Origin of the sequence: Paenibacillus sp. FSL K6-2859 (assembly GCF_038008265.1) — a bacterium.
GTDB classification, from domain to species: Bacteria; Bacillota; Bacilli; order Paenibacillales; family Paenibacillaceae; genus Paenibacillus_AQ; species Paenibacillus_AQ nitricinens.
This window is the reverse complement of record NZ_JBBOYU010000001.1, coordinates 2,821,287-2,936,629: the sequence shown is the minus strand read 5'-3', so window position 1 is coordinate 2,936,629 and position 115,343 is coordinate 2,821,287. Positions and strand designations below refer to the sequence as shown.

105 protein-coding genes (2 of these 105 cut by a window edge) are annotated in these 115,343 nt (G+C 43.7%); 22 read left to right on the top strand and 83 right to left on the bottom strand.

Annotated features, from left to right (window positions below):
- The 4 genes from MHB64_RS12875 to MHB64_RS12860 form a co-directional block, all read right to left on the bottom strand.
- On the bottom strand, positions 1 to 749 hold the 5' portion of the coding sequence (locus tag MHB64_RS12875) for a carbohydrate ABC transporter permease (RefSeq protein WP_094868591.1). 115 nt of this gene lie to the left of the window's left edge; only the first 749 of its 864 coding nucleotides appear in the window; the start codon lies at positions 747 to 749; its stop codon lies beyond the left edge, outside the window.
- Positions 746 to 1,699 carry a carbohydrate ABC transporter permease gene (locus MHB64_RS12870; RefSeq protein ID WP_094868590.1) on the bottom strand — a complete coding sequence of 318 codons (954 nt, stop codon included), beginning with the start codon at positions 1,697 to 1,699 and terminating at the stop codon, positions 746 to 748. The genes MHB64_RS12875 and MHB64_RS12870 overlap by 4 nt, the downstream gene beginning before the upstream one ends.
- 200 nt (positions 1,700 to 1,899) lie before the next feature.
- Complete coding sequence (locus MHB64_RS12865; protein WP_094868589.1) at positions 1,900 to 3,255, bottom strand: ABC transporter substrate-binding protein; 1,356 nt, start codon at positions 3,253 to 3,255, stop codon at positions 1,900 to 1,902.
- 119 nt (positions 3,256 to 3,374) lie between these two features.
- Positions 3,375 to 3,968, bottom strand: a complete 594-nt coding sequence (locus MHB64_RS12860; protein WP_094875705.1) for a manganese efflux pump — start codon at positions 3,966 to 3,968, stop codon at positions 3,375 to 3,377.
- A 182-nt stretch (positions 3,969 to 4,150) separates the two neighbouring features.
- Here MHB64_RS12860 and MHB64_RS12855 point away from each other — a divergent pair, with 182 nt between their 5' ends.
- Positions 4,151 to 4,363 carry a hypothetical protein gene (locus MHB64_RS12855; RefSeq protein ID WP_042126976.1) on the top strand — a complete coding sequence of 71 codons (213 nt, stop codon included), beginning with the start codon at positions 4,151 to 4,153 and terminating at the stop codon, positions 4,361 to 4,363.
- A 71-nt stretch (positions 4,364 to 4,434) separates the two neighbouring features.
- On the opposite strand, the gene MHB64_RS12850 is transcribed toward MHB64_RS12855, so the two are convergent.
- The 3 genes from MHB64_RS12850 to MHB64_RS12840 form a co-directional block, all read right to left on the bottom strand.
- Positions 4,435 to 4,599, bottom strand: coding sequence for a hypothetical protein (locus MHB64_RS12850; protein ID WP_179281484.1), 165 nt, complete (start codon positions 4,597 to 4,599; stop codon positions 4,435 to 4,437).
- Between the two features lie 146 nt (positions 4,600 to 4,745).
- The gene (locus tag MHB64_RS12845; RefSeq protein ID WP_094875704.1) at positions 4,746 to 5,639 is read right to left on the bottom strand and encodes a polysaccharide deacetylase family protein; all 894 of its coding nucleotides are present in this window, start codon (positions 5,637 to 5,639) and stop codon (positions 4,746 to 4,748) included.
- A 119-nt stretch (positions 5,640 to 5,758) separates the two neighbouring features.
- Complete coding sequence (locus MHB64_RS12840) at positions 5,759 to 6,352, bottom strand: LOG family protein (protein WP_094868585.1); 594 nt, start codon at positions 6,350 to 6,352, stop codon at positions 5,759 to 5,761.
- A gap of 390 nt (positions 6,353 to 6,742) precedes the next feature.
- Here MHB64_RS12840 and MHB64_RS12835 point away from each other — a divergent pair, with 390 nt between their 5' ends.
- Positions 6,743 to 7,414 (top strand): tetratricopeptide repeat protein, encoded by a 672-nt coding sequence (locus MHB64_RS12835; RefSeq protein WP_094868584.1) that lies wholly within the window; start codon positions 6,743 to 6,745, stop codon positions 7,412 to 7,414.
- 92 nt (positions 7,415 to 7,506) lie between these two features.
- On the opposite strand, the gene MHB64_RS12830 is transcribed toward MHB64_RS12835, so the two are convergent.
- The 8 genes from MHB64_RS12830 to MHB64_RS12795 all read right to left on the bottom strand — a co-directional run bounded on the left by MHB64_RS12830 (position 7,507) and on the right by MHB64_RS12795 (position 15,632).
- Positions 7,507 to 8,907 carry a lytic polysaccharide monooxygenase gene (locus MHB64_RS12830; RefSeq protein ID WP_445671638.1) on the bottom strand — a complete coding sequence of 467 codons (1,401 nt, stop codon included), beginning with the start codon at positions 8,905 to 8,907 and terminating at the stop codon, positions 7,507 to 7,509.
- Positions 8,908 to 9,192: 285 nt separating this feature from the next.
- Positions 9,193 to 12,354: an MMPL family transporter gene (locus MHB64_RS12825; RefSeq protein WP_341134554.1), complete on the bottom strand. Its 3,162-nt coding sequence runs from the start codon at positions 12,352 to 12,354 to the stop codon at positions 9,193 to 9,195.
- Positions 12,351 to 12,806 carry a MarR family winged helix-turn-helix transcriptional regulator gene (locus MHB64_RS12820; protein WP_341134553.1) on the bottom strand — a complete coding sequence of 152 codons (456 nt, stop codon included), beginning with the start codon at positions 12,804 to 12,806 and terminating at the stop codon, positions 12,351 to 12,353. The genes MHB64_RS12825 and MHB64_RS12820 overlap by 4 nt, the downstream gene beginning before the upstream one ends.
- Before the next feature lie 174 nt (positions 12,807 to 12,980).
- Positions 12,981 to 13,421 carry a GNAT family N-acetyltransferase gene (locus MHB64_RS12815; protein ID WP_341134552.1) on the bottom strand — a complete coding sequence of 147 codons (441 nt, stop codon included), beginning with the start codon at positions 13,419 to 13,421 and terminating at the stop codon, positions 12,981 to 12,983.
- A gap of 3 nt (positions 13,422 to 13,424) precedes the next feature.
- A complete protein-coding gene (locus tag MHB64_RS12810) occupies positions 13,425 to 13,904 on the bottom strand; it encodes a VanZ family protein (RefSeq protein WP_341134551.1) in 480 nt (159 codons plus the stop codon).
- Positions 13,901 to 14,581, bottom strand: a complete 681-nt coding sequence (rpiA, locus tag MHB64_RS12805; protein WP_341136073.1) for a ribose-5-phosphate isomerase RpiA — start codon at positions 14,579 to 14,581, stop codon at positions 13,901 to 13,903. Before rpiA ends, MHB64_RS12810 begins: the two co-directional genes overlap by 4 nt.
- A 28-nt stretch (positions 14,582 to 14,609) precedes the next feature.
- Positions 14,610 to 15,173 carry a GNAT family N-acetyltransferase gene (locus MHB64_RS12800; RefSeq protein ID WP_341134550.1) on the bottom strand — a complete coding sequence of 188 codons (564 nt, stop codon included), beginning with the start codon at positions 15,171 to 15,173 and terminating at the stop codon, positions 14,610 to 14,612.
- A 6-nt stretch (positions 15,174 to 15,179) separates the two neighbouring features.
- Complete coding sequence (locus tag MHB64_RS12795; RefSeq protein WP_341134549.1) at positions 15,180 to 15,632, bottom strand: hypothetical protein; 453 nt, start codon at positions 15,630 to 15,632, stop codon at positions 15,180 to 15,182.
- A gap of 235 nt (positions 15,633 to 15,867) precedes the next feature.
- On the opposite strand from MHB64_RS12795, the gene fsa reads away from it, so the two are divergent.
- A complete protein-coding gene (gene fsa, locus MHB64_RS12790; protein ID WP_042126959.1) occupies positions 15,868 to 16,515 on the top strand; it encodes a fructose-6-phosphate aldolase in 648 nt (215 codons plus the stop codon).
- Positions 16,516 to 16,570: 55 nt separating this feature from the next.
- Here the strand turns inward: fsa and MHB64_RS12785 are convergent, their stop codons facing one another.
- From MHB64_RS12785 to MHB64_RS12775, 3 genes are all read right to left on the bottom strand, one after another.
- Complete coding sequence (locus MHB64_RS12785) at positions 16,571 to 17,884, bottom strand: MFS transporter (RefSeq protein ID WP_094868577.1); 1,314 nt, start codon at positions 17,882 to 17,884, stop codon at positions 16,571 to 16,573.
- 133 nt (positions 17,885 to 18,017) lie between these two features.
- Positions 18,018 to 20,369 carry an RNA polymerase recycling motor HelD gene (gene helD, locus MHB64_RS12780; RefSeq protein WP_341134548.1) on the bottom strand — a complete coding sequence of 784 codons (2,352 nt, stop codon included), beginning with the start codon at positions 20,367 to 20,369 and terminating at the stop codon, positions 18,018 to 18,020.
- 76 nt (positions 20,370 to 20,445) lie between these two features.
- On the bottom strand, positions 20,446 to 21,492 hold the full coding sequence (locus MHB64_RS12775; protein WP_094868575.1) for an FUSC family protein: 1,047 nt from the start codon (positions 21,490 to 21,492) through the stop codon (positions 20,446 to 20,448).
- A 186-nt stretch (positions 21,493 to 21,678) separates the two neighbouring features.
- Between MHB64_RS12775 and MHB64_RS12770 the strand changes: the two genes are divergently transcribed.
- Positions 21,679 to 22,212 (top strand): hypothetical protein, encoded by a 534-nt coding sequence (locus MHB64_RS12770; RefSeq protein WP_094875687.1) that lies wholly within the window; start codon positions 21,679 to 21,681, stop codon positions 22,210 to 22,212.
- A gap of 95 nt (positions 22,213 to 22,307) precedes the next feature.
- Here the strand turns inward: MHB64_RS12770 and MHB64_RS12765 are convergent, their stop codons facing one another.
- Entirely contained in the window at positions 22,308 to 22,949 is a 642-nt protein-coding gene (locus MHB64_RS12765; RefSeq protein ID WP_094868573.1) for a phosphatase PAP2 family protein, read from the bottom strand.
- A gap of 110 nt (positions 22,950 to 23,059) precedes the next feature.
- Here MHB64_RS12765 and hfq point away from each other — a divergent pair, with 110 nt between their 5' ends.
- Positions 23,060 to 23,281, top strand: a complete 222-nt coding sequence (gene hfq / locus MHB64_RS12760; RefSeq protein ID WP_042126951.1) for an RNA chaperone Hfq — start codon at positions 23,060 to 23,062, stop codon at positions 23,279 to 23,281.
- Positions 23,282 to 23,406: 125 nt separating this feature from the next.
- Here the strand turns inward: hfq and MHB64_RS12755 are convergent, their stop codons facing one another.
- Entirely contained in the window at positions 23,407 to 24,513 is a 1,107-nt protein-coding gene (locus MHB64_RS12755; protein ID WP_094875683.1) for a lactonase family protein, read from the bottom strand.
- A 181-nt stretch (positions 24,514 to 24,694) separates the two neighbouring features.
- Between MHB64_RS12755 and MHB64_RS12750 the strand changes: the two genes are divergently transcribed.
- Both MHB64_RS12750 and MHB64_RS12745 read left to right on the top strand, forming a co-directional pair.
- Positions 24,695 to 25,030: a hypothetical protein gene (locus tag MHB64_RS12750; protein ID WP_042126947.1), complete on the top strand. Its 336-nt coding sequence runs from the start codon at positions 24,695 to 24,697 to the stop codon at positions 25,028 to 25,030.
- Between the two features lie 185 nt (positions 25,031 to 25,215).
- Complete coding sequence (locus tag MHB64_RS12745) at positions 25,216 to 26,385, top strand: peptidylprolyl isomerase (protein ID WP_094868571.1); 1,170 nt, start codon at positions 25,216 to 25,218, stop codon at positions 26,383 to 26,385.
- A 74-nt stretch (positions 26,386 to 26,459) separates the two neighbouring features.
- Here MHB64_RS12745 and MHB64_RS12740 read toward each other — a convergent pair whose 3' ends face one another.
- Positions 26,460 to 26,654, bottom strand: a complete 195-nt coding sequence (locus MHB64_RS12740; protein WP_341134547.1) for a DUF2188 domain-containing protein — start codon at positions 26,652 to 26,654, stop codon at positions 26,460 to 26,462.
- 72 nt (positions 26,655 to 26,726) lie between these two features.
- Positions 26,727 to 27,326: a nitroreductase family protein gene (locus MHB64_RS12735; RefSeq protein ID WP_042187439.1), complete on the bottom strand. Its 600-nt coding sequence runs from the start codon at positions 27,324 to 27,326 to the stop codon at positions 26,727 to 26,729.
- Between the two features lie 208 nt (positions 27,327 to 27,534).
- Here MHB64_RS12735 and MHB64_RS12730 point away from each other — a divergent pair, with 208 nt between their 5' ends.
- Entirely contained in the window at positions 27,535 to 28,950 is a 1,416-nt protein-coding gene (locus MHB64_RS12730; protein ID WP_094868569.1) for a metallophosphoesterase, read from the top strand.
- Between the two features lie 102 nt (positions 28,951 to 29,052).
- Here the strand turns inward: MHB64_RS12730 and MHB64_RS12725 are convergent, their stop codons facing one another.
- Positions 29,053 to 30,573: a copper amine oxidase N-terminal domain-containing protein gene (locus MHB64_RS12725; protein WP_341134546.1), complete on the bottom strand. Its 1,521-nt coding sequence runs from the start codon at positions 30,571 to 30,573 to the stop codon at positions 29,053 to 29,055.
- A 94-nt stretch (positions 30,574 to 30,667) separates the two neighbouring features.
- Positions 30,668 to 31,336: a TraX family protein gene (locus tag MHB64_RS12720; RefSeq protein ID WP_094875674.1), complete on the bottom strand. Its 669-nt coding sequence runs from the start codon at positions 31,334 to 31,336 to the stop codon at positions 30,668 to 30,670.
- 473 nt (positions 31,337 to 31,809) lie between these two features.
- Between MHB64_RS12720 and thrS the strand changes: the two genes are divergently transcribed.
- A complete protein-coding gene (gene thrS / locus MHB64_RS12715) occupies positions 31,810 to 33,723 on the top strand; it encodes a threonine--tRNA ligase (protein WP_341134545.1) in 1,914 nt (637 codons plus the stop codon).
- A gap of 99 nt (positions 33,724 to 33,822) precedes the next feature.
- On the opposite strand, the gene MHB64_RS12710 is transcribed toward thrS, so the two are convergent.
- The 12 genes from MHB64_RS12710 to MHB64_RS12655 form a co-directional block, all read right to left on the bottom strand.
- Entirely contained in the window at positions 33,823 to 34,812 is a 990-nt protein-coding gene (locus MHB64_RS12710; protein WP_341134544.1) for an aldose 1-epimerase, read from the bottom strand.
- A gap of 85 nt (positions 34,813 to 34,897) precedes the next feature.
- Positions 34,898 to 35,614 carry an MgtC/SapB family protein gene (locus tag MHB64_RS12705; protein ID WP_042126933.1) on the bottom strand — a complete coding sequence of 239 codons (717 nt, stop codon included), beginning with the start codon at positions 35,612 to 35,614 and terminating at the stop codon, positions 34,898 to 34,900.
- Between the two features lie 180 nt (positions 35,615 to 35,794).
- A complete protein-coding gene (locus tag MHB64_RS12700) occupies positions 35,795 to 36,586 on the bottom strand; it encodes an SDR family oxidoreductase (protein ID WP_094868564.1) in 792 nt (263 codons plus the stop codon).
- Between the two features lie 103 nt (positions 36,587 to 36,689).
- The gene (locus MHB64_RS12695; RefSeq protein WP_094868563.1) at positions 36,690 to 37,802 is read right to left on the bottom strand and encodes a rhamnogalacturonan acetylesterase; all 1,113 of its coding nucleotides are present in this window, start codon (positions 37,800 to 37,802) and stop codon (positions 36,690 to 36,692) included.
- Between the two features lie 30 nt (positions 37,803 to 37,832).
- Complete coding sequence (locus MHB64_RS12690) at positions 37,833 to 38,672, bottom strand: carbohydrate ABC transporter permease (RefSeq protein WP_094868562.1); 840 nt, start codon at positions 38,670 to 38,672, stop codon at positions 37,833 to 37,835.
- Positions 38,673 to 38,675: 3 nt separating this feature from the next.
- Entirely contained in the window at positions 38,676 to 39,596 is a 921-nt protein-coding gene (locus MHB64_RS12685) for a carbohydrate ABC transporter permease (RefSeq protein ID WP_094868659.1), read from the bottom strand.
- A 142-nt stretch (positions 39,597 to 39,738) separates the two neighbouring features.
- Positions 39,739 to 41,076 carry an extracellular solute-binding protein gene (locus tag MHB64_RS12680; RefSeq protein WP_094868561.1) on the bottom strand — a complete coding sequence of 446 codons (1,338 nt, stop codon included), beginning with the start codon at positions 41,074 to 41,076 and terminating at the stop codon, positions 39,739 to 39,741.
- A gap of 120 nt (positions 41,077 to 41,196) precedes the next feature.
- The gene (locus MHB64_RS12675) at positions 41,197 to 42,765 is read right to left on the bottom strand and encodes a response regulator transcription factor (protein WP_094868560.1); all 1,569 of its coding nucleotides are present in this window, start codon (positions 42,763 to 42,765) and stop codon (positions 41,197 to 41,199) included.
- The gene (locus MHB64_RS12670) at positions 42,758 to 44,533 is read right to left on the bottom strand and encodes a sensor histidine kinase (RefSeq protein WP_341134543.1); all 1,776 of its coding nucleotides are present in this window, start codon (positions 44,531 to 44,533) and stop codon (positions 42,758 to 42,760) included. The genes MHB64_RS12675 and MHB64_RS12670 overlap by 8 nt, the downstream gene beginning before the upstream one ends.
- A 182-nt stretch (positions 44,534 to 44,715) precedes the next feature.
- Complete coding sequence (locus MHB64_RS12665; RefSeq protein WP_042187421.1) at positions 44,716 to 45,510, bottom strand: ABC transporter ATP-binding protein; 795 nt, start codon at positions 45,508 to 45,510, stop codon at positions 44,716 to 44,718.
- Entirely contained in the window at positions 45,503 to 46,426 is a 924-nt protein-coding gene (locus MHB64_RS12660; protein WP_094875664.1) for an ABC transporter permease, read from the bottom strand. The genes MHB64_RS12665 and MHB64_RS12660 overlap by 8 nt, the downstream gene beginning before the upstream one ends.
- Positions 46,427 to 46,487: 61 nt before the next feature.
- Positions 46,488 to 47,558, bottom strand: coding sequence for an ABC transporter substrate-binding protein (locus MHB64_RS12655; RefSeq protein WP_094868556.1), 1,071 nt, complete (start codon positions 47,556 to 47,558; stop codon positions 46,488 to 46,490).
- A gap of 324 nt (positions 47,559 to 47,882) precedes the next feature.
- Between MHB64_RS12655 and MHB64_RS12650 the strand changes: the two genes are divergently transcribed.
- Positions 47,883 to 48,818, top strand: coding sequence for a C40 family peptidase (locus MHB64_RS12650; protein ID WP_341134542.1), 936 nt, complete (start codon positions 47,883 to 47,885; stop codon positions 48,816 to 48,818).
- Positions 48,819 to 48,912: 94 nt separating this feature from the next.
- Here MHB64_RS12650 and MHB64_RS12645 read toward each other — a convergent pair whose 3' ends face one another.
- Both MHB64_RS12645 and MHB64_RS12640 read right to left on the bottom strand, forming a co-directional pair.
- Positions 48,913 to 51,639 (bottom strand): calcium-translocating P-type ATPase, SERCA-type, encoded by a 2,727-nt coding sequence (locus MHB64_RS12645; protein WP_094868554.1) that lies wholly within the window; start codon positions 51,637 to 51,639, stop codon positions 48,913 to 48,915.
- Between the two features lie 97 nt (positions 51,640 to 51,736).
- Entirely contained in the window at positions 51,737 to 52,150 is a 414-nt protein-coding gene (locus MHB64_RS12640) for a DUF2500 domain-containing protein (RefSeq protein ID WP_256989677.1), read from the bottom strand.
- Positions 52,151 to 52,334: 184 nt separating this feature from the next.
- Here MHB64_RS12640 and MHB64_RS12635 point away from each other — a divergent pair, with 184 nt between their 5' ends.
- Together MHB64_RS12635 and MHB64_RS12630 are read left to right on the top strand one after the other, a co-directional pair.
- A complete protein-coding gene (locus MHB64_RS12635) occupies positions 52,335 to 52,730 on the top strand; it encodes a hypothetical protein (RefSeq protein WP_094868553.1) in 396 nt (131 codons plus the stop codon).
- 121 nt (positions 52,731 to 52,851) lie between these two features.
- Positions 52,852 to 53,712: a YitT family protein gene (locus MHB64_RS12630; RefSeq protein WP_179281483.1), complete on the top strand. Its 861-nt coding sequence runs from the start codon at positions 52,852 to 52,854 to the stop codon at positions 53,710 to 53,712.
- Between the two features lie 214 nt (positions 53,713 to 53,926).
- Here the strand turns inward: MHB64_RS12630 and MHB64_RS12625 are convergent, their stop codons facing one another.
- From MHB64_RS12625 to MHB64_RS12610, 4 genes are all read right to left on the bottom strand, one after another.
- Positions 53,927 to 54,214 (bottom strand): stage VI sporulation protein F, encoded by a 288-nt coding sequence (locus tag MHB64_RS12625; RefSeq protein ID WP_042187408.1) that lies wholly within the window; start codon positions 54,212 to 54,214, stop codon positions 53,927 to 53,929.
- A 66-nt stretch (positions 54,215 to 54,280) separates the two neighbouring features.
- Positions 54,281 to 56,332: an ATP-dependent DNA helicase RecG gene (gene recG / locus MHB64_RS12620; RefSeq protein WP_076282907.1), complete on the bottom strand. Its 2,052-nt coding sequence runs from the start codon at positions 56,330 to 56,332 to the stop codon at positions 54,281 to 54,283.
- A 9-nt stretch (positions 56,333 to 56,341) separates the two neighbouring features.
- The gene (locus tag MHB64_RS12615; protein WP_094868551.1) at positions 56,342 to 57,205 is read right to left on the bottom strand and encodes a DegV family protein; all 864 of its coding nucleotides are present in this window, start codon (positions 57,203 to 57,205) and stop codon (positions 56,342 to 56,344) included.
- An 84-nt stretch (positions 57,206 to 57,289) separates the two neighbouring features.
- Positions 57,290 to 59,074: a DAK2 domain-containing protein gene (locus MHB64_RS12610; RefSeq protein ID WP_094868550.1), complete on the bottom strand. Its 1,785-nt coding sequence runs from the start codon at positions 59,072 to 59,074 to the stop codon at positions 57,290 to 57,292.
- A gap of 191 nt (positions 59,075 to 59,265) precedes the next feature.
- On the opposite strand from MHB64_RS12610, the gene rpmB reads away from it, so the two are divergent.
- Positions 59,266 to 59,454, top strand: a complete 189-nt coding sequence (gene rpmB / locus MHB64_RS12605; RefSeq protein ID WP_042187400.1) for a 50S ribosomal protein L28 — start codon at positions 59,266 to 59,268, stop codon at positions 59,452 to 59,454.
- Positions 59,455 to 59,562: 108 nt separating this feature from the next.
- Here rpmB and spoVM read toward each other — a convergent pair whose 3' ends face one another.
- From spoVM to MHB64_RS12525, 16 genes are all read right to left on the bottom strand, one after another.
- Entirely contained in the window at positions 59,563 to 59,643 is an 81-nt protein-coding gene (spoVM, locus tag MHB64_RS12600) for a stage V sporulation protein SpoVM (protein WP_020431362.1), read from the bottom strand.
- Positions 59,644 to 59,819: 176 nt separating this feature from the next.
- The gene (gene rpe / locus MHB64_RS12595; RefSeq protein ID WP_094868549.1) at positions 59,820 to 60,485 is read right to left on the bottom strand and encodes a ribulose-phosphate 3-epimerase; all 666 of its coding nucleotides are present in this window, start codon (positions 60,483 to 60,485) and stop codon (positions 59,820 to 59,822) included.
- A gap of 3 nt (positions 60,486 to 60,488) precedes the next feature.
- Complete coding sequence (gene rsgA, locus MHB64_RS12590) at positions 60,489 to 61,394, bottom strand: ribosome small subunit-dependent GTPase A (RefSeq protein ID WP_094868548.1); 906 nt, start codon at positions 61,392 to 61,394, stop codon at positions 60,489 to 60,491.
- A gap of 101 nt (positions 61,395 to 61,495) precedes the next feature.
- Positions 61,496 to 63,763 (bottom strand): Stk1 family PASTA domain-containing Ser/Thr kinase, encoded by a 2,268-nt coding sequence (gene pknB / locus MHB64_RS12585; protein ID WP_341134541.1) that lies wholly within the window; start codon positions 63,761 to 63,763, stop codon positions 61,496 to 61,498.
- Positions 63,763 to 64,536: a Stp1/IreP family PP2C-type Ser/Thr phosphatase gene (locus tag MHB64_RS12580; protein ID WP_094868546.1), complete on the bottom strand. Its 774-nt coding sequence runs from the start codon at positions 64,534 to 64,536 to the stop codon at positions 63,763 to 63,765. The genes pknB and MHB64_RS12580 overlap by 1 nt, the downstream gene beginning before the upstream one ends.
- Positions 64,537 to 64,542: 6 nt before the next feature.
- A complete protein-coding gene (rlmN, locus tag MHB64_RS12575; protein ID WP_042187390.1) occupies positions 64,543 to 65,583 on the bottom strand; it encodes a 23S rRNA (adenine(2503)-C(2))-methyltransferase RlmN in 1,041 nt (346 codons plus the stop codon).
- A gap of 151 nt (positions 65,584 to 65,734) precedes the next feature.
- Positions 65,735 to 67,135 (bottom strand): 16S rRNA (cytosine(967)-C(5))-methyltransferase RsmB, encoded by a 1,401-nt coding sequence (gene rsmB, locus MHB64_RS12570; RefSeq protein ID WP_094868545.1) that lies wholly within the window; start codon positions 67,133 to 67,135, stop codon positions 65,735 to 65,737.
- A complete protein-coding gene (fmt, locus tag MHB64_RS12565) occupies positions 67,132 to 68,067 on the bottom strand; it encodes a methionyl-tRNA formyltransferase (RefSeq protein WP_094868544.1) in 936 nt (311 codons plus the stop codon). Before fmt ends, rsmB begins: the two co-directional genes overlap by 4 nt.
- Positions 68,068 to 68,071: 4 nt before the next feature.
- Positions 68,072 to 68,557, bottom strand: coding sequence for a peptide deformylase (gene def / locus MHB64_RS12560; RefSeq protein ID WP_094868543.1), 486 nt, complete (start codon positions 68,555 to 68,557; stop codon positions 68,072 to 68,074).
- A gap of 84 nt (positions 68,558 to 68,641) precedes the next feature.
- Positions 68,642 to 71,173, bottom strand: a complete 2,532-nt coding sequence (gene priA / locus MHB64_RS12555) for a primosomal protein N' (RefSeq protein WP_094868542.1) — start codon at positions 71,171 to 71,173, stop codon at positions 68,642 to 68,644.
- Positions 71,173 to 72,408 (bottom strand): bifunctional phosphopantothenoylcysteine decarboxylase/phosphopantothenate--cysteine ligase CoaBC, encoded by a 1,236-nt coding sequence (gene coaBC, locus MHB64_RS12550; protein WP_094868541.1) that lies wholly within the window; start codon positions 72,406 to 72,408, stop codon positions 71,173 to 71,175. Before coaBC ends, priA begins: the two co-directional genes overlap by 1 nt.
- 235 nt (positions 72,409 to 72,643) lie before the next feature.
- Positions 72,644 to 72,844 (bottom strand): DNA-directed RNA polymerase subunit omega, encoded by a 201-nt coding sequence (gene rpoZ / locus MHB64_RS12545; protein WP_094868540.1) that lies wholly within the window; start codon positions 72,842 to 72,844, stop codon positions 72,644 to 72,646.
- A gap of 52 nt (positions 72,845 to 72,896) precedes the next feature.
- Positions 72,897 to 73,466: a guanylate kinase gene (gene gmk / locus MHB64_RS12540; protein WP_094868539.1), complete on the bottom strand. Its 570-nt coding sequence runs from the start codon at positions 73,464 to 73,466 to the stop codon at positions 72,897 to 72,899.
- A gap of 19 nt (positions 73,467 to 73,485) precedes the next feature.
- Positions 73,486 to 73,746, bottom strand: coding sequence for an extracellular matrix/biofilm regulator RemA (remA, locus tag MHB64_RS12535; RefSeq protein ID WP_006209218.1), 261 nt, complete (start codon positions 73,744 to 73,746; stop codon positions 73,486 to 73,488).
- Positions 73,747 to 73,794: 48 nt separating this feature from the next.
- Positions 73,795 to 74,688, bottom strand: a complete 894-nt coding sequence (locus tag MHB64_RS12530; protein WP_094868538.1) for a YicC/YloC family endoribonuclease — start codon at positions 74,686 to 74,688, stop codon at positions 73,795 to 73,797.
- A 38-nt stretch (positions 74,689 to 74,726) separates the two neighbouring features.
- Complete coding sequence (locus MHB64_RS12525; protein WP_094868537.1) at positions 74,727 to 76,598, bottom strand: bifunctional homocysteine S-methyltransferase/methylenetetrahydrofolate reductase; 1,872 nt, start codon at positions 76,596 to 76,598, stop codon at positions 74,727 to 74,729.
- Between the two features lie 176 nt (positions 76,599 to 76,774).
- Here MHB64_RS12525 and MHB64_RS12520 point away from each other — a divergent pair, with 176 nt between their 5' ends.
- On the top strand, positions 76,775 to 77,032 hold the full coding sequence (locus MHB64_RS12520; protein WP_341134540.1) for a hypothetical protein: 258 nt from the start codon (positions 76,775 to 76,777) through the stop codon (positions 77,030 to 77,032).
- Here the strand turns inward: MHB64_RS12520 and MHB64_RS12515 are convergent.
- From MHB64_RS12515 to MHB64_RS12495, 5 genes are all read right to left on the bottom strand, one after another.
- A complete protein-coding gene (locus tag MHB64_RS12515) occupies positions 77,005 to 78,111 on the bottom strand; it encodes a GerAB/ArcD/ProY family transporter (RefSeq protein WP_094868535.1) in 1,107 nt (368 codons plus the stop codon). The genes MHB64_RS12520 and MHB64_RS12515 overlap by 28 nt on opposite strands.
- Before the next feature lie 26 nt (positions 78,112 to 78,137).
- Positions 78,138 to 79,346 (bottom strand): Ger(x)C family spore germination protein, encoded by a 1,209-nt coding sequence (locus MHB64_RS12510; RefSeq protein ID WP_341134539.1) that lies wholly within the window; start codon positions 79,344 to 79,346, stop codon positions 78,138 to 78,140.
- On the bottom strand, positions 79,336 to 80,985 hold the full coding sequence (locus MHB64_RS12505) for a spore germination protein (RefSeq protein ID WP_341134538.1): 1,650 nt from the start codon (positions 80,983 to 80,985) through the stop codon (positions 79,336 to 79,338). Before MHB64_RS12505 ends, MHB64_RS12510 begins: the two co-directional genes overlap by 11 nt.
- A 178-nt stretch (positions 80,986 to 81,163) precedes the next feature.
- A complete protein-coding gene (gene dapF / locus MHB64_RS12500) occupies positions 81,164 to 82,000 on the bottom strand; it encodes a diaminopimelate epimerase (RefSeq protein ID WP_341134537.1) in 837 nt (278 codons plus the stop codon).
- A 137-nt stretch (positions 82,001 to 82,137) separates the two neighbouring features.
- On the bottom strand, positions 82,138 to 84,957 hold the full coding sequence (locus MHB64_RS12495) for a calcium-translocating P-type ATPase, SERCA-type (protein ID WP_094868531.1): 2,820 nt from the start codon (positions 84,955 to 84,957) through the stop codon (positions 82,138 to 82,140).
- A gap of 293 nt (positions 84,958 to 85,250) precedes the next feature.
- On the opposite strand from MHB64_RS12495, the gene MHB64_RS12490 reads away from it, so the two are divergent.
- Positions 85,251 to 87,140, top strand: a complete 1,890-nt coding sequence (locus MHB64_RS12490) for an Rqc2 family fibronectin-binding protein (RefSeq protein WP_341134536.1) — start codon at positions 85,251 to 85,253, stop codon at positions 87,138 to 87,140.
- 89 nt (positions 87,141 to 87,229) lie between these two features.
- Here the strand turns inward: MHB64_RS12490 and MHB64_RS12485 are convergent, their stop codons facing one another.
- The 9 genes from MHB64_RS12485 to MHB64_RS12445 all read right to left on the bottom strand — a co-directional run bounded on the left by MHB64_RS12485 (position 87,230) and on the right by MHB64_RS12445 (position 96,154).
- Positions 87,230 to 88,138, bottom strand: a complete 909-nt coding sequence (locus MHB64_RS12485; protein WP_445671610.1) for a PHP domain-containing protein — start codon at positions 88,136 to 88,138, stop codon at positions 87,230 to 87,232.
- Positions 88,139 to 88,191: 53 nt separating this feature from the next.
- On the bottom strand, positions 88,192 to 89,091 hold the full coding sequence (locus tag MHB64_RS12480; protein WP_341134535.1) for a selenium metabolism-associated LysR family transcriptional regulator: 900 nt from the start codon (positions 89,089 to 89,091) through the stop codon (positions 88,192 to 88,194).
- A 128-nt stretch (positions 89,092 to 89,219) separates the two neighbouring features.
- Positions 89,220 to 89,657: a hypothetical protein gene (locus MHB64_RS12475; RefSeq protein ID WP_094868656.1), complete on the bottom strand. Its 438-nt coding sequence runs from the start codon at positions 89,655 to 89,657 to the stop codon at positions 89,220 to 89,222.
- Between the two features lie 164 nt (positions 89,658 to 89,821).
- The gene (locus tag MHB64_RS12470; RefSeq protein WP_042126853.1) at positions 89,822 to 90,085 is read right to left on the bottom strand and encodes a YlbG family protein; all 264 of its coding nucleotides are present in this window, start codon (positions 90,083 to 90,085) and stop codon (positions 89,822 to 89,824) included.
- 40 nt (positions 90,086 to 90,125) lie between these two features.
- The gene (locus MHB64_RS12465; RefSeq protein ID WP_094868528.1) at positions 90,126 to 90,563 is read right to left on the bottom strand and encodes a YlbF family regulator; all 438 of its coding nucleotides are present in this window, start codon (positions 90,561 to 90,563) and stop codon (positions 90,126 to 90,128) included.
- 15 nt (positions 90,564 to 90,578) lie between these two features.
- Positions 90,579 to 92,510, bottom strand: coding sequence for a helicase-associated domain-containing protein (locus MHB64_RS12460; RefSeq protein ID WP_341134534.1), 1,932 nt, complete (start codon positions 92,508 to 92,510; stop codon positions 90,579 to 90,581).
- Positions 92,507 to 94,219 (bottom strand): DNA repair helicase XPB, encoded by a 1,713-nt coding sequence (locus MHB64_RS12455; RefSeq protein ID WP_341134533.1) that lies wholly within the window; start codon positions 94,217 to 94,219, stop codon positions 92,507 to 92,509. Before MHB64_RS12455 ends, MHB64_RS12460 begins: the two co-directional genes overlap by 4 nt.
- A gap of 217 nt (positions 94,220 to 94,436) precedes the next feature.
- Complete coding sequence (locus MHB64_RS12450; protein ID WP_341134532.1) at positions 94,437 to 94,868, bottom strand: CBS domain-containing protein; 432 nt, start codon at positions 94,866 to 94,868, stop codon at positions 94,437 to 94,439.
- A gap of 62 nt (positions 94,869 to 94,930) precedes the next feature.
- Positions 94,931 to 96,154 carry a M20 family metallopeptidase gene (locus MHB64_RS12445; protein WP_445671609.1) on the bottom strand — a complete coding sequence of 408 codons (1,224 nt, stop codon included), beginning with the start codon at positions 96,152 to 96,154 and terminating at the stop codon, positions 94,931 to 94,933.
- Between the two features lie 197 nt (positions 96,155 to 96,351).
- Between MHB64_RS12445 and MHB64_RS12440 the strand changes: the two genes are divergently transcribed.
- Both MHB64_RS12440 and ftsW read left to right on the top strand, forming a co-directional pair.
- On the top strand, positions 96,352 to 96,699 hold the full coding sequence (locus MHB64_RS12440; protein ID WP_094868523.1) for a YugN family protein: 348 nt from the start codon (positions 96,352 to 96,354) through the stop codon (positions 96,697 to 96,699).
- Entirely contained in the window at positions 96,696 to 97,940 is a 1,245-nt protein-coding gene (ftsW, locus tag MHB64_RS12435; protein WP_094868522.1) for a putative lipid II flippase FtsW, read from the top strand. The genes MHB64_RS12440 and ftsW overlap by 4 nt, the downstream gene beginning before the upstream one ends.
- A 90-nt stretch (positions 97,941 to 98,030) precedes the next feature.
- On the opposite strand, the gene MHB64_RS12430 is transcribed toward ftsW, so the two are convergent.
- Positions 98,031 to 98,396, bottom strand: a complete 366-nt coding sequence (locus tag MHB64_RS12430; RefSeq protein ID WP_042126837.1) for an Asp23/Gls24 family envelope stress response protein — start codon at positions 98,394 to 98,396, stop codon at positions 98,031 to 98,033.
- Between the two features lie 154 nt (positions 98,397 to 98,550).
- Here MHB64_RS12430 and cax point away from each other — a divergent pair, with 154 nt between their 5' ends.
- Positions 98,551 to 99,621: a calcium/proton exchanger gene (gene cax, locus MHB64_RS12425; RefSeq protein ID WP_341134531.1), complete on the top strand. Its 1,071-nt coding sequence runs from the start codon at positions 98,551 to 98,553 to the stop codon at positions 99,619 to 99,621.
- 94 nt (positions 99,622 to 99,715) lie between these two features.
- On the opposite strand, the gene MHB64_RS12420 is transcribed toward cax, so the two are convergent.
- The 5 genes from MHB64_RS12420 to MHB64_RS12400 all read right to left on the bottom strand — a co-directional run bounded on the left by MHB64_RS12420 (position 99,716) and on the right by MHB64_RS12400 (position 104,786).
- Complete coding sequence (locus MHB64_RS12420; RefSeq protein ID WP_042126833.1) at positions 99,716 to 100,012, bottom strand: YlaN family protein; 297 nt, start codon at positions 100,010 to 100,012, stop codon at positions 99,716 to 99,718.
- Positions 100,013 to 100,224: 212 nt separating this feature from the next.
- Positions 100,225 to 100,470: an HPr family phosphocarrier protein gene (locus MHB64_RS12415; RefSeq protein ID WP_042126831.1), complete on the bottom strand. Its 246-nt coding sequence runs from the start codon at positions 100,468 to 100,470 to the stop codon at positions 100,225 to 100,227.
- Between the two features lie 106 nt (positions 100,471 to 100,576).
- Positions 100,577 to 101,692, bottom strand: coding sequence for an aminopeptidase (locus MHB64_RS12410; protein ID WP_094868520.1), 1,116 nt, complete (start codon positions 101,690 to 101,692; stop codon positions 100,577 to 100,579).
- 95 nt (positions 101,693 to 101,787) lie between these two features.
- Positions 101,788 to 102,657, bottom strand: coding sequence for a hypothetical protein (locus tag MHB64_RS12405; protein WP_341109004.1), 870 nt, complete (start codon positions 102,655 to 102,657; stop codon positions 101,788 to 101,790).
- Between the two features lie 134 nt (positions 102,658 to 102,791).
- Positions 102,792 to 104,786 (bottom strand): sensor domain-containing diguanylate cyclase, encoded by a 1,995-nt coding sequence (locus MHB64_RS12400; RefSeq protein WP_094868518.1) that lies wholly within the window; start codon positions 104,784 to 104,786, stop codon positions 102,792 to 102,794.
- A 399-nt stretch (positions 104,787 to 105,185) separates the two neighbouring features.
- On the opposite strand from MHB64_RS12400, the gene rpsD reads away from it, so the two are divergent.
- Positions 105,186 to 105,785, top strand: coding sequence for a 30S ribosomal protein S4 (rpsD, locus tag MHB64_RS12395; protein WP_042126823.1), 600 nt, complete (start codon positions 105,186 to 105,188; stop codon positions 105,783 to 105,785).
- A gap of 145 nt (positions 105,786 to 105,930) precedes the next feature.
- Positions 105,931 to 108,843 (top strand): transglycosylase domain-containing protein, encoded by a 2,913-nt coding sequence (locus MHB64_RS12390; protein ID WP_341134530.1) that lies wholly within the window; start codon positions 105,931 to 105,933, stop codon positions 108,841 to 108,843.
- A gap of 83 nt (positions 108,844 to 108,926) precedes the next feature.
- On the opposite strand, the gene acsA is transcribed toward MHB64_RS12390, so the two are convergent.
- Complete coding sequence (gene acsA, locus MHB64_RS12385; protein WP_341134529.1) at positions 108,927 to 110,651, bottom strand: acetate--CoA ligase; 1,725 nt, start codon at positions 110,649 to 110,651, stop codon at positions 108,927 to 108,929.
- A 160-nt stretch (positions 110,652 to 110,811) separates the two neighbouring features.
- Between acsA and MHB64_RS12380 the strand changes: the two genes are divergently transcribed.
- Positions 110,812 to 111,444, top strand: a complete 633-nt coding sequence (locus MHB64_RS12380) for a GNAT family N-acetyltransferase (RefSeq protein WP_094875632.1) — start codon at positions 110,812 to 110,814, stop codon at positions 111,442 to 111,444.
- A 7-nt stretch (positions 111,445 to 111,451) separates the two neighbouring features.
- Here MHB64_RS12380 and MHB64_RS12375 read toward each other — a convergent pair whose 3' ends face one another.
- From MHB64_RS12375 to MHB64_RS12365, 3 genes are all read right to left on the bottom strand, one after another.
- Positions 111,452 to 112,147 carry a 5'-methylthioadenosine/adenosylhomocysteine nucleosidase gene (locus MHB64_RS12375; RefSeq protein ID WP_341134528.1) on the bottom strand — a complete coding sequence of 232 codons (696 nt, stop codon included), beginning with the start codon at positions 112,145 to 112,147 and terminating at the stop codon, positions 111,452 to 111,454.
- Positions 112,148 to 112,236: 89 nt separating this feature from the next.
- Entirely contained in the window at positions 112,237 to 113,247 is a 1,011-nt protein-coding gene (gene ccpA / locus MHB64_RS12370; protein WP_036686140.1) for a catabolite control protein A, read from the bottom strand.
- A 264-nt stretch (positions 113,248 to 113,511) separates the two neighbouring features.
- The gene (locus tag MHB64_RS12365; RefSeq protein WP_341134527.1) at positions 113,512 to 113,964 is read right to left on the bottom strand and encodes a hypothetical protein; all 453 of its coding nucleotides are present in this window, start codon (positions 113,962 to 113,964) and stop codon (positions 113,512 to 113,514) included.
- Between the two features lie 206 nt (positions 113,965 to 114,170).
- On the opposite strand from MHB64_RS12365, the gene MHB64_RS12360 reads away from it, so the two are divergent.
- Positions 114,171 to 114,695 carry a type 1 glutamine amidotransferase domain-containing protein gene (locus tag MHB64_RS12360; RefSeq protein ID WP_341134526.1) on the top strand — a complete coding sequence of 175 codons (525 nt, stop codon included), beginning with the start codon at positions 114,171 to 114,173 and terminating at the stop codon, positions 114,693 to 114,695.
- Between the two features lie 99 nt (positions 114,696 to 114,794).
- On the opposite strand, the gene MHB64_RS12355 is transcribed toward MHB64_RS12360, so the two are convergent.
- On the bottom strand, positions 114,795 to 115,343 hold the 3' portion of the coding sequence (locus MHB64_RS12355; RefSeq protein ID WP_341134525.1) for a DUF4179 domain-containing protein. 852 nt of this gene lie beyond the right edge of the window; only the last 549 of its 1,401 coding nucleotides appear in the window; the start codon falls outside the window, past its right edge; it ends in the stop codon at positions 114,795 to 114,797.

The window sequence follows — 115,343 nt, the reverse complement described above, 5'->3', positions numbered from 1 at the left end:
TCCAGACCGTCACGATTGGAGAATAACTGTTGGAGCGCGATTTGTATTGTAAAATGTTCTTGGTTCTTTAACACGACCAAAGGCCAAAAGAAGTCATTCCATACGGTCATAAAATTCAGTATGCCTAGTGTTGCCATAGCTGGAGTGATCACTGGAATGGCGATGTTCCAGAAGATCCGGAAATGTCCTCCGCCATCAATCCGTCCAGCTTCGATCAGTTCTGTATGTACAGCTGTAGAGATATACTGCCGCATCCAAAAGATCCCAAAAGCATTAACCATTGCCGGAACAATCAGCGCCTTAAAGGAGTCGATCCAATGGAGCTTGGCCATAATGACATAAGTAGGTAACACACCAAGCTGCTGGGGTACAAATAGAGTAGCAATTACAAAGTAGAAAAGAATATTTTTAAACGGGAATTCATATTTAGCAAAAGCATAACCAGCCAATGTACAGAAAAATACGACCGATATGGTTACCATAGACGAGACGAATAATGAGTTTCCAAGGGCTTGGAAGAAATCCGTTTTATCCAGAACCCGCTGGAAATTATCAAAAAATTGGTTTCCAACCGTAAGCAAAGGGGGGACATGGAATACTGCGCCCCTATCATTTGTGCCAACTACAAACATCCAGTAAAAAGGAAAGATGGACACGAGTGCACCAAGAATCAGAATGAGATAAAATCCTACTTTGCCGAAAATCCCAAGATCATCCGGATCTTTTTTTAATAGACGCACAGTACTCACGCTTTACCCCCTCCTGTATCTCCACCCATGCGGCTTGAAACCAGCATATTAAGGACAGAGAATATGATTGTGACCACAAATAGTAGAACTGCTGTAGCCGCCGCCGTACCAAAGAATCCATTGCGGAATGCCTCACTGTACAAATAAGTAACCATAGTGATTCCTTCCTGACGGGTAGATCCAGTTCCTGATTGCCCCAAGAATACATAAGGTTCAGTAAACAACTGCAGCGCACCAATGGTCGAGAGCAAGGTAACGAATACGATAAATGGTTTTAGTAGTGGTAATGTAATGAAGGTTAATTGTTGCCTTCTGTTCGCTCCATCAATTCGGGCTGCTTCATACAAATCTGTAGGAATACTTTGAAGTCCTGATAGAAAAATAATGGCATTATACCCTGTCCAGCGCCACATCACCATAGTTGAAATCGCGATTTTGACTCCCCACCAGCCAGAGTTGAAGGCCACATTATCAAGTCCTAAACCACTGAGCATCCAGTTGATCATCCCGTTGTTCCCAAACAGCGTACTAAACACCAGGGTAACCGCAACGATTGAAGTAATATTCGGCATGAAAAAGAGAACGCGGAACGTTTTTTTGAAACGAGTCATCCCCGAATTCAACAAAACAGCAATCAAAAGTGCCAATAGGATCTGTGGAATCGTACCAAGCAGTCCCATAATTAACGTGTTGCTAAAAGAAATCCAAAAGGTAGGGTCGCTTGTGACCAGCTCATAATTTTTCATTCCTACGAATTTCATAGGATTCAAGGCATCCCATTTAAAAAATGAAAGGTAGATCGTAAAGAAGATCGGATATAGTCCAAATATCGAGAACAGAATAAAAAAAGGAGAGATGAATGTATAAGCGGTGATGCGGCTCCTTCTTTGTTCCGTTAAAAACGGTCGTTTGCTCTCGGCATGCGGACTTGCAATAACAGGTTCAGCCATGACACACCTCCAGGTAATCTAACGTATCAAGCAAAACGTCTTCGGCGTCCTTATAAGGACGGTAATCGTTTATGCGAGAATTAAAGCATAAAGTATTGCGTGAAACTTATACTTTCTTATAATTAAATCCGAATTCACAGAGAATACTGTTCTCTATGAATCCGGACCTTCAAGGCATTGCACGCTTTCTGTTAGAAGTCTTAGCTGCGTTCAGCTAGCTTCTTCGCTTGTTTAACAGCTTCATCCCACTCTTTAGCCGGATCAGCCTTTTTCTCCAACACGTTTTTCAGTGCATTTTTGAAGAAGGTATCGGTTTGGTCATGAAGTGGACCGTAGTATACCGGTTTTACACGATTAGCTGCTTTACCAAATTCAACTGCCGTTTGTTGACCACCGAAGAATTCATCCTTGAAATCTACGAATGCAGGATCTTCGTACAGGGCAGGAATGGAAGGCATCAACCCTTTTGTCTTGAAGGATTCCAGTTGATTATCCTTGTTATCCATCCAAGCGATGAAATCATAAGCTTCTTTCGAGTGTTTACCTTCTTTAGGCAGGGTCAGGAATGAACCACCCCAGTTTCCAGCACCTTCAGGAAGCTGTGCGATTTTCCATTTCCCAGTAGTATCTGGAGCATTACTCTTAACATTTCCCGCCATCCAAGCCGGTCCCATGACGACTGCAAAAGATCCATCGTTCATTCCTTGGCCCCATTCTGGAGACCAGAGCATTAGATTGCTGATCCAACCTTCTTGGATACCTTTAACCGTAAAATCATAAGCTTTGCGAACTTGCGGGTTGGTGTCTCCGATAAAGCTGCCATCCGCTTTGCTGAAGTAGATTTCATCCGCGGATTGGTCACGCAATGCATTAAAGGTAAGATCTGTAAGATCTACAAAAGGCTTACCTGTCTTTTCCTTGAAAGCTTTGGCTACAGCAGCGAATTTGTCCCATGTATCAATGGCTCCGCCGAATCCTTCCGGGTCACTTGGCAATCCGGCTGCTTCCGCCAAATCTGTTCTGTAATAAACAACGGTCGGACCGATATCTGTTGGTAAACCCAACTGGAAGCTGCCATCTACGGAAGAGGCTTGTTTCCATTTCCAATCCAAATAGTTCGCTTGAATATCTTTGGCTCCAAGATCATTCAGGTTATAGAATTTATCCTGTGCATTGATAAAGCGCTCCATGAAACCGATTTCAAGCTGGAAAATATCTGGTGCACCCGACCCCGCCGATAAAGCTGTGGTCAAATTATTATGATGAGCCGTTTGGTCACCCGTATTTTGAACCTTGATCGTTACGTTTGGATGTTCCTTCGTATACTCCTTCGCTAGATCCTCGTAGTTCACGTTGCCGAGTGTCCAGAAAGAAAGTTCAATTTTCTCAGCAGGCTCAGTACCCTCATCTTTTGTTGGTTCACTTGTGCTTGCTGCGTTGTTACCTGTATTTTTACTTGATGCGTTGTTCTCGGCGTTGTTGCCTCCGCATGCTGCCAGTGAACCTACAAGCATGATAGCGACTAACGAAAGTGCCAAGTGTTTTACTTTATTCATTCCCCTGTACCCCTTTCAAAGGTTTCTCTTACAAGATTTAGTGTACAGGGTTTATTTTCTTTTTTTGAGGAGGTAAACTTCCGATTTATGGTGGAAATACTTACGAACTCAAGATCAGCTTAAATAAATATTTCATACAGACCTATACCTACTAATAACAATCCACCGATAAGATCAGAATGTTTGCCTAGCCAGGTTTTGGACATTCGATTCCCGATTTGCATTCCGGCAGCAACAGTGATAAATGAAAAGGCACCCACTGAGATCGCTGTGAAGGTTGCGTTCACACCGCTGATCCCTGCTCCAAAGCCTGTAGCAATACAATTGATAGCCAGCGCTACACCCAGCCACACCGATTCTTGCCATCTTAAGACATGACGATAGCCAGTATCTGTAGAAGCTGTGCTGAGGACATTGGCCTCTATATCCATGCTTACACTTGAAGTTGGTTTCTTATACACCGCTCTAATACTCCAGAGTCCCATAAACAGAATCAAGCAGCCACCAATGGCATTGCCAAGTGCCTCCGAGAAATATTCTGAAACATATTCTCCTGAGGTAATTGAAAGGAAGGTAGCCAGCATTGAAAGAACAGCAATGATCAGATTAGAGAGAGGTGTAATTTTTGTGGACCGTGCGCCAAAGGAAACGCCTATTCCTAAGTTATCCAAATTTGAAGCCAGACCAATAATAATGATGGAAAGCCAGTGCATATTTAAACCCCCTTAGTACATTCATAACTATGTTATGTCTGAAGTGGGCGCATAGAATTTTGTCCAAACAGGTTGCTCATAAAATGTTCGTCAGCTACTCTTATATTGGATTTTTCATGCTTCCGCAGGTATACTATTTTTATTTCTACCTTCATTAAATGATCAAAAGGAGTTTAATATCTATGCCGATTAACCGCCCGCTGTTTACAGACAGTGATTTCCAAGAAGCCGTTGACCGAAAATTACCTGTCCGAGTCTTTCAGGACGATCATTTGGTGAATTCAGGAGCAACCGTTGTCCGCTTCACTGATTTCGATGTCGTTATTCAGTCCAGAGTTAGTGATCTGACTTACTACTCCCGCAAGAGCTGCCAATTCTTTGAGGTTAGACCCTAAAAAAAGCCGGAACACAGTGACCCTAAGATCACTGCATTCCGGCTTTTTTCAGCAGACGTATGTAGTAGCTTTTACTTAATAATTCTGTATTTTCCATACACTTTCATTTTCTCATCCAACACTTCCTGAAAACTCTGCTTCTTCTTATTAGATCTCTCTTGCTTAGGATTGACCACGGGCTGAGGTCTAAAAAACTGATGATTGTAAGCCATAAGATGATGTACGATCACATTCATTGGATTTCAAACTCCTTCCGTGACGTTCCTGAAATTTGCAATTCTGCTAGACTGCTTATGGGTATTTACCCAGCTTCTCCAAAGTTTAAACCATTTTAACACATTCTTATTAAACAAAATGAATAATGATTCCTTTTTATAATTCTCTAAATAGATCTTTGTATATCACGTATATCTGTCCACGAAATAAGTGTAATCTGCTCATTGATAATCACTTGCTTAATTTCAATATCGTTTAGTAGAAGATATTCCAATTCTCTTTCTGTATAACATGTCGTTAAGGCTATTAACTGCTCCGTTATTTTAGCTGGATGTATCGTTAATTGGGTTATTCCAGGCTTTAAATTCTTTAATCGTTCAGTTAATCCCTTTTTCATTTCACTGTACGTAGCAGTGGGGTTAATACAATAAGGAAGAGAAACTATATCATCGATTAGTAGAATGCTCCTCTCTTTTGCTGAAGAAATTCTTTTTTTAAACCTTCTCAATTGATCCATATTAAAAAACGGTTGTTCTACTATCCTAGTAGGTAAATTGAAGGGTAGACGGTACTTTTCACATAGATCAAATGTTATTTCTAAAAAATCTCGGCCGGTAAATAATCCCATAATACTTCCCCCGTGACTATCCAGATGAGTTGGATCAATGCCATGTACAATTGCACTTTGGATCTGCGCTTCTATCTCTACTCTAACCTCATCATCAGCAGCGTTTCTTTCCAGAAGTGTGGCATCTATATGAAAATTCCCTTCCTCCGTAATTAAACTATTTAAATTCCTATTTTGGAATACGGGCCTGTACGGATGCTGCTCGCCACTTGTTAAAGTTAAATGAATACCCATATTCTTTATTCCTCTACAATTACTTATCTCCATTGCTTCATTCGAGTCTGGGCAAGGCATCATAATAGATGTGGATGTTATAGCTTTTTTTTCAAATAAATCAACAATAGCTTCATTAGTTCCTTTAGTGATTCCAAAATCGTCTGCATTAATAATTAACAAGCGCTCGTCAGCCGCAAAGCCTAATTTTTGAATCATGAACCTACCCCCTATTAATGAATGATTTATTTAAAAATAAGGACGTAAACACCGTGAAGTGTTTGCGTCCTTACTGTGTAAAGCGTTCAATCGCTCCTTAGAGCCGTGGAAGCTTAAATCTAGCGCTGTGAAGGAAATCTAGCGTTCCCAAGACCTTTATTACTATGATCAACTTGACCTCTCATCAGTTCAAGCAAATATTCGGGATCAGCGTTCATATCTAACATTTTCATTGCATGTTTAGGAGCGAACCCTTCACTTACACTATGACTGATCATGGCTAGCAGTGGATTAAAATAGCCTCTTATATTCAGCAGCCCTATCGGTTTCTGATGAATCCCGATCTGCATCCAGCATAGGATTTCAAATAACTCATCAAAGGTTCCAAGACCTCCAGGCAGGGCAATAAACGCATCAGCCATACCGCTCATAATGGCCTTACGTTCATGCATACTAGAGACCTCAATCAGATTCGTTAACCCAGAATGCCTGATTTCATCTTTAAAAAGATCCACTGGCATGATCCCAACGACTTCTCCGCCATTGGATAACACTCCGTCGGCTACCTGTCCCATAAGGCCATTTCTTGAGCCTCCATAAACCAGCCTACACCCTTGTGCAGCTATATGATAACCCAATTCTCTAGCCATTTCCGTATATTCTGAGTTAAGACCTGGATTCGATCCGGCGAACACACATATTGTAAAAGCCATACCTATCACTCCAGACTGGTTATTATGGTTCAATTGAGATTAATTCACTAATTGTACCTTAGAATATTAAAATAAGTGTTAAATGAAAGTTATCTTTTTGTTGGAACCTCACTTTTCGCTTGCGGGAGGATCATTACAGCTATAAAAGTAGAACAAACAGCTAAACTAATCATCCGTAGTTTCCTTGTTAATAAGTTCGTCTTGATTTTCCCTTCTTATGATATTATTGTAATTATTATTCATCTTACACTAAGACGCTATTAAGCTGCTCAAAGTTGTATTATTTTTAAACCCCGGGATTCAGATTGCTTTGAATTATGGTATAATTAGCTGCCTTAGATCTACCTTTTCAATCGTAATACCGGAACCAAATGATTATGGAGGGAAGTTATGCTTAAATTTATAGGTGTTTTACTGCTCTTCAGATTAGTGGGCAACCCTTTTCTGGCTATTATTATCCTGCTTCTTATCTTGTATTTCTTGGATCGGCGATATGTGGGTATCTTCCCCAGCATTACAAAGCCCTTCAAAAGAATGCGTCAAATTTCCAAGCTACGTACAACTATTTCTTTGAATCCTAATGATGTCTCATCCAAATTTGATTTAGCGCGGAGTTTGGCAGAACGTAAAAAATATAGGGAAGCGAAGGATCTCCTACTTCAAATCGAGGATCGTTATGAACAATCTGCCGAATATTGGGTAGAACTTGGACATGTGAATCTAAAGCTTGGTGCTTTGGAGGAAGGCGAGGCACAGACGCTTCGCGGTCTGGAGATCAACCGTAAGGCTCAATATGGACAGCCGTATCTTTGGTTAGCGGAAACCTTCCGCCATACGAATCATGATAAAGCATTACATTACGTTACTCAGTATCAAGAAATCCAGTCTTCTTCTTCTGAGGCGTATTATCTAGCTGGCTCGATGTATAAAGCGCTTGGCAGATCAGAGGATGCAAAACGAGCTTTCGAAGAATCCACCGCTGTTTATCGTTCACTCCCTAAATATAAAAAACGGCAGGAGCGCGGTTGGGCGTTGCGCAGCTTTTTCGCCAAGATGAAATAAACTTGACGACTCCTTAACCCAAAAACGGAGATCACTTCTGATTATCAGAAATGATCTCCATTTTTTATAATAAATTAGGGAAAACGATGTTATTAGTTCGTCACTAATTTCCAAAGCGATAATGCCGACTCCGGATTCCAGTTGGTATCACCGAAACTTCTAAATGTCACTCGAGCTTCATAAACGTTACCCTTGTATTCAACTTTTGTTCCTACAATGTACAACCCGGTGGCATTCCAAGCTGCTACATCTGGTAATACGGGTTTCACAAGGGTTGTGACTGTATACAAAGAGCTGTTGTCTGAAATATTACCAGCAGCGTCTACAGCTCTCACATGATAATTGTACGTAGTGGAAGCTTGCACCGTTAAATCCGTAAAGGAAGTTCCCTTAGTTTGGGTCAATTCAATACCATCTCGATACACAACATAATGATCAACACCTACATTATCTTGGGCGGCATTCCACATTAAATTAACACTATTGTGCTTCACTGACATGGTATGCAGCCCCTCAACCATCGAAGGCTTCACAGTATCTGGTGTTTCCACTGGAGGTATAACCACTTCCGGGTTTGGTGTGCTAACAACAATAATATTACCTCCGCCTGACATGTTCCCTGCACGATCCACCGCAACAATATAATATGTATAAATTTTACCTGGTTCTACAGTAATGTCTTTAAAGCTCGTTGTTGAGGATGTTCCGGTTTGTTTCGCTATACCGACGCTATCCCCGCGATAAATCATGTAATGATCTACGCCTAAGTTATCTGTTGCAGCATTCCACATAAGCTCTACACTGCCCGATTCTACATTCATCGTGTGTAACCCTGTTACCGTTGATGGCTTCTCCGTGTCTGGTTGAACCCCAGGTCCTGATTCACCGTTCTTTAGATTCACATCAATGACTTGGTAGAAGGCATTCGCCGTATCATCAATATCCCACACCGCCAAAATAACATGGTATCCACTGCGGTCAGTTGGGACATTTACTTTATGTGTCACAGAACGCTCTGGCTGTTTACCGCCATTCTCAAAAGTTCCAATAAGCTCTAAATCGGAACGTTTAATTGGCGCATTAGGATTCCAACCTTTTTTCGTAATGTAGTAATGCCATTTTGTTGTTCTATGTTGTGCTGTAAGATACCACGTGATGTCATTTACTCCGCCAACCATATCGTGCTTAATCCAGCGATCACTGGATTGCTGATCCAGAATTCCTCCGAACATGCCACCCGCAGATGCAATTTTCCCGTCTGCAGGACCCGCCAGTGGGAAGCCCTTTGGTGCCTCTAGACTCTGTGGCTCATATTGAACAGAACCCACATTATTCGCTGCACCAAGCTTCGCACGACTTGCTGGTTCGGATACATAACCGTGTCCTAACGCTTTATCGGTATCGATAAGTCCTACTCCGGCAATAACCCCCGCTGTGATAACAAATGGAGCGACCTTCTTTGCGATACTGCTGTTCTTCATGTTTACTTTCATCATTCATCATCTCGCTTTCTAGTTGTAATTTGAAGACATTGAAAACGAATCAATGTTATTATAATTTTCAGAAAACATAATAACAATAACCTAAAGAACCAAACGACAATGGATAAAAGACCCATGACAATTGAACGGATTAGTAGTTCTCCCCGCTAATAATGTCCCATCGAAGCGATTCATTCTACTCAAATAAACAGCCAGCCACCGATAAATATATCGGTGGCTGGCTGCAAAAAAACAACTTGTGATGACTTCTGATTCATAAATGGAGTATAGTCCCATTTACATATTTAAATCCTGTTTGTTAGCTTCCCCGCTCTGTTTAACCGAAAATGGCCACCAATTTCCTCGGCCGAAGATCCGTACCATTACAGGGACAAAGAACGGCAGGAAGATTAAAGCATACAAGGCCAATCCTACGAGCACCACTGTAGCAATCTGCATCATCGACAATACCCCAGAAGGATACATCGAAGCGAAGGTACCTCCCAGAATAACTACAGCTGAAAGGATAACTGTGCCCATATTGCGCATAGCGTGTAGTATCGCTTCTTTTACGTCCCATGTTTTATTTTCGTTAAACCGGGCCATTAAGAAAATGCTATAATCCACACCTAGTGCAATCAGCATAACAAAACTAAAGAATGGCGTTGTCCAGGTAATTCCTTCAAAGTGCAGAAGATTAACGAATATAGCCTCTGTAACGCCCAACGCTGAAAAGTAAGTGATCAAAAGTGAAATAATAAGGTAAATCGGCATTACGATTGAACGAAGCAGCAACACTAATATGATGAAAATACCGCTCAGCATCAAGATTACTGTACGTGTATAGTCTTCATTGGAAATGTTCCGCAAATCGCTTTGACTGCTTGTAACCCCGCTAATAGCTGTTTCAGCATTTTCAAGCTTCGTACCTTTAACTGCGCGATCTACTGCTGCTTGAATATCACCCACACTATCTATAGCCTCTGAGCTATATGGATTCTCTGTGAATACCACGTCCAACGTCATCACCTTACGGTCATCAGACAAGTACGTATCAAATACCTGCTTTATACCTTCAGCTTTAAGTGCCTCAGCTGGTACGAAGAATCCGCTCAGTTCTTCATCCTTAGCCGCTTGAATCTGATTCAAGTATTCTTGTGCCGAGCCCAGACCGCTTGTAATTTGCTTCAATCCATCAGCACTATCGCTTAGTCCAGTGGTTAAGGCTCCAATCTGACCTGTCAATTCACCAAAACCATCTGCAAGCTGCTTCTGTCCGCCTTGCAATTGGTCAAGACCACTTGTGATAGATGGAATCTTATCTACGATCTGCCCTTGACCTGCTGCCGCCTGATCGAGTCCAGATTGCAGTTGACTCATTCCAGCTACAAGCTTAGCTAAGCCTTGTGCGAGCGCGGTTTGCCCAGCTGCAGCTTTGGCATAACCGGCATTCGCCTCATTTAAACCAGTAGCTGCACCTTTAAGCTGTTCTGAAACCTGACCAAGACCGGCTGCTAGCTGTGCTGCACCCGTACCACTTTGTGCTACTGTACCTTTGATCGTCAAATAATTTACATCCTGAACCATTTCCGGATAACTGCTCTCAAGGCCAGCAAAGGAACCGTCCAGTCCTTTTAATGCCTCTGCTACCCCTTGCAGCTGCTTCGGAAGCTGCCCGAGTCCTTCACCCAGCTGGGTTAAGCCACCACCGATTTTTTTATAGCCCTCAAGTAACTTCGCATTTGCATCTGCTAATTGTTTAGCACTTGTTGCTGCCTGCTGAAGACCGGCTTTGATCTCTCCCGCACCCGCTGAGCCACTCTTAATCCCGCTCTCAATCTGGGTGAGCCCAGCACCTAAAGCAACGATTCCATCTTTGAGATCAGCTGTGCCCTCTGTCAGCTTAGCACTTCCTGCAACAGCCTCTGTAAGTTTCGGAGCATTATCGCTAAGCTGTTTACTGGCTTCAGACAAGCCGGTTTGAATCTTGGTCAGTCCTTCATTACTCTGGTCCAGTCCAGCAGAAAGAGTACCCACCTGATTCGGAATCAAGAAATCACTAATCAGCTCACCTGTTGGACGTGACATACTCCGAACAGATTTTACGCTATCCACTTTTTCCAATTCACGGCTAATTTTCTCTGCAAGTCCCAGATATTCTGAATTGTCCATACGATCATCATTCTTGATTACGATCTTGCCAGGCATCGATTCACCTGGTCCGAAGCTCTCTGAAATAATATTAAAACCTTTTACCGAAGCATATTCTGAACCAATTTCCTCCAGGCTGTTAAAGGACAGCTTACCGCTATAGGTAACTAAGAAAGGGGCTACGATTACTGCAACAATTAGAAGAGCGGCCCACGGTCTTTTTAAAGAAAAAGAACCTGCCCATCCCCAAATACGGCTCTCACTATGCTCCAGCTTGCCTCGGGAAGGCCAGAATAGCTTTTTGCCTAGAACAGCCATAAAGAATGGAACAATCGTCACAAGTGCCAATAGCATAACTGCAATACCAACTGCAACAGCTACTGCTGAACGATAAAGAATAAATTTCGATAACCCAATCGCTACAAAACCTACAAACACTGCTAAGCCCGAATAGAACACCGTTCCTCCAGCTTTTCGATAAGTTGCAATGATTGCACTTTTAGTATCTTCTGCGGTCATCAATTCTTCTTTAAAGCGACTGATCAGCAAAATACAGTAATCCGTACCAATTCCGAACATGACTGCAACCATAAAGATTTGAGTAAAGGTAGATAAAGGAAAATCATAACGGTCCACCAAAAAAGCCACGACAGATTGGGATACAATATAGCTGATACCCACTGTCAGCAGCGGTACAAAAGGCGCTACGAACGAACGAAACACAACGAATAGAATAAGTAGGATAAAGACAACTGTAATATACTCCGACTTCTTTAGCCCTGCTTCTGAGCTTGCAATCATATCCTCTGTAATCAGACCTTCACTCGTCAAATAATGATCTGCTTTAACACCTGAGAGCATCTCATCCACTTTATCTGGCAGCGCAGTAACAGCCTCTCCTTCACCTTTTACGGACAACGCCACCATAATGGTCTTGCCATCTTTGGCAATCAGTGTATCTTTAAGCTCACTTTGTGAAAAAGGATCGGTGATGGAATCTAACTGCAGAGATTCCTTATTCGCAGCCAGCTTCTCAACGCCTTGTTGAATACTTGCTGTTTCTTCCACTCCGATTCCCTTCGGGTTATTGAACACAAGGGCTACTTGATGGAGCGATTCGCCTCCCTTGTCGCTTGACGCTTCCTTCATGATTTCTGCTGCTCTAGATGAAGGGTATCCCTCTGGAACGGTAACCTGCCCCTTCTCACGGACAAGATCAGAGAAAGACGGGGCCGTCATCACTAGCACCACCGCTACAGCGAGCCAGATTGCGATAACCGCCCATCTTGCTTTTAGAATCGTCTTCATTGGCTCTTCCCTCCATTATCATTCTGAATTAGACTTGCCAGTTTCTCAAACATCATGATGAACGTCTCAATATCCTTCTTTTCAAAATGAAACAAATACGGGGCCACTACTTCATGTACTTGCGACTCAGCTGCTTCAAATACTTTTTTACCATGCTCTGACATCGATAAATACACCTGACGACGATCATTCTCATCACGGGTTCGCTCGATAATGCCCGCTTGCACCAGTCTGTTGATAATTGCTGTAATGGAGCTTTTACCCACGCAAAAAGTTTCTGCCAGATATGTAGATGTACATTGTTCCTGAGCATGTATTAGACGCAGAATTTGATACTGATCATTCGTTGTATCTGCAGCAATGCTATCTTTAATTCTTGCGGCTACTTGTCTAGTCACCATCATATAAGCATCCATATAACGGTTAATCCAATGCTGAACTTCACCTTCCAAAGCTTCCTACCTCCAAATATAGTTCAACTGTATAATAGTTTCATTGTCAAACTATAATCCCATTTATTTCAAAAGTCAACTTTACAATTCTAAGGAATAATTTAAAATGTACCCCACAAAAAAACAGGCCGAGAGTTCATCTCGACCTGCCATTGTACGTCTTCTAACAACAGTTTATTCCTCATCCGCGATCTCTTCTACTTCATAAACACATCTCAGCGTTTCAATGCCTGCTGCATTTTCGCCGAGGCTATACACCATGAACCCAAGACTACGGTAGAAATCTGCAGCAATCTCATCCTCTGTTTCAGCTACCAGATAACGCGGCTGACGCGTAGTAAGCAGCTCCAGAATCATCCCCCGTGCATAACCTTTTCCTCTGTTCTCTGGCAATACAGCAATATGCCGAATATCCAAAGAACCATCTTCTGTTTCTTCAAAGCCTACAAGACCAAGCAGTAATTCTTCCTCTTCCCAGCCATATAAATTTAGCGCGGCTTGTTCGCTATAATCAGACGAAGTCTGCTGTAGAGCATTCGGATCATCTATGACCGCATAGGTCAGCAGCTCATTCACCTCAGGTGTACCAATGAGGGGTTTAAGATCAATCAACATTCTTCACATTTCTCCTTCTTTGTTCCTTTTAAAGCTAATCACTCGAAACAATCCGTAGCCTGTCCACACACCCAGCATGTTTAATAGTAAATCATCAATATCGAAGCTTCCCACATGCAGCAGCATTTGCAAGCACTCCAAAAGCAGTATACAAGGGACAGCATATAGCGAGATCCTAAGCCAAGAAACCGGACGTATCTTTACTAATGGCGAAAGAAAACCAAATGGAATAAAAACCACAACATTTCCTAGCAGATTTACTAGCCGATTGATAAGTGATAGACCGTTATCCAAGTTGAAATAAAGTGACACCGTGCGAAATGGAACCAGATTATACTGAAGAGGACCTCCGGTATGTACCTCACGTCCAAATCCGATAAACATCCAATAGATAACAGTAGCACTATACAGAGTTAGCACTACCCGTGTCAATCCTTTTAGCGGCCATGAACGGTAAGTTTCTTTATGTCTGCGGTTAATCAATTCTTAGATTGAGCTTCAATAATTTCGATAGTTCCATCAAGTTTACCTACGATCGCCATCGCTGCAATTCCAATAAATAGGCCGTGATCTACAACACCCGGGATGTTTTGGATGGTCAGTGCTAGCTTCGGTGCAGCTTCTATCGCTTCAAATCGGCAGTCCGCAATGTAATTGCCATTATCCGTCTTGTATAACTCTTCTCCGCTGCGACGCAATTCAGGTTGGCAACCCAGTTTGGCAAGCTCTGCCACAGTCCATTCCCACGCGAAAGGAACGATTTCCACCGGCAACGGAAATTTGCCTAGCGTGTTTACAACTTTACCTTCATCGGCAATCACAATCATTCGGGTACTATTACTAGCTACAATCTTCTCACGAAGCAAAGCGCCGCCGCCGCCTTTAATTAGTTGCAGACTGCTGTCTAGCTCGTCCGCTCCGTCAATGGTTAAGTCCAGACTATCAATATCACCAAAAGCTACCAGTGGAATTCCTAGCTCTCGTGCTTGCTCTTCGGAAGCGCGTGAAGTAGCTACTGCGGTAATTTTCAAGCCTTCACTGACTCGTTCACCGAGCTTGCGGATTGCCCAGTAGGCAGTTGATCCCGTACCCAGACCTACCTTCATTCCATCTTCTACATATTCCACTGCTTTTTCAGCTGCTAGTTGTTTAACGTTGATACTCATTTTAATACCCCCATGTTATCCATTATAAAGTTAATAGTATTTTGCCGTAACAGAGACTATCCGGATCACCTATGTAGGGACCAAATAAATCAATCGGTTGATAGCCATGCTTGACGTAAAGTGCAATCGCTTCTGGCTGCTTAATTCCGGTCTCCAATCGGATCTCTTTAAACCCCGCCGCTAATGCTTGTTCTTCAAGGAATAACAGCATATTTGTAGCTATGCCCATTTTACGATAACTAGAATCTACATAAAAGCGCTTCAACTCCATCGTTGCAATCTCTATTCCGATATAATCCAGTGGACGAAGCCCACCACAGCCCACTGGATTTCCGTTTAAGTAGGCTACTACGAAAGTCATTTCTTTAACTTTGGGATCCTCGAAATCAACAACATAGATCATCTCATGCGGATAACGTATCTTCAGTTCCTCATCCAGAAATGTAATAAGTTCTCTTAAATCAGCGTTCTCTGGATCAACTACTTCAAAATTCACTTCCGTTACGGGCGACACTCTATTTTCCTCTTTTCTTGTATCCAAATTCGTATTATCCTTCTTGCAGCCAAAAAAATCAATATTCTTCATTCTGTCTTATGTATATTGTAATTTCACTACATCCTCTAAATTTAGGATCATCTCTTTTTCAGCGTGGTTAGCAGTCCTATGTAAGTAAGCTTTATGCTCAATGAAAGCATCTGAGGGGGCTGCCAATTTAATGTGCTCCAGCACGCTGCGTTCGACATCAGCGAGAACTAGATTTCCTCTACCCGCACTTACTCTACATAGATTAATGATTGCTAAAGGCTTATTCACAACTGCCTGCCCGCTGGACTCCACAAAAACTGTGTATTGAACTAAAGGAATTACGTCTGGATCTTCCACACTAGCAGCACAAGATTGGTCAAAGATAGAATACATTAGAGAAGGATTGCGTGATAAAGCTCCTAATTTATTCTGATTAGATACCAATTTGCTGTTCTGGTAGGCCAAGAATCCGGCAACTGACAACACTAGCACAAGCAAAATAACTAATATCGAGTACATTTCATCACGTCCCACCCAATACTCCATAATAACAATACCGATTATATATTATCATGGATAACTGCATAGACCAATCCTATATTATCAACACTTTAACAAGTGTAAGCGATATTCAATCTATAAAGTTATTTTGAAATATTCAAAATAACAGTTGAAACTTCGTTTGACATGTCTCATAATGAAAATATGAATATTGTTTGTCAATCCATATGGAAATCAAGGGAGGAAACTTAAAATGAAGTTTTTCTTGGACACCGGAAATATTGAAGAGATCAAACGTATTACTCGCCTCGGTCTAGTGGATGGCGTAACGACTAACCCGTCACTCATCGCTAAAGAAGGAAGATTGTTTAAAGATGTTATCAAAGAAATCGTAGCCATCGTTCCAGGTCCAGTAAGCGCAGAAGTAATCGGACTTACAGCAGAAGAAATGCTTAAAGAAGCATATGAAATTGCTGAGTGGGCTCCAAACGTTGTCATTAAACTCCCTATGACTGAAGATGGCTTAGAAGCTTGTTATGAGCTTACAAAAAAAGGTATCAAAACTAACGTAACGCTTGTCTTCTCAGCGGCTCAAGGCTTGATGGCTGCAAAAGCAGGCGCAACTTATATTTCTCCTTTCGTAGGACGTCTGGATGATATCGGTGTTGACGGAATGAAGCTGATCAAGGATCTGAAGACCATCCTAACTAACTACGGTATGACTTCCGAAATTATTGCAGCATCCATCCGTAACATTGCGCATGTTGAGCAAGCCGCTCTTGCTGGTGCTCACATTGCTACCATCCCAGGATCGCTCCTGCCTACCCTCTGGAAGCATCCGCTGACAGATAACGGTATCGAACGCTTCCTGAAGGATTGGGAATCCGTACCACAAGCTTAAGATTGTCTTACATTCTTTTATCAAAGGGCTATCCTGCAAGCTACGGCAACGTAGCTTAAGGATAGCTCTTTTTTCCATCTAAATTCCTTGCAGAAGTCTGACGAACACGATTTGACAAGAGGCGCGGATTTACCTGCTCCTTTTCTTTCACGCCAGATTCTCCCTTGCTCCCCTTGCTTGGCGTTACTGCAAATAAGGTCAGCAAACCACCAATTGCGCCGACTGTTGCCATCAAAGCGAATAACACCCAATGGCCACTGCTTAACAGCAGCGATACCACTGGCGGTCCTGCGGCTACCCCTATAAACCTCATACTGCTGTAGAGAGCGGTAATCGTACCGCTGTTCTCTTTCTCAATTCCCTCCGTGATTAAAGCATCCATACAAGGAAGCACAATCCCGATTCCGACACAACCTAAGCCCATAAACCCGACTAAGAAGTAAATACCTTTATTGAACCCCGCAAAGATCATTGCTGCAGTTAGTAATACCATACCTCCAAAGCCCAGCCATTTCATTAGCGTTTTGTTCTGACCAATGATCTTTCCTGTTCCATATGAAGACAGACATAACAAGGCTAATGGTATTGCCAGCACAAATCCCTTCATTGCGCCATGCATATTAAATTTAGATTCCAGCATTTCCGATAAATAGAATTGAACGCCAAAGGTTACAAACATACAGATACCGCCTATGGCAAAAATAGCATACAACCATCGTCCTTTTTCACGCAAAATGCTCATAATTCCGGATAAAAATTCTCTTATCCCCTGTTTCTCAGGTTGTTCCTTCGCTTCCGGCTTTCGAACTAGAAACAGAACTAAAGCAAATGAAATTAGACATAGAACAGGAATAGCGATAAAAGGTGCAAACCAGAGCCATATTCCAAGATAAGCACCAAGGATCGGACTGAGTACTTTACCAAAGGTATTAGAGGTTTCAATAATTCCCAGACTTTTGCTTACATCCTCTTCTTCCTTGAATAAATCACCAACGAAGGGCAGCACAATAGGAAAAGCACCAGCTGCACCTATCCCTTGTAACAAACGTCCGGCCAGAATGACCCAATAGGCGCTAACGCCCTTCATAAACCAAGCCGCCACCACGCAGACGACTCCACCAATAGCAGCAATGATTAGACTCGGAAGAATCACCTTTTTTCGTCCATAAGCGTCAGACAGGTACCCTGCAATAGGAATCATCACGATAGCCATCAATCCATAAACAGTAATCAGCATACTCACCTGAAAAGAGCTAATGCCTAGTTCTTTAGATATCTGCGGCAAAATAGGGAGCAGCATGGAGTTACCGAGGGTCATAATTAGTGGAATGGATGCCAGTGCAAGCAGATCCCATTTTCTTTCCTTCATGAACTGACCACCTTTGTCATTGTTTGCGACGACTCTCTATATTGTGGTTTGTTCATCCCTCTTTATTCATACATATAAAAAGACCGTCCTCCGCCAATGCGAAAGGACGATCTTATGATCAGAAAATTGGGCTTTACAGCGAATTTGTTATCATGGTCTTTGCTTTTACAGATGGAAGAAACCGGTTTGGTTCTCCTAGACTAAAAATATGCAGCAAGTGCATTGCTCGAGTGCAAGCTGTATAGAACAGTTTACGCTCACTTTCTCTGCCATATCGTTCAGCTGAACCATCGTAGATGATGACAGCATCAAACTCCACACCTTTAGCTAAGTAAGCAGGTAACACCAATGTTCCCTTCTGGAAATTCGGCGTTTCTTTCGTAACGAGCCTTACGGGTAGCCTACTATGTAGTTCATCATGAACTCTTGCGCTTTCTTCTGCTGTTTTACAGATGACAGCCACGTAATGGTACCCCTTGGATTGCAAATTCCGGATATCCATTTCAACTGCATTCAGAAGCTCATCCTCACTAGACACCACACTTAGCTGAGGCTCTTCTCCTCTTCGATTAAACGGCACAATTCTTTCCCCTCCAGGAATCATTGAACGCGTAAATTCTACAATCTCAAAAGTGGAGCGATAGCTTCGGGTTAACGAGATCACTTCTGTGTTTTCTTCCCCATAAATGCTTACCAAACTAGACAAATCACCGAGCACCTCACCTTGTGCATAGATCGCCTGATTCAGATCACCCAATACGGTCATTTTTGCCCTTGGAAATAAACGGCGCATGAATTCTAATTGGAAAGGTGAGTAGTCTTGTACTTCATCCACAATCACATGACGAATCAGCGTATTGGTACGGAAGCCTTGGCTTAACTCCTTCAAATAAAGGAATGGTGTAGCATCTTCGTAGGCAAGCTCGTTTACTGCGATTGATTTTAGTGTTTGCTCACAGATCTCATCCCAGATTTCCGGCAGAGAATTAACACCATTTAGACGTTCCATAAGCTCACGATCCGTAAACAGCGCACTGTACAAGCCCTTAACATCCACAAAACGGCCTCGTTTAGTCCATCCGCGCAGTGGTTTTAAGCGTTGGCTGACTACATACCGGGATAACACTTCTTTTTCAGTATCAAAATCATCAAAACTATCCTGCGTGGCTTTCTTCTTACGTCGTAACATCTGATATGCACGATGGTAATCACTGGAGTCCAATAGCTCAATTTGATCTTCAACCCATGAAGCGTTTCTTTCCTCATGACTAAAATCAGCAATCTTCTTCAGTAACCAGCGTGTCATTAAGTCTACGCGGTTCGCAAGCTTAATGGTGGAATCATAGGCATAGAAATGACGTTCCATTTCTTCTTTACTGACTACCGCTCTACCTTGAAACATTAAAGGCTTGAACAACATGCCCTCATGTTCCAGCATCGTAGCATACCGACGAATCACATCGAGAAAAGGTACGGATGATTTATAAGCGATGCCTTCTCTGCGTATCCCCACTTCAGGACCATCAGGGGCATTCAATAGGTTTTCTGTCTGACTAAAGACATCTTCCAGCTGGAATTCATGTCCTAAACGATGCTCAAGATACATTTGAAAAGTGGTTTGTTGCATATTTTCTTCACCTAGCTCTGGAAGCACGGTTGAAACATAGCTATTAAACAGCGGGTTCGGTGAGAACAACAACATCTGGTCAGCTTGCAGAACTTCACGGTATTTATACAAAAGATAAGCTACCCGCTGCAATGCAGCAGAGGTTTTCCCGCTCCCTGCGGCACCCTGAACAACCAGCATTCGGCTTTTGTCGTTGCGGATAATCGCATTTTGCTCTTTCTGGATGGTAGCTACAATACTCTTCATTCGATCATCGGCACTATGGCTAAGCACTTGCTGTAAAAGCTCGTCACCGATCGTTACCCCAGTATCAAACATAACTTCAATGACACCATCAGAAATCACAAACTGACGCTTAAGATTCATTGTACCGGAAACAAGTCCACCGGGTGTTTCATAAGCTGCTGGGCCAGGAGCACCATCATAATATAAGCTCGAAATAGGCGCACGCCAGTCATAGATCAAGAAGGTGCCATCATCCTCCATCAAGGATCCAATCCCTAGATAAATCTTTTCCGTTTCTCCATTTGGTGCTTCTGTAAAGTCAATACGCCCAAAGTAAGGAGAAACGAGCAGCTTTTTATATTTTTTCAAAGCCTTGCTCGACTGTAAATGATGGCGTTCACGTTCATTCAAGATTTGGGATTGTTGGCGCAGACTTGTTGAAGTTTCCCCTAAATCATCTGGACTACTGAAGTTTACCGTTACCTCTTCCCAGAAATCTTTACGCATATCCACCACATCACTGCGATGGAGTCCAAGCTCCTCAGATAATCGCCGGATATGGGCAGACAAAAGCTTAGTCACTCCGTCAACCCGCTGCTGTTCCTCTTTCCATTCAATTTCATGATTCTCCACTACATTTCATCCCCTTTGGAGTTTCACCCTGAACATAACCCTTAAGCTTATATGTTGCACATCACAAGGTTATGTTTTAAGCTTCGTGATCCGTTTCTTTTTCCTCAGTAGCTATACGATTCATCTGATCTGCCACTTTATCAAGCCGTTCTAATTGATATCCGTAATCGTAAATAGCTGCGGCTACAACATACAATCGTAGTTGACCTATTTTCTCCGCATTATACCTCAGGATCGTTGAATTCAAAAATCCATCATTCTCTTCTCCCAAGGGTTCCGATTCATTAGTGTTTGGTTTTAGTTTATCTTCAAATTTCAGCAAGATCAGTTGATGATATTTGATTAGCTGCTCCAAATGACTGTCAAACAATGCATCTGTCTCTTCACTTCGATCCGCTTGAAAATAATGCCGATCCACAGCCTCAAGAACATCGAAGCCTTTTTGCAAAGAAGATAACAGGTTCTTATAGACAACCATTTGTCTAGTCTGACTGTACTTCGCCCTCTTTAGCTGTTTCTGCTCCTCCTCAAACAAAGCGTATTTATCGGCTAAAGATTTAATAGATGACTCTAGCGCAAGTTTTTCATCACGAAACACACTTTCCTTCATCTCATGAGATACAGCCGTTCTAAGTAGCAAGGAAAGACTGGCAAAGACGTTCTCGATTTGCTTGATGTACTGTTTCCGTGGTTTCGGAGGAACTACTATAATATTGATTAGAAAGGCAGAAACAATCCCTGTCAATGTTAATAAGAAACGATTCAGCGCGAACTGCCACTCTCCAGAAGCCTCCATCACTGTTATAACAGTGACGAGTGTCAGGCTAATAGTATCCGCTCGGTTAATTTTCATACTGATCATAATGACAAGAATGCAGACCAACCCAACCGCAATTGGACTATTGGATAACAGCATTCCCCCCAGAAGAGCGAGTACCGCACCCATTGTAGTCGTTGTCAGCTGATCAAGAAAATAACGCCAAGAGCGATAAATAGATGGCTGCATAGCGAAAATTGCTGCAATCGCAGCGCCCACAGAAGATGGAAAATGTAGCAGTTCGGCTAAATACAAGGCAAGCGTGACTGCCATTCCTGTTTTAAATATGCGAGCTCCAAAAGCCAAAAATATCCCCCCTAAAAATTGGCCCACTCTGCAATATGGACATCTACGAATTCCTCATTCCTCTAATTACCCAAGCCTAGAGTTGATGAATTTTATGATCATTTAAGCTCTCGCTTATGATTCTTTCAGCTTTCAGGGAATACTAATTCAGGTAAGTACCTATCACATAACATACGAGGTGAGTGAATGAATAACAACATCAAAAAATTAGTGACCATCACAGCTGTTCTTGTCCTCAGTCTGTCTCCGGCACTTGCTCCTACTCGGAGCGTGTCAGCTGAGAATGTAGCCTCCACTGCACCTGATTCTGGGCCTTCGGAAAACGGTCATAGACCCCCACCAGGGAAAGACGGGAAATTCAGAGCCGGCGGACATTTCATTATTTTCGAAACAGCCAAGCTGCTTGAGATGGATCGTACGGAGCTAATCAATAGCCTTAAAACAGGCAAAACGCTCCCCGAGCTTGCTCTTGAGAAGAAAGGCTGGACCGAAGATCAATATATTCAAAAGCTCAGCGAATCCGCAAGTAAGCGGCTGGATCAAGCCCTCAGCGAGGGACGTCTAACAAAAGACGAAGCTCAAAAGCTAAAGGCTGGACTTCCGTCTATGCTGAAGAAAAAAATAAGCAAAATGGGTCATTTCCAAGATCATAAATCTTCGGAACATCATGTGATGAAGCCTCAAGCAAAAACGCCTTCGGCGTCCTATTTAGGACGGTAAGTGTTTATGCGAGAAATATAAGGATAGTGTATAGCGTGACACATATATATTCTTATATTTTAAAATATCCCCGCAAAGACGGGTATCTTCATTTCTTATGAGGATATCCGTTTTTTATAGGCTTCAAATAGACTGATGGATAACATCAGCCACGCGCCACTTGCAGCAAAACCACCAATTACGTCGCTAGGATAATGAACTCCCAGGTAAATACGACTCCAGCCAATGCCCACAGTCATGAATACCGCAAACATTATTAACAGGATTCTTTCACTTCTTCGAGGCAAATGACGCCACAGTAAATAGGCAATTACCCCATATAGGGAGAAGGCTGCCATGGAATGTCCACTTGGGAAACTATAACCGAGCTCTTGGACAATACGATGGAAATTTGGACGCTCCCTTTGAAACCATAATTTCATAAGTGTATTCAACAGCTGTGAGCCTAGTCCAACCCATAGGAACAGAATTAGCTCAAGCCGATGTTTCAGCAGATAATACAGCAGTACCATCGTGCCGATAGATATGCCAATCGCTACCTTGGAGGAACCTATCAGAGATAGTCCTTTGGCGAATGTGGTCAGTCCAGGTGATTCAGCGGATTGAACAAAATGAATTATATAGTTATCAAATGATGATACCTTATTCATATGAACTAGAATCGCAATAACGACGAAACAAGCAGCAAACCCTATAAAATAACGAAAACCTCTAGACCAGTTCTGATAATAAAGCATAAATACCTCCGTGTCTATTTTTGTGCCAGTCGATCACATTTCCAGAGAAGCTATAACCCGTGCTATAATTATAGAGAAATAAATATACAAAAAGATGGAGTGCTGCCAAAGTGGAGAGTCTAAAATTGCAGGAACGTTTGTTGAACCAGTTTATTTCCACAAAGGTGCCCGTGACGATTTTTACAACAAATGGTGTAAAAATGCAAGGCGTCGTAACCTCGTATGATGCATTCACAATCACTTTACAGGGGCAAGGTGATGGCAGACAGAATGTGCTCTTCAAATCTGCAGTATCCACTATTGTACCTCTTAAGCCCGTCTCACTCAAATAGTTCACACATTTATTAAACTTCTTCATCTTATTTTCAATAATAAAGGGAACACCGGTCTACATCTCCGGTGTTCCCTTTATTATTTTCTTAAATTGTCTTATTCACTCTTCATAAACGAGTTTCTTTTAAACAGGGAAAATCACAGGCTTCACACACACCGGCTTGGATACCTCGGCAGTATTTCCAGTAAAGACGAGACGGCCACTGGTCTCTTCAATTGAGAACACAACCAGGTTATTACCGTCACGATTTGCAACAATAAGGTAAGCCCCATCCGGAGTTAATGAGAAGTGTCGCGGATGCCCTCCACGAGTAGATACATATTCAATTAGTGTAAGCTTGGCAGTAGCGTTATCCACTGCAAACACTGCGATGTTATCCGCTCCACGGTTAGAAGCGTAAAGATATTTTCCATCTACTGAAGTAGCAATTTCAGCGCAAGTATTCTCTTCCTTAAAATCCTCAGGCAAAGTTGAAACTGTATCTACCGTGTGAAGCGTCCCTGTAGCACTGTCATATGTAAACGATGTTATCGTGGAATCCACCTCGTTTATAACATAAGCAGACTTTCCATCTGGATGAAAAGTAAAATGACGAGGTCCCGCCCCTGGATGAAGCGCAGTATCTCCGTGAACTTCTAGTTTGTTCAAGTCCCTATTGATTCTATAGGACCGAATAATATCAAGCCCAAGATCAGAAACAAAAAGATACTGTCCGTCCGGACTGAAAATAGCCGAATGGGGATGCGGGCGATCCTGACGTTCAGGATGGTGACCATGACCGGAATGAATCGCGACATCTGCCAGTTGATTTGCAACTTTTTCTTCATCTAATGTGATCAAGCCTACACTGCCACCATGATAACTACATACCACAATGTATTCATCACTTAGATCTCTAGAAATATGGCATGTAGTCGTTTGACCATTACCTGAGGCAGGCATTGAGGTCATACGGTTCAATTCGCTCAATTTCCCACGCTTAGCATCGATAGCAAAGGTAACGACTTCTCCCTCTTTTCCACCCTCACCATTTGGCTTTTCTCCTATGGCATATAAACGTTGGGCTGAAGCATCTACATTAACAAAGGTGGGGTTAGTTAGACCCTGAACCGAGTCGATTAATTTTAACGTACCTCCTGCTTCGCCATCGAATTCAAATACCTGCACACCGCTTTCCGTGGCACTTGCATAGGAACCCGTAAACAGCAATAACTTAGTCTGCTTTTTCATCTCTACATCCTCCTCCAAAGTATTGCTATTATATAATTTACAATTTTTAAACGTTAAAGACAAACTATAAAGTAAAAAGTGTGACAAATAGTTCAAAAATAAGGCTTTCCAATGATTAGGGATTGTGCTATAATGAAAGCGCTAACATTAGTCTTTTATTAAGTACAAAGGGGGAACATGAATGAGTAGCATCCTGCTGGAAGCCAGAAATGTATACGAGGACTTCGAGGTGGAAACAGACATTCTGTTCTTTAAGGTCGGGGACCATGATTTGGTCATTTTTCACGGCAGAAACTACAACATAAAAAAGAGAATGACTGCCGAGCAATTAAAACGATTGTTATCCAATTCTACTTACTATCATGTGTATGGTGGCTGTTATGTCAATCTGAACAAGATCAGTTCTATCGAAGACGACTGCATTTATTTCGGAGAAAAAGGCCTATTCGCTAAAAACGTACGGGTCCCAAGACGGAAACAGGAAAGTATTCGTCATCTATTGAAAGGACTGAAGTAAACATCTTATTCCCATAAGCCGGAAGGGCATGTTACCGATGCCATTTCCGGCTTTTTGCTTTTTATTAATAGAAACTTAAAAAGATCCTATCTTTTTTTATACTTTCTTAAGGTTTAGGATCAGGATTTCTGTTAAAGTTGTAAATAGACAAGCAACACCTATATTGAAGGGAGTCATTACTAATAATGGACAAAAAAGATCTGAATGGAAATGAGAACTTAGAAAACAACGGTACTCCGGAAGAAGAATTGAACACTACCGAGAATACCAATGAAGTAAAAGAAGTGGAGGTCGTAGCTGCTGAAGAACCTGTGAATACAACAAAAGAGGAAGGTATTCCAGTAATGAACAAAGTCAGCAGTAATAATAATACGACACCACCTGCTCCACCAGTTTCTCCCAAAGGTAACAAGGGCTGGATGATTGCCTCTGTGGTTCTGGCTGCGGCACTCATCATTGTACTGATAAAGCCTCCATTCCAAAGTGGCGGCGACAACACAGCTGTTGCAAGCGTTAACGGAACTAACATTACTAAAGAACAACTTTATGATAAATTGATCGAAGCAGGCGGAGAAAGCACGCTGCAAGCTATGATTACTACTGAACTCGTTGATCAAGAAGCTAAAAAAGCCAACGTAACCGTTACTGATGAAGACATCAATGCTGAATTAGAAGACCTTAAAGCACAATTCGGCGGAGAAGCTGCATTTAATGCTGCATTGCAACAAAGCTCAATGACTGTTGATGACTTGAAGAAGCAAATGCCATTGCAAGTAAAACTACGTAAGATTCTTGAGCCGCAAGTAACGGTAACGGATCAAGAAATCAAAGACTACTATGAAGCAAATAAAGCTACTTTCAATGAAGAAGAACAAGTTCGTGCTTCCCACATTCTCGTTGAGACTAAAGAAGAAGCAGATGCAATTCTGAAGCAATTGAAAGATGGAGCAGATTTCGCTGAACTAGCTAAAGAAAAATCTTCGGATACTGGTTCCAAGGCTAATGGTGGAGATCTAGATTTCTTCAAACGTGGAGATATGGTAGCTGAATTCTCCGATGTAGCCTTTAAACTTAAAGTTGGGGAAACAAGTGGTGCTGTAAAATCCGATTACGGTTATCACATCATTAAAGTAACCGACCACAAAGACGCTAAAAACTACACTATGGAAGAAAAGAAAGATGAAATCAAAAAGACCCTTGTGTCTCAAAAGGTTTCCACTCTTTCCAACACTTGGTTGACAGATACAACTGCAAAAGCAAAAATCACAAATTCACTTACGGATGCCAAAAAAGATGCAACAGCTTCTCCTGAGCCATCTGCAAGTGCAGAAGCAGAAACTGAATCCGCTAAATAATAAGATAGTAAAAAGCAGGACAAGCGTTAATAAACGCTGTCCTGCTTTTTTTGTGCCTACTTTCGAACTTTTAATTAATGTCCTTTTTTACGGACCTGCTTATCACGATTCTCTCCCCACTCTTTCGCTTGTGCGGTAGCAATAGAGATGGCTCTTCCCTCTTCATATCCATCTTCTAGCAATGCATTAGCAATATCAACCGCCTTATTACGAATAGGTGCAGTGAAGTTCTTGAGTGAATCTGGATAATCTTCTTTGTTCCACGGCATACAAAAAACCTCCTTAACCTGACTATATAATTAATTAGCCTGGTCAAGGAGGTTTTAAACACTCACTTAAGCTTATTTAAAGACTTTAACGCGATCTTCAACCGGTTGGAATTGTTTCTCACCTGCTGGAGTTACCGTCTTGCCAAATGGCAATTGAGCAATCAGTTTCCAGTCTTGCGGGATACCCCAAGCTTCTTTTACTTCGTCATCAATTAGTGGATTATAGTGCTGCAGCGACGCGCCTAAACCTGCTTCAGAAAGCGCAGTCCATACTACGAACTGCAGAATGCCTGAAGATTGGTTAGACCAAACTGGGAAGTTCTCAGCATACAATGCGAAGTTTTCTTGCAGGTTCTTCACTACAGCTTGGTCTTCAAAGAACAATACGGAACCGTATCCTGCCTTGAAAGATGCTAATTTTTGCGCTGTTCCTTCAAATTGTTCAGCTGGAACAATTTTGCGCAAAGTTTCTGTAGTGATATCCCATAATTTATCATGCTGTTCACCTAAAAGAACAACCGCTCTGGAGCTTTGGGAGTTGAATGAAGTTGGGCTATGCAAAACCGCTTGCTCAACGATTTCAATAATTTGAGCATCGGCTACAGTGGATTCTTTACTGATGGCATAGATAGAACGTCTTCCTTTAACTGCTTCAAGAAAATTGTTAGACATAAAATAACTACCTCCATTTATTTAAGTAACTTACTTTTGTACATCTTATCACCTTTTTTCTGAAAACACAACATCTATTCACAACTTATTTTGTCGGATATACAATTAGCCTCGATTAGTAACATCTCCCCTTCACTTTTCCGATATACATTCCGGCTAAAAATAAGCTACAATAGTGCAGCAAAAGTACAGAAGGAAGGTTATATAAATGAATTTTTTAACAGGTAAAGTTCTTATTCCACATAAAAAAATGGTCATATTCTCTTGTGTAGTACTCTTTTTCCTTAGCTTGGCACTTACTGGCTGTAAAGACACAAAATCGTCTAATTTAAACGCTGGGGAACTTGATCAAGCTGAGCTAAAACCTCTCTCTTTCTGGGTCGCCACAGACACTCACTTTTTGGATAAGGCTCTTCAGGATGGTGGACAGGCCTTTCAAACTTATGTCACTGGAGGCGATGGAAAAATGCTGCCCTACAGTGATGAAATGGCTGAAGCTTTGGTCTATGACGCTGAACAGAAAAAACCTGCATTTATCATCCTCAGTGGCGATTTAACTAATAATGGAGAACGCAGCAGCCATCAAAAGCTAACCGAAAATTTAAAACGAATTGAACAACAAGGAACCTCTGTTTATGTCATTCCAGGCAATCACGACTTATTTAATCCTTGGGCTAGATCCTTCAGTGGCGATAAACAGCTCCTTACGGATTCAATTACAGATAAGGATTTCGTCAAAATGTATGCGGATTTCGGCTACAAAGAAGCTGCATCACGTGATAAGGAATCACTAAGCTATATCGTCAAGGCTGCCCCCAACTTATGGATTCTCATGATAGACAGTAGCCAATATCTTAATAATAAAAAATACGGTTTCCCTCAGACTGATGGGCGTATTGCTTCCTCTACGCTTTCATGGATGGATGAATCCGTTAAGCTCGCAGCCAAAGAGCACGCTTCTGTGATCACGGTGATGCATCATAATTTATTAAGTCACACTTCTATGTCCGTTTCAGGCTTCAAGCTTAATAACAGCCAGGAAGCTATAAAATCCTTACGGAAGAATGGACTAAATCTAGTTCTCTCAGGACATATTCATATGCAGGACATTCAAGTAGATCCAGCAGACGCGAATCAAGATACAGCATCCTCTGAACAATTGCCAATCTATGATATCGCTACGAGTGCGATGGCCGTCAATCCGCATCAATATGGAGCCATGACCTTCGATCCCGTCTCGCGAACCGTAAATTATATAACAGCGTCTTTGAACGTAGAAGGTTGGGCTGAAGCTAACCAGATTACAGATCACAATCTCTTAAACTTCAAGGCATATGCCGAAGAAACCTTTGCTACTAACTCCTATGACAAAGCTATGGATAGTCTTAAGGAAAGTCCTTTAACGGAGTCTGAAAAAGAATCCATGGCGAAGGTAATGTCCAAGCTGAATGTACAATACTTCGCCGGAACTGCAGGTACCTTTGCGAAGGATATTAAAGCGTTGCCGGGCTACAAGCTTTGGGAGGAACATCAGGACGGTTTCTTAGGAGGGTATGTCCAAAGTATGGCTGAAGAAAAATCGTTAAGTAATGTCGACCTAGAGGTGGTTTTAACGAAGCAATAAAAAGCTGCCCTATTTCATATAAAAAACCCAGCTTCACCCGCATTTCTGCGAAGTTAGAAGCTGGGTTTGTTTCTGTTAATTAGCCAATGAGGATCGAACTAACTATTTACGTGTAATAGTAATCCAACCATCTTCATCTACAAACACAGTAGCATGAAGTGCTTCAGCTAGCAGACGTAGCGATACATAGGCATCACCATATTCGTCAACAAATACAGGCTCTGCAAGCTTCACTTTGTCACCGTTAATCACTGCTTCGGAAGAACCGATTTTGAATACCAGTTTATCACCGTACACACCATCAGTTACGATAATAGCACGATTGACCGTATCCCATTCCACAGTAGCATCTAAATCTTCTGCAAAATACCGAAGAGGAATGTACGTCGTATTATTGTCAACGATCGGATAATAATATTCGTCGTCTGGTTCGATGACAATCGTTCTCTTGGTGATACCAAGATCGTCTTTCAAAATACGATAAACGTTAGAATTCGGATCAAAATTGTTCAAAGTCTCTCCAGGAGTCAGGTCACCGGAAGAAACATCAAGAGCTCCTTCTGTGCTGATTGGATCTGCCGTTACAGCCCCACCAATGTTCCAAATCTGACTGGAAGCCTTAAGAGAGAAGCTTTTTAATGGCATATCTTCTGTACCTGGAAGCGCCACTTTCAGATCAACATTCTGTTTACGAACATGTAATCCACTGTCTACAAAAATATCGACAGCAAGCTTCGTATCCTTACTCAGGACCGTCTTAAGCTCAGGGGTTGATTTGTAAAGACTGTCTAGTTGATTGTCATAAACCAGTAGTAAAGCATCAACAGCCAATTTTGCTGCATCATGCAGTACGGTTACAACAGCTTCTTTATCACCCAGAGGAATGACTCCAATACCTGGAATTTCATAATCACCGGAGCCTTTTTCGTCCATAGCTTTGATTACTGGATACAGATAGTCATATAGACCACCAACTAATTCTGTAAAGCCTTCCGTATCTTTAGAGATCGATTTCAGGAATCCTTTTAATAATGCCGGAAGCTCATCACCCGTCACTTCGGTATGTAACTTCGTCATATTCACCTGCTGGCCATAAACAGCCTCACTAACTGGTGTTACGCTAATTGCACTTGGATTAGGAAGATTCTTCACCACAAACTTCGTTAGCAGCTTACTAAGATCTTCAGCTTTAGTCAGATCCAATCCAACTTCAGCTAAGACCTCATCATAGCCTTGAACCGGGAAGTAAAATGGTTGTTTTGCTCCTTCAACCGTAAAGACTAAAGTTTGTTTGTCCATAAACATTGAGAATGGAATATTCAATTGTTTATAGCCGATCGTTCCATCGGCAGATACATTACCATTCTCTTGCAACTTTGCATGGCTAATACTCAGGGAAAAAGAATTTATGAGATCTACCATTTCCTTATCTTCTGCGCTCAGTCCTTCTGCAGGCTCAGCGTTCATAGAAAACGTCATGCTGGATTCTGATGATTTAACATCGACATCCCCGATCAATGCCTTATTAACATCGAAACCTCCAACCGATTGACATCCGGCCAGAACAAGCAGCAGCGCGACAAAAGGAATAAACCATTTTGTTCTAGCTATCATTTTCCTCATAGCAAGTCTCCTTTTTAAGAATTTTTTTAAAATCAATCCATTATCTCAGCAAAGGTAACATTTGTAAATCAAAGGATGAGTTATTGTAAAAATACTATAAATTCAACAAACTTCGCCATTCGATAGAAACCCATTCATTGTAAATCAAGCCTTTTAATACTGCCAAAATCAGTAAATGCGCAGGATAAAAAGACCACCAAACCCAGCGTTTCACCCGGTGACGCTCTAAATATCCCCAAAGTGCAGGTATCAAAGCAATCAACAATGTCGGTAAAATACTAAGCATTTGGACCACCCAATAGTTATAGAACATGTAAAACAAGTTTAATGCCAGATGTGCCATAACAAGCCAGTATGACCTCGTATAACGGAATATCAATACTAGCAGCAGGCCGTACGCATTATAATCTATCGGGAAGTAATCCATTAACGCGATAGCTGCAATGACAACAGGTATACCAAGCCATAGAGTAGGAAGTTTATCTAAAACAACTAATACAATTCCAGATAATAAAAGCGTAAACACCACATTCCATCCACCAGGATTAATCGCTAAATTGTATGGGATCTGAGCAATAATAGCGATTATAAGCAGTCGGAATAAATATTTCGGTCTGGATGATGTATGGATATGCCCCTGCACAAGCCCGTAACAGTAGATTGGAAAGGCTATTCTTCCTACATATCTCCAAGCGATATCCTCTGGAAAAAAGATATAGCCAATATGATCGATTAGCATCGTCAGCATAGCGAGAATCTGCATATCAAACCTCCTTAAAATAGGTTGATATCATACATTCGCCAAAGCGTACTTCATCTCCTTCGCTAATACACAAATGATGACCGCAATAAAAGAGATCTGAATTTCTGGTTTCTCGCCTCTTGACTTTATGGGGTGCAATTGAGTACTATGAACGAGCAACATCATATGGCAATGATCAAAGACAAGATTTCCTATACGAACTGTCCAGAGAGAGAGGTCTAGGCTGAAAGCTTCTCCAGTAAACGATTGTGGAGTTACCCCTTTGTAGCTGTGGCGCTGAATCCGTAGATCTAAATTTTACGGTAGTATGTGGCACCGACTTATCCACGTTAAAGGATACCAATGAGGTCCTATCCTTGTGATAGGTCGAATTAGGGTGGAACCACGAGCTGAACGCACTCGTCCCTTTCTGGGAGAGATGCGTTTTTTTGCGTTCACCACTAACAATTTTTGAGAACTGGAGGCTAACAATCATGGAGATCAAGGTAACACTGCAAAACGGAACAATTAGAGAGGTACTACAAGGAACGACGATTAAAGAAGCAGCAGGTGTCATAAGTACCAGTCTGAAAAAAAGTGCTGTAGCTGGAATAATCGATGGAAGATCCGTTGACCTAAACCAAACGATCGATCATGATTGCCAGCTCGAAATTGTTACGTTGGATAGCAAAGAAGGCCTGGAAATTTATAGACACAGTACAGCACATATCATGGCGCAGGCCATAAAGCGTATATATGGAGATAAGGGTGTCCAGCTTGGCATAGGTCCAGTAATCGAAGATGGCTTTTATTATGACATTGATATTGAAACACCTCTATCCACGGATGATCTTGTAGCAATCGAACAAGAGATGGCGAGAATTATTCAAGAGAATCACCCGATTGTCCGCCGTGTCGTTCCACGCGTTGAAGCAATCAAGCTTTTTGAAGCGATGAATGAGCCCTTAAAGCTGGAGCTTATCCGTGATCTACCTGAAGACACAGTATTATCTATTTATGAACAAGGTGAATTCTCGGATCTCTGTCGAGGCCCGCATCTTCCCTCAACTGGATTGGTCAAGGCCTTTAAGCTGTTGAATGTAGCAGGTGCCTACTGGCGTGGAGATTCCAATAATAAAATGCTGCAACGTATCTACGGAACTGCTTTTCCTAAGAAAGCTCAACTTGAAGAGCACCTACTCTTTCTTGAAGAAGCAAAGAAGCGTGATCACCGTAAGCTTGGCAAGGAACTGGAATTGTTCATGTTCTCTGAAGAAGCTCCAGGCATGCCCTTCTATCTTCCAAAGGGAATGACTATCCGTACAGAGCTTGAGAATTTCGCACGTGAACTACAAAGACAGAGAGATTACGATGAAGTTCGTACACCGCTGATGATGAATAATCGGCTTTGGGAGCAATCCGGGCACTGGGATCACTATAAAGACAATATGTATTTCACCAATGTAGACGAAACAAAATTTGCACTCAAGCCGATGAACTGCCCAGGTCATATGATGATCTATAAAAATAATCTACATTCTTACCGAGAGTTGCCTATCCGTATTGCCGAATTTGGTCAAGTACATCGCCATGAATTCTCTGGGGCACTTAACGGGATGATGCGTGTTCGTACTTTCTGTCAGGATGATGCCCATCTCTTCGTATTACCAGAGCAGATTGAGGATGAAATAAGCCGGGTAATCTCACTGATTGACCATATTTATCAAGTGTTTGGCTTTGAGTATAAGATTGAATTATCTACTCGCCCGGCAGATTATATGGGATCAAAAGAACTATGGGATCTAGCTGAACAATCTTTACAAAGTGTATTAGACAATCTCGGGATCGAGTATCGTGTGAATGAAGGTGATGGCGCGTTCTACGGACCAAAAATTGATTTCCATATTTTAGATGCGCTAAAACGAAGCTGGCAATGTGGAACCATCCAACTAGATTGGCAAATGCCAGAGAAATTCGATCTTACTTATATCGGGGAAGATAACCTTAAGCATCGCCCGGTCGTAATCCATCGCGCCGTTTATGGGTCAATTGATCGTTTTATGGGGATTATTACGGAGCATTATGCCGGCGCATTCCCGCTATGGCTAGCACCCGTTCAAGCGAAGTTATTGCCCGTCTCTGAGAACTACGTTGCTTATGCATTTCAGGTGAAACAATCCTTAGAACAAGCTGGCATTCGTGTAGAGGTTGATATCCGAAATGAGAAGCTAGGATACAAAATTCGTGAAGCTCAGCTGGAAAAAGCACCCTATATGCTCGTTCTCGGTGAGAATGAGAAAAACTCTGGCAGTGTATCTGTAAGAAAACGTGGTGAGGGGGATCTTGGTTCAAAGAGTATCCATGAGATTATTGAACAGATTAATAAAGAAATAGTTAGTAAAAATTAAAGTTCTGCTCCTAATTAAACGTTAAAGGGCTGTCTATTCGTAGAAATCTACGAACAAGACAGCCCTTTCTTTGATCACATATTATTATTCAAATGAACACTATTTCACGTACAGACGACTGCTTTCTTCCCAATATTCGCCTGGTTTGAGGCTGAACAAGCCAATCTCATCAGCCGGTAGATCCACCATTGGTGCGTTAACCAAGTTAATTTGCGGTTCAGGACAGAAGAACTGTTCTGTAGCACCATTGTTCCAGATCATCCATTGTTTGTACGAAGTCCCTACATCGTATACCAAGGTTATTCCAGCTTTACTGTCAGTAAGCTCCATCCGATTGCGTCCGTTCTGAGGTAATGCGGTGTAGTGATTATCCATCGATGCAAAATATGGACTCACACCTTCATCACGAAGCTGAACTTCTCCTGGCTCCAGCGCTTGGAATTTACCTGTTGGCAGCATGCGGTCATCCAGTTCCCAACGCTCGCCGATAGTTGCTTTTACACGGTAATCTTGTGGAGAACTTTCCGGTGCGAATGGTGCATTAATCGCGGTATGGAATGCCAACAAGCAAGGCATCACATCATCACCATCATTATGCACTTGCACCTGTTGAGATAAGCCACCTTCACCAAGGGTGTAACGTAGTTTCATCGTATATTTATGTGGCAAGTATTGATAAGAAGGATGATTCTCATCCACTTTAATGAATACGGTTACGAAGCTTTCTGTCTTACCGCTACCGAACTCTTCCACTTCCCAAGCTGCCGTATGTAAAAAACCATGCAAATGGTTGCCCGTAGCGACTTCATTTACTGGGAATTGATAAGTTTGACCATTCCATGGGAATTTGCCATCCTCATAACGATTCGGAGGAAATAATACAGGAATTCCATGGATACCTGGACTTGCCTTGAAGGCTTCCATTTCCTCAGCTCCCGGTTCATGCAAGAAACGGTAACCGTTTTCGGTATCACGGAAACAGATCAAGTTGCCACCGATACCCGGTAGTATAGCTGCCTCATAACGGCCAGCTTTTAACCAGATGGCTGCTTCTCCTTCATATTGTCCTTCATAGGCTGTGATAGACATAATAATATGTTCTCCCTTCCAGTGTCTGATAATTGTCTCTACTTGATAGATTACCACATCTGGTCATGACGTGACATGCCCTTTTTTACAGCTGTTCCACTTCAACGCTCATGACATGATCAATTTTCTTCACATCATAATAGATTTCTGTTGCGTAATCTTTATCTGGTGCTGAAATCACCATATCGATCATTTGCCTTCCATCTTCCAAATCCTTAATTTTCATTCTGCGGATCGCTCGGGAGGGGCTTCTAGTACTTCGTTGGGTACTAACCTGAGGCCGCTCGATTTTTTGGATCACTTCAGTAAGTACAAAATTAGCTTCCATGATGATTCTCACCGAAACTTCATGCTTGTTAAGCACCTCAGGGCCAATCGAACGAATTAAATGAGGAACCAAATTCACCGCAAACATCAAAAGAATAACTGCATACGCAGCTTCAATATAGAATCCTGCACCCACAGCTATCCCAATTCCAGAAGCTGTCCAGATGAGTGCTGCTGAGGTCAAACCTGATATCGCATCTCCACCTCTACGCAATATAACCCCGGCGCCCAAGAATCCTATTCCACTGACAATTTGAGCAGCGAGGCGCATCGGATCCATATTCGGATGCTCTGGACCCGCAAACTTATCAAAGGCATGAATGGACACTACGGTTACAAGACACGAGGCAATGCTTATGACCATACTGGTCCGAATCCCCAGCGGTTTCTGCTTGATCTGTCGGTCAATCCCGATGAACAGCCCGAACAGCATGGCCACTAGCAGCTTAATTAATGATTCAATATGAAAATCCATCATTCATTCTCCTTTCTCCAAGATACTCCATTATAACGGAAAACAGAGATAAAGATTAGCTTTATTTTACAGCAAAAAACGGCACTCCTATCCTCAATGTATATGCGCTCTAGATCAATTAGATCCCGCATAACAAAGAGGATAGAATCCGTTTTAAAGGAAGTGATTATTTACGAATATTTAACCATGAAGCAACGATTCAGCACCGTCACAATAAATCTCAGTTCCTGTAATATGATCGGAATCCTCGGAGGCCAGAAAAAGTGCCAGCTTCGCAACTTGATCAGGACGCCCGGGACCTTCCTCTAGCGGTTGATCCCCTTCCGGAAATTCAACAGGGATCTTTACCTCTTTCAGATCCTCGGATGGAAAAGTGTTGTCATCTATATTGGTCTTAATAGCTCCAGGACAGATCGCATTTACGCGAATTTGAAATTGAGCCAGTTCTAATGCTGCCATTTTCATAAAAGCAACCTGACCTGCCTTTGTCGTACTGTAAGCAGAAAAACCGATGTTAGAAAATACACGATTTCCGTTAATGGAGCTGTTAATCAGAATGCTGCCGCCGCTTTCTTTTAGATGCGGTATCGCATATTTAACCGTCGCGAAGGTTCCACGAAGATTGATGTGAATCGTCTGGTCCCAAGACTCAATATCCATCGTTTCAATGGGGGTCATGGCTCCATTAATCCCTGCATTAGCAAAAACAATATCAAGACGCCCCCATTTTGCGGCCGCCTTGTTTATAGCAGCTTCCACTTGCGGGGGTTCAGCAACATCGCATTCAATTACAAGTGCTTCTCCGCCTTCTTTCTCCACTTGTTTTCTAACCTTTTCTGCGTTCTCAACAGTTCTATCCAGCAACACAACTTTGGCCCCGTTACGGGCAAACTCAAGCACAGTTGCTCGTCCAATGCCGGAACCACCTCCTGTTACAATCGCTACCTTACCTTCCAGCTTCTTATCTGCCATGTTTAAGTATCCTCCTTCTTGTCATGCAAGCCTTTCCAGTTAAGTTCTTTCCTTAACCTTAACCTCGCATACAGAAGTTGAATCGGTAGATCTTTACTTGTCCTTATTCGCCTTGTCGAAGATGAATAATAAGATCATTTAATCCGGCCTCACGGATACCTTCTACGATTAAATCAGCAAGCAGACGCGCTCCTAAAATCTGAAAATGTGTATTGTCCTGTACACCGACTGGATGCAAGATATATTCTCCAGGATAACTCCACATGAACAGATCCTTCGTTCCTTCCACACCGTATGCTTCAAATAGCTTACGACTCTTCTCCGCCAAATCGATCAGTGGGATTTGCTCATTCTCGGCCAGCTCCTTCATTGCCGTTAAATAATCACCATGGCTGTCTACTATAGCTTCTAGATGATCAAATCTCCGGCGATGTACAGGAGTTACAAGTACCGGATAGGCTCCCGCTTCCCTAGCGACTGTAATCATCTGTAGCAAATATTCTTTATATGTAGTGAAAGGTTCGGTATGTCTACCTTCATCCCCTTTCGAATCGTTATGTCCAAACTGTATGAAAATATAATCTCTTGGCCGAAGCGCAGTAGAAATATTGTCCAAATGCCCTTCCTCAATAAAGCTCTTGGAGCTTCGACCAGAAATGGCTCGATTGTCCACTACAAGACCTGCTTTGAAGCAGCGAGGCAGCAACTGGCCCCAGCCAGCATAGGGATAACCAGCTTCTCCTTGATCGGTCACCGTAGAATCACCAGCCAAATATAAGACGAGCGCTTCGTTGTCAGGCTCAATGTCGAGAGCATTTATTCGAGGCGCAATACCTGAGAAGGAGAGCTTTAGCTGACCATCCATGATTCGCATCGCAAATGATTCACGTACGTACTGACCTGCCGGAACATTCAATATGTCTAATACGTACTTCCCAGCGCCTGCTCGAATTACTGTACTCGTATCTGCTAAGGAGTCACCAAGTACCAAAGAAATCCGGTAAATCCCATCAGGAATATCTAACAGGAAGACTGCCTTCTGCGGAATGCAGAAATCACTTCTTAATGTCTCTGATCCTCCCCTGGAACGCCCGAATACTGTCGAGTCTGAAGTAAAACCAAATCTCGTTTCCGGAGAGTATCGTGAGTCCGGCCGAATTTTGGTGTAGCCGGGCGCTGTATCTTTAATCCCAAAGTCAAAATGATAGCTATCCAAATTCAGCCGCACCTTTCTTCATTAGATATTTTATCCTTTCAAACCACTGGTGCTGATTCCTTCCACAATCTGCTTTTGAAAGAGAAAGAAAATAATCATGACGGGTGCCAAGCTAAGAACGGACATGGCGAACATGGGCCCCCAGTTGGACACGGACTCACTATCGAGGAACATTTTCAGCCCCATAGAAACTGTATATTTAGATGGAGAGTTCAGGTACAACACTGGCCCAAGCAGATCTTCCCAGCGCCAATAGAAGGAAAAGATCGCTGCAGTAGCCATAGATGGACGGATGAGTGGGAGAATGATTCTGAAGTACAGACCAAATTTCCCGCACCCATCAATCGTAGCCGCTTCGTCAAGTTCAACAGGTATCGTCCGAATAAACTGCAGCATTAGGAAAATAAAGAACGGAACACCGAAGAACTGTGGAATCACGATCGGCTTGATACTATCGAGCCATTCCAATTTGGCATAGATAATATATTGCGGGACTAGTACTACATCTGAAGGAAGCATAAGCGTCATCATCATGATGCCGAACCATAAACCATGCCCTACAAACTTATTGCGTGCAAATCCGAAGGCCACTAGTGAAGAAGAGATCACTGCCCCAAGCGTTGCTACAACGACGATAATTAATGAATTCTTTATGAAGACACCAAAGGAATATCCGGCAATCCCTTCCCAGCCTTTAGCATAATTCCCCCACACCCATGGATCGGGAAGAAGCTGCTGGGCGGTAACAAATACAAGCCGGCTCTCTTTAAAAGAGCTCATGATCATCCACAAAATCGGATACAGCATAATGATAGCGAGGCCACCGATAAGAATGTGATACAGCGGCCATTTCAGTTTCATTTTCGCCATGGATTATTTTCCTCCTTCCGATTCGTAGAAGACCCACGATTTGGATGTCTTGAACAAAATTCCGGTCATGATGCCGACTAGCAATAACATCACCCACGCCATAGCTGAAGCATATCCCATATTATTAAACATAAAGGCCTGACGGAATAGATATAGAGAATACAACATCGTACCGTCCATTGGCCCGCCTTCACCTTTAGAGATAATATAAGCTGGAACAAAGGTCATAAATGCACTGATCGTCTGCATGACTAGATTGAACAGAATAACTGAGCTTAGGAGGGGCATTGTAATCTTAAAGAACTTTCTGAAAAAGCCTGCTCCATCTACACTAGCTGCCTCGTACATTTCACCAGGAATATTTTTTAGACCCGCCAGAAAGATCAACATGGATGAACCAAACTGCCACACGGATAAGGTGATCAACATTATAAGCGCAGCGCTCGGATTACCAAACCAACTTACTGGACCCAGGCCGAAAAAACCAAGCATGCCATTAATAATTCCAGTATCACTAAAAATATTACGCCACATGATGGATACCGCCACACTGCCACCTATAATAGAAGGTAAATAATAAGTTGTACGATAGGCTCCGATCATGCGCGATTTTGTATTTAGAATCATAGCTACAAATAATGCAAAGGTGAGACGTAAAGGCACACCAATAAATACGTAAAGCAGGGTCACCTTTAGTGAATGTAAATATTTCGGGTCATTCGAGAACATTTTGATGTAATTATCAAATCCGATCCATTTAGGGGGAGCGAACAAATTGTATTTGGTAAAAGAAAGATAAAGAGAAATGATCATCGGGATCAATGTGAAGCAAAGGAAACCAATGACGAATGGACTGATAAAGGCATATCCTGTAAGGTTGCTTCGTAAACTCCGGCCTTTTAGCTTCTTTTTCTTAAAAGCCAGCGGATTCGAAGGAAGGGGATTCGTGGATGCCAAGGGTCTCCAACTCCTTTTTATGTGAATAATAAGGGAAACGGACTGCCGCCTAACCAAATGGCATGCCGTTTCCCATGTTAGACGCAGTATAGTTATCTGTTACCTTCTATTACCGGCTGGAGAGAATAGCGTTCGCTTCTTTTCGGAACTGTGCGGCGGCTGCAGCTGGGTCAATTTTGCCGAAGTTCATTTGTTCAGCAAGGTCTGTAAGGAGTGCTACTACCTCTGGCGATCCAACTGGCGGACTCATTGGAGAAGTAGTTGGCTCCATGTCAGCTACGAATTTAAATACTTGCTTACCGGAATCCGTTAATTGTGAGGCTACAGATTCTTTGATTTTGCTTGAAATTGGCACACCACGTTCGCCTTTGATTAGGTTGTTGGCTTCGGGATCATTAATCCAGAAATCAACGAACTTCGCTGCTTCTTCCTTCACTTTTGAGTTAGAAGTAACCGACCAATACATACTTGGCTGCATGTAGAGTCCTTTTTCCATATCTGGGCCCGGCATTTGTGCCAGTGCCATAGGACGATTTACAGCGATTTGCAAAGCAACATATTGGTTCGACCATTGCCATACGCCGATACCTGTTCCTTTAACAATATCAGACTCTTCGATAACGCCTTTGTTTTGGCTCAGTTTGTCTTGGGATGGAACCGCTCCATCTTTAATTAAACCAGACAGCATTCCAAAAAAGTCAGCGAACAAGGCATCATCCTCATATCCAAGTGCTGAACCATCATTGTTATAAAGTGCCAGCCCTTTTGTACGCAGATAATAGTTGAAGAATACGTCAGCTGCCATAGAACCGTCGATATACAGTCCAGCCGATTTAGCTTTCGCAGCAAGTTCTTTGTACTGATCCCAAGTCCAGTTCTCAGGAATGGAATCCACCCCTGCCTTCTTTAGCAATTCTGGGTCATATTGAAAACCAAGTACGTTAACGCCTAGTGGAATTCCGAATTGCTTCTCATGAATCACCCCAGTACTAAGTACGTTCTCATTCACATCACCGACTTGTATCTGAGCGTTTAAATAAGGCTTCAAATCTTCGAGCTGTCCGTTAGATCCATATTGATTAATATAAGAAATATCCATTTGAACAATATCAGGAAGTCGATTCGCCGCTGCTTGAGGGGCAAGCTTCTTCCAGTAATCATCGAATGAAGCATATTCAGGCTCAATCGTTACATTCGGATATTTAGCTTCATACATATCAATTACTTGTTGTGTATAAGAATGTCGTGTGTCTCCACCCCACCAAGCAATACGCAGGGTTACCGGTTCTGCTGAGGTCGTAGCTGCAGGCTTCGTTTCCGAAGGAGCATTTGTAGCAGAATCCGTAGCGGCAGCACTGTTATTGTTGTTCCCTCCACCACAACCGGCTAACATGGATGACAGCAACAATGGTACGGCTAATAAAGCGAATCTCTTTTTCAAATTCATGTCCCCTTTTCCTATAATAGTGTAAAGGCTCTGATCCCTTCAGGTAGCGCTTTCATGTTTAAATCTTCTCAAATATTCAGTAATTGTTGAATACAAAAAACCGTCTTGTTTGTTCAATAATCAGTTCGCTTGAGGGGGTTTCATGAAATCTGTGGGTGTCTGCCCAGTTACTTTTTTGAACACTTGACTAAAATACTGTGCATTCCCACCGAAGCCGAACATTTCAGCGAGTTCAAATACTCTTACATCACCACTATGCATAATATGTTCCGATGCTTTAGTAATCCGGTAGTTGGTAACGTAGTTAGAGAACTTCTCCCCTGTAATTTTCTTAAATATCTTCCCAAGATAATCAGGATTCATATATAACATTTCAGCAGCTACTGAGCTAAGTGACAGTTCTGCATTTTTATAATCGTCAGCAATAATCTTGAACATTTTATCTACGATTAACGATTGGCGACTCCGAAAATGACGATCATACATCGCTGTCAACCGAGCAGCAGCATCTTTTACATAGGTTTTAAGACCACTTAAAGTCCTGATCTCAGCCAGTTCCACCATACTTGAAGTAAAGTTATTTCTTTCATCAGGGACGGCTAGACGTATCATCGCAGAATACAATTGCAAAACATAAGAACGCGTTACATTAATATCCACACGCTGTTCAGCTAGCAGATTAAATAACCGTTCTAATTCAAATTCTACTGCACTTTGTTCGCCCGCCTTAATCAGCAGACAGAGTTGCTCTTCATCTAGTTCAATGTCATTTCTTCCGCTTAGTTCATCGCTAGGAATATCACTTCCTGTGATTAGACCTCCCTCTTCCATATAAAAACAGTGGTTAAGACATTGCAGGGTCTGACGATACAATCTCCGTGAATGTATCATGAAGTCCGCGTCACTAATCGCAATGGTTACATCCACTTTATAAAATTTGTAGAACATTTTCCTTACATCAGAAATTCGCTCAAGCAGTGTACTATTCAGCGCAGTCTCTCCTTCGACTTCCATTAGTGTCAGAATAAATCCACCTATCCTTGTACTAAGCAACGTTTCTTGTAGCATATCCTGTGCAATATTTTGCAAAGCAAATAGTTGCTCATATTCATAAGAACCTTCTAATCTGAACAAGATCATACGCACCACTTTGTCATTTAATTCGATGCCAAGCAGCTCCTGATAATACACTAAATCTTGACTCCCGTATGTCTTGTTAGAGATCCATTCCTTCAAAAATTGTTCCTTCACATGCGGCAGAACTTTAGTAAAACGCTGCTTCATATCAATTACAAATTCCGTCCGGCCTTTTAGTTCATTCAGCTCTGCTACCAGTTCAACTAACGCATCATGAATTTGATTCTCGTTGCAAGGCTTAAGCAGATAATGCTTCACTCCATGCTGCATAGCGATACAGGCGTAGTCAAAATCCTTATACCCCGTCAACATAACGAACTTCACCTCAGGAAACCGTTCACTGCATTTCTGCACCAAGCCTAGTCCATCCAATCCGGGCATGGAAATATCAGTAATCACGATTTCAGGGCGAAGCTCCTCTATTTTCTCCAAGGCTTCTATCCCGTTTCGCGCAGTACCCACAAGTTCCGTTCCTGCCTGAGCCCAGTCCACTACCTGAGATATGCCTTCTAGTATCAACCGTTCATCGTCAACCAGCAGTAACTTAAACATTCTCTTGCACTCCTTTTAAATAAGGTATACGTACATGTATTGTCGTTCCTTGACCTGGCTCACTTTCAATCACTGTACCCCATGCTGGACCAAATACGATTTGAATACGCTCTGCGATGTTCGCTAACCCAATGCCTTCGCCACGTGTCTTAACTCTTCCCTGCTGTAAATCTTTGATGAACTCGGCACTCATCCCCGGCCCGTTATCACTAACACGAATATCAAGGCCCTGTTCTTCCTCACTCACGGTTATAGAAATCGTGCAAGGCTCGATATTAGGCTCCAAAGCATATCGGATCGCATTCTCGATCAACGGCTGAAGCGTCAGCTTCGGGATTAAAGCGTCATGCAAATGTTCAGGAAACTCCATGCGGAAATCCAGTCTATCGTCAAATCGTGTCTTCTGGATAATGACATAATTACGTACAATGGTGAGCTCTTTTTCAATCGTAATCAAAGGGTCTTTAAGACCGATCGAACTCCGAAACAAGTAGCCGAGAGCTTCTACCATTTCTGAGATTTTAGCTTGTTTGTTCATCTTCGCTAACCAATTGATCGACTCAAGTGTATTGTACAAAAAATGCGGATTGATCTGTGCCTGCAGTGCTTTAAGCTCGGTCTCTCTAATAATGAGCTGCTTCGCATAATTCTCATCGATAAGTTCTCTGATTCTGCGGATCATCATTTTAAAGGTTCTGTTAAGCTGACTTACCTCGTCCTGCGCAGTCTGCGAAACGACACCAAGCGACTGTTCCTCCAAATTATCCAGATCTCCCTTTTCAATTTGTTTCATGTTTTTGGTCAGCTTTGAAATCGGGCGTACAATACTTCGGGCTAATCGATAGCCTAAGAGTAATCCAATGAGTAAGATGAGCGCGAATATGATGACAACCAATTTTTTTACAAAAGTAATATGTTTGAACATCTCATTGAAGGGGGTCGCATTGATATACATCCATTCCATATAAGATGATTTAGTCTTCGTTATAAAGTATGTTCCTTCTTCATACTTAGCCGTACGATAAAGTTCGGAACGTTCCGTTTCCGCTTTAAGCTCATTTGGCAGCAACATCGGAGTTTGGGGATAAACCGCTAGCCCTGAAGTCGCATCTGCAACAATCAACTGATCGCCATCCGAAGTGTTACTAGTGCTATCTGCAATAATACGATCAATCCGAATTCGAATGACTAACGTCCCTAAATCGTCCAGCGTAAAGGTTGATCCGGTGTAAGATTTAATCTGCCGAACAGCCAGGAGTGAATTCTTATTACCTTGGGGATACCACACAATACTACCGCTAGCTTCCTTAGCCAGAGGCTTTAATTGATCCTGAAGATCCTGTGATACACCTTCCCGATTCCCCGCAGTCATGGCACCGCCATTCGTATCCAACAACATCATGGAATAGACGTATTTCTCTGCTCCTGCAAAGGCAACCAACCTGTTTATGATTTTATTATGTAGGACCTGCCGCTCATATGGTTGAGGATCATCCTGCAACTGGCGAAGACATTCCTGAATTTGCTCATCAGAGACCACTGTAAAAGAAAGTTGTTCCAGCTCTCTTAAAGTACTCTCTATACTGATAGATGACATCCCCAGCACTTCAGATGCCTTTTCATAGATTTGCTTGTCATAAATTCGATAAACATACTGCAGGACGGTTAAAGAGAACAGAAAGGACAGCAGCAGCAAAAATGAAATGATCAATATCATTTTATTAAAAATACCCGAACTCCTGTAAGCGCTAACATTCTTCCAAAACATAAGCATCCTCCAATTCACTCTAAACCCTTATTATGGTATTTAATATTTATCGTCACTATAACCTATCATAAATGATATTGAATCATTTGGGAAAACTTACAACAAAAAGGACTTAAAGTGAAATCCAGAGTCAGAATTCACTTTAAGCCCTTATCCTGAGCCTAAGACACTCCTATAGAAGACTAACCAAGCATCATTCGATCATCCGCCAGTTTATGACCACTGATGGTCTCAAATTCTCCAAGCAGGCGTTCTACCGTAAGATCCTTTTTCCTTGTTTCATCAATATCTAGGATAATACGGCCCTTATCCATCATGATAAGACGATTGCCAAGACGTATAGCCTGTTCCATGTTATGGGTAACCATAAGCGTAGTCAGCTTCATCTCACGGACGATAGACTCTGTCAGTTTAGTAATCAGCTCCGCTCGTGAAGGATCAAGTGCCGCTGTATGTTCGTCTAATAACAAGATTTGCGGCTGGGTAAAGGTTGCCATTAGCAAACTCAGCGCTTGTCTCTCCCCACCAGATAATAATCCTACCTTAGCTCGCAGACGATTCTCAAGTCCGATCCCAAGACGGCTTAACTCCTCACGAAACATCGTCCGTCTCGCTGCATTTACACCAAACGATAATCCTCTACTCTTCCCTCTTTTAAAAGCCATCGCTAAATTTTCTTCAATCGTCATCCGTGGAGCCGTACCTGCCATCGGGTCCTGAAAAACCCGTCCGATCCAGCGACTGCGCTGATATTCTGCTAAATGGCTAATCGAATTCCCTTCAATACTCGCTGAACCAAGATCCGGCTTCATCACACCAGAAATAATGTTCATTAGTGTCGACTTACCAGCACCGTTACTTCCAATAATGGTGACAAAGTCACCGGGAAGAAGCTCCAAATCAATGCCAAGTAGCGCGATCTTCTCATCCGGTGTCCCAGGATTAAACAGCTTAGATACGTTATCCAGTTTAAGCATCGATGGTGCCTCCTCTCTTGCTGCTAAGCGCTTGTTCAGCTAATTCAAGCGAACGTTTACGCGCCATATTCTTCTGCTTCAAGAAACGCTGAATCGATGGGAATATAAGTGCGAAAATAACGATAATTGCCGTAATCAGCTTAAGATCCGAAGGTCTCAACCATGGTACATACAAGGCTAGTGCAACTACGATTCGGTAAACAATAGATCCCAGAACAACTGCCAACGTCGCACGGAATACATTTCCAGCACCGAAAATGGCTTCACCAATGATTACCGAAGCTAAGCCGATAACAATCATCCCTATACCCATGGAGGAATCCGCAAAAGTAGAATACTGAGTGATCAATGCACCTGAAAGTGCCACCATTCCGTTGGATAAGCTGACGCCGAGAATGGTCGTATTATCTGTGTTTACACCCAGACTACGGATCATTCTTGCATTATCTCCGGTAGCCCTTAAAGCAAGCCCAAGATCTGTACGCAAGAATAAATCCATTATAATTTTCACAAATAAAACAACAAAAGGAAGAACAAGAAGTGGATTGATGGACGAGAACAACGTGGTATCACCCATTAGTGACCAGTTAGGCTTGCCGCCAAAAATTCTCAGATTGATGGAATAAAGTGCGATCATCATTAGAATACCGGATAACAATCCATTAATCTTGCCCTTCGTATGTAATAGACCCGTACACATTCCTGCCAGCATCCCACCTGCAATAGCAGCAAGCGTGGCTAACCAGGGAGCATAACCATTGGTAATCATAACGGCAGCAATTGCACCGCCAGTAGTAAAGCTTCCATCTACAGTCAAATCAGGAAAATCCAAAATGCGAAAAGTAATATACACCCCTAAAGCCATAAATGCATAGAGCAACCCCATCTCCACAGCCCCGAGCATTGAATCATACATAGAAGTCTTCTCCCTTCAAGCGTCAAGGGGCGCCCTCATGGAATCGCCCCTATATAATGTCTTATTGAATAATATTGTTAGCTTGATCGGCAACTTCTTTTTTCATCGCATCCGTCACTTCTATCCCTTGTGCGGCAGCGGCTTTAAGGTTAAGGATAAGATCGAGCTTTTCTTGCATCGTTACTTTCATATCTGCTGGCTTTTTACCATTCTTCAGAATGTCCACTGCCATTTGTCCAACTTGGTATCCATGATCGAAATATTTGAACCCAACGGTTGCAAATGCGCCTTTTTCAACGGTATCCCGGTCACTGGAGAAGAACGGAATTTTCTTATCATTAGCCGTTTGAATGATCGTATCCACAGCACTCACAACTGTGTTATCCAAAGTAATATAGAATGCATCTACACGACCAGCAAGTGATTCAGCAGCTTGCTTCACTTCAGAAGTATTCGTGATGGCTGCTTTCACAAGCTCAATGCCATGTTTATCCAGCTCTTTCTTAGCAATATCCGCCATAATTACAGCATTCGGTTCACCTTCATTGATAACAATGCCCAGCTTCTTCACATTAGGAAATTGAGTAGCAATAAATTGCATTAATCGATTGATAGCTTCAGGATTCGTGTCAGATACACCAGAAACATTTCCCCCAGGATGCTCTAGATCAGTAACGATCTTTGCATCGATTGGATCAGTCACAGCTGCGAACAGAATCGGAGTATCCTTACTTGACTTACTAAGTGCTTGAACAACAGATTGAGCAGAAGGTGTCGCAATAGCTACTACCAAATCGTTGGTGTCTCCAGCAATCTTCTGAGCAATGGTCAAGTTATTCGCTGGGTCAGCTTGAGCATTCTCAAGGTCAACCTTCAGGTTTTCTCCTTCAACAAGCCCCGCATCCTTTAAAGCAGCAAGAATACCTTCGCGTGTAGCATCAAGTGATGGATGTTCTACGTATTGCGAAATTGCGATTTTGTACGTTTTGGAATCAGCAGTTCCAGCATTCGTTGGCGCATTACCAGTGTTCGTTGCGTTGCCTGAGTTTACAGCGGCGTTATTGTTGCCACAGCCAGCAGCTACTAACATGAAGCATAAGCTTAAACCCATTAAAATGTTTTTCTTTTTCATTAAAGTACCCCATTTCATTAGATTATTAACGCGTGCATCAAAGTGAGCGACTCAGCATTATCACTTTTATCGATAAAAGCATTAAAGCATAAGCTTACACGTACCTCACAATAATGATGGAAATCTATTAAACCTATATTATATGGAGGTTGTTTATCCGTCAATCACTTATCCTACTTCCATAGATTACAAATTTTATAGCGCATAACTCACCAATATAGGAAGGACTTGGTTATGTCTTACAGTGATTGCCTTGGTCCTCATTACATAAAAAATAGCCCCCTGCACAAACTTAAACTACAGTTTGAACATGGAGCGTGTCATATGCCTAATAACCACAAAAAATTACTATCCACTGCTACTGTATTGCTCGCTGCCGTTTTATCAAGTACCGCATGCGGTTACTCTTCACAATCACAAAAACCCAAGGTAAACGCTGTAACTCCCGATGGCATGCAAGCCTCAAGTTATTATGAAAAGTCCGCCATCACCGATGCTCAAGGAAAGTACTGGATTCCACTCAAACCTGCGATCACTTCACTCGGCTATCGAATGAAAGATGATACTACTCATGGTGGATACACCAAAATTGGCTACAGTGATGTTATGTATATGCTGCGCCCTGGCTCTACTCAAGTCTTCTCCCTAGGTGAGAAAATCACACTACCGCAGGCACCTAGACGACAAGAAGGTCAAATCTATATCACACCGCTAGCTCTATCCAAATTTCTTCAAACAGAAGTGGGTTGGAATCCTCAGTCTGGTGAAATCAACATAGCCACACCGACCGACCATGAGGCTATTATAAAAACGCCATCTGCTAAATCACTAAATGAAGCTAAACCATTTCGCATTCAAAGTATTTCTGAAGCAGACAAGAAGGAATTAGTTACTTATGCCAAAAAATTCTTAGGCGTACCTTATGAATTCGGTACCGGGCCTTATGAAGAGACTAAGAAATTTGATTGTTCTTCTTTTACAAGGCATGTATTCAAACAATTCGGTGTAAACTTACCGCGTCTTGCCAAGGATCAAGATAATATAGGTTCTCGAGTACAACGCAATGCACTAGATGTCGGCGATCTTATATTCTTCACTGTCCCAGGTCGGTTTGAAAGTGATGCTATACCAGGGCATGTTGGTATTTACATTGGGGACGGCAAGTTCATTCACACCTGGGGTGATCCCGGCGTTCAGATCAGTGAACTCGACTCAGGGTATTGGAGCAACGTAATCCTGCATATGCAGCGCATTCTGTAACCACATTCACTGACTAAAGGCACCTCTAAAGAAAGCCTGAATCCTCCGCTTTGGAAGGGTTCAGGCTTCTTTGTTGCAGCATAAAGCGGTATTCTTAATCCCAGTTCTTGCCCTTGCCACTTAAACGTACAAACAGCTTTACAAACTCTACAATCACTATAATCGCCAGTGCTGCAGCAATTACAATTCCCCACTGTAACCCGCTTAAATGTGAGACACCAAACCAATCATTCAGTCCTGGGATGATGATCACCAGCACCAGCATAAGTGTTGAAATCAGTGATGCCCACAGCATATACCGATTGCTGAACCAGCCAATCTGGAACAACGATTTCGTATTGGATCTGACGTTAAACGCATGAGAAATTTGCAGTAATCCTAATGTGGCGAATGCCATCGTAACCGCAATTCCCTCATTGTAATGGGTATGTGCCCACTGGTATACAAACAGCGTAAGAGCAGCCTCTAATATACCCTGGTAAATGATCCCGATTCCCACGCCACCAGCAAAGATACTGCTACTGGCTTTGCGTGGTTTCTTGGACATCAAATCATCCCCCGCCTTCTCAAGCCCAAGAGCTAGTGCCGGTAGGGTATCGGTAACAAGATTAATCCATAGAATATGAATTGGCTCGAGGATACGCCAGCCGATCATGGTTGCAATGAATAGCGTGAGCACTTCCCCAAGATTGGCCGAGAGTAGGAACTGGATTGCTTTACGGATATTGCTGTAAACCTTCCGCCCTTCCTCAACAGCAACAACTATGGTCGTAAAGTTATCATCTGCTAGTACCATGTCTGAGACGCCCTTGGCTACATCCGTTCCTGTGATTCCCATCCCGACGCCGATATCTGATGATTTAAGCGCAGGAGCATCATTTACACCGTCACCCGTCATGGCAACAATTTTCCCTTTTTTCCTCCATGCCTTAACGATCCGAACTTTATGTTCAGGAGATACACGTGCATAAACCGAATAATTAGTGACTTTCTCAGCAAATTCCTCTTCACTGAATTTATCCAGCTCACTGCCGGTCAATACGCCCGTCTCATCTTCGATAATACCTAATCTTTTAGCAATGGCCGCTGCAGTATCTCGATGATCTCCTGTAATCATTACAGGTCTAATCCCCGCTTTACGACAGATAGCTACCGCATCTCTTACTTCCTCTCTTGGAGGATCAATCATACCAACTAAACCGATAAATACAAGTTCTTTCTCCGTAGCTTCCGGTGAAAGGTTAGTCGGTAGCTGCTGTTCATCTCTGAAAGCAAATGCCAACACTCGCAGTGCATCATTCGCAAGCATTGTATTACATTCCATGATATGTCGTGAATGTTCATCCTTAAAAGGAACAATCTCTCCATCCACGTAGATATGGCTGCATTTGGACAAAAGCACATCTGGTGCACCTTTCGTTAACACACGATAACGTCCGTTCTCAACTTCATGAATCGTCGTCATCAGCTTGCGGTCCGAGTCAAATGGCAGTTCATTTTTACGTGGGAATTTCTTTTCTAAATCCCTTTTGTCAGTACCTATACTGAGCGCGTAGTCCACTAACGCTGTTTCCGTAGGATCCCCGATAATCGCTTTACCACTCTTAGTTTGTGGGTCCTTAGCTCCTTCATTCCCTCCAGGTTCTTCAGAGGAATTCCCTTCGTCAATGCTGGAATCATTACAAAGCGTCATAGCCTGAAGCAATAGTTCACCACCCGGTGTCCCTTCAAGACCTTCAGCAGCTTCTTTCGTAGTTCCATTGACATGCACTTTTTCGACAGTCATCTTGTTTAGAGTCAAAGTACCTGTCTTGTCAGAGCAAATAATTTCGGTGCTTCCGAGTGTCTCTACAGCGGGGAGTTTGCGAATAATCGCTTTTCGTTTAGCCATCCGCTGCACACCGAGTGCCAAGATAATCGTAACAATGGCTGGCAGCCCTTCAGGAATCGCTGCAACTGCAAGTGAGATCGAGGTGAGAAGCATATCCAGCAGCTCTCTACCCTCAAATATACCGACGGCAAAAATGACTACACAGACACCAAGAATAATAAAGGTGAAATATTTTCCTAGTTCATCCAGTTTCTTTTGCAGCGGTGTTACATCATTCTCTTCCTCCGAGATAAACCCAGCAATCCTGCCGACTTCAGTCTGCATTCCTGTAGCTGTGACTACACCAACAGCTCTACCGTAAGTTACATTGCTGCTCATATAAGCCATATTGGTGCGATCGCCGATAACAATATCTGTTCCCTCAAGCACACCTACCTTCTTTTCTGAAGGCAATGATTCTCCGGTTAATGCGGCTTCTTCCGTTTTCAATGAAGCAGCTTCTAATAGTCGAATATCCGCCGGAACTACATTTCCAGCTTCCAGCAATACGATATCCCCAGGTACAAGGTCTTCACTTTTAATTTCAGAGACCTGACCTCCACGTCGCACCCTGGCATGTGGAGAAGACATACTTTTCAGGGCATCTAGCGCCTGCTCTGCCTTATTTTCCTGAATAACGCCAAGTACCGCATTCAGGATGACTACTAACAAAATAATGACTGTATCTGTCCATTCTCCCAAAACCCCAGACAATACTGCCGCTACTAGCAAAATAAAGATCATTACATTTTTAAATTGTTCAATAAATTTCCCTAGCAGAGATTTGGTTTTTGCTTCTTGAAGTACGTTCTTCCCATACTGCTCCAGAAGTTTAGCGGCTTCACCGGAAGACAAACCATCTTTCCTTGTTTCCAGCCTTTTGAGCACTTCTTCCTCACTTAGTGTATGAAAAGGTACCTGCCCCTGCGATTTTGGATCCTTTGAGTTCAAGACAATAGCCTCCTTCCGGGATTGAGATTATGGTAAAACCTCTCATATGAGTCTTACCCAAAAAAGCCTTAGTGATTCTAGAACGTTATGTACAATTTTAGAAATTAAGCCGTTCAGTCTCCTTGACTCGATCAAAGCTCTTGAATCTAGTCCCTTGATAAAGGAGTTCTCCTCGATCCCCTTCTACAATCAGACCGTAATCCTGATCTCTAACCTGCAATTCCAAACGTCCACCATCCTCAAACTCAAATGTCACATAATAGCTAGTATGTGCGCTCGATTCACCCGATCCACCCCATACCTCAGTCCTTTTCGTCACAGCTTTAGAGCTAGCTTTTATCAAGGGACTTGCGTTGTTGGACATCCAGCTTCTCACTGATTTATATATTATAAAAACGAAAATACCTAGAATTAACAAAGCAAATAATTTAAAAAATAGGGGCATCTCATGAATGAAATTCCCGAAAAAGCTTTGTTCATCAAAACCGTTAAAATCCTGCCATTCGCTCAAATTTATTCCTCCTGACTGATAGAAGATAATAAAAGTCTTCTTTTCTACGAAATACGTCATTATTCCCGTTCGGTTTCATGTTTTCATCGTTTTCAAATGAATTTTTTTCACAAAACCATTTGGAATCAAATGAAAAGGTATGGTATGCTTTTTATACTACATACGGTTGGGAGGTGTTATTTCGGTGCAATATATAGCGCGTTTGTCACTACATTGGTTTCTTCGTATAGTCCTAATTCTAGGAATGATGTTTTCTTTTCCGCCGGTTTGGTCTGGAGGATTACTCACTACGGAGCAAGAATCAACGACAACCGAAATTGAACGTTACGAGCGAAAGTTTATACCTCCCGTAAGGACGGCACCCCAAATAACTCCTCAAATAGGAGCCATCAAAATAACTGAACAGTGGGGAACTAAATCTATTGCAGTAGCTGCAATACTCCCTGCACTTTCTTTAGTATTCCGTCCTGTGATCTATAAATTTTTGCTTCGACTGCGGCTGTACCTGCTAAAATTCACTTCTCACTTTCTAATATCAATACGCCATGCGAAGTTCATCTCTGCCTTAAATGAATGTTAGCTGAAAGGCATTTAGAACTTCCATTGATAAATATTCGAAGAAAGTGAAATGATTATAAGACACCTAAATGTAGGTAACGAAAATGAATAAAGTTGTTTCCCCTGCTAAAGGAGGAAAAACATTGCAGACTAAGACAACACAACATAAACAACTACGTAAAAATTCAGTATTCCGAGTTCTAACCGTTATTGCAGGAGCACTACTTGCCGCAGTAGGATTAGAGTTATTTCTCATACCACATGGGCTTGTAGTTGGTGGAATCACAGGTTTATCGGCATTATTCGCTCATACCACTGAAATGCGGCTGGGATTGTTTCTTTTCCTATTCAATCTGCCTTTTATATTCATGTCTCGAAAGCAAGTGAATCTTCGCTTTGCTCTGTATACCGTTCTAGGATTGACTTGCTTGACCATCGCTTCTCTTGCTCTACACCGTTTTCCTGCAGTGATTAGTGATCCTTTACCTGCTGCTATGGCAGGTGGGATCTGTTTAGGACTTGGTATCGGTATATCTGTCCGATTCGGTGGTGTGAACAAACATGCAAGTGATCAAGGATATTCACTTCTGAGTGGTGGACCGCCAAAGTCAACCGAAGTCATCATCATGATTCTGAACTGTGCTATTTTACTTATAGCAGGCACACTATTTGGCTGGGAGCAAGCCATGTACTCCATTATTGCTTACTTATTGGCCTTCGAAGGTGTGAGATTCTCACTCCGAGGCTTGTCCGATTCACGCGCTGCATGGATTACCAGCAATCGTTGTAAGGATGTCCAGGAAGCGCTCGAAAACTCACTACATCGAGAAGTCGGCCTTGCTGAAGGCTCAGGGCAAAACGGAGAGCTTAGCACATTGTTTTGTCTCATCAACAAAATGGAGGAACATCAACTGCGGACCATCGTCCTTGATTGTGATCCCAACAGCCAAATTGTGCTCAAATCAGCTGCCAGTGATCAAAGATTGAGTAACCTGCCATCATAACTGACAATCAAGTGATGACCCCTCTTATTTACCCATTTCTTTCACTAGAACAGAGAATTTCTGCAAAAGTACAGGAATATCCTCAATTATCGCTCGTAAGCTTCTTCTGAGGCAAGAATTCCTGCAGATTTGCATAAATCAAAAATAGAAGCTGTCCCAAGTAGCATTCACTACTTTGGAGACAGCTTCTATTTTTTTGAGCTAGCACACTTTCCTAACGGAACATTCCCCATAAACGGATCAAGTGGAAGGTGTTGTTCGGATCAATTTTCTGAGCGATAATAAATTTCACAATTTGGTCTTCCTGCGTCGAGGTCAATTTCTCGTTCAGTACACCTGACGCATTCCGTACCAGCCTGCGAACAACCGCAGTGTCCTGTAATTCTTGTTTCGAGACGCCGTTAATCATATTTTTAATACGATCTTTGACAGTCGCGTTTTTCATCTTCAGCTTGATGCGTTCCACGAGCTGAGGGCTAATTCCGAATTGTTGATAACCCAAGTGTAGCACCTCCCGTCATATCCAATCTTTCACAGTATATGAGGCTTAGGTGCTGGATGTGCCTACTTAGTCAATTAATTCCCCTTGGAAAATTTGCTCGCCTTGTAAATAATGCCGAAGAGGTGCATATTCAGGAGATGTCCAGAACTTCTCATCCTTGAGCAGCTCTGCCACATCATCACGCGCCTGCTCCAGCACTTCAAAATCAGCGGTCATATCCGCCAAGCGGAACTCCGGTAACCCACTCTGCTTGGTTCCAAAAAAGTCACCTGGACCACGCAGCTCCAAATCTCTCCGCGAAATCTCAAATCCATCATCGGTGTCCGTCATGGCAGTCATTCGTTCACGCCCGATTTCAGATTTTGGATCAGCCACTAGTACACAATAAGAGGCATGCTGACCTCTACCAACCCGTCCACGAAGCTGGTGCAGCTGTGATAATCCGAACCGGTCTGCATCCATAATAATCATCAACGTGGCATTAGGAACGTCTACACCTACCTCTACAACCGTTGTGGATACTAAGAGTTGCAGTTCATTGTTGTAAAATGCTCGCATCACTTCATCTTTTTCAGCTGGAGACATCTTTCCATGCAAAAGCCCAACTTTATAGTTAGGAAAAGCTTGGCTCATCTGAATATGTAAATCTATAGCATTCTGTACATCCAATTTCTCCGATTCTTCAATGAGCGGACAGATCAGATAAGCCTGACGTCCCAGCTCTATTTCACGCTTAATGAGATTCAGGACACGATCCATGAGATCATGCTTGACCCAATAACTGGTTATAGGTACTCGACCTTTCGGTCTTTCCGACAGCGTGGATACATCCATGTCTCCAAAAACAGAGATCGCGAGTGTTCGTGGAATAGGCGTTGCAGTCATTGTAAGTACATCCGGATTGTATCCTTTACGCCGCAATACACCTCGTTGGTTGACACCAAACCGATGCTGCTCGTCCGTAACAACAAGACCCAGATCACGGAAAAATACATCCTCCTGAATCAATGCATGCGTCCCTACAACAATATCGAGCATCCCCATTTGTAGTGAAGCTAACAATTCTTTACGTTTCCGTCCAGTTACACTCCCTGTTAACAGACCAACCGTAATTCCAAACGGCTCAAACATCTTCGTAAGTGAACGCATATGCTGCTCTGCTAAAATCTCAGTGGGCACCATAAGCGCACCCTGAAAACCAGATCGCACGGTAGCAAAAAGCGCGACGGCAGCTAGTACCGTTTTGCCGGAACCGACATCACCTTGAAGCAGCCGATTCATACAATAGGGCGATCGCAGGTCATGTAAAATCTCCAGTTCCACTCGTTTCTGAGCATCTGTAAGCTCAAAAGGCAAGCTGCGAACAAACTGACGAACGGTTGCGTTATCCACAGTATGAACTACACCATCCATCCTACCGCGATTGAGCACCCGGAATGCCTGCATCTTCAGTTGGAACAGAAACAACTCCTCATACACCATCCTGCGGCGTCCCTGCTGCCCTTCACGCGTATCCTCTGGCCTATGAATGGTAGCAATCGCCCGTTTGCGGGGCATAAAATCATATTGACGCATAATAGAATGTGGCAATATCTCGGGAATTAAATCTCCATACTGTTGAAGCGCCTGATTAATACTTTTCCTGATCCACGACTGCGTGATCTTTCCACCCACGGAATAGACTGGCTGTAGTGTCCCTGTCTTCCCTTCCCCACGATCGGGAAATTCAAAATCCGTCACTGTAATTTGATTTCGCTTCTGATCCCATTTACCTGTGAGTACAATTTCTCTTCCCACAGTAAGTTGCTCACGCACGTAATGACGATTAAACCATGTAGCTGTGAACATCCAAGGCTCCGCAACCATTTTGCAGCTAAGTCGTGATTTACCTCCAAAACGCTGCAGCACAGGGATACCGATCACTTTAGCCTCTGTAGTCACTTTATCCCCATGTTTGGTTTCACTCAGCGAACGCGGGCGATAATCCTCATAACGAAACGGATAATATTCTAACAAATCCTTTACTGTAAAGACGCCAAAGGCGTGAAGCTCGCTTTGCTTTTGAGCACTCACGCCAGTTATGTTTTTTACTTCAATTTGATTTAATGACAGTGTCATATTGATCCCTCATTTTGCAGGCCAAATGAATACAGCTAATGTACCGTTTCCGACATGACTGCCCACGACAGGGCCGACGTTCGTCAGCACTTTCTCTTCCAGTGTAAAATGTCCTGACAGCTCTTTCAGGAACTCTTCACCAGAAGACGGTTCAGCCGTATGACCCACGGCCACATTGATTTTGTCTACACCTTGAATATCCTTCTTAAATAATTCAATCATACGGGCAATAGCCTTCTTACGGCCTCTAACTTTCTCGACCGCATATATTATTCCTTCTGCATCAATAGAAAGGATCGGCTTAATATTAAGAAGCGTTCCCAGAATGGCCGAGGCCTTTCCGATTCTCCCGCCTTTTTGTAAATATTCAAGTGTATCTACCAAGAAGTAAAGCTTACGAGATTGGCGCAGACTTTCTACAGCTTCAAGAATCGCTTCGGGACTCTTATCTTCAGCAGCCAACCTGGCGGCTTCCACCACCATAAATCCAAAACCGTAAGAAGCGGAGAGAGAATCTACTACAGTGATCCCTTCTCCCTCTTCCTCCAACATCGATTTAGCCAATAGTGCTGATTGATACGTACCGCTTAGTCCAGAAGAAATATGAAACGAAAGGATAGGACTTCCCGGGGAACGTTCCAGAATATCTCGATACACATTCATGTATTCAACCGGTGAAGGTTGAGAAGTAGTCGGCAACTGTGACGAGCGGGGAAGTCGCTCATAGAACTGCTCCGGCGTCATATCCAGATTGTCCCGGAAAGCCTCTTCGCCGAACATCAAGGTCAAAGGGACGACCTCAATGCCATACGTTTCCGCCATTGCTGGCGGGATATCAGATGTGCTGTCGGTGACGATAATGGTACGATTCATGGATTATCTCCCCCATACTATAATTTTGCCAACTACGTAATTAGCAAGTTGCTTCTGAACTGTTATAGAACCCTCAGCATCTATCTATGGCTCTACGGAGAAAAGATAATAATAAAGGGGTTGGCCACCCTCATGAATCTCTACTTCCACATTCGGGTAAGTCTCTTCCAGCCAATCTCTTAAGGAATCTGTGACCTCAGAATCAGTTTCTGCTCCAATAAGGATCGTAACGATTTCATCACCATTCTCAAGCATGTTGGACAGCAGGGCCTGACTTGCAGCTAACAGATCATCTGCGGCAGCGACAATTTTGGAATTTGAAATTCCGATAAATTGCCCGGATTTAATCTCCAGATCATCAAAGCTTGTATCACGGACAGCATTTGTTACTTGTCCTGACTTGACCTGTGAGATTGCCTCTAGCATGTTCCCAGAATTAATTTCCACGGAATCCTCTTCTTGGAACGCAAAGGCTGCAGCGATTCCTTGAGGAATGCTTTTACTTGGAATAACCGTAATCTCACGTTCGCCCTCCAAGAGATCTTTAGCTTGCTGAGCGGCAAGAACAATATTGGAGTTATTCGGCAGAATGTATACATGCTTCGCAGATATAGAAGAAATCGCGTTCACGAAATCCTCTGTACTAGGGTTCATAGTCTGACCTCCAGCTAGGACAACATCCACACCGAGACTTTTGAAAATATCTGCAATCCCAGCCCCTGATGATACTGCGATGAATCCGTAAGGTGCCAAATCATCTGCTGGTGGTTCGGCTGGAGCTGATTGTACCCGGCTCTGTTCATCCGGCATATCAGCGAAAACATCTGGCATAGGTGCAATATCCATCCCTGCTGTTAGCAAGTCACGGTGTTGCTCACGCATATTGAGAATATGAATCTGCGTAATTTCCCCATAGAGGAGTGCCAGATTCAAAACTTCACCTGGAGCCTTGGAATGCACATGTACTTTAATGGTTTCATCATCCGAAATTACAATAATGGAATCTCCATTTACTGACAACGCTTTCCTAAAGGCTTCCTCATCAAAATCCGTTCTCACGTTACCGCCTAACTGGCGATTAATGAAGAACTCCATATCATATAGAAATTCTATGTCTTCTGTAGAAAGCTGTGATTGTGCAGAAGACTGTACAGAAGACAGTTCGCTTTCAGGTTTCTTTAACACCGGTACCGGTGTTGGCACGACTGGTGCCTGAGGTTGTCCTTTTACAGTTTCAGACACACCGGAGCTTCCGCTCGTCAGATGCTGGTGAAACCCTTCATAAATATAGACCAACCCTTGACCTCCAGAATCTACGACACCGACTTGCTTCAAGACAGGCAATTGTTCCGGTGTATAGGCTAAGGCTTCCTTTGCTTTGGCCAATACCTCTGTCATGAGCTCTGTAACATCTGTAGTTCGGCGAGCATAGTAGACAGCATGTCTCGCAGCCTCTTTAGCCACTGTAAGAATAGTTCCTTCTACAGGCTTCACAACTGCTTTATAGGCTGCGTCCACTCCGCTTTGCAGTGCAGCAGCAAATTGCTGTGTGTTTAGCTCATCATGCTGAGCTGCAGATCTGCTAAATCCTCTGAACAATTGAGATAAAATAACACCGGAGTTCCCCCGTGCGCCCATTAACAAGCCCTTAGAGAGTACACCTGCACATTGACCAACAGACATTGTATTATTTTTCTTCAATTCATTCGCACCTGCGGTCATCGTCAAATTCATGTTAGTTCCGGTATCTCCGTCTGGAACCGGAAAAACATTTAGGGAATTGACGTGTTCTGCATGCTGTTGCAGCTTATCCGCTCCAGCCAATACCATAGCGGTAAAATCTGTTCCGTTTATAGAACGCTTACTCAATTGAGAATTCCCCTTCCTAACTTCATGCCTAATCATTCTATGATTAACAGGACATAATGCACTAATTTACATTGTACTATAAGTATTAAAAGAAATAAATGTTTTTGAATCGGTTGACGTAGCAAAATTTGCTGTGATATTATAGATAAGTATTGTTTTATGCAGGTGTTAGGAATAAGGAGGTGTAATCTATGTCCCGCAAATGTGCAGTAACAGGCAAGAAACCGAGCAGCGGTAACAACGTGTCTCACGCCAATAACCGCAACCGTCGTACTTGGGGAGTTAACGTTCAGAAGGTCCGTATCCTCGTGAACGGTAAACCAAAACGCGTGTACGTCAGCACCCGTGCTTTGAAAGCCGGTAAAGTTGAACGCGTTTAGTCTTTTGCAATTTTAAAGACCGAGCGATCACTCATATGAAGCAAAAAGCACCCTTTACATTTGTAAGGTGCTTTTTTTCATGTTTTCTTTTCTGTTCCAAGCCCAAGATCAACTCTTCTGAAATGTGTTCAAAATCGCTTTAACAAAACCTCCCAAAAACCTTGGCAGCTTAAACGTGTAAAATTTCATGGTTTACCCTCCCATCAATTCATGCCGTACGCAGGAGACTTTCTTCTTGTTCTAACGGTAACGTACTGCAGTCCTCCCTGCCAAAACAAAAAAGGCTACATGAGATTTCTGCTCATGTAACCATATTTATGCGTCAAGGACTTGGCCTATACCTTTAGTCGTAATAGCCTATTTTTTTAACGAAGTGCCGCTTCCGCTGCTTCTCGAATTTCAAGGATCGCTGCAGCACGGTCACTCCGGCCAAAAACTGCATTTCCTGCAACCAAAACATCTGCCCCTGCACTAACAACCAATGGCGCTGTGGCTTCCGAAACACCACCATCGACTTCAATAAGTAAATCGGGATTAACTTCATTCGCCCATTCTCTAATTTGAGTAATTTTACGCAAAGTGTTAGGAATGAATGCTTGACCTCCAAAGCCAGGATTAACAGTCATCACGAGAACCATATCCACATCCTCAAGCACCTCACGCACCGCTGATGCCGGAGTGCCCGGATTAATAGCTACTCCTGCCTTAAGACCCAATTCCTTGATCTGATGCACCACACGGTGTAAATGAACGCAAGCCTCAGCGTGAACAGTAATCACACTAGCGCCTGCAGCAGCAAAATCAGAAATATAACGTTCTGGAGACTCAATCATTAAGTGAACGTCTAGTGGAAGTTTGGTATGTAACGAGACTGCTTTTACGATTGGTGGACCAAGCGTTATATTCGGCACAAAATGCCCGTCCATTACATCCACATGGATCCAATCTCCACCACTGACCTCAGCTTCTGCAACTTCTGAACCTAAACTCGCGAAATCGGCAGACAATATAGATGGTGCTATTCGTATCATAACTTAATACCTCCGCTTTTTATCTTTCATTTCATTAAAAAATAATTTGTAATGTTCATACCGGCTATCAGCAATAGTTCCGGCCTTCCATGCCTCGATAACTCGGCAGCCTGGTTCATGCTGATGACTACAACCACGGAATTTACAATCCCCAGCATAGTTTGCAAATTCACGGAAACAAGTAGAGAGCTCTTCAACCCCAAGCTCAAGAAAATCAAGCTGACTAAAACCAGGGGTATCCGCTACAAATCCGCCCCCGCCAATATCCATCAATTCTACATGGCGAGTAGTATGACGACCACGGCCCAGACGTAAGCTGATCTCACCTGTCTCCAGTTTAAGTCCTGGCACAATACGATTCAATAAGGTCGACTTTCCTACCCCAGATTGTCCGGCAAATACACTGATGCCACCCGTAAGCCGCTCTCTTAGTTCATCACTGCCAGCTCCTGTAATTGAGCTTGTAACCATCACTTCATAACCAATATCTTCATAGAGCTCTTTAACATACTTAGTGGCTTCACCGTTATCATTAGCCAAATCCTGTTTGGTCAGAACTATTAAGGGTTCCAGTCCCGAGTGTTCAATATGAACCAGGAACTTGTCCAATAGATTCAGGTTCATATCAGGTTCCCGCACAGAAAATAGTAGAACGGCAAGGCTTACATTCGCTACAGGTGGACGAATTAACTCAGATTCTCTAGGGAGAAGCTCATCCACCATCCCTTCACCATGCTCAGTCAGCATATACATCACACGGTCTCCTACAAGAGGAGCGATCCCCTTTTTCTTAAGTATGCCTCGGCCTCTGCATTGAACTGAATCTTCCTCTGTTGCAATTAATCCTTCACGAAGCGGTTTTACGTAATAATATCCGCTTAACGCCTTTACTATTATTCCTTCAGGCATACATAGTGAGCCTTCCTCTCCTGATTTTGCGAAAATGACCCAAGTTTGAAAATCCCCCGGGTCACTTCGCTGCCACAACTATTCATGTACTTCTACCCTGATTAGTTATCGCTTTTATCTTTAGATTTGTCTTTGTTTTTATTATTATGCTTGTCATCATTTTTATTACTGTTCTTGTTGTTACCACTATTGCTCGATTCATTATTCACCGAATTGTTAGTAAGGAATCCCGTCTGATTGACTGATCCATTATTAGTAGACCCATCGTTGTCTGAACTTGGAGGCAGAATCTCAGGTTCAATGGTCGGTTCAGCAGTAGGTGTAGGATCTGTCGGTGTCTGAGTCGGCTGCGGAGTCGGAACCGTCGGTGGTTCAGGTTCTTGCACCGTGCCATTCTTCGCATCAATATATGGGATCACATAAGTGTCTAACAGCACACCATCTCGGGTAACAATAACTGAGCCATCTTTATTCGGAGCAAGCACTAGATTAACGGATAGCACTTGGCTCTTTCCAATGGTACGCGTTCCCCAATCTTGTTTCTCACCATTATTGCGCGCATCAACGAACTCAATTCGAATCTTGCTCTTCTTTCCATCCTGTGCAGGAGCTACTGGTACATTAAAGGTATAATTCAGGGCTTCAGGTGGATAACCTGTACTTAAGTAAATCGTAATCGCTGTTCCAGGTGGAACAGAGGTACCTTTCTCAAAAGCCCAAGTTTTCGTTACCTTACCTTCATCAACTGTGAAGCTGGATTCTTCCTTTACATCTCCTAGCACCAGCTTGTATTGTTCCAAAAGCGCCTTAGCTTCACTCTCCGTCTTACCGATGAGGTCTGGCATCGTGACACTTTCTTCCCCTTTGCTGACGTAGAGGGTGATTGAAACCGTCTCAGGATCAAACTCGCTTTCAAAGGCCGGATCTGATTTTATAACCTTACCCACCGCCGTATTTTCATCGAAGAGAGGTTCATTCTTAATTTGATTCTGAGGTACACCCTTTGCCATCAGCGCTTTAACCGCTTCGTCGAAAGTGTAATTCGTTACATCTGGCATCTTAGTTAATGGTTTTGCCGTATTCACAGTTAGAATTAGGGAGGCTCCCTTTTTCACTTTGGCGTCCTTTTCCCTACTTTGCTTCATAACCACATTCTCTTCGAAATTCGGACTGTAGTCATACAGTATAGGATCAGCAACCTCAAGCCCCAAATCCTCAAGTTCAGTCTTGGCTTGTTCCAGCTGTTTACCGACCACGTATGGCACCGATACCTCCGGAACAACTAATTGGGATTTAACGTACCACACGAGACTGGCCATGGCCAGCAATAACACTAAAGTTAGACCAATCCATATCGCAGGCTTAGTCCATTGTTTTTTACCTTTTTTCACAGGTACCGGATCGTCATCGTCATCGTCATCATTATCCATCCGGTCGTGGCGATGATTACGATTGCCATTACTTCTTTGGATCGGTTTAATCGCTGGTATTACCCGCGTTCGATCCTCGTCTTCCTCATCGTTAAAAAGAACTTTTGCTTCACTACGCCGCTCCGGCAACAAGCAGGTTTCTAAATCCTGCAGCATTTGCTTTGCAGACTGATAGCGCTCTTCCGGATTTTTACGCATCGATCTTAGAATTACATTCTCAACGCTTTGCGGAATAAGTGGGTTTAAGAGCCTTGGTTCTTCAAACTCTTCTTGCAGATGCTTTAGAGCTACGCTAATCGGACTCTCCCCTAAGAATGGAAGACTTCCGGTAAGCATTTGATAGAGTACAATCCCTAATGAATACAGGTCGGATTTCTCTCCTGTTGAGACACCTTTAGCATGCTCTGGTGAGAAATAATGAACGGAACCTACTACAGAGCCTGTCTGAGTAATGGTAGTAGATGTTACCGCACGAGCAATACCGAAATCCGTCACCTTCACCCGGCCATTGCGCCCGATCAATATATTATGTGGTTTAATATCCCGATGAATAATTTGATTCTGATGAGCGTGATCAAGTGCATCACAGATTTGTGAAGCGATCCTTACGGACTCGTCAACCTGTAATGGCGCTCGTTCTTTTATAATTTCATTAAGATTCTTGCCTTCAATATATTCCATAACAATATAATGAATTTCGTCTTCTTGCCCTACATCGTAAATACTAACCACATTCGGATGAGACAAAGATGCAGCTGATTGCGCCTCACGCCTAAAACGGCGGATAAATTCCTCGTCATGAACAAATTGATTACGCAATACTTTTATGGCGACGTTTCGGTTTAAAAGAATGTCATGTGCTCTATAGACGAGCGCCATTCCACCTCCGCCGATCCGTTCGATGACTTGGTAACGGCCGCCCAGTTCGTGACCGATCATCAATCCCACTCCTTTGTTTCGGGCACAGCGGCCTCTCCATGATGTTCTAACAAAGCGACGCTAATATTATCGCCGCCGCCAGCAAGCAGTGCCAACTGAAGTAAGCGGTCCGCTCTTTCCTCTAACGGTATCTCATGTATTCCCGCTACCTTGCCCAAATGCTCATTGTTAACAAAATTACTTAAACCATCACTGCACAGAAGCAAAAGTTCCCCGGGTAGCAGGGTAACAGGGGCTAAATCAACCAGCACCTCAGCATCTGTTCCAAGTGCTCTCGTCAGCACATTCCGTCTAGGATGATTATCTAATTCCTCCACACTGATCTGACCGTTCTTGAACAGCTCATTGACTAGCGTGTGATCTTCGGTTAATTGAACTGCTGCACTGTCCTTTATTAAATAGGCTCTGCTGTCTCCGATATGGCCAATATATCCGTTTGAACCATTCATCAGGGCAGCAACGACTGTAGTACCCATATTGTGGTACTTATCGTCGCTGGAAGCCTCCTTGAAGACAGTGCTGTTAGCTTCCAAAATAGCAGCTGATAACGCATCACGCAGTGCTTCGTCCTGAAGCTCAGGAAGGAGCCCGTCCAGGGTATTCCTCATCGTCTCCAAAGCAAGCCTGCTCGCGGTTTCACCAGCCTGATGTCCACCCATCCCATCGGCAATTATGCCGAGTGTATAACCGTGGCGCGTCGCGCCGATCCAGACCGAATCCTCATTGACAGAGCGCACTCGGCCAATATCGCTGGCATGAACTGTTCTGATCAAATATCCTCACCCCAACTCCATATGTTTGGCACGCAGCTGTCCGCATGCGGCCGCGATATCATGGCCTTGCTCACGGCGAATGGTAACATTCACGCCGTTGTCAGCCAAAATACGTTGAAACTCAAAGATATCATTGCGTGAAGTACGTACATATTTCCGCTCTGGCACGTGGTTTACTGGAATTAAATTGACGTGGCACAGCATGTTCTTAAGCACGCCTGCTAATTCCTCAGCATGCTCCGGCTGATCATTCACCCCGCCGATGAGTGCATACTCAAAGCTGACCCGTCGACCCGTCTTAGCTTGATAATAACGTAAAGATTCAATCACATCATCAAACGGAAAGCGGCGGTTAACTGGCATTAGCTTCGAACGCAGTTTGTCGTTAGGTGCATGAATCGAAATCGCTAAATTTATTTGTGTATCTTCTTCTGCAAATTTATAAATGCTCGGCACAATCCCGCTAGTGGAAACAGTAATATGCCGTTGTCCGATATTTAGACCTTTCTCATGAATCATAAGACGTAAGAATCTCATAGTTGCATCATAGTTCTCAAACGGCTCACCAGTACCCATGATAACAATACTGCTGACACGTTCACCCCGCTCATCCAAGATCTGTTGAGAGCGTACAACCTGAGCTACAATTTCACCTGCGGTCAAATCACGTTTTAATCCACCAAGCGTGGAGGCGCAGAAAGTACAGCCGATTCGGCAGCCTACTTGAGTAGTTACACAAACGCTATTTCCATAATTATGTTTCATGATAACTGTTTCGATCGCATGATCATCATGCAATCCAAACAGAAATTTTACTGTTCCATCTTTGGATTCCATTTTAGTAATCTCAGTAAGTGCTGCAATGGAGAATTGCTCGTTCAGCTTCTGACGAAGTCCTTTAGACAAATTGCTCATGGATTCGAAGTCACTTACACGTTTTACATACAACCAATCAAAAATCTGTCCACCACGAAAAGCAGGCTCACCGTTATCTTTCGCCCACTGCTGTAACTCTTCTAAAGAAAAATCATATATTAAAGGTTTCATTATTATTAGCACCTGTTCTTTCATAAGGATATGCGTATTATTTCTCATTCTTCCTATTTTAACACAAATTTCAGAGACGGTAAAAGAAATAGCCCGCCGTACGTTAGCCCGGCGGGCGGAAGATACAACAATTGTCAGTAGATCTGCTATATTACAAGACTCTTTGAAGCTTGGAGATATAGAACCCGTCACTGCCATAATGGTGCGGTAATATCTGAATTCCCTCACCTTCAGCCAGCGCAGTACCTTCCAATCTGTCCCACAACGGGGAAGCAAATGTTATAGAAGTGAACTCAGGATTTTGTTTCAAAAAGGAAGCTACTACTTCACTATTTTCCGCTTGTTCAGTCGTACAGGTACTATAAACCAGAACACCACCTGGTTTCAACAGTTTAGAGACTGATTGCAGTAATTGACCCTGCAGTGACGCTACACTGACAACATCCTCAGGCTGCTTACGCCATTTGAGATCTGGCTTACGGCGGATGACGCCAAGCCCAGAGCAAGGCGCATCCAATAGAATTCTGTCGAAGGAATAATGCTCAAGTGTATGCTCCAGCTCCAGTGCATCTGCACTGCCTGTTACTACGCTTTCGAGACCTAACCGTGCAGCTTGATCCGAGATAAGCTTAGCTTTATGCGGATGCAAATCGTTAGCGAGAACAGATCCTTCATCTTTCATCAGCTCGCCCATATGGGCCGTTTTGCCCCCAGGCGCGGCGCAGCAATCAAGCACTCTCATTCCAGGCTCAGGTGCAACAGCTTCAGCTACAAGCATGGAGCTCTCATCCTGAATAGATAAATATCCATCCCGATACCAGGATGAAAGAGCAAGATTCCCGCCGCCTTTTACAACAATACCATAAGGACTTACATCAGAAGCAGAAGCTTGCAGACCTTGTTCAATCATCTGACTCAACAGCGCTTCACGGCTGATCATCGTAGTATTTACGCGTACACTGACAGCGGGTGGCTCATTGTTAGCAGCGCAAATAGCTTCCGCAGCGTCAACACCATACTCGGTAATCCAGCGCTTCACTAACCATATAGGATGGGAATACTGAATAGATATCCGCTTCGCAGGACTCAATCCATCAGGTATTACCGGCAGATCTCCAGCGCGCAGCACACTACGAAGCACGCCATTAACCATACCCGAAATTCCTTGATGGCCCTTTTTCTTAGCTATATTAACAGCCTCGTTTACAGCTGCATGAGAGGGTATGCGATCCAGGTACATAATTTGATATAAACTTAGACGCAGTAAGTTACGCACCCAGGGCTGCAATTTAGCGGTCCCTTTGCTAACAAATTCCTCGAGCACATAATCAAGTGTATTCATCCGAGAGATGGTACCATAGACAAGCTCTGTAACTAATCCAGCATCTTCCCTGCTGAGTGCAGACTTCTGCAGACTGCTGTTCAGCAATAAGTTACTGTAAGCCCCTTGCTGTTCGACCTTAACCAGGATATCGAGTGCGATATCGCGGGCAGAAGCTGTAACAGCTTTACCTTTATTTCCCGTGCCGCCCTTATTACCACCCGCGCTCAACCTAGCACCGTCCCTGGTTTCATGACACCGCCACGGCTAAAGTCCGCAGCGCTCATCGCTTTTTTACCAGCAGGTTGAACCGTAGTTAGCAGCAGACTTCCGTCTCCAGTCTTAACCTCGACACCCTGTTCAGAGACCGAAAGTACCGTTCCTGGCACAGTATCCGTTGATTTCTGCTCAGCAGGAATTTTTGAAGCCCATACTTTGAAGGTCTCTCCATTCCAAAGCGTAAACGCACCGGAAAAAGGTACTAATCCACGAATTCGATTATAGTTATCACGTGAGCCAGCGTTCCAATCCAAACGCTCATCCTCACGATTCAGGTTAGGAGCAAAGGTCGCTTGACTGTCGTCTTGCGGAGTCGCGTGAACAAGGCCGTTTACTAATCGCGGCATTTCAGACTTCAAGAGATCACGTCCAGCAAGACTAAGCTTCTCGAACATCGTGCCGGAAGTATCCTCATCCTCGATAGCCACCTCGACGCGCGAGATCATATCTCCAGTGTCAAGTCCTTCAGCCATATACATCAAGGTAACACCGGTAACTTTCTCACCGTTAATGATGCTGCGTTGAATCGGTGCGCCACCCCGGTATTTAGGAAGCAGTGAACCATGAACATTCACACAACCATTACGCGGCAAATCCAATACAGCTTTCGGCAAAATCTGACCATATGCAGCGGTCACAATTAGATCAGGCTCATATGCAGCTAGCTCTGCGACAGCCTCAGGCTTGCGCATCCGTTCAGGCTGGAGCACAGGTAAACCTAGAGATAATGCGGCTTCCTTAACTGGTGAAGGAGCCAATATCTTTTTACGTCCTTGCGGTCGATCTGGTTGGGTGACGACGGCTACAACTTCATAGCCCTCATCCATCAGCATTTGCAAGCTTGGCACCGCAAAGGCTGGGGTTCCCATGAATACAATCTTCATATTCTCACTCCTCAGTCTCGCTCAGTTCAGCTGTCATCTCATATACTTTTTCTGCGATATCCGTAAACAATACTCCGTTCAGATGGTCAATCTCATGTTGAAAAGCCCGAGCAAGTAAACCACTGCCGGTAATGGTAATTTCTTTTCCCTCACGGTTAAGACCACGTACGGTAACTGTCTCTGCACGGCGTACATCACCATTCAATCCAGGAATACTAAGACATCCTTCAGGTCCAAGCTGTTCGCCTTCTGTACCGATGATTTCCGGATTAATCATTTTGATCAGCCCGTGCTCTTCATCTGCATCCACCACAATTAGGCGCTTCAAAATACCAACTTGCGGAGCCGCCAGCCCTACACCTTCAGCGTCATACATCGTATCAGCCATATCATCTAACAATTTCTTCACATTAGGTGTAACTACAGTTACTTCTTTTGCTATTTTGTGCAACACTTCATCCGGTTCCTTAACGATCATACGAATCGCCATTACAAACACCTTCCCGTTCTGTACATCTCTATATTTAGAGTTTATTGATCTAGCTCTTTTTTTACATTGTAACATGATAACGATTTACATCAACATTTGCGGATCAACATCAATGCTGATCTGGAGCCCTGTATCCCGTACAGAATCCTCCAACTCCTCAGCCACTTGCCGAACAAGCCCTATCACATCGATGGCGCCGCGCCATTTTATCATACATTGGAATCTATATCTACCCTTTAAGCGAGGGATTGGAGAAGCTACAGGACCTAACAGATCTAGTACATCCGTAGTTAGCTTATCTAGACTCCCATACCATCTTAGATTTCTAGCCTTCCCCTGCAGATTCATAGCGTAATTCTCTGCCATCCGGAGGAGTAGCGGTAACTGCTCATGAGATAATGTAACGAGTATTAGTCTGCAATAAGGCGGATAATGTAGCCCTCTGCGATGCTTCAACTCTTCCCTTACAAAAGAGAGATAGTCATGCCCGCTAGCATGAATAATAGAATAATGCTCCGGTGTATAAGACTGAACAACTACCTCACCCGGTAGCTGATGCCGACCCGCTCTTCCCGCAACTTGTGTAAGCAATTGGAATGTCTTCTCCGCTGCTCGAAAATCGGGCAAGTTCAACGCGGAGTCTGCTGTAATTACACCTACTAGAGTTACGTCAGGAAAATCCAACCCCTTCGCTACCATCTGAGTACCCAGCAGAACATCCGCTTTTTTGTCTCTGAATTGATTCAGCAGCTTCTCATGCGAACCCTTTTCAGTCGTTGTATCCACATCCATACGAATCACCCGTATTCCCGGGAACAACTTACCAAGCTCTTCTTCCACTCGCTGCGTCCCCGTTCCGAAGAAGCGGATATGCTCACTTCCACACTCTGGACAAAGTTTCGGTGCTGGCTCTGCATGACCACAATAATGACAACGCAAATTGTCACTACGGCTGTGGTACGTCAACGAAATATCACACTCTGGGCAGCCTGCTACATAACCACAACTCCGGCACATGACAAACGTTGAGAAACCTCTACGGTTAAGCAATAACACTGTCTGTTCTCCACGTTCCAGCCTTTCAGCCAATGCAGAATGAAGCTTCCGACTGAACATGGAGCGGTTCCCTTCTTTGAGCTCTTCCCGCATATCCACAACATTTACCTTGGGCAGCTCGTTGCCAAGCGCGCGCGTAGGCATCTCAAGAAGTACTGGTGAAAAATGAATATCACTCTGCGCTCTAGCAGCATGATAGCTTTCTAACGAAGGCGTGGCGGAGCCTAAAATCACGGCTGCCCCACACTGTTCGGCTCTGCGAATCGCAGCGTCACGAGCATGATATTTCGGATTTTCTTCCTGCTTATAGGAGGTCTCATGCTCCTCATCCATAATAATCAAACCTAGATTAGAGAACGGTGCAAACACCGCCGACCGGGCGCCAACGGCAACCGTAGCTTTTCCTTCACGGATTTTCCGCCACTCATCATAACGCTCACCGACAGATAATCGGCTATGCATTACCGCCACACCACTCCCGAACCGCCCTTTAAAACGCTCCACCATCTGTGGTGTTAATGCGATTTCCGGGACGAGAACGACGGCCTGTCTCCCCTGATCCATACAACGTTTGATACATTGCAAATAGATCTCAGTTTTACCGCTCCCTGTAACGCCATGTAACAGAAATACTTCATGCATCTGTTCTTCTAGCGTTCGTGAAATACGATTGTATACAACCTCTTGCTCTGCTGTAAGTGGCAGAGGCGTAGTAGGCTTAAAATCACGTCCTTGATAAGGGTCGCGATAGACTTCAATTTCACTGATTTCGATAAAGCCTTTTTCCTCTAACCCCTTCACGGTACTTGCCGTGACTTGAAGCGCTGATAAGACTTCCTTAAGCGCCATGGGGAGTGTGGCTTCCCTTTCGATCAGAAAGCTTAGTACTTCCTTCTGTCGCGCCGATTTTTTCGGGAATTTGTTCAACGCTTCACGAGCAGCCGTAATTCCTATTGCAAGATCTACCGCTTTCAGTTTCTTCTTGCCCATCTTATCTTTGATCGATTGGCTCTCTACAAGCACTCCACGCCTTAGCATGAACTTCACCGTCTCCGCAGCCTCTGGAAATGCACGGGTAAGTTGCTTCATGGATACTTCGCCATTACGTCCAATAAATTCAGTAATTAGTCGTTCCTCATTCCCTGTATCGACAAACATAGGGAATAATTCATCATCCGGAAAGGCTGTCTCTTCCTCCACATCTCCCAGCGAGATCAGTCGTTCTGCCTTCCCCTTTAGAGCGGTAGGCAGCATCGCCTGCAGGGCTGATATTCGTCTGCATGCATATCTTTTACTCATCCAGTCTGCTAGCTCAACTAATTCAGGAGATAAAGGCGGAAGCAAATCCAGCACTTCTTGAATAGGCTTAAGACCCGGATTCACTAGTGTTTCTCCTGACTCCAGTGAAACGACAAAACCTTGCACTGTGCGGTGTCCGAACGGGACCGCTACCCGGCTGCCCACTTCAATCCATAACTTTAGTGATTCAGGAATACTATAATCAAATGGCCGGTCAGTGCTGCGTACAGGCACATCCACAATGACCTTGGCAATATCCATTATAATGAAGCTCCAGTAATTCGCTCTGCCACGAGTGTCAGCAAACGACGAGCAACCTCATCTTTGGACAATTGTGGCAATTCGAGCACCAATCCATCTACATCGTATATCGATACAATATTCGTATCCGATCCGAATCCGGCTCCTGCAGCCGCTACATTGTTCGCAACAATGAGATCGCAGTTTTTACGGACCAGCTTGTCCTTTGCATAAAATTCTGTATTTCCTGTCTCCGCAGCAAAGCCGATCAAGAACTGCTTATCCTTACTCTTACCTAACGTTTCCAAGATATCCGTTGTTTTTATAAGCTCAAGAGTTAGCGTATCTCCATTTTTTTTAATTTTGGAAGTTTCACTATGCTTAGGTCGATAATCTGATACAGCCGCCGCCTTGATCATAATGTCGCAGTTGTCCCACAGCGCAGTAACCGCATCATACATCTCTTGTGCGGATTGAACACGAATAACGGAAAGATCCGGGTCTTGAGGAGGTTCTTCATCTGTTCGAGCAGCAATTAAAGTAACCTCAGCCCCCATAGCACGTGCAGCACGCGCCAAAGCAAAACCCATTTTACCGGAGGAATCATTGGAGATATAGCGTACCGGATCAATCCGTTCTACTGTACCTCCTGCTGTGATGACGATCTTTTTACCCTTAAGCGGTTTAGACTTCACACTTTCTTGCAGCGCAAAAAACTCCTCAACATGACTTACAATCGTCTCCGGCTCTTCTAAACGACCTTTACCCACGTAACCACATGCCAGCAAACCTTCCCCTGGCTCAATAAACTGAATTCCTCGTTTAGCAAGGGTATCCAAATTGCTTAGTACAGCGGGATGCTGATACATATGGACATTCATAGCCGGTGCCACCATTATAGGTGCAGTAGTAGCGAGTAACGTAGTGGATAACATATCATCCGCAATGCCATGCGCCATTTTAGCAATAATATTCGCAGTTGCAGGTGCTACTATTACAAGATCGGCTGAATCAGCCAAATCAATATGTGAGATAGAGGATGGATCCCGTTCCTGGAATGTATCGCTGTATACTCGTTGCTTCGACAGTGACTGTAGAGTTAATTCTGTAATGAACTGCTTTGCCGAAGCTGTCATAATGACATGAACTTCAGCTCCTTTTTGGACAAGCTTACTGGTCAGGGCCGCTGCTTTGTAAGCAGCAATTCCTCCTGTAATCCCAAGTAAAATAGTCTTCCCCTTCAAGCTCTTCAACATGATCTCCCCCCTGTTCCCTACTCTTACAACGAATGATCTATTTCTTTACTACTTATATTTTATATTTTGAGAAAAAAATAACAACCTTCCGGTTGTCAGAAACAGCCCGGTCTTGGGCTATCATCATTCATTAAAGACCCATAAATGCTCCATAACCCAAGAAGAAACGGCATCGCCTAATTACAAATAGGCGGTATCCGTTTCTACAAAGGGTCTTATTTAAATAGGCTTGAGACTACTCTTCACCGCGGGTAAGAGTAATGCGATCTTCGTAAATTTCTTCAAGAGCAACACCGACAAATTTATGCGATTTAGGGTTCTTCACATCTGTCTTGCCACCTTCACGCAATTGTCTAGCACGACGTGCTGCCGCTACAACGAGTGAATACTTACTGTCAACCTTGGTCATCATTTCATCAATGGATGGATATAGCACAGGGACACCTCTTCATAGTTTACTGGTAATACAATTTGGCCTTCAGCATACATTACCTAACTTTACAATGTTCGGCGATAATAATGCTTTCTATTCTCTTACAGGCCAGATCAATCTCATCATTCACAACAGCATAGTCGTAATGCTGCATTAGATTAATCTCATCCTCCGCTACAGTCATGCGGTGATCGATTACATCTGGATGTTCCGTACCCCGTCCGCGTATGCGATCCTTCAACTCATCCATAGAAGGTGGAAGAAGGAACACAAAAATACCTTCAGGGAATTTTTCTTTGACTTTGAGAGCTCCCTGAACCTCAATTTCGAGAATAATATCTTTGCCGCTATTGAGAGTTCTCTCTACAAAATCACGTGGAGTACCGTAAAAATTACCTACGTACTCCGCATATTCAAGCAGTTGGTCAGCTTCTATCATTGCCGCAAACTGCTCTTTACTTTTGAAAAAATAATTCACACCGTCTTCTTCACCCGCACGCGGACTGCGGGTAGTAGCAGAAACTGAGTAGACAAGCCCGGGCATCTTCGGTCGTAGTGCAGTACATACAGTACCTTTACCCACGCCGGAAGGTCCGGATAATATGATGAGCAATCCTTTTGACATAATACACTCCATTTAGTTGTTATTCGTCGTTGTCGTCATCTTTACTGGATAAGCGATGTGCCACAGTCTCCGGCTGTACAGCCGACAGAATGACATGATCACTATCTGTAATGATTACGGCACGAGTCCGTCGGCCATAGGTGGCGTCGATCAGCATATGCCGATCTCGAGCCTCCTGGATAATACGTTTGATTGGTGCAGATTCCGGACTGACGATGGAAATAATGCGGTTGGCAGACACAATATTCCCAAAGCCAATGTTAATAAGTTTGATTGCCATGTTCCGGTAGTTCCCCCCATAAAGTTCTATGCTATTACCTGTTCCCGGTTACTCTATGTTTGCCGCTTGTTCACGAATCTTCTCCAGCTCCGCTTTCATGTCTAGCACAAGACCCACGAGAGTTAGATGATTACATTTCGATCCGATTGTATTCGTCTCCCGGTTCATCTCCTGAATGAGAAAATCCAGCTTGCGACCTACCGGTCCTTTCCCCTTCAGGAGGGTTCTGCATTGTTCGAAATGACTATACAACCGGGTCAATTCTTCATCAATATTACAGCGATCAGCAAAAATAGCGATTTCCATCCCGAATTTATGCTCATCAAAAGCGAACGTCCCATCATTTAACTCATTTAATCGATGACGAAGCTTGTCACGATATTCAATGATTACAACAGGTGCAAGTTCAACCATTTCAGCATGCATGGTCTCGAGATGATTGAGGCGCTGTTCAAGATCTGCGGCTAGAAAACTGCCTTCACGGGCGCGCATCTCCAGCAGAGACTGCAAACTCTGCTCAAGTCCCGTCTCCAACATTTCAGAGTAGTCTTCTAAGGCCGCGGACACGGCACCCGCAGCCTCATCTTTGCTTTCCATAATACCGGGTATAGAAAGTATATCACGTAGAGTCAACTCACCGGACAAACCATACTCGTTCTTAAGCTGATCTGCCGCCTTAAGATAAGACATGACAGCAGAGCGATTCAGAACCGGTCCGGAAGACGACTCATCGTGCTCTCTATTGATGGTAACATCTATCCTTCCCCGTTTGACGTGCTGCTGAACCTTTCTTCTCAGCACATCCTCATAACCCGTCCAATCCCGGGGCATCCGCAGTACAACTTCGCAGTACCGGTGATTCACCGATTTCACTTCGAACATAATCTTGTAGCCGCCGAATTGCAGGGACGATTGACCGTATCCGGTCATGCTAAATGACAACGGAATCACATCCATTACACTATTGTAATTGATTATTACTAGCGAAACAAGGGGGACAATTTACGTCCTGATTTCTCCCATACATACTCCATCAGCTGTGCGCTCATATCATAGAACATGAACGGTGTCATCAAATAGATCCCATTGAAATGAGCTGTAGCAACATCTAGCAGCTCCTTAGCGATGGCAACCCCTTCAGCTCTTCCTGCTTCCCCTTCAAGTCCCTTCATGCGGTTCCGAACTTCATCCGTAAGCTGGATGCCTGGAACCTCATTATGAAGGAACTCTGCATTACGTCCACTAGCAAGTGGCATCACACCAATAAACACGGGGATTTCCAGATGTGCTGTGGCTTCAGCGATCTTCACGATCAGTTCCTGATCATAGACAGGCTGAGTCATAATATAATCTGCACCAGAGGCAATTTTCTTCTCTAGCCGCTGTACTGCCTTATCTAAATGTTTGACATTCGGGTTAAAGGCAGCACCAATTACAAAGTTTGCTTTCTGCTTCAAAGGTTTACCAGAGAAGGAGATGCCATCATTCAACTGCTTAATCATCCGAATAATCTCAAAAGAGGTTAAATCGTAAACCGAGCTTGAGCCAGGAAGATCCCCGAATTTTGCTGGGTCTCCAGTCACCGCCAGTACATGATCAATCCCAAGCGCATCAAAACCCATCAAATGCGATTGCGTACCGATCAAATTTCGGTCCCGACAAGCAATATGTACCAGCGGACGAAGTCCCGTTTTTGCGTACACCAAATGGCCCAAGGCCATATTGCTCATCCGTGTAACAGCTAGAGAGTTATCGGCGAGCGTAAGCGCATCCGCGCCTGCTCTTCTCAACGCTTCCGCACCCTTCATGAACTTAGCAATATCCAAATCACGAGGTGGATCAAGCTCAACGATAACCGTATGACGTTCCTTTACTAGATCAACCAGATTCGGCTCACGACCATTTCTTCCCTCATCTTCGCCAAAATGCTCCTGCAAAGATACACGCTCCACAGTCGGAAGTGTCGGTTCTGGAAGTGGCTGAGGTACATAACCTTTCAATGCAGAGGAAATTTCAGCAATATGCTCCGGAGTAGTACCACAGCAGCCTCCGATAATTCTGCAACCCATGTCTGCAAAAGTCACTGCCATCTGTCCAAAATATTCAGGTGAAGCCCCATACCGGTATTCTCCGTCTACATAGTCCGCAACACCCGCATTCGGATAAACCGAGGTAGGTAAAACCAGATTACCCTGCACAGCTTTTAGCGCTCTCTTAATTCCATTTGGACCCGTATTACAGTTAAATCCGATGACATCCGCTCCGTCAGCTTCTAAAATGCGAAAAGCGTCTGGCAACGTCAGTCCATCTAATGTCCGTGCCGATTCATCCACAGCAAATTGGCAGATGACTGGGAGAGTGCTATGTTTACGTACTGTTCTTAGTGCGAGATGCAGTTCTTCGACATCATAGAAAGTTTCTAGCATAATACCGTCTACTTCTTCTTCAAGCAATGCGGTAATCTGTTGTGTGAAATACTTCTTCAACTCTGTTGATGAGAGATTTGCACGTTTACCGGCACGAATAGAGCCTACAGCACCTAGTACATAACCATTATCCCCAGCAGCTTTACGAGCGATTCTTACGCCAGCGCGATTAATTTCTTCAACCTTGGACTCCAAACCATATTTGGACAGCCTGTCAAAATTTGCTGAGAACGTGTTACTTTCTAGCAGCACCGCCCCTGCATCGATATAGCTGCGATGGACATCTTCAATAACACCTGGAGAAGTCAAATTTAATTCTTCATAGGAAATGCCAACAGGGAAACCCTTTTGATATAAATAGGTACCCATCGCTCCGTCTCCGACCAATACTTTGTTTCCCCATGCGGAACGTAAATCCGGCTTCACTGCAAGATCCTCCCTTGACACAATAGTTTCATACTAATGTATCATAAATCGGTATGGATGATAAGCTTTCACTATAAAAGATAGTAACAACATTTATACGCATTGCATGGTCACGGATTAAATACTACATACTAATAATAAATCTGTTATTTACGTAAAAAGAAGGGATGAATCAGATGAAGAAAAAAAACAGGAAAGTGTTACTGCAAAAATATCTGATCTTAGTATTTCTGACCACGCTCTCTTTGCTTTATCTTTATTTGGTGGACTGGATGTTCGGATATGGCTTTGGGAACATTGGATATATTCTAAATTACTTACTGTATACTGCATCTGAAAAGACAACAGCCATCTTCTTATTGCTCTGTCTGCTTGTTCCTGACATCATTTCTTGGATTCGAGGAAGTCAACCCGGTCGTGAAGCTGAAAAGTGACTTTTTATAGCGGCAATAATCACAAGTATAACTGGTATCAACACCATGAACAAAGGATAAACCGTGTATAATAATCTCCCCCCCTCATTAAGATGTTCAATAAAACTGCGAGCATTCAGCATAGAACTAAACAAAATAATTAAAGCTGTCGGATAGATCATTCTCCGATAAGGAATCTTAAATAACTCCGATATGCCTATAAGCGCTGCCGCGAAAAAAACAGACATTTTGAAAAACACACCTATAATTAATACCATGACAACTAGAATGTCAACGCGTTGGATGAAATCTGATATGGAGATTTTGCTGATCGTCGGCATCAGCGGCAGTGGTGAACGTTTAATAATATCTGACCCCAGTACCGATATATTCAAAACCATAGTAAGGCTGAGAAGTAACCCAGAAACGAAAATTGCCGCGGCAATCACCCAAGGTCCTTTTTTCGTATGGTTCAAATAAGGCATAAGCATAGTAAAACAGATCATTTCACCAAATGGAAACATATAACTCTGTTTGACTACAGAAGTTAATACAGGCTTAACACCATTCTCAAAAACGGGCTGCAGCTGTTGTAAATGAATAGACCCTGAAAACATCAGCATCATCGAGCAAAAGATACCGATCAAAATCACCAGAGCTGCAAAAACCAAAGAGGTTCTGGAGAGGACTTCTACACCTTTATGAAGCACATATGCACTGGATAATATCATCAGGGAAGAGACGATAAACAACGGCGTATGATGCATAGTAGCCATTACCAGCATAGAGCTTCCGTCCCTTAAATCACGACCCGCCAAATTGATAAACAGAATAATGTAAAGCACCGAGATCACCGAACCCAAATATTTTCCAACTAGTTTTCGGGTATACGCAGTTAGCGGCAGCTTCGGGAACTTTCTATATAAATAGGCATATCCAGCAAAAACTACAAGACCTATTACATTTCCAATCAATATTGAAATCCATGCATCTTTCCCCGCTTCCATTCCCAGATTCACCACTAACGCTGTCCCCATTTCGAACAATAATGTTAAGGTGAAGAATTGGAGCAAACCAATTTTTATACTGCCACTATGCATATACGCCCCTCCTTTTAGCTTCATTATTACTTATTGATCTGAAAAGAATCGCTACGCATGTCGGTGTGTCTGATTACAACATCCTCTTCCACTTTAATCTCGCATGTTGCAAATATATTCTCCCAATGATCTTTGACTTTTTTCCACCCTTGTGGATTTTCACGTTCTACTATTTCCCCGAAACCTATATAGTCACTCTTTAATGCTCGGGACTTGGCTATTGCTTTCCATACTTGATCACGAATGTTTTTTTCCAGAAGCTCCGTAAGATTATTTACCACATCAGGCTTCGTCAACTCCAAAGGATTGGGCGATTCTTTTAACCCTGCTTGCTGTGTAATTTTTATCGTAAAGACTGGATTTTCAGTATCCTTAGCATCAACAACGATACGAGCCTGAGAAAGATAAATATTAAAAGACAAATACTTATTCTCTCCGATAGATACGAATGCGGGCATTTGTGTAATTTTATTTTTTAAAAGCGAGGTGCCGATCGCTTCTTCTCCTTGAAGCCAACCCACCAGCTTGTCCTCTTTAAAAACTGCGATTCCAGTCACCCTCAAAGTAGCTTTCGGTTTTATCGCTTTTAAATTATCGTTCGAGTCTCTCTGCTCGACATCTCCTATGACTTCAACGCCATTAATCATCGGTCCCCCGCTTGGCATCTGAATCCCACGGACTACATCATCCACCTCCATTCGATAATTGTATCCAAACTGTTTAGAGGTAGTTTCCAGCTTTTCCACCAGATCGTTAGCTGGGATCCTTCCGAACACGGTCATAGTTGTCATACTGTCACTTGCCGGTTGCCCCTTGGAAATAAAGAGAAGGCTCGTCAGACGAGTCTCACTTTCTCTTTCCAGCACATCCATAATATCCTTAATCCCCTCCCGGGCAAATTTCTCTGAAATCACTATTACTCGAATATGCCCTAATGACAAAAATCGCGCGGTTTGCCGCGAAGCATCAGCTAAGGCTTCAAACATAGTGCGACCAGTCCCTTTATATATAGCAACAGGAGAAGTCCCCCTAGCGTTCTCACCTGAAATTTCGTCTGCAACAATAATTTGGAACGATAAGACATATTTATCTGCTTCCGTTGCCCCCCTATCAATCGCCACACCCGAAACAATCGCTCTTCTGTTTAGTTCAACGCTGTCCCAGCAGCCAGTAAGCATAAGGAACATCACTAAGGTTAACCCGATTCTTATATACACTGATTGTTTATCCTTCATCAAGAGCTCCTTTCTTTTGCCTCCCTGTATCATCAGCCTTATCTTCGATGACTGGAGCAAGATTCTCCGGATGACTTGCGTTTATCTTCTCACCTTCCGGCGAATTTCTGCGCTTACCTTGAGTTGATGATTGATCCACACTGTGTGTCCACATAGGTAATCTTAAAAAGGTATCTTTTTGCCGCTTCACAGATAAAGGCACTATAGGTGACAAATAAGGAATACCAAATGAACGCAAGCTGTTCATATGCGCAACGAGTATAATAAGACCCAGTGTAATTCCATAAAATCCAAACATCCCGGCAAATATTAAAAAAGCAAAACGAATAAGCCTGCCCGCAATCGCCATGTTATACGAAGGTATAGCAAAACTTGCGATACCGGTCAGCGCTACCACAATAACCATAACCGGTGTGATAATTCCGGCCTCTACGACAGCCTGACCTAGAATCAGAGCACCTACAACAGAAACGGTTTGCCCCACTGCGCGAGGCATCCGCACCCCAGCCTCTCTAATGATTTCGAACGCACCTTCCATCACTATTGCCTCCACGAAGGCAGGAAAGGGGACATTCTCCCGCTGCGACAATAAATTAATCAGTAAGGTTGTCGGGATCATCTCATAGTGGAACGTGGTCAGTGCTATATATATGGAAGGTCCAAGAATTAGAATAATAAAGCTGATATACCGGATGAACAGCATTAATATAGAAATATCAAACCTTTCAGCATAATCCGATGAAGACTGAAAGAATTGTGTGAATACCGCCGGCAAAATCAAAATAAAAGGGGTTCCGTCTATAACCAGCACTACTCTACCCTCTAACAGATTAGAAGCAGCGACATCTGGGCGCTCACTGTTATTAATGGTCGGAAATGGAGTAAAGGTTTTATCCTGTATCAATTCTTCAATATACCCAGATTCCAAGATCGCATCGATTTGGATTTCATTCAGCCGTTCTCTAACCTCATTGACCAGCTTTTCATCAACGATGCCTTTAATGAACAGCATACCCACATATGTATGAGATACCTCACCAATTTTCATATACTCCAGTCTTAAATTAGGGGTCTTTAATCTCCGCCGGATTAAGGAAATATTCGTGGCTAGGGATTCTACAAAACTGTCTTTCGGGCCACGGACAACAAGCTGAGAGGACGGTTCAGTGACTGAACGTGTTTCGCCACCTTGGGTACCACACACAATGGCACTGGCATACCCGTCAATTAAAATCACTGTTTCTCCCGAAAGAATTGCAAGCAGAACCTCTTTCCAGTCCTCTTGTATCACCGCATCACCAATTTCCAAAGTGCGATTCAAAATAAACTCTATTAAACTTCCAGACGCAGGGACTTTTTCATTTATCATTTCGCTCGTTACCCCGACTAATGAACCCACGATGAATTCATCAACAACTTCTTTCTGCACTAGACCACTGAGGTAAAGAGCCGCTACCGATACAGAAGAATCTTCCCCCACTTTTAAATGGCGTATTTTTAGATCGGGACTATCTCCTAGCTCGTTTATTATTTGTTCTAACGTTTGTGTGAGAATGATCGATAATCTACCCAGCGATGGCGGAGAATCTTGTTGGCTTTTACCGGATTTATTTCTTCTATTTAATCCTTTGATGTTCAACAAGATCCCTCCCTTTTGTTCTCAAGCTTGGAAGTATTATTCTCGGTTATGTCTTCCATTATTCCAATTCCAGTTCCAGCTCCAGTGTTTTCATTTATACAAAACAAAAAACGGCAATCCAAGAACGATCTCTTAGACTGCCGTTTATTCCAATGATATGATTCGAAAATAGAAATCTTTAAAGAGCCGCACTGCCTGTGAATACAACTTCAGCCGGTCCCGTCATATACACATGGTTATCCTCTTCATTCCATTCAATGTAGAGATCACCACCCTTTAGACTAATCCAAGCCGCTCGGTCTGTCAGACCGTTCAGCACAGAAGACACTAGAGTTGCGCAGGCTCCAGTCCCACAGGCTAAGGTTGGTCCAGCTCCACGTTCCCATACCCGCATATCTACTCGGCCTCGATTCAGAACCGTCGCGAATTCAACGTTAACCTTTCTTGGAAACAATGGATGCACTTCTAGTTTCGGCCCCCATGTCGCAAGATCAAAGGCTACGGCATCCTCGACATATATAACGCAATGAGGATTACCCATAGACACTGCAGTAAACTTAAATACGGTTCCGTCTGATTCAATCGGCTCTGAGAGCACTGGTTCTGCATCAATCGCTACCGGAATTTGAAGTCCGGACAATACAGGTTCACCCATATCCACCGTTACTGTTTCAACTACACCGTCTTTCACATTCAAGGTAACCTTTTGTTCTCCGGCACCAATCGTTTCTATAACAATCTGCTCGGAGTTCACCAAGCCATGCTCGTAGACATATTTGGAGACACATCGAATGGCGTTTCCGCACTGCTCCGCTTCCGAACCATCAGAGTTCATAATGCGCATCATAAAATCGCCACGTTCAGACGGCAGGATGTAGACAAGTCCGTCCGCACCAATTCCGAAGAACCGATTGCATAGTGTTATAGCAAGTTCCGCTGCATTGCTCGGAAGCTCTTGCTCACCAAAAACTACGATGAAGTCATTACCAAGGCCGTGCATTTTTGTGAATTCCATTAAACGTCCACTCCTAAAGGTTATGTTATGTTAGCATTCGCTTAGGCTTAATGATCTGTGTAATATAGCCCAGCGCACGTATACGAGCTGTTAACTGCAACAAGTATACCTTTAGGAATGGAGCATTAGTATTGACTTTATGCTGAAATTTTTGTACTTTTTATCATCGAATTACTGCCGCTACGTCCTTTGTTACGTTTACCACCCCAAACACTTCCCGCACCCATCAAGAAGGTCGGGATCCCCGCTGTCACAAATACTAGACACCATTCGCGGAAATTAAGCGGCACCGTTTTGAAGACAGGCTGGAGAAAGGGTACGTACATCACAGCCAGCATCAGAATTACGGATGACAATACTGCAAGAACCAGGTACTTATTCTGGAACGGATTTCGATGGAACACCGAACGGGAACTGCGGCAATCAAAGACGTGAATCAACTGAGCCATAACGAGTGTCGCAAAAGCTACGGACTGTGCTCGAATCAGCTGCGCTGGATTCTCTGGTGCCACTCGTAAGGTTAGCCAAAATGCACCTAACGTACATAAACCGATTAAAAAACCACGGCTTATGATCTTCCAGCCTAAACGGCGGGCAAAAATATTTTCCTTCGCACCACGCGGTTTATGCTCCATCAAATCCTTCTCGGGCTGGTCAACACCAAGCGCCATCGCTGGAAGTCCGTCTGTCACCAGATTGACCCATAAAATTTGAATAGGCACTAACGGCAGAGGCAGACCGAGCATCATCGCAAAGAACATGGTCAAGATCTCTCCTACATTCGATGCGAGCAGGTAACGAATGAACTTACGAATGTTCTCATAGATGTTTCTACCCTCTTCAATAGCGGCAACAATGGTTGAAAAGTTATCATCCCCTAAAACGAGTGAAGATGCTTCCTTGGTCACATCTGTACCGGTGATCCCCATAGAAATACCTATATCTGCTGCTTTAATCGCTGGCGCATCATTGACTCCGTCTCCGGTCATAGCCACAACATGACCCCGGCGCTGCAAAGACTTCACGATACGAAGCTTATGCTCAGGAGATACGCGGGCGAATACAAACACATTATCCGATACTTTATCCAGCTCATCATCATCCATCCGAGTCAGTTGAGCCCCTGTCAGTACCGTGCCCCCACGTTGTAAAATTCCTAATTGATGCGCAATGGCCTCTGCAGTTGTTCCGTGGTCCCCGGTAATCATTACAGTCTTAATCCCTGCTCGGCGTGTGATGCTAATGGCATCACGAACTTCACGCCGCGGTGGATCAATCATTCCAGCCAATCCGATAAAGACGAGTTGGCTTTCTGCATCTTTTTCACTATTTACATGTTCACTTGGGCGCATATCACGATAAGCCATACCTAGTACACGAAGCGCGCCCGAGGCCATTTGCTCATTCGCTTCAAGCACCTTCTGCCGTAAAGTTGGCGTTAAAGGCACCACACCGCCCTCCCAGAGCATATAAGAACAGCGATTAAGCAGTACATCAGGCGCGCCTTTCGTACATACCATTCGTCCTCCGGGATGACCAATAATCACTGACATTAACTTCCGCTCGGAATCAAAAGGAAATTCCTTCTCCCGGGAGTAAGTGACGGCTAACGTCTGGGCGGTTAAACCCATCTTCCCTGAAAGTGCCACAAGCGCTCCTTCGGTTGGATCTCCCTTGAGTTCCCAGATGGACGAGCTGTCAGATGACTTATCAACGACAATATCCTTATCCTTTCCTTTACGCTTACCCCTTACTTCGGCAGGAAAGGTCTCGATAATCTCCGCATTACTGCACAAAGCACCAACCTGTAGCATCCGTCGTAAACTTTGATCATTTTTGAGATCTACAGGCTTCCCTTTCTCCAGAACCTGTCCGTTCGGAGCATAACCTTCACCTGTTACATCAAGCCCACGTCCACCCGTCCACAATCGGGTCACCGTCATTTTGTTCTGAGTCAATGTTCCCGTCTTGTCCGAACAGATTACGGATGCACAGCCCAAGGTTTCGACCGAAGGCAATTTACGAACGATGGCCTTACGTTTTATCATCCTTTGAACGCCCAGCGCAAGTGCAATAGTTACAATGGCTGGAAGCCCTTCGGGAATCGCAGCGACTGCCAAGCTTACCCCAGCCAAGAACATAGCTGTGGCAGGCTGTCCATGTAAAATACCGGCGGCTACAACCACAATCGTTAAACCTAGTGATACATAGATCAAAATTTTCCCTAACTGTTCGAGCCGATGCTGAAGCGGGGTCTCCTGAGATTCCGTATTTTGGATCAGATCTGCAATCTTACCCATCTCTGTGTTCATGCCCGTTCGAACCACGATAGCTTTACCAGTCCCCCTGGTTACCATTGTGCCCATGAACCCGAGATTCTTTTGATCGCCAAGCGGAATCTCTTCTGCGTGGATCACATCCGAATGCTTCGAGACAGGCAATGATTCCCCAGTAAGCGCGGATTCCTCCACATATAAAGAACTGCAATCCAGCCATCGTATGTCCGCAGGAATTCGATCACCGCTCTCCAGCAAGACAATATCACCAGGGACTAACATCTTGGCTGGAATTACCTCGCTATTCCCCCCGCGCAGCACTTTGGCAGAAGGTGCGGAGAGCTGTTTTAAAGCTCTTAGCGAACGTTCGGCGCGAAACTCCTGGACAAACCCAAGGGCTCCGTTGAGAAGGATAATTGCGATGATCGTGATGGCATCCAAATATTCGCCAAGCAAGCCGGACACGAGCGTCGCACCCATGAGCACAAGCACCATGAAATCCTTAAACTGGTTCAACAGCAGGGTAAACGGGGATACCGTCTTTCCTTCGGACAGCTCGTTAAACCCATTTTGCTTCCGTCGCTCCGCGGCATCCTCTCCACTGAGGCCCGTCCTCGGATGGACATTGAACATTTTCTGCAGCTCTTCTGCACCGAGCCGGTGCCAACTGTTTTGTTCCATGACTTTTCTTTCCCTCCCGGTCGTTTCTTGACTTCCGGCGGCGCACAGCTTTTCCACCTGTTCATGACCAAGTGTATTCAAGGTCGTCCAATAATATCACCGCTTAACCAATTCCCCTTTTGCACGAATGTCCCAAAGTATGGCATCATAGAGAGGTAAGCTTTAACGACCTCGTCGTTCTTATAAGGACGGTAAGGGTTTAAGCGAGAAATATAAGGGATAAAGTAATGTATGAAACTTATACTTTCTTATATTTCCAGAAATTCATTTCACGTCGACAGGAGAACTTTATCATGGCATTAGACGGCATTGTTACCCGAGCTATCGTGCACGAACTGCAATCATTCATCGGTGCGCGCATAGGCAAAATATATCAACCGAATAATCACGATCTTATCTTCAACCTGCGGGGTGCAGGCGGCGGTGGCAAGCTATTGCTCTCTGCTAATCCGACATATCCGCGTCTGCATCTTACAGAAAGAAGCAGCATAAACCCATCAGAAGCCCCTATGTTCTGCATGCTCATGCGTAAGCATTGTGAAGGTGGGGCTATCGAGAGTATCACTCAGGTAGGCATGGAACGAATTATTCACATAAACGTTAAGACTAGAGATGAGCTCGGAGACGTCTCCGCCAAAAAGATCATCATAGAGCTCATGGGACGTCACAGTAATATCATCCTTACAGATCTTAGCACTAGTACGATCATAGACGGCATTCATCATGTTACTCCATCGATCAGCAGCTACCGGATTGTAATGCCCGGCGTCGCTTACACAGAGCCTCCCCAGCAGCATAAGCTGAACCCTCTGGAAATTGACAAAGAGCAATTTCTCAATTTAATCTCGGCTGCTGAAGAAGCCGCTTTACTGGAAGATGATGCGAAGGAGAGCGAACCGGAAGAAATCATAGAAGGCGAACTGGCTAATCTGATTACAAAAGAAGAAGTTGAGCAAAAACCAGACGGCTCAGGCGGTCCCTCCCCATCGGCTGACCCTGTAGGCTGGATGGTGCACGCCTTCAGCGGAATGAGCCCACTTGTTGCCGGAGAGATTGCTCTGCGCCTCAGAAATGACCTGGCGGCAGGCGGTACACAGGGATCTACAGCAGAATTTCCAACAAAATTATGGGACAGCTTCCAATCTGTTATGGGACCCGTACATCGTTGCGAATTCTCTCCAGTTTCAGGTGCGAATGCGAAAGGAAAAATGATATTCTCCGCGATTCCTTTAACTCTATTGGGTGAAAATGCGAAGACATACAACTCGATCAGTGAGTGCATGGAGGACTATTACGGGGATAAAGCCGAACGTGATACGGTGAAACAACGGGTCAGTGATTTGATCCGATTCCTGAGCAACGAAAGAAGTAAAAATGTTAAGAAGCTTGCCAATCTGCAGAAGGATCTAGACGAAGCGCAGGACGCAGATCGCTATCGCATTTGGGGTGAGCTGCTGTTCGCGTCATTACATGTCGTGTCCAAAGGGGATAAAGAAGCCTCATTGGTCAATTATTATGACGAAAATCAGGCTGAAATGGTCATTCCACTCGATCCTTTATTAAGCCCATCGGAAAACGCGCAACGTTATTTTAAAAAGTACAACAAATATAAGAACAGCCTTCTAGTCATTAATGAGCAGTTGATTAAGACCCATGAGGAAATCACCTACATGGAAAGTTTACTTCAGCAGCTTGCTCATGCCTCATTGAATGATATTGAGGAGATCCGCGACGAGCTTGTAAGTCAAGGATATTTACGCGACAGAAGCAAAAAAAGAAAGAAGAAGAAAAAAGCAACCAGACCTACATTGCAAGTCTTCACCTCGTCTGAAGGCATCGACATTTATGTCGGAAAAAACAATTTACAGAACGAATACGTCACCAACCGACTGGCTTCACCCAATGACACTTGGCTGCATACCAAGGATATCCCTGGCTCTCATGTGGTCATCCGAAGTGAAGAGTTTGGGGATGCCACCCTGGAAGAAGCAGCCCAGATTGCGGCTTATTTCAGCCAGGCGAAGCAGTCAAGCAGTGTACCTGTAGACTGCACGCTGATCCGCCATGTCCGTAAACCAAGTGGCTCCAAACCCGGATTTGTGATCTATGATCATCAGAAGACGTTGTTTGTCACACCGGATGAGGATCGAATTAAGCGACTTCCCAATACTTTGAGAAGCTAAACAACAAAAAGAACCGGTTGTCGTCCTGGTATGGATGACAAGCGGTTTTCTTTTTTCAGTGTATTATGTGCAACTGAATGAACTTAGTTTTAACGTAACATGCCAGCAACCTTCTTCAACTGCTCCAACACTTCAACAGATACCGTAACACTACCGATATCTCCGTGAAAAACAACCCCTTGGCGGGCACCGTGAAAATCCGAACCACCAGTTATAATCAGGTCATACTGTTCAGCCATTGTTAGGTAACGCTCTGATTCAGCGGGTTCGTGATCCGAATGATAGACCTCAATCCCTTTAAAAGTCCCCCGCTCCACAATTTCTCGTACCAGCTGATCCTCACCGTATAAGCCTGGATGTGCCAATACTGGAGACCCACCCGCCTCTATAATCCAATCACAGGCTTCCTCGGGCGTGATTCGTGGAGGCGACACGTAAGCTGCTGCACCTTCGGCTAAATACTTATTGAACGCATCTCTCATATCCGTAGCTGCTCCAAGACGAACAAGCTCATCAGCAATATGTGGTCGACCAATACTCTCATCAGGCTTCAGTTCCCGTCCAATCCCAGCGACAACTGCCTCAAGCGTAATTTCAATCCCAAGTCCACGTAATTTAGAGATGATCGCCTCATTCCTTAGTGCCCGGGTTTCTCTTAGCCCTTCCAAACGGGAAAGAAACAACTCATTTGCTGGATCTATGTAGTATCCAAGGACGTGAATATCTTTTCCTTCAGCACGAGTGCTGATCTCTACACCCGGTACAACAGTGATTCCGTACTTCTCTCCTGCTTCGAGAGCTTCCTTCACACCAGCCACAGTATCATGATCCGTAACGGCAACTGCGATTAGTCCCTTCTCTTTAGCGAGACGTACATTTTCCTCCGGTGGCTGCATGCCATCAGAGGCTTGAGTATGCGTGTGAAGATCACATCGTGAGGCGTCAATATTCTCCATTCTGTCGCCCTTCAGTTCATCCACTCTAGTTTCATTCTCCATTTCTATCACCTCTACCGCTAGTTTCTAAGTTTCCTGCCTCTGGTCATATAACTTTAGTTATCATTCGAATGCTCGCGCAGAAAAGTCAAGAACGTCACCGCAGATATTGGCAGCAGTGTCGATTTTAGATGAATGGCGTAGAATTGTCTTTTAAATGAGGCATCCGAGATATTCACGATTTTCAGTAGTCCAAGCGCAACCTCATGTTTAACAGAAGAAGTCGAGATAATAGTAACCCCAAGACCCGCCTCCACTGCCGACTTCACAGCCCCCGTACTACCAAGCTCCATCACTATTTTCATTGATCCCGGATCAAGCCCCTTCGAGAACAGCTGTTCTTCCATCACACGCCGCGTTCCCGAGCCCTGCTCACGCAGGACGAAGGGATGCTGAAGCACATCCTCCAAAGTGACCTTTTGCTGCTCTGCAAGCGGATGATCATGGGGCACAATCAACTTCAATTCATCCCCCATCACCGGCTCAATCACCATATCAGGATGTGTTACCGACGCTTCAATTAAACCAAAATTCAACTGATGTTTTAGGATTTCCTCCATAATCTGCGAGGTATTCATAACTTTCATCATGATTGAAATGTTCGGATATTGCTTTCCAAAAGGACCTAAGAGCCGTGGCAGCACATACTCCCCAATGGTAAGGCTTGCCCCAAGCTGCAAGCGCCCTTCCAACATATGCGTAAACGCCGACATCGCTTGATCTGTCTCACGCATCAATTGAATACTGCGCAGCGCGTATGGCATTAACGTATGACCTGCTTCGGAGAGCACGATTTTTTTGGTAGAACGATTGAAGAGTTTGGTTCCAAAATAATCCTCCAGCGCCTGTACTTGCATGGTCACTGCCGGTTGAGTCATATGTAATGTCTGTGCCGCTGCCGAGAAGCTCCCTCGCTCTAAGACAGTATAAAAAATATGTAATTGATGAAAGTTCATGCTCTGCAACTCCTTGTGCTATCTATAAAAGAATCTTAAGGATTCAGTACGATATGAAGCTTATAAAAGCTTATTTTCAAAAAGGACATGCAGCCAACGCCGCATGCCTCCTGTCTGTTCTTTATACACTATTTGCGTTTACGCTTCTTCTTCGTTAGCTTAGTGCGGCGGGAATTGCGCAGCAGCGAAAAGTAAGTTTTTAAATCTCTCAACTGAGGTGTCGCAGAGATTCTCCCAAGAAACGAAACGATGATCATAGAATATAATGGCTGACCTGAAATATCTTTTTCACCTATCAATTCCGTGAACTCAGCGATTACTACAGAGTCATCGTCAATTAAATACGCGTTAAAATCACTGTCTGAAAAGGGCTTGAGCCGATTCTGCATCAGGCATTGCCACATCCATGCGGCGACCTCTTCGTCATTGCTTACACCTTTACTGATCCGGTCCAAATAACGACTCTTCGCATGATTTGTTATAACGATGTCAGCGACCCTGTAGTCGTTCAGCATGATGTGGAAGGGCTCGTAAGAGCTGGGCCAATCCGTCCCTTTGTTGCGCATCATCATCACACTCCACCATAAGGGTCTTTGTATGTACTTAATGTTGTCATCTTACCTCATTGCTGAAAGTTGTACAAGTTCCATACCACGGTAGAAACCGTGTTCGCTCCAGATCAGAGCATAAAAAAACAGGTGCTACTTAAGCACCTGTTCATCTCCAAGAATTACATACCGTAATTACGGGACTTGTCCGGCCCATTACTAGTATACTCTGTCTTAATTTCGTTACGATAGGATCTTTCGATCTTACGAACGTAGGAGAGTCTGCGGACATTCTTCATAACTTCCTCGGCACGTTCTGCATTTACATACATCACTGCATAATGCATTTTCCGAGAAACATAATGTAATGTTCCGTATTTCTCAAGGTTACGTGCCGCTTTAACGTCACTTACCCAAATGATGTATCCTGTCCGTTCCGCAAACATAAGCTAAACCGCCTTTCTCTCTCTAAATCCTAAGGGAAGCTTATCCGCAGGAGCATTTTCCCCCGCTACCGCATCCACCTTTAGGGGAAGGATCATTGCTTGGTACTTTAATGCTATCCGATACTGAAAAAGCAATCGCTTCCGACATAGAATGCAGAATGTCATCAAGAGTCATCTCTGCCAGCTTAAAACGAGCAACCTCTTCAAACTTCTCCAATTCCGCTTCTACTGCCGAAACCTCATCCTTCGCTGAATGATAATTCGGATGAAAATGTCCGAATCGCTGTGTTTCTTCAAACAGCTCCTTCTTGGCTTGAAGTTGTTTGACCATGGCCTGAATTTCCGGGTTCGAATCAACCCGTCCTTTCCAGTATAAGTAATCCGACACTTCAGCGGATTGATTAATCATATCGCCTAATTCATAGGCGTATGTCAGCACTTCAGTCATATCGACCGTATTTAATTCCGCTACGCTCATGAACTCAGCTCTTTTCTACGTTAATGTTCTACCGAATTCAGTAGACTTTTCTATCATACCATAATCACTCGCTTCAGCAGAAGAGGAATTTCTTCGTCTTTTGGGAATTACTAACTTCATTTCCTTCCAATCTTCAGGAGTCAGCTCTATTTCCTCAACCGTTTCACCATCGTTATACAGCAGATACCCTTCCACTTTCCAAGGATTACCTTTTATTCTGGAGGGAATGAAATCTAACATTTGGTCCTTTAAGGAAAACCGCACCTTAATTCCCCATTTCAGCCCTTGCTCCATTACTTTCTGAGCGGTTGAGCTATGATAATGGCGCCATTCCTTGCTCCAGATCTGTGGCACATTTTCTCCACCTAATAAGATATCTTCCTCCTGCTCAGGATAAATTACAGGTAGGTTTAAAAAGGGATTCCCTCTGTCGAGTAGCCTAAGTTCAACATTTAGTACTGGAAGTGAATACAACTCTGGCTCGGTTTCGGTTGCTTGATGAAATGAAGACCAATCAGTGTCCACCTCTTCCTCACGTTCTCCAATCATCCTGGAAGGGGCCAATCCTGCTAAGAACAGCTCCTTACGCATCTGCTCCACAGATTCCGGAGCTACAAGGAAATGAAGCGGTCCAATACGTTTAAGGCTACTTTGCAGTCGCGGATGGGCGGCAATAGCCGCTCCGTCCTCCTCCGTCTGGCAAGTCAACAGAATCACTTCAGAGAGTGATGTTCGGCCAATGCTCTTTCCCCATTGCGCTAAAGACAGCTCCACCACAGATGGCAGACCACCCAGTGCATGTTCTTTAATCCAAGCTATCGCTTCTTCTGGAGGCATCCCTCGTTCTGATGCATGCACTAGCATCTCACGAGTCAGCCGGAAGCTCCACATCGTATCTGTTTGCAGAAGTTCAGCGCATTCAGCTAAAACCCAGCGCACAGTATAGAGAACATCAGGTGGAATCAGGACTTCAAAATCGGGCTGTACAATAAACTGGTCATTCGAATGCTCTGACACAGAATCAGGGAAGGACTCGCTACTGTACAACAGCTTCGGTTTTGAAGCAGTCCAGCGAAAACACTGGATACCCTCAGGCGTGCTCCCCAGTTCACACCATCCAAAGCCTGTTAGACAACGAAGCCAGTTCAAGCTTGATTGTTCCAGCTCTTTTCGGGTAACTGTTCCAGTTAAATTCATTTCTGCCATCCAGTCCAGAAGCTCAGGCAACGCTGTCCATTTCTCTGATATAAGAGCATTGCTGGATATTAAATAGCGAAAATGCTGATCGGCAGGCCCAATGCTTCCAAAACGATGAATACCAATCCCATACAGGATGTCAGTCATTCTTGTCTCAGGAAGTTGCAACCAACGTCTCAGCATATCCTTGTCAAGTCTATAGCCGGTTTTCAGTCTGGTAATAAGCCCAAGACACAACATAATATCTACTACAAGAGCCGCTGACAGAGCATCCATTTCATTCGATGGAGCGCCCATAGAGAGCCCCGCTAAATGCTTTTCCTGAAAAGAAAGCTGAGACGCTAAACGATTTAAATTCTTTTTATGAATAATTCCCTTAGCGGTTAAAGGTAAGCCTTCACGAGCGGTGAACAGCAAAGCCCGAAACAGATCTACTGCCAGTCCAGCACCCGCCTCCATGGATAGATTCACTGAATAACCCTCAATAAACTTAGGTTGGTATGGGAAGAATTCTTGCTCTAGAGCTGATAGTTGTTCAACAGGAATCTGATACAGCTTCTCCCCCAATATTTTATGCCTCGCAGTTAACAGCCCTGCGCGCCGCAGTTCATTCATTGCAAGCTTTTGCTCTGCCCGGCAGAGCGACGCAGGACGCAAACGCTCTTCTTTTCCCTCGTCAAAAGGCTGGGACGCGTGAGCAGCACATAATCGCTTTAAGACCTCTAAGGCTTCCGCTGATAGCTGGTTCAATGGATCGTTAGCCCCTTTCCGTTCGGCACCATTTTAACGACATATTCATACCCCTGTTCTGTCAAAAACATCCGGCGGCGCATAGCGAAATCCTGCTCCCGGCTATCTTCAGATACCAGCGAATAGAAGTACGCCTTGTTCTCACCCGCCTTCGGACGCAAGATTCGTCCCAAACGCTGGGCCTCCTCCTGCCTGGATCCAAAAGCTCCTGAAACCTCAATAGCAATCGTCGCGTCTGGCAAATTCACCGCAAAATTCGCTACTTTAGAGACAACAAGCACCTGTATTATTCCCTCGTTAAAAGCTGCATACAACTCGTCTCTTTCCCGCTGCTTCGTTTTACCCGTAATCAAAGGTGCACCGATCTTGTCTGCCAGTTCAATTAATTGGTCGAGATACTGTCCAATAACCAGAACCGATGATCCCTGATGGGTTTTTAGAAGCTCGACTATAACCTCAGCTTTTGCAGGATTGCATGAGGCCATACGAAATTTCTCTTTCGCTTCAGCATACAAATACTTCTGTCTCAGCTCAGAGCTCATCGGTACGATCATCTCGACACATTCTACCTCTGCAATCCAGCCCTGCTGCTCCAGCTCCTTCCAAGGCATGTCGTAACGCTTGGGCCCGATCAATGAGAATACGTCCCCTTCCTTCCCGTCTTCTCTAACCAGAGTTGCAGTGAGACCTAGTCTTCTAGTTGCCTGAATATCTGCTGTAGCCCGGAAGACTGGAGCTGGAAGCAGATGAACTTCATCATAAATAATCAAACCCCAGTTGCGTTCATTGAACAGCTTCATATGGAGAAAAGGACCGCCTTTGGATTGACGGTGCGTTAATATCTGATAGGTAGCTATAGTAACAGGCCGCACTTCTCTTTTTTCACCGGAGTATTCACCAATAGACTCATCATCCAAATCGGTTCGCTCAAGCAGCTCGTCTACCCATTGTCTTACCGAAGTTGTATTTGAAGTTAAGATCAGTGTTTCGCATTGTAGACTTTCAAGAACGGCCAATCCCACTACCGTCTTACCTGCTCCACAAGGCAACACAACTACCCCGCTGCCCCCCTGCCCTTCTATGCCTTGAAACATCTGAACAGCCTCCTGCTGATATTCACGCAGTCCAAAAGCTTCACCTTTCCCTCCATCCTTTACGTGATCTTTAGAATCCTTCCAGGCCAAACTTAGAGCTTGCCCGACATGATAACCAGCATAATCCAGTACAGGATAGCCTAGTCTTATCAGTTCTTGCTTTAAAAGCCCTCTGTTCTCCGCACGGCATGAGCTTTCTAGTGAATTTATTCTCTGCAAACCTAACGCCTTTAGACCTGATTCATTAACTAGTCCATTCAGAATTTCAGCTGTCTCAGCCTTAAGCGTAATGATCTCATTCGTAGTCTCCTGACCGTGAAGGGTAAGCTTCCCATACCTAGAGAGAAGAGCTGCGATCTCATCCTCCAGCCCGGCAGGAACACCCCAGCGCGCGAGTTGATGCAGACTTGAAATAATCGTTTCAGCTGTATAATTAAGCGCTGCTGCATTCCATAATGATAATGGAGTGATTCTATAGGTGTGAAAAGCCGGGGGACTCTTTACGAGCTCTGCAAAGGTTCCTAGTTCTTTTCTTGCCTTCTCAAAACCAGGATGTGCACATTCCAGTAAAATCGTCCGATCCCTGCGCACAATGCAAGCCCCTGTTTCATTCATAACGTTCCCTCCCCAATCATTCGTTTTATTCAAGCTTGCGCTATGTAATCTGCTTACATTCATACAAGCAAAAGCGCATTCGACGCCCCAAAAGGACGGAAAGCGTTTATGCGAGAAATATAAGGATAATGTATTGTGCGAAATCTATATTTTCTGATATGTGAACAGGAAAAAGCTCATCCCCGCATAACGGTCATGAGCTTCCCTATTAAACTATTTAATGTAAATGCTGCTGCGAAATATCATGAAGTGCTTCGCCAGCCTCGTCCGCAAAAATGTTGCGCACAGCCAAATCACCGATGGATACTACACCTATCAGCTTCTGGCCACTAGTCACAGCCAATCTGCGAATTTGCCAGCTCGACATCCGTTCTGCAGCCTCATCTACAGATGTATTCTCAGAGACGGACTGAATTTCTCTACTCATTACCTTTTCCACAGCTGTTGATCCAGGGTGTTTAGCCGCGTAACCTCTAATTACTAGATCACGATCTGTAATTACACCGAGTAATGTCTTATCGTCTTCATTATCAATGACCGGTATAAATCCAGTGTCATGATCTCTCATTTTAACAGCGACTTCATATACATTATCCATTAGTGTGACTGTTACAGGCTCCTTCGTCATAACCTCTTTCACTGTCTTCAAGAACGAACCCTCCTAAACATAATCTCCATGTTATGGAATAGGTTCTCCTCTATGAAACGAAATTATACGATTGTCTTCTCTTGCAAACAGGAATTCGCCATAGCGATCAATAATTTCATCCCATGCAACATAGCATCCTCGTCAAAATCAAATTTGCTATGATGATGCGGGTAAGCTGCATTTTTATCCGGATTCCCAGCCCCTACGAACATAAAACAGCCAGGAATTTCTTTTACATAGTAGGCAAAATCCTCAGCTGGCATCAGCTTTTCCATCCGAATCACTTGAACAGCTTCTCCTAGTGCTCCTGGTGCCACCTCGGAAAAACGCTGGTATTCCCCCTCGTGATTTACGAGTGGCGGATATCCCATAACATAGTCTATCTTAGCTTCTGCGCCGTATGCGCCAGCTATTGAAACTGTCATTTCTTCGATTCTGCTGCGGATCAGATAACGGGTCTCCTCGTCGAACGCCCGTACGGTTCCAGTAATGCGACAATGCTCAGCAATGACATTCTGGGCGAATCCCCCTTGAATGGTTCCTACACTAAGAACAGCGGGCTCCAGCGGGTTCACAGAGCGGCTTACGATGCTCTGAAGCTGAGTCACAAGCGCCGCCCCGGCCACAATACTGTCTACCGTACGATTCGGCATACCACCATGTCCGCCCCGGCCGATAATATCAATGAAAAATTCATCAGCAGATGCCATAAGAGGTCCTGGCGCACTGCCCACAGTCCCCATTGGAAGCGGAGTCCACAAATGCAAACCATACACCGCATCCGCGCCTTCCAGCATACCCTCGGCAATCAACCCCTGTGCACCACCCGGGCATACCTCCTCCGCTGGCTGAAAAAGAAAACGCAGCTCCCCTTCTAACTCTTCAAGGCGGCTGCTATAGTATGAGGCTACACCCAGCAGTATTGAAGTGTGTCCATCATGCCCACAGGCATGCATAACCCCTTCATTTTGCGAAACGTAGTCATTCTTATTCTCCTCTTTAATAGGTAGTGCATCCATATCCGCGCGAAGGACTACCGTTTTCCCCGGCCGAAGTCCTCGCAATATACCTGTTACACCATACCCAGACGTGCTTCTCCTAACTTCAATGCCGAATTCTGCTAACTTGTCTGCTATAAATGCTGACGTTTCCTTTTCATGAAAAGACAACTCCGGATGACGGTGTAAATGGCGTCTCCATTCCACGATCTCCGGCATGAGAGAATCAACCGCTAAGCTCTTCATACGTTCTCCATCCCCTTCTTCATAAACCCGCATCAACAGCATGCGACAGCAGTCCTGGACACTTTGTTCCAGCCGTACACGGCTATAATTATTTTATTGTAGCAGAAACGCAAAAAACTGGGTATCGTTAGGAGGTGGCTACTCTTGCACAACGTTTAGAAACATACTATCATGAGGTAGAACATCAGCAAACGGATCATGAATTCATCATTATACTTCATAAGGGGGATGTGCGTGCTATGATTTTTGAGAACACGGGCCTCGTAGGATTGAAGAGTGATCTTCTCTATCTGGACGAGAGTGCGACAAAGGCTGGCTTCATTCGCTGGCAATGGGAATACTATCGTGCCACTTACGACTGCAAAATTGAAGACCCACAGGATGGCGGCGAATACTTTCTACGCATCAACACTCGCGCTGTCGAGGGGAAGCTGGAGAAAGCTGATGCCGTACTTGCAATTGAAGCCGTATACTTAGGGAAAGCAACATTCCCCCATGGCCTCGATTATGACTCCCCGGTACCTAAACCAGTATTGGACACTGCTGCTACTCGGATTCTCGAATTAAAGCAGCTGTTGGAGGCTTGAGTAACAGAAAGGGAAAGACGAAACAAAATGTCAGCCTGCCCAAAAGAGGAACACCCGATTTCCAACTACTTATCTTAACACTACTACTTGTGGGTTTCGGTCTAGTCATGGTCTTCAGTGCTAGCTCCAGTTTGACTTTAGCAAGCTCGAAGTTCAGTAATGACCCTCTATATTTCATGAAACGCCAAATGATCTGGATCGTACTTGGAATCGTTGTTATGTTTACAGCCATGAACATTCACTACAGTAAATTCAAGAAGTGGTATGTACCTATCTTTATCATCACCGTGATCCTCCTGCTATTTGTAGCCTTCTCCGAAAGAATCAATGGCGCCAAAAGCTGGTTAAGTATCGGAAAGCTAGGAATCCAACCTACCGAGCTCGCCAAAATATCGATTATCCTGTATCTCTCCGCACTGATTACCAAAAAAGGTGAAAGGTTTAGAGATTTCCGTACTGGATATATCCCTGTAATGGTTATCGTAGGTATAGTTGCCGGGCTTATTATGATGCAGCCAGATTTGGGGTCTTGCCTTATTCTCGTGGCTACCAGCGGACTTGTCATTTATGCAGGCGGTGCCAGTATGAAGCATATCCTAGGTTCTATCGCCCTCTTGGTGTTAGGTGTAGGAATAGTTATGGGGGCTAAAGCGGCGATTGATTCTCTTGCCCCTGCCTCCGAAAAAGTAGTCGCTAATCAAGACTATAAAAAAGGTCGAATTCAAGCTTTCATAGACCCCTATCAGGATCCTGAAGGTGAAGGGTATAATATTATTCAGTCTTTGACCGCTCTCGGACAAGGTGGAGTCAGTGGCTCTGGCTTTGGCAAAAGCATTCAAAAGCTGGATTATCTTAAATACCCGTATACGGACTTTATTTTTCCTGTGATTGGTGAGGAATTTGGATTTATAGGAACGGCATTATTTCTGATGATATACCTGTATTTTATCTGGCGAGGTATTCTAATCGCACTAAGGTGTAAGGATCCCTTTGGCACGCTCGTTGGCATTGGTATTATGGGGCTTATTGCTATTCAAGCCTTTGTCAATATTGGTGGTGTAACGAAGACCATTCCGCTTACCGGTGTAACTTTGCCATTTATCAGCTATGGCGGCTCTTCACTTCTTGTGAGTATGCTGTCCATGGGAATAATGCTGAGCATTTCAAGAGAAACCAATCTTCCGGCTAAAGAGGAAGTCACGAAATCTGTAACTACAGTTAGACAAGTTCGTTCCCGGTAAGATTCATAAATCCGGATATGACGGCATATATAAAAAAGCAGTCCAAGTTAAATAACTTGGACTGCTTTTTTATGTACAAGCTCTTTAGCATTAAGCAATTTCATCGTTCTTAAAGGCTACGCCTTCAACTTTGACATTCACCTCAACAATATGAAGTCCAGTCATGCTCTCCACAGCCTCGCGTACGTTCTGCTGAAGCATCCGGCACACTTCATGTATCGGTGTTTCATAGAGAACTATAATACGCAGATCCACAGCTGCTTCTAGCTGCCCCACTTCAACGGTAACGCCCTTTTGAACGTTCTTACCACTTAGACGCTTCGCCCAGCCTTCTGATAGGCCACCTGACATGGCTGCAATTCCTGGAGTCTCCAAGGCAGCCAATCCGGCAATTTTCGAGACGACGTCATTTGAAATTCGAATATTTCCCATTTCCAATTGAAGTTGTTCTGCCATGCCATATCCCCCCTAAACTCATTATCAATTATTGTAATTCCTAAACAGGCTAAAAAGCAAATCAGTTTCTCGCTTTCTCGTTTACACTTAGGAATAATTTGGGTATATTGATTATGAATTGATCCTGAATACATAGATTGGAGTGTACTTTACATTGAAAAAATGGATTTCACCAGCTTTGCTGGCAATCACCTTTATCCTTAGTGCCATAGGCCATTATGCAGATTGGGACCACACGCTTCAGTTCGTTCTCTCTGCAGTAGCCGTTGTGTTCGTGGCTGGCTTTCTGGGCCGCGCCACAGAAAGTGTGGCACATTATGCTGGACAGCGGTTAGGCGGCTTCCTAAACGCTACCTTCGGTAATGCCGCAGAACTAATCATTGCCTTTTTCCTAGTGAAGGAAGGACTGTTCGACATGGTGAAAGCCAGTCTTACCGGTTCCATTATTGGCAATCTGCTGCTTGTCCTAGGTTTAAGTATTTTCGCTGGTGGGATGAAGTTCAAAGTGCAGAACTTTAACGTAACCCTCGCTGGTATGAACGGTTCCCTTATGATCGTAGCGGTGATCGCTTTATTTGTACCGGCTATGTTCTTCAATACCCATTCCATTACTGAAAAAGATACAGACGTGCTCAGTTTAATCGTTGCCGGGCTGCTCATCGCCTCCTACATGGCCTGGTTAATCTTCTCTATGATTACGCACAAGAAACATCTAGAGGACGTTACAGAAGACGGTAGGGAAGAAATGGCTCATGAGCATGCGCCTAAGTGGTCCAGAAACCGATCCATCCTTTATCTGCTTCTTGCTACCGTAATGGTAGCCTTTGTGAGTGAGTGGCTGGTAGGGACGCTTGAGACACTAACTGAGCGCTTTGGATTTAGTGAACTGTTTGTAGGCGCCTTCCTCGTGGCAATCATCGGTAATGCCGCAGAACATAGTGCAGCCATTATGCTGGCTATGAAGAATAAAATCGGTGCAGCAGTAGAAATCGCCGTCGGGAGTAGTCTTCAAATTGCACTATTTGTAGCGCCTGTACTTATCTTCGCCAGTTATTTTATGGGTGACACTATGGACATTGTGTTTACAACGATCGAAATTGTCGCCATTGGCGTCGCCGTCTTTATTGCCAAATCAATCACTCAGGATGGTTCGACCAACTGGTATGAGGGTCTCTTGCTATTAACGGTTTATCTAATTCTTGGAGTCTCCTTTTATCTAGTATAAATACTCCCCATTCATTCTATAATTCTCAAAAAAAAACGCACATGAGTGACGATCTGTCCTCATGTGCGTTTCTATGAATACTATAAATCAAAACTTATTCTTCTTTTGCTTTGTTATTCAATGCCTCATAGAGTACTGCTAAATTCCGCTCCAGCTTACTCAGCACCATTTTACCGGTAATCTCTGGCACCAAACCTGCTCTAACCGCAAAATCGACCTCTCTTGAGAAACCGTACATTTGGGTATCGAGCACTTCCTCATAGAGAGGGCAGTAGCGTGTTGCCAGATTTTCCATCTGCACTTCAATAAGTTGCTGAATTTTATCGGCATCTTCTTGTAGAAGATTGATCGCTTTAAGATTAAACTGTTCCTGTAATTCCGACGAAGTCATGCCTCTTCCCCCCCATGTCCAAAAGTTAAGCTGCTTTTACTATTTTACTTAATATTAGTCGAAATCGGATATCAATACAACAATTCTGTTTATACTAACCATTTATTTGAAAGAAGCAGCTATGTTGTTTATAAGGGATAGCATTAGTTCCTCATCTATTTCTAGAAAAAACGCCCCACCGTAAATCGGTAGGACGTCTTTACATACAACTATTACTCAGCTACAACTGTAAAGTTCAAACCGTGTTTAGCAAAAACTTCACTCATTGCCTTCTTAGCTTCTTCTGCATCTGTTCCGTGAACATGAAGCTCGTAGCTTTGGCTTGATACCAAAGTCGTGAACAAACCAAGGATACTCTTAACATCAATGTACTTGTTGTCCGCTTGAAGAACGATTGAAGAGTTGAACTGGCCTGCCGTTTGAGCAATATCAACGATTGCCGCATTGTTACTGGACATAGAAATCCCTCCGCAACTTGATTATGAAACATAAGTCATTTGTAATCATTTCTTATGATACCTTGAATCCGCTTACTTGTGCAAGGTGTTTTCTTACTTTTACAGCTTATTTCAAGTTTTCAGGATTCAGACCTTCCAGTTCTGGTAACACGAAGATTCCATCTTTACGGATTAATACATCGTCAAAATAAATCTCCCCGCCGCCATAGTCTGGACGTTGGATTAATACAAGATCCCAGTGAATGGAGGACCGGTTTCCGTTATCTGTAACATCATATGCTTGTCCTGGTGTAAAGTGCAGGCTGCCTGCAATTTTCTCATCAAACAGAATGTCATTCATTGGGTGCAAAATATAAGGGTTAAAGCCTATGGCAAATTCTCCAATGTGACGTGCGCCGTCATCTGAATTCAGGATTTCATTCAAGCGAGCGGAGTCATTGCTTGTTGCTTCAACAATTTTACCATTCTCGAATTTGAATTTGATATTTTCAAAAGTTACTCCATTATAAACGGACGGTGCATTATAACTGATCATTCCATTTACAGAATCACGAACAGGAGCGCTGTAAACCTCGCCATCCGGAATATTCTTTTGTCCAGAGCATTTCTCTGCACCGATTCCTTTGATGGAGAACTTAAGATCTGTTCCAGGACCTGAAATATGTACCTTATCTGTTCTGCGCATGAGATCAGCCAATGCATCCTGAGCCTTGTCCATTTTGGCGTAATCCAAATTACACACTTCGAAATAAAAGTCCTCAAATGCCTCTGTACTAATATTTGCAAGCTGAGCCATACTCGCATTGGGATAACGTAATACTACCCACTTTGTATGCTTCACGCGTTGTTCACTATGCACTGGATGGGAATACAAAGAATTATACAATTTCATATTTTCTTCTGGAACATCGGACAGGTCATTTACATTCTCACCTGCACGGATGCCGATATAGCAATCCATTTGCTTCATCCGGTTCAAGTCAATGTCAGCCCATGTCTGAAGACTCTCACGTGTTGCATATTTAAGCATGCTGCGTAGGACGGTACGATCTGTCAACTGTACAAAAGCATGACCGCCAGCTTTACCGATTTCCTCAACAACAGCTTTGATTAAATCTCTTTCATTGCCAATCATTTCTACAAGCACGTTCTCACCTGGCTGAACATCTACGGAATAACCTACAAGATTTGCCGCCAGCTTTTGAATTCTGGGATCTTTCATTGTGTACTCTTCCTTCCTCTGTCTGAAAAATAAGCATGCTGTTCTATTGTAGCACGCCCTTTATGGAGCGCAAGACCTGCTAAACAATGTAAAGATTAACGGTAACCTGTGAAATCCACTTTAGATACATAAGTTTCATTTTCAGATTTATTCATCATTTCACCGGAATAGCTTACTTTTCGATTCAAGGTAAGCCTTCTGGGAAGATTATGCTTCTTATCAACCGTTAGGTGGTAGACCGTTTCTACATTAGCCTGTTTCAGCTTTTGCTGTAGCTCATTATTTTTCTTCTGCCACAGCTTCTCCAAAGCTTCCGTCACTGCCTGATCAGCCTCTGCGTTGTTCTCTGCGGATTCAGGAACTTTAGGACGAAGGTTCTGCATTTCTTTCTCCAATTCAGCAGACAGCTGCTTCCTAGCTTCTGAAGGCGTCAATTCGATTCGCAGCACACTTGTCCCTCTGCCAGCTCCTGCCTCTTCGGTTACACTCTTCTCCATGGACTCAAGTTCCTCGAGTTGCTTTAACGGATTTAGCGCAGGTAATGGATTTCCCTCCTCCGAGGAATTTTCAGTGGTCTGAAGTTCCCATCTGCCCTCTTTTTTCTCTAACTGACTGTAATAAGGTTTCATAGCATATGCGTTACTCTTTAAGTCTTTAACGCCACCAGCAGCTGTTTTTTGGATCGTTGATTTATCTGGAAGAAGGGTGTACAGCTTTACTTTTTTATGATCCTGCACTGTGCCTCCGTAGAACAATAAGGATTCAGGAACCGTTGTTCCCCCTCGTGTCAGCATATTCGCCCCTTCAAAAACAACCTCATCACTTCCAGCCATCCCTGCCAACGCCAAACTTAAATCTTCCTTCGCAGGTTTGTCTCTTATAACGCTACAGCCGCTACATAACAGGCAATACAGTGTCAGAACTATAGGGAGGAGTCCTCCCTTAAGTAATAATAGCTTTCTCACGGACCTCAGGCCTTTCTCGGAGTATTTTACTTAAGTACAACCCACGCGTATAGGGTTCTCCCTTCCTGCAAGCCTTATACCGCAATTAGAGCCATAATAACTGCGCATATAAAAAAGAACCCCTGAGACTTTCCTCACGAGTTCTTAATATTGCTATCATTTTCTTTGGTATCAAAAACAACTTGGTTCCGACCGTTATTTTTAGCTTTATACAGCGCCATATCCGCTCGATAAAATAATGACTCAACACTTACTCGATCGTCCATCCAGCTCCATTCCGCTATTCCGCAGGATACCGTTACACTAGGTTCAGTTTCTTCCATAACGCGTTTGCGTATACGCTCAGCTACATAACCCGCCTGCTGCATTCCCATCAACGGTAAATAAACGGAGAGCTCCTCCCCACCCCATCTCGCGGCAATATCCCCTTGACGGATGGAAGATTTTACAATTTCACTAACCTCTTTTAGAATCTTATCGCCTTTTTGATGACCATAGGTATCATTCACGATTTTGAACTGATCAATATCCACAACAATTAAACAGCCGCAGAAGTCCGTAGACTGTCTTTCTTTTATCTCTTCGTCCAAATAATGACGAGCATAGAGACCTGTTAGGCTATCTCTGTTCGCAAGACGTCTGACTTCAGCATGTAGCCTGGCGTTACCTACTGCTAGACCTATATGTCCCGCCATCGCCTGCAACAGCCTGTAGTTGTCATAGGAAAAATAATGTGAATCTCGATGTGCCAGCATAATCGCACCTCGCACTTCTCCCCCCACACTAAGAGGTGTAGCAATCAGCGACTGTGAACCGGTAGCATTCATTAGTCGGGAAGTTGTCTTAGGATTATCTATGTAGTCAGACATAATCAGTGATTCACCTGTGGAATATACCTTTCCACCTAAACCTGCCCCTACTTCTAATACTTCATTCTGCAATGAGGGATGGTTGCAGGCAATAACTTCTAGGCCACCCTTTTCCTCATTCATATGTAAGATACAACAGTAATCTGCACCAAACATTTCAAGTAGCTCTTCAAACGCAAATTGAAAAATATCGCCTAATCGCAAGCTTTGATTCAAACGCTGGGTAAGCTCGTTACTCATGCGAAGCTCACGGATCAGCTGATTGGAGCGCTCATAAAGCTTGGCATTCTCAAAAGCAGTTCCAGCCGTATCGGCTACCATTGTGAGAAACCTTAAATCAACGTCAGGGAAGATTGGATTATCCATCACCATATGGAATACCCCATAAACCCCCTGCTTACCACCTAACGGAAGCCCTATTTCTACATTTCGGTGATCTTCATCACTAGTGTTCAGTGCAACACGTCCATCCTTGAACGCCCTGGCACAGACATCATCACTGGACATGTGGAAAGGTAAGGGTTTGACCTGCGGATTAGTGCTGCGATGATCTTGTGACATATACAGGTCGAGTCTGGCTCCAGGGTACATCGCAGAGATGCTATCAATGACTTCCGAAAGTACAGCATCAACATCAATATTGTCATGCATCCGCTGGACAATCTGAAATAACAATGAACGACGATTGCTTTCACGTTCTGCATGAATATGGGTACTTGCAAGATCAGCTACAAATATATGTTCAAACTTATGATAAAAACAGGTGCGGTAATGCAGCGACATAGCTTCTGCAGTATCTCTTCCACCCATTTCATATTGTTGCGTTGGCATAGAACAGCCCAAAAATGCAAAAATTTCATTATCGACGCGAGTGAATAGCGGTATAGTAAAAAAACTTAGATCCTTACCTTCTACGGTTAACGGAATGGCAGAGATTGATCCTGAAATTAAGCTGGAAGCCGCTGCCTGTTCCCAGTGCTGCCTCCATAGTTCTTGTTGACCCAAATTATTATTTAAATATTTACCTTCAAAATTCAGTACACACCATTCCCATGATCTGGAGAATGGGAGGACATCGAGCCCACCAAACCATTCATTGAAACTGTCTGCAATCAGATTTGCTAGATAAGGGAAGTCATGCGTTACTATTTCCGTTTCCCTAAGCCAGGCGGTGGGATCTTCGGAATCTCTACTAGCGTGTATGTTGTCCTGTAACAGCATACGGCTGTCTTTATGGACGTATGCTTTCTGCTCTGACATAACGAAGATCCCCTTTGCATCTTGATTAAGAAAACTATCTTCCCTAGTAACAACTAATTAACTATATTTTACTCCCTTTCTTTGTGCATTGCATTATATTTTCATCATTTCCGGGACTTTTTTTTAGGACCAAAGAACTATCGACAAAGATTGACAAAAACTCTTTTAATAAGCGCTTGACTTTGTATACTGTATTCATATAATATTTATTGTTGAACAAGACTGTAACAAGTCTTACTTGGGCGTAACGTTGTGTCACCCTCACGCATTTCGTTACTGCCAGGGCAGCGGCTGAACTTCCCTGGCAGTGTGGAAGCCATTAATGCTAATCACGGATACGAAATGCGGCGCAAATAGGCCCTACCCTGAAATTTCAATTATAAAGGAGTCTACTATAACATGGCACGTTACACCGGACCTAAATTCAAACTCAGCCGCCGTCTGGGCATTTCCCTAAGCGGTACAGGAAAAGACTTGAAACGCCCTTTTCCACCAGGACAACACGGAGCTAACCAACGCAGAAAAGTAAGTAACTACGGAATGCAGCTTTTGGAAAAACAAAAACTGCGTCACATGTATGGTTTGGGAGAGAAGCAATTTAAAACTCTCTTCACTAAAGCACAAAAACTTCCAGGTCTTGCGGGCGAAAACTTCATGTTCTTGCTTGAAAGCCGCTTGGACAACCTAGTTTACCGTCTTGGATTTGCTAACTCCCGTGCAGGTGCACGTCAGTTGGTATCCCACGGACACGTAACTGTTAACGGCAAAAAAGTCGACATCGCTTCTTACCGTGTAAGCTTGGGCGACGTTATCGGTCTTCGCGAAAGAAGCCAAAGCATGGCTTCCATCAAAGAAGCTCTTGCTAACCGTTCCCACCTACCAGCTTACCTGGAATATGCTGAAGGATCTTTCGAAGGTAAATACATTCGTTTGCCAGAACGTTCCGAGCTTTCCCAGGATATCGATGAGAAACAAATCGTCGAGTTCTACAACCGTTAATATCTCGCTTATAGCGAGTATGGCCAAAGCCTCCGGATTTATCCGGAGGCTTTTTGTTATTCTAATAGGTAATGAACACTCCGACTGCATTCAAAATCGCCAATTTGTGCTATAATAATTCCGTTAAAAGGAGGAATTATCGTCGATGGTTCAAGAGAACAAGAAAAAAAACGTAAAGAAGCCTTCACCCCGCAGATCTGGGCTTAGCAGGTTCGGCTCTGTAGTTAAGTGGATGTTTATTCTTGGCATAATAGGCATTCTGTTCGTCGGTGGTGCAGCAGCAGGATATGTCACTTCCATGGTGAAAGATGAACCTGTTCGCTCTGAGGAAATGATTCAACAGCAAGTCGGGCAAAATGCGATCACCGGATTCGCATACTTCCGTGATGGCGCACCGATCGGCCAGCTTCGTACAGAAGAAGATCGAAGGCTCATTCAATACAACGACATCCCCCAGATTATTATTGATGCAGTTCTCGCTATAGAGGACAATAATTTCAATGAGCATAATGGCGTGGATTTCAAAGGCACCTTACGTGCCGTCAAACAAAAGATATTAAATGAATCTGTTCAGACCGGAGGCAGTACTCTTACTCAACAGCTCGCAAGACGTGTATTTCTCAATCTGGATCGAACAGAAGATCGCAAAGCAAAAGAAATTCTACTTTCACTTAGACTAGAGCGCTTCTTGACCAAGCAAGAGATTTTAACGGCTTATCTGAACAAGGTTCCGTTCGGTAATGGCTCGAATGGCTATAACGTATTTGGGATTAAAGCTGCATCCAAAGGTATATTCGGTCTGGATGATCTAGACAAGCTGAATATTGCCCAAGCGGCGTATTTGGCCGGCCTTCCACAGCTCCCTTCCGCTTATTCAGCATTCAATGGCGTTGGAGAATTTAACGCAAAGGCGTTCAACAGAGCTATGGATCGTCAACAGCTTGTACTTCGTCGTATGCTGGAGGAGAACAAGATCACTACCTCCCAATATGATGAAGCACTCAAATTCGATATTAAAAGCTCTCTCGCTCCTCACACTAAGAAAGCCTATGCTACATATCCATACCTGATGATGGAGACGGAGCGTAAAGCAGCTGAGATTATTTTGTCACTAAATGAAGAGAAAAACAGTACAACCGATACCACTAGCTCTAGTGATAATGCCATACTTCTTGAGGAAGCAAGACAACAGTTAATGACTGGCGGTTACCGAGTCTATACCACGATTGATAAGAAAGTATACAGTGCAATGCACAGTATTTCCGAAGATAGCAGTAATTTCACCAAGGACAGCAAAACAAAAGGTATTGAACAGACGGCTGGTATATTGATCGACAACAAGACCGGAGCCATTCTCGGTATGATTGAGGGCCGCGATTTTAATATCGAGCAAATGAACTATGCAACCCAAATGGTCCGGCAACCTGGCTCAACGATGAAGCCGATTTCAGCATACTTACCTGCCTTAGATGCAGGACTGATTCAACCTGCCGGGATCTTAGATGATGCTCCAATCATTTTGAAGGATGGCGGGAAAGGCTTCCATATTCCTAAAAATGCAAACAATCGCTATCAGGGTTTAGTTACGGCTCGCTATGCACTTAATAAATCCCTCAACCTACCGGCACTTAAACTATTTAACGAAAAGGTCGGAATAGAGGATGCTTGGGCCTTTACTAAAAAGCTAGGGATCACTACACTCACTGAAGATGATTACAGAGCGCAGACTGGGGTTATAGGTGGTCTTCGATACGGTACATCCGTTGAAGAATTAACCAATGCCTATTCCGCCATTGGCAATCAGGGAGCATTTAATGATGCTTATATGATTGAGAAGATTGTGGATTCGGAAGGCAAGATCGTTTATCAGCACAAGGTTAATCCTGAACAAGTATTCTCTGAGCAGACTGCTTATCTAATGACCGATATGCTGCGTACAGTAATTACAGAAGGTACTGCAAGTACAGTAAGAAGAGATTATAAACACTTTAAAGACATTCCGATTGTAGGTAAGACTGGCTCCACTCAGAACTACGGAGATGTCTGGTTCATGGGCTACACCCCTGATGTCACACTTGGCATGTGGGTTGGGTATAAGGAACAAATTAATACCCTTACAGGAGATACACAGAAACGACAAGCACAGACCTTATGGGCTAAAGTCCTGAATGCTGTTATTGATAAGCAGCCAGACTTGTTCGTTACAGACAAATTCGCACAACCTGAGGGGATTATCAAAAAGACAGTTTCCGCATACAGCGGTAAACTGCCAACGGCCCTAACTGACAAATTCACAACGGATCTTTTCAATGTGAAATATGTACCTAAAGAGAGCGACGACGGGATATCCAAAGCCAAATATATTACTTACAATGGCGTCAATTATATCCCGCTCGAAGGTACACCGGAGGATTTCCTAAAAGAAAAAATCGTAGTTAAACGCGATAAACCGATCCAGGAATTAGTTAAGGAGCTCTTGGCAGCTTTCCCTAAAATGAAGGAGCATAAATCGCTGGAGTATTATATGCCAGCGGATGCCAAAACAGATTTCCCTACTGAAGTCGATCCACGCGTGGACGATGGCTCTGCTCCTACTGCCCCTGGAAATGTCAGTGTCTCTTACAGCACTGGAAAAGCTGTGATCAGCTTCTCTCCAAGCGGCTCTCCAGATGTCGTCGGATACCGCTTATACCGTTCTTTAAACGGCGGGTCATTCCAGAAGCAAGCTGTAATTATGGCTGACGAGAGCAAGGTATTCTCGCCAGGAACGCCTGCAAGTGCCAATGCAACATTCTATGTCAGTGCTGTTGATGTCGCAGGTAATGAGACAGCTTCTGGCAGCGTTGCTGGAGGCACTACACCGACTCCGGAAGCAAAACCAACTCCGGATCAACAACCGGAGACAACGCCTCCTACAGACTCTGAGAGTACACCAGGAGAGGATATTGAGATTCCAGGAACCATTCTTCCTACGCCTACTTCAACACCATCTGGCGAAGGTAGCAGTAACGGAAACAGTAATAGTGGCAAAGCCGGCAATACGACTGGAAACCATTAACCGGTAGTCAAGAGAATAACTTCACACAGCAAAACACCGTTCCCTTTAATTCATAAGGGAACGGTGTTTTTTTATGATCCATTCTAATCTTCTATCGTTGATAAATCACCAGTTGGGAGATGAAGCTCCCAAGCCTTTAATACGCGCCGCATGATTTTACCTGATCGTGTCTTAGGAAGTTTATCCTTAAATTCGATCTCTCTCGGTGCAGCATGCGCTGATAGTCCGGCTTTAACAAATGCCGCGATCTCCTCTTTGAGAGCAGCTGTAGGAGTATAGCCTTCTCTCAGTGAAATGAAAGCCTTAATAATTTCCCCACGCACCAGGTCTGGTTTACCAATTACACCCGCTTCCGCCACAGCTGGATGCTCTACCAATTTACTCTCCACTTCAAAAGGTCCTATACGCTCACCAGAAGAGTTGATAACGTCGTCAATCCGTCCTTGAAACCAGAAATATCCATCATCATCCATATAAGCAGAATCACCAGAAATGTACCAACCAGGAATGCGGAAATACTCCTCATACTTCGCCTTATTGTTCCAGATCGAATTCATCATGGATGGCCAAGGCGTCCGTATTGCAAGATTCCCCATTGAGAATGGTGGGAGAACATTGCCTCGATCATCTAAAATCGCTGCTTCAATGCCTGGCAACGGACGGCCCATAGAGCCTGGTTTGATATCCATTCCAGGATAGTTGCAGATCAGTTGCGCTCCCGTCTCTGTCATCCACCAAGTATCATGAATGCGCTGGTTGTAGAATTTATCTCCCCACCGCACCACTTCAGGATTTAATGGCTCTCCAACAGACAGGACATGGCGCAGGCTGCTCAAATCAATTCCCTGAATGGAACTCTCGCCCGCACCCATCAACATACGAAATGCTGTAGGTGCACTGTACCAAACACTAACCTTATTTCGTTCAATCGTCTTATACCAATCCTGAGGACTAAAACGTCCCCCTCTCACGACATTCGTTACCCCATTTAACCAGGGTGAAAATATTCCGTAAGATGTTCCTGTCACCCAGCCCGGATCAGCTGTACACCAGTAAATATCATCCGGACGTAGATCCAGCACCACTCTACCTGTATAATAATGTTGAATCATTGCTCTTTGCACATGATAAACGCCTTTAGGTTTTCCTGTAGAACCAGATGTATAATGCATGATAAGGCCATCGTCCAGGTCAAGCCATTCCAATTCGAGCTCAGAAGATGCGTTATCCATCTCCTCAGTAAAACCTAAGTTACCTTGCTCGATATCAGTGGTGCCGCCTACTAGAAAAACATGACGCAAATTCGGAAGCTCATCTCGCTTCACACGATGAAGTAGCTCCGGTGTAGTAACCAAAGCAACCGCACCACTATCTTCCAGCCGGTCCTTAACTGCTGTCTCCATAAAGGCTTCGAACAGAGGGCCCGCTATTGCCCCAATCTTCAGAATGCCTAGTAAACTAAAATATAGTTCCGGTTGACGAGGCATAAAAATAAATACCCGATCTCCCTTACCGATACCATATTTACGCAATACATTTCCGAATCGATTCGACCGTTCCTGCAGATCGGCAAATGTATAGGATTCATCCCGCACCGCATCACTGTAGAGCAGGGCCGTTGCCGCTCCCCGTCCTTCTTGAACGTGGCGATCCACTGCTTCATGTGCCATATTAACCTTTCCAGTGTCATACCATGAGAAGTTACGTTCAACATCCTCCCACTTAAAATTGGCTACTGCCTGGGTGTAATCAGACATATTGGAGCTCTGCACACGGCCAGGCAAAATTTCGCTATGGACTTGACCCATCACTCTTGCCTCCCTCACTCGTTTGATTTAAGCTTTAAGGGTAAGACTCTTTTCTTAGATAATGATGTCAATGCACTGAATGTGAATTTTTTATGTCTGAATTAGTATAACATAGCAAACGTTTACATTCCATATTTTATCATCCGGAAGGAGCACGGCTATGGAACATCGTAAAATCCCTGTTTCCCATACGCTTTCATATAAAGGCAGGACACTAACAATAAGTGGCCCCCGATCTCCAGAGGACCTCAAAGCCCTCCACATGCATCATGATCTTGATGCCTTCCGCAAGCCGATTGAACAGCATGAAGCTCTCATAGAGATTGCCAGCCTGCCAGAAGGACGAATAATTACAGCTGTAGAGGATGGCACTATAATAGGCTATGTAACCTTTCATTATCCGGATGAAATGGAGCTTTGGTCACAGGGTGGAATGATGGATCTAATTGAGCTTGGAGCTATTGAGGTGAGTAATGATTATAGGGGAGCCGGACTAGGCCGGCTGCTGATTTCCACTGCTTTTGAGCAAGAGCAATTAGAGAATTGTATCGTCTTTACAACAGAGTATTATTGGCACTGGGATTTAAAAGGAAGTGGACTTGATGTGTGGGCTTATCGTCAAATGATGGAGCGGCTAATGAAAACTGTAAATATGGTTTGGTATGCTACAGATGATCCCGAAATCTGTTCACATCCAGCAAACTGCCTAATGGTTCGTATTGGACAAGAGGTACCTATGTCCTCACAGGAGACTTTCGACAGAGTACGCTTTAGACAGCGCTTCATGTACTAAACGAGTATTAAAGATGCTGCAGCATATATTCTAATATAGAATGTGAGCGCCCCGAGGCTTCCACCGTGAACTCCTTAAAACTCACATTTGCTGACCCGTCAGACTTATCAGACATCGAACGAATTATAACAAAGGGAGTGGCGTTCATCACACACACTTGTGCAACCGCCGCCCCTTCCATCTCCACGCACGCTCCGTCCAATTCCTCTCTTAATTTGGCTACAATCTCCGCATTAGAAATGAATTGATCACCTGAAAGTACTTTGCCGATCAAGTACTTTTGGCCTAGCTCGTTACACGCCCTCTCAGCAAGGCGTACCAATGAAGAGTCTGCCTGAAAGACAGAATGATCCTGATAAGGGATTTCACCTTTTGAAAAGCCAAGTGCTGTAGCATCCATATCATGCTGAACACAAGTAGATGATATAACAATATCTCCAATATTCAACTCAGGGTGCACAGCCCCAGCAACTCCAGTAAACAACACACGAGACACACCAAAAGAATCAATTAGAATTTGTGTCGTAACTGCCGCATTCACTTTACCTACCCCAGATTTACAGAGCACTATAGACTTTCCAAATATATTTCCTATGTAATAATGAATGCCTGCCTTGACCTTCGTCTCCTGATTTTTCATCCTTTCTAGTAGTAGCTTAATCTCTTCATCCATCGCACCAATTAATCCGATTATTTCAGGCAAAGATAACGCCTCCTCCGATGATTTACTCTGTAAAAAACATAAAAAGCTCCAAAAGGAGCTTTTTACGGAAATACTGTTTAGTTCTTAAATTACTTATTCAGATGATTAACAGACAGGCGGAGAATCGTTTCATGAGGCAGGATAACCCGCGGATTCTCAACCGTCTCTTTCTTCATGAGTTTCGTCAAAAGTCTCATTGCTACCGCACCTAGGTCATACATAGGCTGGGCTACTGTCGTCAACAATGGACGAACCATCGAAGCCATACGGATGTTGTCCACACTAATAATGGAGAAGTCATCCGGTACTTTCAGACCTTCATCTTGAATACTGTGAATTGCACCAATAGCCATCTCGTCGGTTGCGGCAAAAATAGCGGTTGGCTTCTTCTTGAGTCCAAGGAAATACTTCATGGCTTCGACACCAGATTCATAGCGGTAGTTACCGATACGAACTAAATCCTCTTGGTATTCGATTCCAGCCTGTTCAAGGGCTTTCTTATAACCATGGAAACGCGCATATCCATTCGCAGGATCCTGCAGTGTACCACTGATCATTGCGATTTCACGGTGACCGTGACGGATCAATGTATTCACTGCATCAAAAGCAGCGGTTTCATGATCGATGTCAACGGAAGGATAAGTCCCCTTCTCATCCCGTGTAGCACATAGGACAATCGGAACTGCAGAAGTCTGGAAAGCTTGAATATGTTCATCAGTTACCGTACCACCCATGAAGAGCAGACCATCGACCTGTTTCTCCAAAAGGGTATTGATGACACGGATTTCCTTTTCTTTACGCTTATCCGCGTTACACAATATAATATTGTAATGATACATATTCGCGATATCTTCAATCCCGCGTGCAATTTCTGCAAAAATCGAGTTTGAAATATCAGGGATGACAACCCCAACGGTTGTCGTTTTCTTACTGGCAAGTCCTCTCGCCACGGCATTGGGACGATATCCCAAACGCTCAATCGCTTCAAAAACTTTCTTCCGGGTCTGCGGTTTCACGTTAGGGTTATTGTTCACAACCCGTGATACCGTAGCCATAGATACGCCTGCTTCTCGAGCTACATCGTAAATGGTTACCGTCAAATTACTCTCTCCATTGCGATAAATTTTATCGTTCGACTAATTAAAAATATGATACGACACTTTGTACAATTGTGCAATGATAACGCTTCATTTTCCTTTCAAAATTTCTTTCAAGGATGAAGACGTAACCCCTAATTACAATTTTTGACTAGTGTAGGTCTCCCTATTCACGAGCACAATAATGTAACTTCTATCTATCGTAACAAAAAGTGAGTGAAAAATCCAACATTCCGTGAAAGTTTTTCATTATTTTCACAGAATGTTTTAATAATTTGCGTTTTTAGTCGTTTGGAATGTTAATTGAGACAGCCTTCGACTAGTTTCTTCCATCCAATTCTGGTCTTCGAGCCCCTCAGCTAGTCGGTATAGATCAAGTAACATATCCACTCTAGCCTGAATTGTCTCTCGGATAGCCAACTCTAATTCTTGAAATCCGCCGACAATAACCTCTGTCAAAGATTCTTTTAGGACACTAGCTAATTCATTTCTTTGAGTAAACGAAAAATCTTGTCTTGGCAAATCCGCATTCAGTTCTTTCACTAGCTTTCCTAGATCTGCTTTAATAAACGACAAGGGCTCATAACTAGTACATTTCGGACAAGTATAGACAGGGACATTTGTAATCTTCACCCTCGTATTAAAAATCAATGAATGCATATGTAAGTTCATGAGGCCACCACAGCTGCACAACTTCTCCATTAAGTTATCTGTATACATCTTCTACACCTCTTGCAAGAAATGAATTAAGTACAAAGTATGACTTTTCAATTTCTATATTCGACCTCTCTCGATTAAAACCCTCCTTAATTGCATATAATGATTAAATTGGCAATTCGTCTATAATTTACAACACTCCAGATGACTTCGTATTTTAAATTTGATAGAATATGAAGGATCATGTGATACGAAAGGAGCTTTACAAAATGAGACTAGCTGGCAAAAAGGTCATAGCACTCGTAGACGATGAATTTGAAGATTTGGAGCTCTGGTATCCCGTGTACCGAGTAAGAGAAGAAGGCGCTGAGGTTCACTTGGCAGGTTTGGAAAAAGATAAAACATATATCGGCAAATATGGTGTGCCTGCAAAAGCAGAGCACTCCTGGGACGATCTTAATGCCGCAGATTATGACGGGATTTTAGTTCCTGGCGGCTGGGCCCCTGATAAAATCCGCAGATACAGTGCCGTACTACAGCTTGTGCAGGATTTCAATGCAGCTAAGAAACCTATTGGGCAAATCTGCCACGCAGGTTGGGTATTAATTTCTGCTAAAATTCTCGAAGGTGTAACCGTCACCTCTACACCTGGCATCCGTGATGACATGGAGAATGCCGGAGCGATATGGAAGGATGAAGCTGTGGTTACGGATGGACATATTATTTCTGCTCGCCGCCCGCCAGATCTGCCGCCTTATGGTAAAGCTTTTTGCGATGCGTTAGCTGGGGAATAAAATACGGTAGATTTATAGTCTAACAATTAAACAAGCCCTGTTTCTCACTAAACGTGAAGAACAGGGCTTTAGATTTAATTCGCTCGACATCCGAGTTACTCAATTCATTCGAATGGACGCTTTCTCCTTGATTACGTTTGGATAAGAATTAAACCAGAAAGTCAACGGTTGGGGTAACTTCTCCTTACCTACATTGAAGAAATAGGTTATTGTAGTTCCCTTACTACTTTCATTAAACTCTCTATACCCTGAGTAATCATTTTTGATAGTTTCCATCATATGCCCGCTTCCAGAGCTATCTTCAAAATAATCGCTCAATCCAAAACCTCTATCATTAAGCGAGTCCTCCTCTTCTTTAGGAATAAAGTAATCTAACACCAAAATTCCCTGCTCTTCGTTCTCCATTCGTTTGGAAATCGTCAGATTGTTATCGGGTACCTTCAGAATCTGCTGTGTTTCGGTATTAATCACAAGCTCCAGCTTAGATAGATCTAGAGCAGAAATCCCTTCAATTTCAAACTTAATCGGATCATCAGGTCTCATATTATCATTATGATAAATATTCGATCCACTTACCCACATTAACTCCTCTTGTTGCTCTCCTTTTCCGATGACAAGCTTAGGTGAAAGCATATTAAATATCCTCAT

Bases quoted from the DNA above. Each gene is read 5' to 3' on its own strand.
- MHB64_RS12860 (WP_094875705.1), bottom strand. From the start codon at position 3,968: ATGCACTGGCTTTCCATCATTATTATTGGTCTGGCTTCAAATTTGGAT.
- MHB64_RS12455 (WP_341134533.1), bottom strand. From the start codon at position 94,219: ATGAATGAAACAGGGGCTTGCATTGTGCGCAGGGATCGGACGATTTTA.
- dapF (WP_341134537.1), bottom strand. From the start codon at position 82,000: ATGGAATTCACAAAAATGCACGGCCTTGGTAATGACTTCATCGTAGTT.
- MHB64_RS12735 (WP_042187439.1), bottom strand. From the start codon at position 27,326: ATGTCTAACAATTTTCTTGAAGCAGTTAAAGGAAGACGTTCTATCTAT.
- MHB64_RS12485 (WP_445671610.1), bottom strand. From the start codon at position 88,138: ATGGAGAATGAAACTAGAGTGGATGAACTGAAGGGCGACAGAATGGAG.
- MHB64_RS12445 (WP_445671609.1), bottom strand. From the start codon at position 96,154: ATGCTGTTGATGCGGGTTTATGAAGAAGGGGATGGAGAACGTATGAAG.
- MHB64_RS12690 (WP_094868562.1), bottom strand. From the start codon at position 38,672: ATGGCGAAAATGAAACTGAAATGGCCGCTGTATCACATTCTTATCGGT.
- fmt (WP_094868544.1), bottom strand. From the start codon at position 68,067: ATGAAGATTGTATTCATGGGAACCCCAGCCTTTGCGGTGCCAAGCTTG.
- rpmB (WP_042187400.1), top strand. From the start codon at position 59,266: ATGTCCCGCAAATGTGCAGTAACAGGCAAGAAACCGAGCAGCGGTAAC.
- MHB64_RS12400 (WP_094868518.1), bottom strand. From the start codon at position 104,786: ATGTCAGAGCAGAAAGCATACGTCCATAAAGACAGCCGTATGCTGTTA.
- MHB64_RS12730 (WP_094868569.1), top strand. From the start codon at position 27,535: ATGAATTTTTTAACAGGTAAAGTTCTTATTCCACATAAAAAAATGGTC.
- MHB64_RS12380 (WP_094875632.1), top strand. From the start codon at position 110,812: ATGGAACATCGTAAAATCCCTGTTTCCCATACGCTTTCATATAAAGGC.
- def (WP_094868543.1), bottom strand. From the start codon at position 68,557: ATGGCGATTCGTATGATCGTTAAGGAACCGGATGAAGTGTTGCACAAA.
- MHB64_RS12750 (WP_042126947.1), top strand. From the start codon at position 24,695: ATGAGTAGCATCCTGCTGGAAGCCAGAAATGTATACGAGGACTTCGAG.
- MHB64_RS12665 (WP_042187421.1), bottom strand. From the start codon at position 45,510: ATGCTTAAACTGGATAACGTATCTAAGCTGTTTAATCCTGGGACACCG.
- MHB64_RS12815 (WP_341134552.1), bottom strand. From the start codon at position 13,421: ATGTTGATTGATCTTAAACCCCTCATTGGTACACCTGAGGTGAATGAG.
- MHB64_RS12515 (WP_094868535.1), bottom strand. From the start codon at position 78,111: ATGCATAGTGGCAGTATAAAAATTGGTTTGCTCCAATTCTTCACCTTA.
- MHB64_RS12740 (WP_341134547.1), bottom strand. From the start codon at position 26,654: ATGCCGTGGAACAAAGAAGATTATCCAGATTCACTCAAGAACTTCACT.
- MHB64_RS12440 (WP_094868523.1), top strand. From the start codon at position 96,352: ATGATTTTTGAGAACACGGGCCTCGTAGGATTGAAGAGTGATCTTCTC.
- MHB64_RS12655 (WP_094868556.1), bottom strand. From the start codon at position 47,558: ATGAAAAAGAAAAACATTTTAATGGGTTTAAGCTTATGCTTCATGTTA.
- MHB64_RS12720 (WP_094875674.1), bottom strand. From the start codon at position 31,336: ATGCAGATTCTCGCTATGCTGACGATGCTAATCGATCATATTGGCTAT.
- rsgA (WP_094868548.1), bottom strand. From the start codon at position 61,394: ATGCCTGAAGGAATAATAGTAAAGGCGTTAAGCGGATATTATTACGTA.
- MHB64_RS12360 (WP_341134526.1), top strand. From the start codon at position 114,171: ATGAGACTAGCTGGCAAAAAGGTCATAGCACTCGTAGACGATGAATTT.
- MHB64_RS12410 (WP_094868520.1), bottom strand. From the start codon at position 101,692: ATGAAAGATCCCAGAATTCAAAAGCTGGCGGCAAATCTTGTAGGTTAT.
- MHB64_RS12785 (WP_094868577.1), bottom strand. From the start codon at position 17,884: ATGAAGGAAAGAAAATGGGATCTGCTTGCACTGGCATCCATTCCACTA.
- MHB64_RS12510 (WP_341134539.1), bottom strand. From the start codon at position 79,346: ATGAAGGATAAACAATCAGTGTATATAAGAATCGGGTTAACCTTAGTG.
- MHB64_RS12710 (WP_341134544.1), bottom strand. From the start codon at position 34,812: ATGTCTATCACAGCCTATGAAGGACAATATGAAGGAGAAGCAGCCATC.
- MHB64_RS12480 (WP_341134535.1), bottom strand. From the start codon at position 89,091: ATGAACTTTCATCAATTACATATTTTTTATACTGTCTTAGAGCGAGGG.
- MHB64_RS12800 (WP_341134550.1), bottom strand. From the start codon at position 15,173: ATGAAGAATATTGATTTTTTTGGCTGCAAGAAGGATAATACGAATTTG.
- MHB64_RS12365 (WP_341134527.1), bottom strand. From the start codon at position 113,964: ATGTATACAGATAACTTAATGGAGAAGTTGTGCAGCTGTGGTGGCCTC.
- MHB64_RS12835 (WP_094868584.1), top strand. From the start codon at position 6,743: ATGCTTAAATTTATAGGTGTTTTACTGCTCTTCAGATTAGTGGGCAAC.
- MHB64_RS12825 (WP_341134554.1), bottom strand. From the start codon at position 12,354: ATGAAGACGATTCTAAAAGCAAGATGGGCGGTTATCGCAATCTGGCTC.
- MHB64_RS12615 (WP_094868551.1), bottom strand. From the start codon at position 57,205: ATGAATCGTACCATTATCGTCACCGACAGCACATCTGATATCCCGCCA.
- MHB64_RS12855 (WP_042126976.1), top strand. From the start codon at position 4,151: ATGCCGATTAACCGCCCGCTGTTTACAGACAGTGATTTCCAAGAAGCC.
- MHB64_RS12495 (WP_094868531.1), bottom strand. From the start codon at position 84,957: ATGGAACAAAACAGTTGGCACCGGCTCGGTGCAGAAGAGCTGCAGAAA.
- rlmN (WP_042187390.1), bottom strand. From the start codon at position 65,583: ATGAAACCTTTAATATATGATTTTTCTTTAGAAGAGTTACAGCAGTGG.
- pknB (WP_341134541.1), bottom strand. From the start codon at position 63,763: ATGATCGGTCACGAACTGGGCGGCCGTTACCAAGTCATCGAACGGATC.
- MHB64_RS12840 (WP_094868585.1), bottom strand. From the start codon at position 6,352: ATGGCTTTTACAATATGTGTGTTCGCCGGATCGAATCCAGGTCTTAAC.
- coaBC (WP_094868541.1), bottom strand. From the start codon at position 72,408: ATGTTGAAGAGCTTGAAGGGGAAGACTATTTTACTTGGGATTACAGGA.
- thrS (WP_341134545.1), top strand. From the start codon at position 31,810: ATGGAGATCAAGGTAACACTGCAAAACGGAACAATTAGAGAGGTACTA.
- MHB64_RS12795 (WP_341134549.1), bottom strand. From the start codon at position 15,632: ATGTACTCGATATTAGTTATTTTGCTTGTGCTAGTGTTGTCAGTTGCC.
- MHB64_RS12830 (WP_445671638.1), bottom strand. From the start codon at position 8,907: ATGAAAGTAAACATGAAGAACAGCAGTATCGCAAAGAAGGTCGCTCCA.
- MHB64_RS12675 (WP_094868560.1), bottom strand. From the start codon at position 42,765: ATGTTTAAGTTACTGCTGGTTGACGATGAACGGTTGATACTAGAAGGC.
- MHB64_RS12725 (WP_341134546.1), bottom strand. From the start codon at position 30,573: ATGAGGAAAATGATAGCTAGAACAAAATGGTTTATTCCTTTTGTCGCG.
- rpe (WP_094868549.1), bottom strand. From the start codon at position 60,485: ATGATACGAATAGCACCATCTATATTGTCTGCCGATTTCGCGAGTTTA.
- MHB64_RS12465 (WP_094868528.1), bottom strand. From the start codon at position 90,563: ATGAGCGTAGCGGAATTAAATACGGTCGATATGACTGAAGTGCTGACA.
- MHB64_RS12745 (WP_094868571.1), top strand. From the start codon at position 25,216: ATGGACAAAAAAGATCTGAATGGAAATGAGAACTTAGAAAACAACGGT.
- MHB64_RS12680 (WP_094868561.1), bottom strand. From the start codon at position 41,076: ATGAATTTGAAAAAGAGATTCGCTTTATTAGCCGTACCATTGTTGCTG.
- MHB64_RS12670 (WP_341134543.1), bottom strand. From the start codon at position 44,533: ATGTTTTGGAAGAATGTTAGCGCTTACAGGAGTTCGGGTATTTTTAAT.
- spoVM (WP_020431362.1), bottom strand. From the start codon at position 59,643: ATGAAATTTTACACGTTTAAGCTGCCAAGGTTTTTGGGAGGTTTTGTT.
- MHB64_RS12845 (WP_094875704.1), bottom strand. From the start codon at position 5,639: ATGATTCAAAAATTAGGCTTTGCGGCTGACGAGCGCTTGTTAATTATT.
- MHB64_RS12520 (WP_341134540.1), top strand. From the start codon at position 76,775: ATGAAGAAAAAAAACAGGAAAGTGTTACTGCAAAAATATCTGATCTTA.
- MHB64_RS12755 (WP_094875683.1), bottom strand. From the start codon at position 24,513: ATGAAAAAGCAGACTAAGTTATTGCTGTTTACGGGTTCCTATGCAAGT.
- recG (WP_076282907.1), bottom strand. From the start codon at position 56,332: ATGACACTGTCATTAAATCAAATTGAAGTAAAAAACATAACTGGCGTG.
- MHB64_RS12430 (WP_042126837.1), bottom strand. From the start codon at position 98,396: ATGGCAGAACAACTTCAATTGGAAATGGGAAATATTCGAATTTCAAAT.
- fsa (WP_042126959.1), top strand. From the start codon at position 15,868: ATGAAGTTTTTCTTGGACACCGGAAATATTGAAGAGATCAAACGTATT.
- MHB64_RS12870 (WP_094868590.1), bottom strand. From the start codon at position 1,699: ATGGCTGAACCTGTTATTGCAAGTCCGCATGCCGAGAGCAAACGACCG.
- MHB64_RS12765 (WP_094868573.1), bottom strand. From the start codon at position 22,949: ATGCTTTATTATCAGAACTGGTCTAGAGGTTTTCGTTATTTTATAGGG.
- acsA (WP_341134529.1), bottom strand. From the start codon at position 110,651: ATGGGTCAAGTCCATAGCGAAATTTTGCCTGGCCGTGTGCAGAGCTCC.
- MHB64_RS12390 (WP_341134530.1), top strand. From the start codon at position 105,931: ATGGTTCAAGAGAACAAGAAAAAAAACGTAAAGAAGCCTTCACCCCGC.
- MHB64_RS12700 (WP_094868564.1), bottom strand. From the start codon at position 36,586: ATGGCAGATAAGAAGCTGGAAGGTAAGGTAGCGATTGTAACAGGAGGT.
- priA (WP_094868542.1), bottom strand. From the start codon at position 71,173: ATGGATATTGCCAAGGTCATTGTGGATGTGCCTGTACGCAGCACTGAC.
- MHB64_RS12470 (WP_042126853.1), bottom strand. From the start codon at position 90,085: ATGTTTGCGGAACGGACAGGATACATCATTTGGGTAAGTGACGTTAAA.
- MHB64_RS12420 (WP_042126833.1), bottom strand. From the start codon at position 100,012: ATGACTTCGTCGGAATTACAGGAACAGTTTAATCTTAAAGCGATCAAT.
- MHB64_RS12770 (WP_094875687.1), top strand. From the start codon at position 21,679: ATGAATAACAACATCAAAAAATTAGTGACCATCACAGCTGTTCTTGTC.
- MHB64_RS12475 (WP_094868656.1), bottom strand. From the start codon at position 89,657: ATGCGCAACAAAGGGACGGATTGGCCCAGCTCTTACGAGCCCTTCCAC.
- MHB64_RS12850 (WP_179281484.1), bottom strand. From the start codon at position 4,599: ATGAATGTGATCGTACATCATCTTATGGCTTACAATCATCAGTTTTTT.
- MHB64_RS12865 (WP_094868589.1), bottom strand. From the start codon at position 3,255: ATGAATAAAGTAAAACACTTGGCACTTTCGTTAGTCGCTATCATGCTT.
- MHB64_RS12650 (WP_341134542.1), top strand. From the start codon at position 47,883: ATGCCTAATAACCACAAAAAATTACTATCCACTGCTACTGTATTGCTC.
- MHB64_RS12660 (WP_094875664.1), bottom strand. From the start codon at position 46,426: ATGTATGATTCAATGCTCGGGGCTGTGGAGATGGGGTTGCTCTATGCA.
- gmk (WP_094868539.1), bottom strand. From the start codon at position 73,466: ATGTCAAAAGGATTGCTCATCATATTATCCGGACCTTCCGGCGTGGGT.
- MHB64_RS12705 (WP_042126933.1), bottom strand. From the start codon at position 35,614: ATGGATTTTCATATTGAATCATTAATTAAGCTGCTAGTGGCCATGCTG.
- MHB64_RS12415 (WP_042126831.1), bottom strand. From the start codon at position 100,470: ATGTCCAGTAACAATGCGGCAATCGTTGATATTGCTCAAACGGCAGGC.
- remA (WP_006209218.1), bottom strand. From the start codon at position 73,746: ATGGCAATCAAACTTATTAACATTGGCTTTGGGAATATTGTGTCTGCC.
- MHB64_RS12490 (WP_341134536.1), top strand. From the start codon at position 85,251: ATGGCATTAGACGGCATTGTTACCCGAGCTATCGTGCACGAACTGCAA.
- rpsD (WP_042126823.1), top strand. From the start codon at position 105,186: ATGGCACGTTACACCGGACCTAAATTCAAACTCAGCCGCCGTCTGGGC.